Source organism: Thioalkalivibrio sp. ALE30 (assembly GCF_000377465.1).
Taxonomy (GTDB): domain Bacteria; phylum Pseudomonadota; class Gammaproteobacteria; order Ectothiorhodospirales; family Ectothiorhodospiraceae; genus Thioalkalivibrio.
This window is the reverse complement of record NZ_KB898168.1, coordinates 55,946-171,288: the sequence shown is the minus strand read 5'-3', so window position 1 is coordinate 171,288 and position 115,343 is coordinate 55,946. Positions and strand designations below refer to the sequence as shown.

Annotated in this window: 92 protein-coding genes, 2 tRNA genes, 5 pseudogenes and 1 riboswitch (2 of these 100 running past the window's edge); of the genes and pseudogenes, 30 read left to right on the top strand and 69 right to left on the bottom strand. The window is 66.6% G+C overall.

From position 1 onward, the window contains the following. The 3 genes in view from recD to recC are tightly spaced (each overlapping or abutting the next) and all read right to left on the bottom strand, a layout consistent with a single transcriptional unit that may run on beyond the window. Positions 1–1,718, bottom strand: the 5' portion of a protein-coding gene (gene recD, locus D107_RS0100750) for an exodeoxyribonuclease V subunit alpha (protein ID WP_018880516.1). The gene continues 391 nt to the left of window position 1, outside the view; only the first 1,718 of its 2,109 coding nucleotides appear in the window; the start codon lies at positions 1,716–1,718; its stop codon lies off the left edge, out of view. After that, positions 1,715–5,419, bottom strand: coding sequence for an exodeoxyribonuclease V subunit beta (gene recB / locus D107_RS0100745; protein ID WP_018880515.1), 3,705 nt, complete (start codon positions 5,417–5,419; stop codon positions 1,715–1,717). The genes recD and recB overlap by 4 nt, the downstream gene beginning before the upstream one ends. Next, on the bottom strand, positions 5,416–8,904 hold the full coding sequence (recC, locus tag D107_RS0100740) for an exodeoxyribonuclease V subunit gamma (protein WP_018880514.1): 3,489 nt from the start codon (positions 8,902–8,904) through the stop codon (positions 5,416–5,418). Before recC ends, recB begins: the two co-directional genes overlap by 4 nt. 176 nt (positions 8,905–9,080) lie before the next feature. On the opposite strand from recC, the gene D107_RS0100735 reads away from it, so the two are divergent. Then, positions 9,081–10,334, top strand: coding sequence for a NupC/NupG family nucleoside CNT transporter (locus D107_RS0100735; RefSeq protein WP_018877546.1), 1,254 nt, complete (start codon positions 9,081–9,083; stop codon positions 10,332–10,334). Positions 10,335–10,374: 40 nt separating this feature from the next. Here the strand turns inward: D107_RS0100735 and D107_RS13245 are convergent, their stop codons facing one another. After that, entirely contained in the window at positions 10,375–13,746 is a 3,372-nt protein-coding gene (locus D107_RS13245) for a bifunctional diguanylate cyclase/phosphodiesterase (protein WP_018880513.1), read from the bottom strand. 270 nt (positions 13,747–14,016) lie between these two features. Then, positions 14,017–14,514 (bottom strand): DUF302 domain-containing protein, encoded by a 498-nt coding sequence (locus D107_RS0100725; protein ID WP_026280689.1) that lies wholly within the window; start codon positions 14,512–14,514, stop codon positions 14,017–14,019. Between the two features lie 211 nt (positions 14,515–14,725). Between D107_RS0100725 and D107_RS0100720 the strand changes: the two genes are divergently transcribed. After that, positions 14,726–14,950 (top strand): hypothetical protein, encoded by a 225-nt coding sequence (locus D107_RS0100720; RefSeq protein ID WP_018867105.1) that lies wholly within the window; start codon positions 14,726–14,728, stop codon positions 14,948–14,950. Positions 14,951–15,000: 50 nt separating this feature from the next. After that, on the top strand, positions 15,001–15,207 hold the full coding sequence (locus D107_RS0100715) for a hypothetical protein (RefSeq protein WP_018867106.1): 207 nt from the start codon (positions 15,001–15,003) through the stop codon (positions 15,205–15,207). 848 nt (positions 15,208–16,055) lie between these two features. Here D107_RS0100715 and D107_RS0100710 read toward each other — a convergent pair. Beyond that, entirely contained in the window at positions 16,056–16,481 is a 426-nt protein-coding gene (locus D107_RS0100710; RefSeq protein ID WP_018880512.1) for a restriction endonuclease, read from the bottom strand. A gap of 308 nt (positions 16,482–16,789) precedes the next feature. On the opposite strand from D107_RS0100710, the gene D107_RS0100705 reads away from it, so the two are divergent. Together D107_RS0100705 and nadS are read left to right on the top strand one after the other, a co-directional pair. Next, positions 16,790–17,128 (top strand): type II toxin-antitoxin system RelE/ParE family toxin, encoded by a 339-nt coding sequence (locus tag D107_RS0100705; RefSeq protein ID WP_018880511.1) that lies wholly within the window; start codon positions 16,790–16,792, stop codon positions 17,126–17,128. After that, positions 17,125–17,409, top strand: coding sequence for a NadS family protein (gene nadS, locus D107_RS0100700; protein WP_018867109.1), 285 nt, complete (start codon positions 17,125–17,127; stop codon positions 17,407–17,409). Before D107_RS0100705 ends, nadS begins: the two co-directional genes overlap by 4 nt. A gap of 175 nt (positions 17,410–17,584) precedes the next feature. On the opposite strand, the gene D107_RS0100695 is transcribed toward nadS, so the two are convergent. The 16 genes and pseudogenes from D107_RS0100695 to D107_RS13470 all read right to left on the bottom strand — a co-directional run bounded on the left by D107_RS0100695 (position 17,585) and on the right by D107_RS13470 (position 31,314). Beyond that, complete coding sequence (locus D107_RS0100695) at positions 17,585–17,992, bottom strand: type II toxin-antitoxin system VapC family toxin (RefSeq protein WP_018880510.1); 408 nt, start codon at positions 17,990–17,992, stop codon at positions 17,585–17,587. 3 nt (positions 17,993–17,995) lie between these two features. Then, on the bottom strand, positions 17,996–18,232 hold the full coding sequence (locus tag D107_RS0100690; RefSeq protein ID WP_018880509.1) for an AbrB/MazE/SpoVT family DNA-binding domain-containing protein: 237 nt from the start codon (positions 18,230–18,232) through the stop codon (positions 17,996–17,998). A gap of 231 nt (positions 18,233–18,463) precedes the next feature. Continuing rightward, positions 18,464–19,000 carry a sugar transferase gene (locus D107_RS0100685; RefSeq protein ID WP_018867980.1) on the bottom strand — a complete coding sequence of 179 codons (537 nt, stop codon included), beginning with the start codon at positions 18,998–19,000 and terminating at the stop codon, positions 18,464–18,466. Between the two features lie 196 nt (positions 19,001–19,196). After that, positions 19,197–19,466 (bottom strand): annotated as a pseudogene (locus tag D107_RS13475) (type II toxin-antitoxin system RelE/ParE family toxin). Further along, positions 19,450–19,674 carry a DUF6290 family protein gene (locus D107_RS0100680; protein ID WP_018867981.1) on the bottom strand — a complete coding sequence of 75 codons (225 nt, stop codon included), beginning with the start codon at positions 19,672–19,674 and terminating at the stop codon, positions 19,450–19,452. Before D107_RS0100680 ends, D107_RS13475 begins: the two are co-directional and overlap by 17 nt. A 145-nt stretch (positions 19,675–19,819) precedes the next feature. Next, complete coding sequence (locus D107_RS0100675; RefSeq protein ID WP_018867982.1) at positions 19,820–21,133, bottom strand: type II toxin-antitoxin system HipA family toxin; 1,314 nt, start codon at positions 21,131–21,133, stop codon at positions 19,820–19,822. After that, positions 21,133–21,381, bottom strand: coding sequence for a helix-turn-helix domain-containing protein (locus D107_RS0100670; protein ID WP_018867983.1), 249 nt, complete (start codon positions 21,379–21,381; stop codon positions 21,133–21,135). The genes D107_RS0100675 and D107_RS0100670 overlap by 1 nt, the downstream gene beginning before the upstream one ends. A 553-nt stretch (positions 21,382–21,934) precedes the next feature. Next, positions 21,935–23,158, bottom strand: a complete 1,224-nt coding sequence (locus D107_RS0100665) for a DegT/DnrJ/EryC1/StrS aminotransferase family protein (RefSeq protein WP_018866759.1) — start codon at positions 23,156–23,158, stop codon at positions 21,935–21,937. Positions 23,159–23,546: 388 nt separating this feature from the next. Beyond that, entirely contained in the window at positions 23,547–24,071 is a 525-nt protein-coding gene (locus D107_RS0100660) for a DUF2335 domain-containing protein (protein ID WP_018866760.1), read from the bottom strand. Positions 24,072–24,525: 454 nt separating this feature from the next. Beyond that, on the bottom strand, positions 24,526–25,137 hold the full coding sequence (locus tag D107_RS0100655) for a sugar transferase (protein WP_081619339.1): 612 nt from the start codon (positions 25,135–25,137) through the stop codon (positions 24,526–24,528). Positions 25,138–25,230: 93 nt separating this feature from the next. After that, complete coding sequence (locus tag D107_RS0100650; protein ID WP_026280704.1) at positions 25,231–26,097, bottom strand: sulfotransferase; 867 nt, start codon at positions 26,095–26,097, stop codon at positions 25,231–25,233. Positions 26,098–26,125: 28 nt separating this feature from the next. Next, entirely contained in the window at positions 26,126–27,340 is a 1,215-nt protein-coding gene (locus tag D107_RS0100645; protein ID WP_081619338.1) for a glycosyltransferase family 4 protein, read from the bottom strand. 10 nt (positions 27,341–27,350) lie between these two features. Continuing rightward, positions 27,351–27,968 carry a glycosyltransferase gene (locus D107_RS13240; RefSeq protein ID WP_018880505.1) on the bottom strand — a complete coding sequence of 206 codons (618 nt, stop codon included), beginning with the start codon at positions 27,966–27,968 and terminating at the stop codon, positions 27,351–27,353. 128 nt (positions 27,969–28,096) lie between these two features. Next, positions 28,097–29,263 carry an ATP-binding protein gene (locus D107_RS0100635; protein WP_026280703.1) on the bottom strand — a complete coding sequence of 389 codons (1,167 nt, stop codon included), beginning with the start codon at positions 29,261–29,263 and terminating at the stop codon, positions 28,097–28,099. A 174-nt stretch (positions 29,264–29,437) separates the two neighbouring features. Beyond that, the gene (locus D107_RS0100630; protein ID WP_018880503.1) at positions 29,438–30,391 is read right to left on the bottom strand and encodes an IS1595 family transposase; all 954 of its coding nucleotides are present in this window, start codon (positions 30,389–30,391) and stop codon (positions 29,438–29,440) included. A gap of 221 nt (positions 30,392–30,612) precedes the next feature. Next, positions 30,613–31,314: a glycosyltransferase family 4 protein gene (locus D107_RS13470; protein WP_231373763.1), complete on the bottom strand. Its 702-nt coding sequence runs from the start codon at positions 31,312–31,314 to the stop codon at positions 30,613–30,615. Positions 31,315–31,949: 635 nt separating this feature from the next. Here D107_RS13470 and D107_RS0100620 point away from each other — a divergent pair. Then, entirely contained in the window at positions 31,950–32,894 is a 945-nt protein-coding gene (locus D107_RS0100620; protein ID WP_018880501.1) for an IS5 family transposase, read from the top strand. A gap of 198 nt (positions 32,895–33,092) precedes the next feature. Here D107_RS0100620 and D107_RS13990 read toward each other — a convergent pair whose 3' ends face one another. Next, positions 33,093–34,259: a hypothetical protein gene (locus D107_RS13990; protein WP_196799904.1), complete on the bottom strand. Its 1,167-nt coding sequence runs from the start codon at positions 34,257–34,259 to the stop codon at positions 33,093–33,095. A gap of 363 nt (positions 34,260–34,622) precedes the next feature. On the opposite strand from D107_RS13990, the pseudogene D107_RS13460 reads away from it, so the two are divergent. Continuing rightward, a pseudogene (locus tag D107_RS13460) lies at positions 34,623–35,631 on the top strand (integrase core domain-containing protein). 33 nt (positions 35,632–35,664) lie between these two features. Here the strand turns inward: D107_RS13460 and D107_RS14250 are convergent. The 14 genes and pseudogenes from D107_RS14250 to smc form a co-directional block, all read right to left on the bottom strand. After that, a complete protein-coding gene (locus D107_RS14250; protein ID WP_196799903.1) occupies positions 35,665–36,576 on the bottom strand; it encodes a glycosyltransferase family A protein in 912 nt (303 codons plus the stop codon). A 1,024-nt stretch (positions 36,577–37,600) separates the two neighbouring features. Beyond that, entirely contained in the window at positions 37,601–38,911 is a 1,311-nt protein-coding gene (locus D107_RS0100605) for a flippase (protein ID WP_018880498.1), read from the bottom strand. Positions 38,912–39,018: 107 nt separating this feature from the next. Beyond that, a pseudogene (locus D107_RS0100600) lies at positions 39,019–39,390 on the bottom strand (hypothetical protein); the annotation flags it as partial. 384 nt (positions 39,391–39,774) lie between these two features. Then, positions 39,775–40,155, bottom strand: a complete 381-nt coding sequence (locus D107_RS0100595) for a type II toxin-antitoxin system VapC family toxin (protein ID WP_018880496.1) — start codon at positions 40,153–40,155, stop codon at positions 39,775–39,777. After that, positions 40,152–40,415 (bottom strand): AbrB/MazE/SpoVT family DNA-binding domain-containing protein, encoded by a 264-nt coding sequence (locus D107_RS13450; protein WP_081619335.1) that lies wholly within the window; start codon positions 40,413–40,415, stop codon positions 40,152–40,154. Before D107_RS13450 ends, D107_RS0100595 begins: the two co-directional genes overlap by 4 nt. A gap of 342 nt (positions 40,416–40,757) precedes the next feature. Beyond that, positions 40,758–42,473, bottom strand: a complete 1,716-nt coding sequence (locus D107_RS0100585) for a bifunctional sulfate adenylyltransferase/adenylylsulfate kinase (protein ID WP_018880495.1) — start codon at positions 42,471–42,473, stop codon at positions 40,758–40,760. A gap of 414 nt (positions 42,474–42,887) precedes the next feature. Beyond that, on the bottom strand, positions 42,888–43,226 hold the full coding sequence (locus D107_RS0100580) for a MarR family EPS-associated transcriptional regulator (protein WP_018866789.1): 339 nt from the start codon (positions 43,224–43,226) through the stop codon (positions 42,888–42,890). Positions 43,227–43,458: 232 nt separating this feature from the next. Further along, positions 43,459–44,313, bottom strand: a complete 855-nt coding sequence (locus D107_RS0100575; protein ID WP_018880494.1) for a Wzz/FepE/Etk N-terminal domain-containing protein — start codon at positions 44,311–44,313, stop codon at positions 43,459–43,461. A 359-nt stretch (positions 44,314–44,672) separates the two neighbouring features. Then, positions 44,673–45,839, bottom strand: coding sequence for a nucleotide sugar dehydrogenase (locus D107_RS0100570; RefSeq protein WP_018880493.1), 1,167 nt, complete (start codon positions 45,837–45,839; stop codon positions 44,673–44,675). A 233-nt stretch (positions 45,840–46,072) separates the two neighbouring features. Then, positions 46,073–47,974, bottom strand: coding sequence for a nucleoside-diphosphate sugar epimerase/dehydratase (locus D107_RS0100565; protein ID WP_018880492.1), 1,902 nt, complete (start codon positions 47,972–47,974; stop codon positions 46,073–46,075). A 370-nt stretch (positions 47,975–48,344) separates the two neighbouring features. After that, positions 48,345–48,804: pseudogene (locus tag D107_RS13445) on the bottom strand (transposase). A 186-nt stretch (positions 48,805–48,990) separates the two neighbouring features. Further along, positions 48,991–51,075: an NAD-dependent DNA ligase LigA gene (gene ligA, locus D107_RS0100560; RefSeq protein WP_018880491.1), complete on the bottom strand. Its 2,085-nt coding sequence runs from the start codon at positions 51,073–51,075 to the stop codon at positions 48,991–48,993. Further along, entirely contained in the window at positions 51,072–52,286 is a 1,215-nt protein-coding gene (locus tag D107_RS0100555; RefSeq protein WP_018880490.1) for a cell division protein ZipA C-terminal FtsZ-binding domain-containing protein, read from the bottom strand. The genes ligA and D107_RS0100555 overlap by 4 nt, the downstream gene beginning before the upstream one ends. A 128-nt stretch (positions 52,287–52,414) precedes the next feature. Further along, positions 52,415–55,909, bottom strand: coding sequence for a chromosome segregation protein SMC (gene smc / locus D107_RS0100550; protein WP_018880489.1), 3,495 nt, complete (start codon positions 55,907–55,909; stop codon positions 52,415–52,417). 214 nt (positions 55,910–56,123) lie between these two features. On the opposite strand from smc, the gene queF reads away from it, so the two are divergent. The 4 genes from queF (at position 56,124) to cysZ (ending at position 58,986) form a co-directional block, all read left to right on the top strand. After that, complete coding sequence (gene queF, locus D107_RS0100545) at positions 56,124–56,546, top strand: preQ(1) synthase (protein WP_018880488.1); 423 nt, start codon at positions 56,124–56,126, stop codon at positions 56,544–56,546. A gap of 11 nt (positions 56,547–56,557) precedes the next feature. Then, positions 56,558–57,853: an FGGY-family carbohydrate kinase gene (locus tag D107_RS0100540; protein ID WP_018880487.1), complete on the top strand. Its 1,296-nt coding sequence runs from the start codon at positions 56,558–56,560 to the stop codon at positions 57,851–57,853. 175 nt (positions 57,854–58,028) lie between these two features. Next, a complete protein-coding gene (locus D107_RS0100535) occupies positions 58,029–58,238 on the top strand; it encodes a DUF3185 family protein (protein ID WP_018875710.1) in 210 nt (69 codons plus the stop codon). Between the two features lie 7 nt (positions 58,239–58,245). After that, entirely contained in the window at positions 58,246–58,986 is a 741-nt protein-coding gene (cysZ, locus tag D107_RS0100530; protein ID WP_018875711.1) for a sulfate transporter CysZ, read from the top strand. Positions 58,987–59,600: 614 nt separating this feature from the next. On the opposite strand, the gene D107_RS0100525 is transcribed toward cysZ, so the two are convergent. From D107_RS0100525 to D107_RS0100510, 4 genes are all read right to left on the bottom strand, one after another. Further along, complete coding sequence (locus tag D107_RS0100525) at positions 59,601–61,571, bottom strand: DUF1631 family protein (protein WP_018880486.1); 1,971 nt, start codon at positions 61,569–61,571, stop codon at positions 59,601–59,603. Positions 61,572–61,841: 270 nt separating this feature from the next. Next, the gene (locus D107_RS0100520; protein WP_018875713.1) at positions 61,842–62,168 is read right to left on the bottom strand and encodes a non-heme iron oxygenase ferredoxin subunit; all 327 of its coding nucleotides are present in this window, start codon (positions 62,166–62,168) and stop codon (positions 61,842–61,844) included. A 44-nt stretch (positions 62,169–62,212) separates the two neighbouring features. Further along, the gene (locus D107_RS0100515; RefSeq protein ID WP_018878348.1) at positions 62,213–62,557 is read right to left on the bottom strand and encodes a hypothetical protein; all 345 of its coding nucleotides are present in this window, start codon (positions 62,555–62,557) and stop codon (positions 62,213–62,215) included. 391 nt (positions 62,558–62,948) lie between these two features. Then, complete coding sequence (locus D107_RS0100510) at positions 62,949–63,398, bottom strand: YaiI/YqxD family protein (RefSeq protein ID WP_018880485.1); 450 nt, start codon at positions 63,396–63,398, stop codon at positions 62,949–62,951. Positions 63,399–63,937: 539 nt separating this feature from the next. On the opposite strand from D107_RS0100510, the pseudogene D107_RS13430 reads away from it, so the two are divergent. Then, positions 63,938–64,057, top strand: a pseudogene (locus D107_RS13430) (PLDc N-terminal domain-containing protein); the annotation flags it as partial. A gap of 25 nt (positions 64,058–64,082) precedes the next feature. Here D107_RS13430 and D107_RS0100495 read toward each other — a convergent pair. After that, the gene (locus D107_RS0100495) at positions 64,083–65,531 is read right to left on the bottom strand and encodes a MinD/ParA family protein (RefSeq protein WP_018880483.1); all 1,449 of its coding nucleotides are present in this window, start codon (positions 65,529–65,531) and stop codon (positions 64,083–64,085) included. 231 nt (positions 65,532–65,762) lie between these two features. Here D107_RS0100495 and D107_RS0100490 point away from each other — a divergent pair, with 231 nt between their 5' ends. Beyond that, positions 65,763–67,895 carry an HDOD domain-containing protein gene (locus tag D107_RS0100490; RefSeq protein ID WP_026280701.1) on the top strand — a complete coding sequence of 711 codons (2,133 nt, stop codon included), beginning with the start codon at positions 65,763–65,765 and terminating at the stop codon, positions 67,893–67,895. Between the two features lie 15 nt (positions 67,896–67,910). Further along, the gene (locus tag D107_RS0100485) at positions 67,911–70,052 is read left to right on the top strand and encodes an EAL domain-containing protein (RefSeq protein ID WP_018880481.1); all 2,142 of its coding nucleotides are present in this window, start codon (positions 67,911–67,913) and stop codon (positions 70,050–70,052) included. Between the two features lie 26 nt (positions 70,053–70,078). On the opposite strand, the gene D107_RS0100480 is transcribed toward D107_RS0100485, so the two are convergent. Next, positions 70,079–70,561, bottom strand: coding sequence for a DUF1249 domain-containing protein (locus tag D107_RS0100480; protein WP_018866811.1), 483 nt, complete (start codon positions 70,559–70,561; stop codon positions 70,079–70,081). A 114-nt stretch (positions 70,562–70,675) separates the two neighbouring features. On the opposite strand from D107_RS0100480, the gene D107_RS0100475 reads away from it, so the two are divergent. Then, complete coding sequence (locus tag D107_RS0100475) at positions 70,676–72,313, top strand: alpha-D-glucose phosphate-specific phosphoglucomutase (RefSeq protein ID WP_018880480.1); 1,638 nt, start codon at positions 70,676–70,678, stop codon at positions 72,311–72,313. Positions 72,314–72,328: 15 nt separating this feature from the next. Beyond that, a complete protein-coding gene (locus D107_RS0100470; protein WP_018878355.1) occupies positions 72,329–73,720 on the top strand; it encodes a sodium-dependent transporter in 1,392 nt (463 codons plus the stop codon). A 14-nt stretch (positions 73,721–73,734) separates the two neighbouring features. Here D107_RS0100470 and D107_RS0100465 read toward each other — a convergent pair whose 3' ends face one another. The 19 genes from D107_RS0100465 to D107_RS0100375 form a co-directional block, all read right to left on the bottom strand. After that, positions 73,735–74,925: an aminotransferase class I/II-fold pyridoxal phosphate-dependent enzyme gene (locus D107_RS0100465; protein ID WP_018880479.1), complete on the bottom strand. Its 1,191-nt coding sequence runs from the start codon at positions 74,923–74,925 to the stop codon at positions 73,735–73,737. Between the two features lie 7 nt (positions 74,926–74,932). After that, positions 74,933–76,393, bottom strand: coding sequence for a ribosome biogenesis GTPase Der (gene der / locus D107_RS0100460; RefSeq protein WP_018878357.1), 1,461 nt, complete (start codon positions 76,391–76,393; stop codon positions 74,933–74,935). 49 nt (positions 76,394–76,442) lie between these two features. Then, positions 76,443–77,603, bottom strand: a complete 1,161-nt coding sequence (gene bamB, locus D107_RS0100455; protein WP_018878358.1) for an outer membrane protein assembly factor BamB — start codon at positions 77,601–77,603, stop codon at positions 76,443–76,445. Between the two features lie 288 nt (positions 77,604–77,891). Further along, positions 77,892–78,506, bottom strand: a complete 615-nt coding sequence (locus tag D107_RS0100450; RefSeq protein WP_018866817.1) for a tetratricopeptide repeat protein — start codon at positions 78,504–78,506, stop codon at positions 77,892–77,894. 37 nt (positions 78,507–78,543) lie between these two features. Further along, complete coding sequence (gene hisS / locus D107_RS0100445) at positions 78,544–79,824, bottom strand: histidine--tRNA ligase (RefSeq protein ID WP_018880478.1); 1,281 nt, start codon at positions 79,822–79,824, stop codon at positions 78,544–78,546. A gap of 44 nt (positions 79,825–79,868) precedes the next feature. Beyond that, positions 79,869–81,047, bottom strand: a complete 1,179-nt coding sequence (locus D107_RS0100440) for a helix-turn-helix domain-containing protein (protein WP_018880477.1) — start codon at positions 81,045–81,047, stop codon at positions 79,869–79,871. After that, on the bottom strand, positions 81,044–81,814 hold the full coding sequence (pilW, locus tag D107_RS0100435; protein WP_026280527.1) for a type IV pilus biogenesis/stability protein PilW: 771 nt from the start codon (positions 81,812–81,814) through the stop codon (positions 81,044–81,046). Before pilW ends, D107_RS0100440 begins: the two co-directional genes overlap by 4 nt. Next, complete coding sequence (locus D107_RS0100430) at positions 81,811–82,944, bottom strand: bifunctional tRNA (adenosine(37)-C2)-methyltransferase TrmG/ribosomal RNA large subunit methyltransferase RlmN (protein WP_018880476.1); 1,134 nt, start codon at positions 82,942–82,944, stop codon at positions 81,811–81,813. The genes pilW and D107_RS0100430 overlap by 4 nt, the downstream gene beginning before the upstream one ends. Positions 82,945–83,057: 113 nt before the next feature. Then, positions 83,058–83,489 carry a nucleoside-diphosphate kinase gene (gene ndk, locus D107_RS0100425; RefSeq protein WP_017942415.1) on the bottom strand — a complete coding sequence of 144 codons (432 nt, stop codon included), beginning with the start codon at positions 83,487–83,489 and terminating at the stop codon, positions 83,058–83,060. Between the two features lie 360 nt (positions 83,490–83,849). Beyond that, a complete protein-coding gene (iscX, locus tag D107_RS0100420; RefSeq protein ID WP_018866822.1) occupies positions 83,850–84,053 on the bottom strand; it encodes a Fe-S cluster assembly protein IscX in 204 nt (67 codons plus the stop codon). Between the two features lie 14 nt (positions 84,054–84,067). Beyond that, positions 84,068–84,406, bottom strand: a complete 339-nt coding sequence (gene fdx / locus D107_RS0100415; RefSeq protein WP_018880475.1) for an ISC system 2Fe-2S type ferredoxin — start codon at positions 84,404–84,406, stop codon at positions 84,068–84,070. Between the two features lie 4 nt (positions 84,407–84,410). Further along, on the bottom strand, positions 84,411–86,294 hold the full coding sequence (gene hscA, locus D107_RS0100410) for a Fe-S protein assembly chaperone HscA (protein ID WP_018880474.1): 1,884 nt from the start codon (positions 86,292–86,294) through the stop codon (positions 84,411–84,413). 36 nt (positions 86,295–86,330) lie between these two features. Beyond that, the gene (gene hscB / locus D107_RS0100405; RefSeq protein WP_018878363.1) at positions 86,331–86,858 is read right to left on the bottom strand and encodes a Fe-S protein assembly co-chaperone HscB; all 528 of its coding nucleotides are present in this window, start codon (positions 86,856–86,858) and stop codon (positions 86,331–86,333) included. 104 nt (positions 86,859–86,962) lie between these two features. Then, a complete protein-coding gene (iscA, locus tag D107_RS0100400) occupies positions 86,963–87,286 on the bottom strand; it encodes an iron-sulfur cluster assembly protein IscA (RefSeq protein ID WP_018875726.1) in 324 nt (107 codons plus the stop codon). Positions 87,287–87,293: 7 nt separating this feature from the next. Then, complete coding sequence (gene iscU / locus D107_RS0100395; protein WP_018866826.1) at positions 87,294–87,704, bottom strand: Fe-S cluster assembly scaffold IscU; 411 nt, start codon at positions 87,702–87,704, stop codon at positions 87,294–87,296. Positions 87,705–87,758: 54 nt separating this feature from the next. Continuing rightward, positions 87,759–88,982 carry an IscS subfamily cysteine desulfurase gene (locus tag D107_RS0100390; protein WP_018866827.1) on the bottom strand — a complete coding sequence of 408 codons (1,224 nt, stop codon included), beginning with the start codon at positions 88,980–88,982 and terminating at the stop codon, positions 87,759–87,761. Between the two features lie 6 nt (positions 88,983–88,988). Next, positions 88,989–89,501 carry an Rrf2 family transcriptional regulator gene (locus D107_RS0100385; protein ID WP_018875727.1) on the bottom strand — a complete coding sequence of 171 codons (513 nt, stop codon included), beginning with the start codon at positions 89,499–89,501 and terminating at the stop codon, positions 88,989–88,991. Positions 89,502–89,559: 58 nt separating this feature from the next. Then, on the bottom strand, positions 89,560–90,387 hold the full coding sequence (gene cysE, locus D107_RS0100380; RefSeq protein ID WP_196799349.1) for a serine O-acetyltransferase: 828 nt from the start codon (positions 90,385–90,387) through the stop codon (positions 89,560–89,562). Between the two features lie 56 nt (positions 90,388–90,443). Then, on the bottom strand, positions 90,444–91,187 hold the full coding sequence (locus tag D107_RS0100375; protein WP_018875728.1) for an RNA methyltransferase: 744 nt from the start codon (positions 91,185–91,187) through the stop codon (positions 90,444–90,446). Positions 91,188–91,335: 148 nt separating this feature from the next. Here D107_RS0100375 and D107_RS0100370 point away from each other — a divergent pair, with 148 nt between their 5' ends. Next, on the top strand, positions 91,336–92,148 hold the full coding sequence (locus D107_RS0100370) for an inositol monophosphatase family protein (RefSeq protein WP_018866831.1): 813 nt from the start codon (positions 91,336–91,338) through the stop codon (positions 92,146–92,148). 218 nt (positions 92,149–92,366) lie between these two features. On the opposite strand, the gene D107_RS0100365 is transcribed toward D107_RS0100370, so the two are convergent. Beyond that, positions 92,367–94,277, bottom strand: coding sequence for a thioredoxin domain-containing protein (locus tag D107_RS0100365; protein ID WP_019592810.1), 1,911 nt, complete (start codon positions 94,275–94,277; stop codon positions 92,367–92,369). Between the two features lie 113 nt (positions 94,278–94,390). On the opposite strand from D107_RS0100365, the gene D107_RS0100360 reads away from it, so the two are divergent. The 10 genes from D107_RS0100360 to D107_RS0100315 all read left to right on the top strand — a co-directional run bounded on the left by D107_RS0100360 (position 94,391) and on the right by D107_RS0100315 (position 108,758). Continuing rightward, complete coding sequence (locus tag D107_RS0100360; protein ID WP_018866833.1) at positions 94,391–95,401, top strand: MerR family transcriptional regulator; 1,011 nt, start codon at positions 94,391–94,393, stop codon at positions 95,399–95,401. Positions 95,402–95,425: 24 nt separating this feature from the next. Continuing rightward, positions 95,426–96,988, top strand: coding sequence for a cryptochrome/photolyase family protein (locus tag D107_RS0100355; RefSeq protein ID WP_018880472.1), 1,563 nt, complete (start codon positions 95,426–95,428; stop codon positions 96,986–96,988). After that, positions 96,988–98,394: a deoxyribodipyrimidine photo-lyase gene (locus tag D107_RS0100350; RefSeq protein WP_018880471.1), complete on the top strand. Its 1,407-nt coding sequence runs from the start codon at positions 96,988–96,990 to the stop codon at positions 98,392–98,394. Before D107_RS0100355 ends, D107_RS0100350 begins: the two co-directional genes overlap by 1 nt. 18 nt (positions 98,395–98,412) lie before the next feature. Further along, positions 98,413–98,676 (top strand): hypothetical protein, encoded by a 264-nt coding sequence (locus D107_RS0100345; RefSeq protein ID WP_018866836.1) that lies wholly within the window; start codon positions 98,413–98,415, stop codon positions 98,674–98,676. A gap of 129 nt (positions 98,677–98,805) precedes the next feature. After that, positions 98,806–99,297, top strand: coding sequence for a hypothetical protein (locus D107_RS0100340; RefSeq protein ID WP_018866837.1), 492 nt, complete (start codon positions 98,806–98,808; stop codon positions 99,295–99,297). A 159-nt stretch (positions 99,298–99,456) separates the two neighbouring features. After that, the gene (locus D107_RS0100335) at positions 99,457–103,272 is read left to right on the top strand and encodes an AAA family ATPase (protein ID WP_018880470.1); all 3,816 of its coding nucleotides are present in this window, start codon (positions 99,457–99,459) and stop codon (positions 103,270–103,272) included. A gap of 126 nt (positions 103,273–103,398) precedes the next feature. Then, a complete protein-coding gene (locus tag D107_RS0100330; RefSeq protein ID WP_018878367.1) occupies positions 103,399–104,481 on the top strand; it encodes an ABC transporter ATP-binding protein in 1,083 nt (360 codons plus the stop codon). A 95-nt stretch (positions 104,482–104,576) separates the two neighbouring features. Then, on the top strand, positions 104,577–105,524 hold the full coding sequence (locus D107_RS0100325; RefSeq protein ID WP_051074871.1) for an extracellular solute-binding protein: 948 nt from the start codon (positions 104,577–104,579) through the stop codon (positions 105,522–105,524). Beyond that, positions 105,521–107,224, top strand: coding sequence for an iron ABC transporter permease (locus D107_RS0100320; protein ID WP_018880469.1), 1,704 nt, complete (start codon positions 105,521–105,523; stop codon positions 107,222–107,224). Before D107_RS0100325 ends, D107_RS0100320 begins: the two co-directional genes overlap by 4 nt. Positions 107,225–107,309: 85 nt before the next feature. Further along, a complete protein-coding gene (locus D107_RS0100315) occupies positions 107,310–108,758 on the top strand; it encodes an OprO/OprP family phosphate-selective porin (protein WP_018880468.1) in 1,449 nt (482 codons plus the stop codon). Between the two features lie 107 nt (positions 108,759–108,865). Here the strand turns inward: D107_RS0100315 and D107_RS0100310 are convergent. The 4 genes from D107_RS0100310 to gltX all read right to left on the bottom strand — a co-directional run bounded on the left by D107_RS0100310 (position 108,866) and on the right by gltX (position 110,735). Then, a tRNA-Glu gene (locus D107_RS0100310) sits at positions 108,866–108,941 on the bottom strand. 20 nt (positions 108,942–108,961) lie between these two features. After that, positions 108,962–109,186, bottom strand: coding sequence for a hypothetical protein (locus D107_RS13425; protein ID WP_026279239.1), 225 nt, complete (start codon positions 109,184–109,186; stop codon positions 108,962–108,964). Positions 109,187–109,210: 24 nt separating this feature from the next. Continuing rightward, a tRNA-Ala gene (locus D107_RS0100305) sits at positions 109,211–109,286 on the bottom strand. Positions 109,287–109,328: 42 nt separating this feature from the next. After that, entirely contained in the window at positions 109,329–110,735 is a 1,407-nt protein-coding gene (gltX, locus tag D107_RS0100300; protein WP_018866842.1) for a glutamate--tRNA ligase, read from the bottom strand. Between the two features lie 138 nt (positions 110,736–110,873). On the opposite strand from gltX, the gene D107_RS0100295 reads away from it, so the two are divergent. Then, positions 110,874–111,317: a DUF4399 domain-containing protein gene (locus D107_RS0100295; protein ID WP_026280243.1), complete on the top strand. Its 444-nt coding sequence runs from the start codon at positions 110,874–110,876 to the stop codon at positions 111,315–111,317. A 75-nt stretch (positions 111,318–111,392) separates the two neighbouring features. On the opposite strand, the gene D107_RS0100290 is transcribed toward D107_RS0100295, so the two are convergent. Then, positions 111,393–112,397 carry a cytochrome-c peroxidase gene (locus D107_RS0100290; protein ID WP_018880467.1) on the bottom strand — a complete coding sequence of 335 codons (1,005 nt, stop codon included), beginning with the start codon at positions 112,395–112,397 and terminating at the stop codon, positions 111,393–111,395. A gap of 192 nt (positions 112,398–112,589) precedes the next feature. Then, a riboswitch (cobalamin riboswitch) is annotated at positions 112,590–112,812 on the top strand. A gap of 110 nt (positions 112,813–112,922) precedes the next feature. Here D107_RS0100290 and D107_RS0100285 point away from each other — a divergent pair. Continuing rightward, positions 112,923–114,053 (top strand): porin, encoded by a 1,131-nt coding sequence (locus D107_RS0100285; RefSeq protein WP_018880466.1) that lies wholly within the window; start codon positions 112,923–112,925, stop codon positions 114,051–114,053. Between the two features lie 20 nt (positions 114,054–114,073). Next, positions 114,074–114,631: a cytochrome c gene (locus D107_RS0100280; protein ID WP_018875739.1), complete on the top strand. Its 558-nt coding sequence runs from the start codon at positions 114,074–114,076 to the stop codon at positions 114,629–114,631. Between the two features lie 194 nt (positions 114,632–114,825). On the opposite strand, the gene cobM is transcribed toward D107_RS0100280, so the two are convergent. Next, on the bottom strand, positions 114,826–115,343 hold the 3' portion of the coding sequence (gene cobM / locus D107_RS0100275; RefSeq protein WP_018875740.1) for a precorrin-4 C(11)-methyltransferase. It continues 247 nt past the right edge of the window; 518 of the gene's 765 nt are visible here — the last part of the coding sequence; its start codon lies beyond the right edge, outside the window; its stop codon occupies positions 114,826–114,828.

The following is a 115,343-nucleotide window of genomic DNA, read 5'->3' as shown; positions in this document are numbered from 1 at the left end:
GCAATGCCGATATCGCCGTTGATCAGCCCCAGGGCATAGTCGTTGCGGGTCACGATCACCGGTCGCCCCTCGAACCATGGCGCGTGCCCCTCTGACCCGCCGCCACGGCCGGCCTCCATCTCCAGCAACCCGCGCGCCTGCAATGCCCCGGCAATGCGCCGGTTGAGCCTTTCGAGCCCCCACGGCCCGCGCCGCACCGCGCACAACAGCTGAAAGCGCCCGTGGGCCGCCAGCACGTCCCGCGCCCAGTCCTCCCAGGCGGCGCGCGGCGCCCCGGGGGCCGGCCGGGCCACGCGCAGGCCTTCCAGGTAGTCCGCATACCCGACCGCCTCGCCCTCGGGTGTGTCCGCGCGCCCCGCCACTGCCAGATCCACCAGGGCCGCATCCTCGGGGTGGGCGAGCACCCGCTGCCACACAGCATCGTCGCCCTGCGGCGACCCCGTAACCTCGCCCGAGTTCACCCCCGCGGCCAGGCGTCCGATCCCGCTGTCCGCGCCAAAGCGGTGACTCTGGCGCAGCATCACGATGTGCTGGTCCAGGGCCTGCCCGTGCGCATCCTTCATCGCCGCTGGCACGGCCTCGCCGGTCACCGCTTCCAGCCACTGCACGGAGTCCGGCGTGTAGTGCCCACCCCCGGCGCGGTGGCACAGCTCGCCCAGCACCGCGCCGGCCTCCACCGATGCCAACTGGTCGCGATCCCCGAGCAGGATCAGGCGCGCCGTGCGCGGCACCGCCTCGACCAGACTGGCCATCAGTTCCAGGTCGATCATCGACGCCTCGTCCACCACCAGCACATCCACCGCCAGGGGATTGCGCGCACCGTGGCGGAAGTGCCGCGTATCCGGCCGCGCCCCCAGCAGGCGATGCACCGTGACCACCTCGGCCGGCAGGTTTCGCCGCAGCGCATCACCATCCGGCAGTGTCTCCAGCCCCAGGCGATCCAGCGCCCCGCTGACCGAGGAATTCAGACGCGCCGCGGCCTTGCCGGTGGGCGCGGCCAGGCGGATACGCAGTGGATCCTCCGGACCCTGCAAGCCCTGCAGCAGCGCGAGCAGCCGCAACACCGTGGTGGTCTTGCCGGTGCCCGGCCCGCCCGTGATCACGCTGAAACCGGAGCCGGCCGCCAGGGCACAGGCCAGGCGCTGCCAGTCCGGGGCGGCGCCGTCCGCGGGTGTGCCGAACAGCCAGTTCAGCCACTCGCGCGCCGCGGCCGTATCCAGCGCGCCCTGCCAGGCCGCGCGATCGGCCACCCGCGCGCGGATCGCCTGCCCGATACGGCGCTCGGCCTCCCAATAGCGGCGCAGGTAGACCTGCGCGCCGGTATAGACCAGCGGCGTCGAGCCAACCGCATCCGGTCCGGCCAGTGCCGTCCCGTCCAGGGCCTGCGCGACCGCCGTCGCCGAAACGCCCTGCAGCACGGACGACGGCCGCGGCAGGGCCGGCGCGTTCGGTTCTCCCTCCGGCGGCAGGGCCAGCGTGGTATCCGGTTCCTGCAGCAGGGCGTCCAGTTCCAGGCACACATGGCCGCGCCCGACCTGGTGACTGGCCAGCGCGGCCAGCAGCAGCGCCAGTGGCGGTGCCCCGGGATCCTGCTCGTGCAGAAAGCGCACCAGCGCCCGGTCCACGCCGCGCAGCCACCCGGCCGCCTCCCATTCGCCCAGCAGCACCATCAGGGCCTGCACGGACCCCAGCGCCCCGCTATGCGACACCGCGTTCATGCCGCCCCCTCCCGATCGACCCCGTGCGTCATCCAGCGATCCAGCTGCTCGATCAGCGCACGCGGCGGGCAGTGGTGGAACACCCCGTGGCCCGGCGCGTCCACGCCGCGCAGGAACAGGTAGACCCCGCCGCCCATGTGCTGGTCATAGTCGTAGCCCGGCAGGCGAGCGCCCAGCTGGCGATGCAGTGCCAGCGTGTAGAGCACCAGCTGCAGGTCGTAGCGATGTTCCAGCACCGCCGCGCGCAGGCGCTCGGCGGTGTAGGCCCGAGCCGAGGGCCCCAGCCAGTTGGACTTGTAGTCCGCCACGTAATAGCGCCCGGCGTGCTCGAACACCAGGTCGACGAAGCCCTTCAGCATCCCGTTCAGCGTCACGTCCCCTACCGGCGGGCGCCCCTCGCCCGGCAGAATCTGCGCCCGCACCGCCTGATCCAGATCCCCGGCCTTGAGGCTTTGCGCCGGGTACAGGAACTCCAGCTCCGGCTGATACGTGGCCAAGCCCCCCAGCGAGAACGTCCCGCCCTCCTCCAGCGGGAAGCCGGCCGTCAGCAACTGCTGCATCCAGTCCTTGACCACCGTGGACCACTCGCCCCATCCCCGGCGCTCGCAGCGCGTTTCGATCTCCCGCGCCAGGCGTTCGGGCTGCGCCACCTGCGCGGCGAGGCCCTGCTCCGCCGCCCACTCCAGCAGCCCGTGCAGGAAGGTGCCCGGTCCCGGCCCGCGCGGGAAGGCGTGCAGCCCACTGGCCGCGCGTGGCCCGGGCTCGGCCTCGAGTTCGGGGAACTCCACGGCCTCGCGACCCGCATCCGCGACGCCCTCGCGCAGCACATCCTCGCGCGCCGAATCGGGCGCGATCGGTGCCACCCCCTCGTCGTGCGCGGCAATCGCGCTGTAGCTGGCCACCCACCAGCGCTCGAAGCGCCGCACCGGCGGTTGTCGGGCCGGTCCGGTGGTCGGGGCGTTGGCGCCGGTCTGCACCGCAGCGTCGCGCACTTCCGGCAGCGGGCCCACCCGGATCGCCGGCTCGTCGCCCGCGGCGGTCCGCAGCGCCGCCTCCAGCCCGCCGTCCGCCACGCCCTCGGGGCCGGCCAGCAGATACCCGGCCGCGGTCTGGTCGAAATGGTTGGTCTTGCTCCTTCCCGAGACAATCGGTGCAATCCCCAGCCAGCAGGCATGGCGCGCCCGGGTCATGCCCACGTACAACAGGCGCAGGTCCTCGGCCAGGCGTTCGCGCTCGGCCCGCTGGTACACCGCGTCATCCATGTGGAACACCCAGCTCGCCCCGCCCTGCGGCGGATGGTCGCGCCAGGGCACGTCCTTCTTCGCGTCCGTGGGCCGGAAATTGCAGGCGAACGGCAGGAACACCAGCGGATACTCCAGCCCCTTGGACTTGTGCAGCGTCACCACCTTGACCAGGTCCTCGTCACTCTCCAGGCGCAGGATCTGCTCCTCGCCGGTCTCGCCGTCGCCGTTCCGGTGCTCCATCAGGTGCCGGATCAGGGCCTGCTCGCCATCCAGCTCCGCGGCCGCCTGCTGCAGCAGCTCGCTCAGATGCAGCAGGTTGGTCAGCGCGCGCTCACCCCCCGCCGTGGCGCGCAACCGCCGGGGGACCTCGAAGTCGTGCAGCAGCCGGCGCAGCATCGGCAACACCCCGCGCGTCTGCCACAGGCGCCGGTAGTCGCGGAACTGCTCGACCCGCGCCTCCCAGGCCAGCTCGTCCACCGTCAGCCGGTGCAGCTCGGCCAGCGACTGCCCCAGCGTCGCGGTGGCCAGCGCCGCGCGCAGCAACCGCTCGCTGGTGGGCTCGGCACAGGCGCGCAGCCAGCGCAGCAGGTCCCCCGCCTCGTCGCTGGCATATACCGACTCGCGATCCGACAGGTATACGCTGCGCACGCCGCGTCGACGCAGCTCGGCGCGGATCGCGTCGGCCTCCGCGCGTCCGCGCACCAGCACCGCCATATCACGCGGTCGCACCCCGGTCAGGTCCGCGCCCTTGCGAAAGCCGCAGGTCCCGGCGACACCTCCGTTGAGCAGCTCCACCATATGGCTGGCGCACGCCTGCGCCATGCGCTCGCGGTAGGCGCCCTTGGGCACCGGCTCGCCGGGGTCATGGCACCACAGCGTGACCGCCGGGGCCGCCTCCCCGTGCTGCTCGAAGACCTCCGCGCGGCCATTGGCCGTAACCGGCACGAACGGCAGCGGGTTCTCCGCGCCAGTACGGAACAGAAACGCCCCGTCCGCCCAGCCCTCGGCATGCCCGAACAACCGGTTCACGCCATCCACCAGGGCCTCGGTGGAGCGGAAGTTGCGCTCCAGGGTGTAGTGACGACCGGCGGTGGCCGTACGCGCCGCCAGGTAGGTATGGATATCCGCCCCGCGAAAGCCGTAGATCGACTGCTTGGGATCGCCGATCAGCAGCACGCCGAGGTCGCGCGGGTTCTCGTCGATGCGATAGACGCGCTGGAAGATCCGGTACTGCACCGGATCGGTGTCCTGGAACTCGTCGACCAGTGCCACCGGGAACTGCGTACGCAGGGTCGCGGCCAGGTGCTCGCCCCCCGGGCCGTCCAGGGCATCGCGCAGCCGGGTCAGCAAGTCGTGGAAGCCCATCTGCGCGCGCTGGCGCTGAACCTGACGAAAGCGCGCATCCACCTGGCGCGCCGCCGCCTGCAAAAGGCGCTCGCGGTCATCCACGCAGACTTCGGCGTGATCGTCCAGCCCCGCAAAGGCCGGGTGCAGATCCTCCGGCAGCGTCTGACCGCCTTTCAGCCGGTCCTGCATGCCGGCCGCACTGAAACGCAGCAGCGGGGAGTCGCCGGAGACGCCACCGGGCCGCAGCGCGCCCGGATCCTCGGCCCATTCGCGCATCGCACCCAGCAGCTTGTCCGGGTTGCTGTACTTGCCCGGCTGCAGAACCGGGCCGCGCAGCGCGTCAAACTGCTCCTTGATCGCCTCGAAGTCCTCGCGCCAGGGCCGCTTCATCGCCTCCAGCCGCGCCAGCTTGCGTCTCAGCGCGGCCTCCAGACCCTCCGGGGTCTCCAGCTCCGCGTCCGCCGCATCCGCGGGCAGATGTCCGACCAGCGGCCGGGTCTTCTGCAACAGGGTCTCGGGATTGGGCCCGAAGGCATTGCGCAGCAGGGCCAGCGGCGCCGGCGGCTGCGGATAGACGAAGCGGCGCCAGTAATCACGCGCCGCCTCGGCCAGCAGCTCCTGCTGGTCACTCGCCAGGTCCTGGGTGAACAGGCTCCCGCTGTCGAAGGCGTGCTCGCGCAGCATGCGGTAGCACCAGCCGTGGATGGTCGACACCGCGGCCTCGTCCATCCACTCCGCCGCCAGTTCCAGCCGGCGTGCCGCGCCCGGCCGCTCCGCCTCGCTGTATTCGCCGCGCAGCTCCCTGTGGATGTCCTGCACGCCCGGCACCGCATCCGGATCCTCCGCGCGGAACACCCGCGCCGCGATTGCCAGGGTGTCGCGGATGCGGCTGCGCAGCTCCTGGGTCGCGGCATCGGTAAAGGTCATCACCAGGATCTGTGGCGGCGTCAGGGCGCTGGTGCCCTCGGGCAGCTCGCCGTGGCCCAGCACCAGGCGCAGATACAGCGCGGCGATGGTGTAGGTCTTGCCGGTGCCGGCGCTGGCCTCGATCAGGCGGCTGCCGTGCAGCGGCAACGCCAGCAGGTCCAGCTTGTGCGCGGTGGCCGTCATTCCGCGACCTCCGACTGGTTCACGACCACAAACACCGGTCGGTACACGCGGTCCCGCCAGAAGCCGAAATCGGGATCGGCCAGCAGGGTCTCGGGATCCGGCCAGGCCCGTGCCAGCGCGGGACTGCGCGACCACTCGCCAGGGCTGTAGTCGTTCCCCCGCAGGGTCTTCAACGCCTCGTCATACGGGTCCTTTTGCCCATCCTCCGCCTCCAGCCAGGCAAAAGCGGCGGCGCAGGCCAGCGGCAGCGGGCGCTCCTGTCCGGCCGCCCAGGCCTCCAGCAGCGTGCCCAGCAGTTCCTCCGCCAGACCCGACTCCAGCCCGGGGAGGGTCAGGCGTGTGTCCAGCGCGACCAGTTCGGAACCCACATCCCCCGCGCCGGCGTTGGCGAGCAGATGCATCACCCACGGCGCCATCAGCTTGTCGTAGCGCCACTTCTTGCCGTTGGCAATACGGCTCGCCGTGTAGTCCAGGCAGACCCGAACCCGACCCTCGCCATCGCCGCGTAGCGCGGGCGGCACCGCCTCCAGGCCCCAGTGCGCGTGTTCCAGGCGCAGCGGACGCCCCGCCTCCAGCCGTTCGGGATACAGCGCAAGGCGCTCGCCGATCCGCTCCAGCAGCCGCGCGGCCTCGTCCACCATCGCACCACGTTCCAGCTCGCCGGCCGCCCCCAGCGGCAGCCAGCCGGCGCGCTGCAGGCGTGCGGATTCGACCTGCAGGATCTCCGGCCAGGCGGCCGCATCAGCGGCGGATTCAAGCGCGGTGGCAACCAGATTCTGGCGCACCTGCCACTGCTCCAGCCCGCCCAGCCCGAACGGTTCCAGGTCCTCACCGGGGGCCTCTTCTTCGTCGAAGAACACCCCCAGGCGATAACGAAAGAACGCCTCCACCGGGAAGCGCAGAAAGCGCGCAAGGGCCTCCGGCGCCACCGCGCGCGGCTCGCGCTCGGCCTCCAGCAGCGGGATCGGCTCGCAGGCGCCCTCGGCCGGGGCCACATCCGCGGCGTGCACGGCCTCCCATTCCCGGGCATAGGTAAAGTGCCGCTCGTCGTCGCCCGCCGGGAAGTTCACCGGCGAGAAGGGCTGGAGTGGGTGCCAGGTGGTCAGGTGTTCCACCAGGGCCGGACCGGCCTCGGGCCCGTCAACCCCGGCCAGTCCCCAGCCGGCGGCCAGGTGATCGCGTAACTGCCCAACCAGCACCGAGGGCGGGCGCGGCTCGTTGTCGCGCACATGCCGCCCCACCCAGCTCACATGCAACTGGCGCCGGGCGGAGAGCAGCGCCTCCAGGAACAGATAGCGGTCGTCCTCGCGCCGCGAGCGATCGCCCGGGCGGTAGTCCTGTGCCATCAGATCGAAGTCCATCGGGGTCGGGCTGCGCGGGTAGTCGCCGTCATTCATGCCCAGCAGGCAGACCACCTGGAACGGGATCGCCCGCATCGGCATCAGGGTGCAGAAGTTCACCGAACCCGCCAGAAAGCGCTGCCCCACGCCGGAATCCTCCTGACTGGCCAGCCACTGCTCGCGCACCACGGCCAGCGGCAGCGCCTCCTCCAGCCCGGCGGCCGCACAGTCCTCGCGCCACTGCTCCAGGGCCTCGCCCAGACGCTCCAGGGTGAACAGTTCGGCGTCCGTCTCCGGCGCGAAGAACTGTTCCAGCAAGGTGGCAAGCCGCGCCGCCCAGTCCCCCGGGGCATGCGCCCGGCGCAGCCAGCCCCAGGCCTCTTCCAGCGCGGAGATCAGGGCCTCCAGCGGGCCCAGCAAGGCCGCGCTCAGCCCACCGATCTCGTCGTAGGGTTCCACCCCCTGCCACGGTCCCTGGTCGCCCAGGGCGTAGCCCAGCAGCATCCGCCGCAGGCCAAAGCGCCAGGTGTTCTGCTCCAGGCCCTCGGGCAGGCCCAGACCGGCGCGCTGCGCGGCATCCAGGCCCCAGCGCACCCCCGCGCCCGCGGCCCAGGCATGCAGGTGCCCCAGGTCCTCCTCGGCGATGCCGAAGCGCCTCCGGACCGCCGGCACGTCCAGCAGGTCCAGCAGTTCGCTGACGCCCATCCGGCTCTCCGGCAGGGACAACAACTGCTCCAGCGCGATCAGCACCGGGTCACGCCCGCGCGGCCCCTGGTCCGACAGCGTGTACGGGATGAAGCGCGGGTCGTCGGTCTCCGGCTGGCCGAACACCGCCTCGATGTGAGGGGCGTACTGGTCGATATCCGGCAGCATCACGATCACGTCGCGCGGGCGCAGCGCGGGATCGTGCGCGAAGTGGTCCAGCAGCCGGTCGTGCAGCAACTCCACCTCGCGCAGCGGGCTGTGCGCCACATGGAACTGGATGGAGCGGTCCGCCGCCGCAACCGCGGGCCAGGTCTCCCGCGTCTCGGCCAGCGGCCGCAGCGCGCGGATGTCCTCCTGCAACTGGTGCAGCAGGCAGTCCTCCGGCCCGCGCGTGCCGTGCGGCTCGAAGACATCCACGCGTTCCCAGTCCAGCGTGCGCAGCACCCGGCCGTAGTGTTCGGGGTCATCGTGCTCGTCCAGCAGCCCGATGTAGTCGCGCCCCTGCTTGCCCCAGGCGGCCAGCAGCGGATGCGCGTGGTTGTGCAGCTGGGCCTCGTCCAGGGCCTCCGGCATCCCGGTCTTGCGCGCCTGGCGCCTCCGGGTGGCGCGCAGCAGGTCCTTGTCGGCCACGATGTCGGCCCAGTAGTACTCGCAGGGGTTGTGCACGCAGACCAGCACCTGGCAGAAGCGCGCCAGCCCCTCCAGCGCCTCCAGGATCTGCCCCGGCAGCGAGGAAATCCCGAATACAATGACCCGCCGCGGCAGCCCCTCGGGGCGGCGCTCCAGCGTACGCACCGTATCCCGATAGCGCGCGTGCACCGCGGAGCGGCTCACCCCCTCCTGCGCGACACCGATATCCGCCTGCAGTAGCCGCCACAGCTCCGCCTGCCAGCGCTGCCCCGGCGCCAGGTCGCGCGCCTGCCCGCGGGCGTCGCGCAGCACGTCGCGCCCGGCCGCCCAGTCGGTCAGCCAATCCGCGCGATACACCTGGTACTGATCGAACAGGTCCGCCAGGCGCTCGGCGAGCTGGAAACGCTTGCGCAGGTCCCCGCCCTGGCCCGGGTCGTCGTCCTGCAGGAACTGTCCGAGCGGGGCGAAGGCCTCCTGCTCCAGGCACGTCGGCAGCAGGCGCATCAGCCGCCAGGTCAGCGGGCGCTTGGCATAGGGAGACTCCAACGGTACGGCATCGGCCCCAAGCACCGCGCGGTAGGCCGACCACACGAAGCGCGACGGCAGCTGCATGTCCAGCGCGGCCGCGATCCCGCAGCCCGGCGGATCGGCATCCGGCGGCGCCGCCAGGGCATGCCGCAGCCACTGCGCCATGCCATTGCTCTGCACCAGAATGGTCTCGTTCTCCAGCGGCGCCAGCGGCGCCCGCCGCATCCACTCCACCGCCAGCGTACGCAGCGACTCCAGGTGGTTGCCGTGCAGTACCACCATCCCGGGTTGCAGTTGACCTGATTTCACGTGATCCCTGTCCTTGCACCGATCGGCCCTACCCTACCACCTGGGCCCGACAATTCCCGCCGCCCGGATCCCCCGAATCGCCTGGCGCGCCTGCCACCACACGCGGGGAGCGGTTATGCTCCCCGATTTTCCGCCAACGAAGGAAGCGTATGGCCATCCTGCAAGCCGCCCTGGGCCTGGTCGCGTTCATCGCGATCGCCTGGGTGCTCAGCGAACACAAGCGACGTTTTCCCTGGCGCGAGGTGCTCGCAGGTGTGACCCTGCAGTTCGCTATCGCCTGGCTGCTGATCGAAGTGCCCGGGACCCAGCGCTTCTTCGTCTGGGCGAACCAGCTGGTGATTGCCCTGACCGATGCCACACGCGCCGGCACGTCCTTCGTGTTCGGCTATCTGGGCGGCGGCGAGGCGCCCTTCGCCGTGGAGGACCCGGCCAGCAGCTTCGTGCTCGCCTTCCAGGCCCTGCCACTGATCCTGGTGCTTTCCGCACTGTCCGCCCTGTTATTTTACTGGCGCATCCTGCCCTGGCTGATCCACGGTGCATCGCGCCTGCTCCAGCGGATCTTCGGCATTGGCGGGGCACTCGGGGTGGGCACGGCGTCCAACGTGTTTCTGTCCATGGTCGAGTCGCCGCTGGTGATCCGGCCCTACCTCAAGCAGATGAACCGCTCCGAACTGTTCGCCCTGATGAGCGTGGGGATGGCCACCCTCGCCGGGACCATGCTGGTCCTGTATGCGACGATCATCGGGACGGTACTGGACGACGCCCTGGGCCACCTGATCGTGGCCTCGCTGATCAGCCTGCCGGCCGCGCTGCTGATCGCCACGGTGATGATCCCGCCCACGGCACCGCCCACCAACGGCCAGCGCATCGAGGGCGAGGAGGGAGCCACCAGTGCCATGGATGCCATCACCCGCGGGACCCTGCGCGGGCTCGAGCTTCTGCTGCAGATTATTGCCCTCCTGATCGTGGTCATCGCCCTGGTCGCGCTGGTCAATACGGTGCTGGGCGCCCTGCCACCGTTCGCGGGCGCGGCGCTCAGCCTGGAGCGCATCCTGGGCTGGGTCTTCGCGCCGCTGGCCTGGCTGATGGGTATCCCGTGGGCCGAGGCCACGGCCGCCGGCTCCCTCCTCGGGATCAAGACGGTGCTCAACGAGATGGTCGCCTTCATGGCCCTGGCGGAACTGGAGGCGCAGGCGCTGTCCGATCGCAGCGAACTGATCCTGATCTACGCCCTGTCGGGCTTCGCCAACCTCGGCAGCCTCGGCATCCTGATCGGCGGGCTGGGAGCCCTGGTACCGGAACGGCGCAGCGAGATCGTCGCCCTGGGACTGCGCGCGATCGTGGCCGGCACGCTGGCCACCCTGATGACCGGGGCGGTGGTCGGGGTGATCCACCCCGCCTGAGGCCTCCGGACGCGGGGAAATCCACACCCCGAGCCGCTGGCTACTTCCGGTCGTCCGCCCCGCCCGGCAGGGCCGAGTTTGCAGCTTCCAGCAGCCGTGCAAACTCGGCGGCCGGGACCGGCCGACTGGCGTAGTAGCCCTGGTAGTGGTCGCAGCCCAGTTCGCGCAGAACGGCCAGTTGCTCGGCGGTCTCCACGCCCTCCGCCAGCACGCTCAGTCCAAGGCCATGCCCCAGCCCGACGATGGACCGGGCGATCGAGCGGTCGTCGGCATTGCCCGCGCCCTCTTCTTCGGCCAGCCCGTCGACGAAGCTCTTGTCGATCTTCAGCGTATCCACCGGGAAGCGCTTGAGCTGCGCCATGGAGGAATAGCCGGTGCCGAAGTCGTCGATCGCGAAGTGGACCCCGCGCTCGCGCAGACGCTGCAGGATGCGGCGGGCACGGCTCGGATCCGCCATCAACGCCGACTCGGTGATTTCCAGCTCCAGCTGATCCGCCGGGAAGTCGAAGTCCTCCAGCAACTGCCCCACCTGCTGGTCGATGGGCACGCGCTGGAACTGCAGCGCCGAGACATTCACCGCCAGCCGCAGAGGCGGGTGCCCGGCGGCGCGCCACTGATGTCCCTGCTCGATCACCCGGCGCAGTACCCAGCCGCCCAGTTCGACGATCAGCCCGGTCTGCTCCGCCAGCGGGATGAAGCGCCCCGGCGAGATCGGGCCCAGCTCCGGGTCGGTCCAGCGCAGCAGCGCCTCCGCCCCCAGCAGGCGGCCGTCCGCGACGTTGTACTGCGGCTGGTAGTGCACCTCCAGCGCATCCTGCTCGATCGCCCGGCGCAGCCGCGCGGACAGGTCGATGCGCTCGCGCGCCGCGCGGGTGAACTCGTCCGAGTAGTAGCGATAGCTGCCGCGCCCGTCCATCTTGGCCTGTGACAGCGCGGTGCTGGCCTGCTGCAGGAGGGTATCGGCATCCGCCGCATGCTCCGGGAACACCGCGATGCCCACCGTGGCGGTGACCTCCATCTCCATCCCGTTCCCGAGATCACAGGGGTAGCTCACCTCGCGGATGATGTTCTCCGCGACCAGCGCGGCGTCGTCCACGTGGCCCAGGTTCTCCACCAGCACCGCGAACTCGTCGCTGGCCAGGCGCGCCACGGTGTCGGTCCCGCGGCGCCCCACCTGCAGCCGCTCGGCGACCAGGCGCAGCAGGCGATCCCCGGCCGCATGGCCCTGACTGTCGTTGATGTCCTTGAAGCGGTCGATGTCCACGAACAACAGCGCCAGGTGCCCCTGACGCCGCCGCATCAGCGAGATGCCGTGCGTCAGGCGGGCGCGCAGCAGGCGGCGGTTGGGGAGCTCGGTCAGCGGGTCATGGTGGGCGAGGAAGTCGAGCTCCGCCTCGGAGGCCTTGATCCGCGAGATATCCGCGAACACCGACACGTAGTGCGTCAGCCGACCCTGGCTGTCATGCACCGCGGTGATGCTCTGCAGTTCGGGGAAGATCTCGCCGTTCTTGCGCCGGTTCCAGATCTCCCCCTGCCAGTGGCCGTTCACCTGCAGCTCGCGGAACAGGTTCGCGTAGAACGCCTGATCGTGGCGGCCGGACTGGAACATCTTCGGCGTGCGGCCGACCACTTCGTCCTGGGTATATCCCATCAACTGCGTGAAGGCGCGGTTCACCGACAGGATGTGCGCGGTGGCATCGGTGATCACCACCCCCTCGCGGGTGTTTTCGAACACCACCGACGCCAGGCGCTGACGCTCCTCCTGTTCGCGCCGTTCGGTGATGTCCTCGACCGTCGCGACGACGCGGTCCAGCGCACCCTCGGGCGTGCGGCTGCACTTGACGTCGATATCCGCGACCATCACCCGGCCATCGCGCCGCAGCAGGCGTTTCACGACACTGTAGCCGCTGCGTTCGCCGCGCCGCATCTCGGCGTCCAGTTCCGCCTCGCAGCCTCGATCCTCGGGGGTCGCCAGCCGGTTCCAGTCCATCGCCGTCAGTTCGTCCGGGGCATAGCCCAGCATGTCCGCCAGACAAGCGTTCACGCGCTCCCAGCCCTCGCCACCCGGACCCGAGATCGCCATACCAACGAACGGCATGTCGAAGAAGATCCCCAGCATCCGGTCCTGGTCGGCATGCGCCCGCACCAGCGCCAGGTTGCGCCGCAGCCATTGCTGGCGCCACAGCAGCCCGCCGGCCGCCAGCACGACCAGCCAGACCAGCAGCGTGGCCCCGGCCGCCCAGACCGCCTGCTGGCGGGGTGCCAGCTGCACGCCATCGAGATCCCGCTTCAGCACCAGGTCCCAGCCGGCCGGCGCCAGGCCCTGCACACCCGCGAAGAAGCGGCTGTCCGCGTTGTCGAAACGCTCGATCACCACCGCGTCGCGCGGATGGTCCAGGATCCGCTCGCGCAGCCGCGGGAACGCCGCCGGAGCCGGGATGATCACCCCGCCGGCTGCGCTGATTCGGGCAATCGTGGCCCGCTGGTCTCCGCCCCGCACCACGATATGCGCCTGCGCATCCAGCCCGTTGCGGCTCTCCGTCAGCGTCAACAGCGGATGCAGGCTCTCGACCGTGGACGACAGCAGCACCAGCCCCACCACCGGATCATGCGGCCGCGCGCGATCCCGCACCGGCACCGCCCAGCTGATCCGCGGGCGTCCGTCCGGGTCGGCATGCAGGATGGGTTCGCTCGTCTCCGCGCTGCGCCGCACTTCGCGCAGTACGGCATCCATCTGCGATTCATCCAGCGCGCTGCGCCCCAGTTCGATCACCGGCTGGCGATTAGCATCCAGCAGGGCGACGCCATCGTAGTCATAGGCCCGGCGCATCAGCTCCAGGCGATCACGCACCTGCTCCAGCGCCAGCACCGAGCGCCGTTCCAGCGCCGTCACCGCGAACAGATTGAATCCGCGCGCCTCGGCCAGCACCACGGCGTCCCCGGTACGCTCCGCCAGCCAGCGATCAATCACGCCCCCCTTCAGGAACGCCGCGCGTTGCAGGTCCTCGCGGGCCTGCGTCTCGGCGGCCGCCACCTGCCACTGCCACGCGCCCAGCCCCACCGCCGCGGTCGACCCGATCACCGCGGCCGCCAGGGCCAACCAGGGCCAGTAGCCGAAGCGCCCGAGTGCCTGACGGGACCCCGCCACCGGTGCCTCCGGGTTCGAGGCCGGCAGCCAGCGCATCGCCGCGTACAGCAATACGCCAGAGACCAGCACAAACCCGATGCCCTTGCCCAGGTTCGCGCGGGTCAATGCGTCGGGCACGTCCGCGCCGGCCCACCACGCCAGCGCCACATCGGACAGGGCGATCCACAACACCCCCACCACGACATAGCCCCCGGCGATCCAGCCGGCGGCGAAACGACGGGTCCTGCGGCGCGCGTCCGTCATTGAGCGCCCCCGCACGCCCATACGGCAAACGCAAAAAGGCGCCGTACCCCGTTTCCGGTCCGCACGGCGCCCCAAAGGCCTGGTTCAATGGTTGTCACGTCGTCAGTCGACACTGCCAAAGGCATTCGCACCCGCAAAGAGGTCTCTGTCCAAATCCGTTGTCACCGGCATACCGATGTACTGCCCGGCCCGAACAGCATGGGACCCGCCGAAGCGGGCCCCGCTGCATCCGTCGTCCGATCCTCACCGGCCTTTCTACCGGGGTTCAATACCGGACTGTACCGGATTACATTACTCGGCGACGGTCCGCTCGATGATCACCTCGATCTCTTCGGAGGACTTCTCCATCACCTCGGCCACACCTTCCGGCATCATCGGCAGAAAGCCCGGCACGTTCATCCGCGAGATGAACACATCGCCCTGGCTGTCCTGATAGATACTCACGCGGCAGGGCATGAACGCGGACACCGGACGGAAGGCATCCTCCTCCAGGATCTGCGCGCTGTAGCGCCCGCTGCACACATCCAGGATCACCACCGGATCAATCGTGAAACCGCGCTCCGACAGCGTACCGGCCATGTTGTTGCGGCCCAGGATGCTCCACCCCGCCTCGGACGCCTCCTGTTCAAACGCGGCAAGCGTGGCCGGGAAGGAATGCGGGCTCGGCGTCACCTTCACCATGTCCGGCTGCTCGCCCCCATGACTGCCGGCCTGCACCGCACCGGCAAAGGCCAGCGCAACCAGCATCGCCAGAAGCGCGAGGAACCGCGCACCATGGCGGGTGGTCATCATAGTAGATTGCATCTTGATTTCTCCTTTCCCTACAAGCGGGAATCGTCGTGATGGTCCGCCTCTTCGTTACGTTGGAGACGTCACCTGCACAAACAGACTAGCGACAACGGCCTGCACCCGTATTGATGCAGGTCAACCAGACACGAATCAGACCCGTTCCAGACGGGTCCCACCGGCGCAGCGTCGCCGCAAACGCAAGGAGATCGACATGGAAGCCACACTGAAAAACGGAACGGTCACCCTGAAGATCGACAAGAAGGCCGCCAAGGATATCGCAGAGAACATCACCGAACTCGACGGCGAGATCAGCAACGGCGCGCGGGCCCTCGGCTCTGTACTGCAGGAAGGCGTCTACGAACTGGAAAACGAATTCCGCCAGCCCCCGCACGCCTTCGACGAGCACGCCCCCAAGCAGCCCTCCATCGAGGACTGACGCGCCCGCCGCGGCCGCAACAAGCCAAACAAGAATACAAGGAGCACGACATGCACCTGGAAAAAGCCGAAAACGGCGAACTCGTCATCACCATGCCCGAGGCCGAAGCCGCCGACGCCCTGGCCACGCTGAAAAAGCGCGCCGACGAACTCGACGAATGCGAGGACCTCACCGAGGCCCTGGAAAACGCCGGCGTCCAGCTCCCCGAACAACCGGACCACATCCGCCACGAATACATGCCCCCGGCGGACCACTAACCCCGCCCCCGTCCCACACTCCTGGGGCGGGCACGCTGTCACACCCCAGGGCGATGATTCGGGCCTATCCAGCACCCCATCGCCGAGAGGCTCGGCCCCTGCAGGCCCGAAAGCCCCAGACAGCGTAGGAGCCCAGCCCCTTGGGCGATCCGACCTGTCCAACACCCCGATCGCCGAGAGGCTCGGCTCCTACGCATCCCGACACCACGGCCCCCGTAGGAGCGTGCTTGCACGCGAAGCCCCCGCCAAAGCCAGTCACGGAACACCTTCCGCAGCCCCCACCGGCTCACAAGCAAGAAGCCCAAATAAACCCATGCCCCATAAAGAGAAAGAGCCACCCCAGCATCCGTGCCCGGGCGGCTCTTTCAGGGGCATCCCTGTCCCCGCGACAAAAACTAGCACACAAAGTAGAGGATTCCACCCCATCCACGAAAAAAACGCCCAACGGTCGTTTTCGCCCCCTCAGTGGTAGCCCCACTCCCCACCATCGGACCAAATTCGAGCATTACCCGACACCGTCGCATATCCAGCATCCCGGCACCATGCTACAGCCCGCTACTCCCGGCTCCCCCAGATCCCGAATAACCGCAACGCCGTTTCCGCGACAACGCCCCCGATAAGCCCCCTGTAGGAGCGGCCTCGGCCGCGAAGCCCCCGCCAAAGCCCGAAAACCACCCGGTCAGGGCAAAAACCAAACCACAACCCTTGCGCCTCTCCAGCCCGGCCCAGCGAAGATGCCGTAAGAACCCAGATCTCTCACGCCGGACCGCACCCAACGCCGGAGCCATTCCGGCGAAACCCCGGATAACCACAACGCGGTTCCCGAGATAACCATCGATGCACACAAATCAGCCCAGCAATGCCTGTGTCTCCGCGTCCAGCCCACTCCAGTGCTGGCGCAACCGCTCGGCCAGGTCCTCCGCCTCCAGCAGCATCACCGGCATCGGCAAGTCCGCTGCACGCTCCCGCGCCGCGGCCGAGAACCCGCCCAGGTTCACGTACATTCCCCGGTCACCGGCGCCGCGTCCGGCGGCAAAGCGCTCCAGCTCGACCAGCCCCGTCTCCACCGTCGAATCGTTCGCCACACCCACCACCAACCGCGGCACATCGTCACCCCCGCCACCGGCCGGAACCGTCACCCGCTCCAGCCACGGCCGGTTTTCATCCTCCGACGCCTCGACCACCACATACCCCATTCCGCGCAACAGCCCCTGCACCACCCGCATCCGCTCCGATGCCGCCAGTTGCTCCATCCGCTCAGCCCAGTCATCCATCACAATCTCCTGCGTCCGCCTCCCCGACGCTAAGGGAAAACCCGCACAGAAACCAGATCCCCGCCCATCACACGCCAAACACTGAACCATTCCCCTGTAGGAGCGGGCTCGGCCGCGAAGCCCTCGCCAACGTTCGATAACCACCAACCCCACCTCTTCTATGCCCCGAAGCCCCATCACCCGGCACAGCACCCGCCTCCTGCGCCGATCGGCAGAACCTCGACCGTATCCCGGCAAGACTCGCCCTAGAACACGGACTTGTGTACACTGTACGCCTAGGCAGCACAGACATAAGGACATGTCTCCACGTGCTCCATGCCATTGAATTCATTGAAGCCCCAACGTTCACTCGGCAATTCCAGGCGATCGCTACAGAGGATGACCTGAAAGAAATCCAGAACACGCTGATCGCCCAACCCGACAAAGGCGACCTGATCCAGGGAACAGGCGGCCTACGGAAAATCCGCATCGGGTTGGGCCAACAGGGAAAGCGTGGTGGCGGCCGCGTCATCGACTTTCTGGCGAGTGCGCAGATCATCTATCTGATTCTGGCCTATCCGAAGAACGTGAAAGACAACCTCACCGCCACCGAAAAAGTGGCCCTGAACGCACTGACTTCACGGCTAAAAGAGGAAACTCCCCAATGAGCATCTACGACGAACTCCAGAGCTCACTACAGGAAGCCGTCGCCATCAAGCAGGGCAAGAAAGCACCCAGCCGCGTCACACGCCACGAAGTGGCGGACGTGAAGGCCATTCGCGCCCACTTGCACGTTTCGCAAGCCGAATTTGCCAAGGCCATGGGAACGAGCGTCGACACCATCAAGAGCTGGGAAGCCAAACGCCGCAACCCCACCGGACTTGCCGCAAAGGTCCTCGCCACCATCCAGGACAACCCCAGCTTTTACAGCGAAATCGCCGCGCACTGACCCGAGCGAAACGCAAAGAATCTTCGTATCCCCCGTAGGAGGCCAGCCCTCTGGCCGATGGGGCGTCGGGCTGGCGTGGGTGATCGGCCAGAGGGCTGGCCTCCTACATCGAATACCGCCCCCGGTGGGGGCGACTCGCCCACAAAGCCCCCAACGCGCTACTACACACACCTGATCAATGCGCCGCCACCCAGTTCTCTACCTGCAGCCCGGATACGCGCTCGAATTCACGTCCGTTATTCGTGACCAGCACGGCCCCAATGGCCCGAGCATGTGCTGCGATCAAAAGGTCGTTTGCACCAATCGGAGTCCCTACGCCCTCTAGCTCGGCACGGATGTCACCGTAATGTTCAGCTGCTTCTTCCGGCCAGTCGCACACCCTCGCGAAAGCCAGAAAGCGCTCCAGTGCGGCCTCGCTGCGTTCCTTCTGATTCGACCGGCGAAGCCCATACCGCAACTCCGCCAGAACCACAGCAGAAAGGCCCACCTCCCCAACTGGCACACCCCGCAGCCGCGCGTGCACCTCCGGCGGTCGGCGTTTCATGATGTAGATACAGATGTTCGTATCCAGCATGTAACGCATAGATCACAAAGCCTCGCGATCCTGCGCCACGCGATCCTCGATCGAATTGGGAAAGTCATCCGGCAGGGTCTCTCCAGCCCCCTGGAAGTAATCATCCCAGGATCTCGGCTTGGCACGCAGGATCAACGCATCGCCACGCTTCTCGATAACCACTTCATCCGCATCGAACGCAAAACCCTTGGGCAGCCGAACTGCCTGGCTGCGTCCATTCCGGAACAAACTCGCCGTGCGCCGCTTCATCGCCAACCCCACATCCTTTGCATATGCCTAAAGCATATCCTCCACCCGCTCCCATTCCAAGGCCCCGCTGCCACGCCTGTAGGAGCCCAGCCACCTGGCCGATTGGATGTTGGACACGCCCCATCGGCCAGGAGGCTGGCCTCCTACAACCAATGCTACCCCCCCCTGTGGGAGCGGCCTCGGCCGCGAAGCCCCCGCCAAAGCCCGAAAACCACCAAAGCCACACTGAACTTAACCCCGAACCCGATCCCCGGAACCCTTCCCGGTCACCGTCAAAACCAAGTACCGGAAATAGCCCGCCAGCGTCAGCGACCCAATCATCTTCGCATCCACCTCGGCCAGCCTCTCGGGGTCCGACATATCAATTCCGTTCACCTGCGCCAGCCCGGTAATGCCCGGGCGCACCGCAAACACCCCTCGAGCCTCGCGCGCCGCGATCAACTCCACCTGACTCACCAGGCAGGGCCGCGGCCCCACCAGGCTCATCTCCCCCTTCAGCACATTCCAAAGCTGCGGCAGCTCATCCAGCTTCGTTTTGCGCAGAAAGTGGCCCAAGCGAGCAATCGACGAGGCCTGCGCCAGATGCGTCGCCACCGACGCCGTATCCGGCCGCATCGTTCGAAACTTCACCAGCGTAAACGGCCGCTGATATCGCCCCACCCGCTCCTGCCGGAACAGCGGCGAACGCGACTCCATCCAGCCCAGCACCCACAACACCGCCATCACCGGCGCCGCCACCACCAGCACCACATCCAGAATCCGAATCAAAACGCCTCCTAAATCCCAACCAACAACACCCCCGTAGGAGGTCAGCCCTCTGGCCGATGGGGCCTGTCCAACATCCAATCGGCCAGGGGGCTGGCCTCCTACGCCGAATACCCGCTGTAGAGGCTCGGCCCGTGCGCGATCACCTTTCATTCAGAAGGAAAACGAAGGAAACCGAGATTCGCAGCAAGCCAATGCGCTACTGACGGTATACATGGTTCCGGTGCGCCACCCGCACGACGAGTATCCGCAGCGCGTCGTCTTCGATCGAGGCCAGCACACGATAAGGCCCCACTCGATACCGCCAATACTCGCCCAACTCCCCGGACAAACCCTTGCCTAGACGACGAGGATCAGCCGCAGGCGCAACCCGCTCGGCCAGATACTTCAGGATGCGGTTCGCTGCCTGCTTATCGAGCGCTCACAGTTCTTTCTCTACGCGTTTGTCGAACTCAATCGTCCAGCTCAAGTCGACGCCTCATCTCATCCATGGAGACCGTTTCTCCGCTTCCCTTGCGGTGGTCAATCAGGCGGTGCTCAGCCAAATACAGGTCTTCGAGATCCTCAAGATGCTGCACGATCGCTTCGCGCGCATAGAAGCTCTTGCTGCGCCCTGTCGCTTTCGCCAGGGCGGCCAGACGCTTCTCGACATCTTCAGGCAGACGCAAAGCCAACATGTATGTTCCTCCAAACAGGTGCTATACAAGTATAGCAAAGCGCCCTCTCGTAGGAGGCCAGGCCCCTGGCCGATTGGACGTTGGACAGGCCCCATCGGCCAGAGGCTAGCCTCCTACACCGAGCGCCGCCCCTGCGCGCCTGGCCTCAAAGAACCCGCTCCAGCGACTGAATACCCGCTTCCACCGAGCACCGAACAGCGTCATGGATGCCAACCGGGAAACCCGCCGGCAATTCGTGTTCTACCTGATCCAGTGCGGATGGGGCCTGCAGCACCACGGATGCCAGGACCTCGTGCACCATCGCCGCAGGCAGACGGGCCGAAGCGCCCGTCTCCAGAAAATGGCGACCCTGGATGCCATCCACCCGATAGTGGTTGCGCCGCCCCACAGCGAGCGCCAGCCGAACCTGCTTGCGCTCCACCTGGCGGCTAGCCACGCTGGGTAAAATCGTCAACACGTCATACAGCGGCGTCAGCCGGTACCCGCCGCCGGGTTGCAGGAACACGCTGAAATTCTTGGCGTGCCCATCCGTGGCGCCGATCAGCCAGAACAGGACTTGCGCCTTCAGCACCGTCGCCTGGTCCGCCCCCGGCGTATCACTGCCCCGCAACAGCCCCAGCACATCCACCAGCCCGGGGCCACCTTCGCTCTGATACTTGCGGCTCGGCGGCACGCCCAGTGGCTGGCAGCAGTCCTCCTGCGGCAAGCGCAGCAGCCGCCCATCGCGCGCCCAGTGTCGATCAAACCGCTCCACCACCAGCGCCCGCGCGCCCCCAAAGCGTCCGATCTCCGCGCGTGCCACCGACATGCCGAACGCCGCCAGCAATCGCAGGCAGTAAAACTCGTTCTCCACGCTGTCCGACAGATCCAGCCCGTTGGGTAACTGCCCAATCGCGGGCTTCAGGATATGCGTAGTCGGCGTCGAGCCATGCGGCTTGAGCCAGCGACCCTCATGCCACAGCAGTGCCGTCTTCTCCTGGACACCGGCAATCGAAATGCGGAAAGCATCGTCGCTGCCCAGACCCAGCGGCGCCTGTGCCAAACCGCCCAGCAGCTGTTCGATGCCCCTATCATCGAGCGGTTCCCCCCGAATCCCTCCAACCGGCCCGGACTCCTGCGCATCCGACAGCGAAAACTGCAACGCCCCCACACAGTCATGCCCGATCGCCGCCAGCAGGCTGTAGGCATCCGTCCCAGCCGCGCCCACGCGTTGCGCCACGCGCCGTCGCAGGGCATCCGCATCCGGCAACAGGTTCTCGAACACCGCGGCCACGGCCGCACCGTGATAGGCATCTTCCCGCAACGGAAGCGAAAGCGAGACCGGCAGCGCATGCTCCCAGCCCAACCAGGCCGGGTCATACCGAAAGTGGATCGACCCGGCCGCCGACTTCTCCAGAAACCCCACCAGGCGACCATTCAGCAACACGCGCAGCGGCGGATGGCGTGGCCTGCGCGGCATCAGAAAATCTCTTCAATGGACGCAGTCGACCGCGCACGGGGAGAAACCTGAAACTCCAGATCCAGCGCCGCCAGAACCGCAAGCAACGTCTCCAACCGGGTGGCCGGGTTTCCGTTCTCGATCAGGGAGATCGTCTCCTGACGCAATCCCGACTTCTCGCCAAGCGCGGCCTGCGTAAGGCCCTGCTTTCGCCGGACCCGGCGCACAATCGTGCCAATCTGCTTAGGTGTTCGCGCAAGCAATGTCATAACGCCCGATTATGCGCCCAACCCGATAACCAATCAATATCGGAATCGACCCATAAACCGACAACCCCACCGCCCCCAGGCCGATCACCCACGCAAAACACCCCCAGTAGGAGGCCAGCCCCCTGGCCGATTGGATGCTGGACAAGCCCCATCGGCCCGAGGCTCGCCTCCTACACCGACTGCTACCCCTGTGGGAGCGGCCTCGGCCGCGAAGCCCCCGCCAAAGCTCGAAAACCACCGACCCTCTCCACCTTATTGGGCGGCTCCACCCCCTCCGGTCATCGCGAGGAGCAACGCGACGTGGCGATCTGCCCGGGCAGCCCCGTAACCAGCGATACCACCCCGGCGAAGACTGCGCCGCGCGGCCCGCAGTGACCCGGTGAGCGCAAACGCATAAGTGCTCTCACTCGCTCTGTCGCACAGGCGCGACAGCCTTGGCAACGCCTCATCCAGGGAAAGCACCCGCCTGCATCGCAGCAAACCGGATTCCAGATCAAACCAACCTTCTCACGAGCACAACGACACCCCCAGAGGCAGCCACGAACCGCAGAACTTAGCCGGCAGAACGGTCCTGCGATACGACCCCGGCCTGCGCCACTCCTTCTACTCCAGTCGCACGGCCCATCACATCCACCACAGCATCGGCCACGGCGTGCATATCGGGCTCACTCAACGTGTGGTCCACCAGGAACATAACACTGGTCTCACCCAACTCGCGGGCAACAGGCAAGCGCCGCTCGGGCCGGTAGTCCGTCCCGTCAAAGGCCTTCTCCAGATAGACCTCGCTGCAGCTCCCCTGCAGGCATGGCACCCCACGGGCCTGTATGGCCGCCACCACCGCGTCGCGGTCCCAGCCATCCACCAGCGACTCCGGCTCCACGTAGGCGTAGAACTTGTACCAGGCATGGCCCACGCCCTCCGGTGGCACTGGCACGCGCAGGCCCCGCACCCCAGACAGCCGCTCCAGCAGGACCCCGGCGTTGGCACTCCGCTGCGCCAGCCAGCCCGGCAGCTTCCGTAGCTGCACCCGGCCAATGGCCGATTGCATCTCGGTCAGCCGCCAGTTGGTCCCAAACGACTCATGCAACCAGCGAAACCCCGCCTTATGTTCGCGGTTATACACCGCATCCCATGCCTTGCCGTGATCCTTGTAGCTCCAGGCGCGCTGCCACACAGCTTCGTCCCTCACCAGCAGCATCCCGCCCTCGCCACCGGTGGACATGATCTTGTCCGTGCAAAAGGAAAACGCCGCCGCATCCCCGAACGACCCCACAGGCTGCCCCTCCAGCGTCGCCCCATGCGCCTGGGCGCAGTCCTCGATCAGAAACAACCCCCGCTCATCCGCCAACGATCGCAGCCCGTGCATGTCACACGACCAGCCCGCCAGGTGCACGGCGATCACCGCACGGGTGCGCGGCGCCAGCACGGCCCGCACACTCTCCGGAGTAATGTTGCCCGAATCCCGATCCACGTCCGCAAACACCGGCCGCGCCCCGCGCATCACGATCGCCGAAGCCGACGCCAGGAACGTCCGCGGCGTCACCACCACCTCGTCGCCCTCGCCCACACCCAGCGCCATCAGCGCCAATTCCAGCGCGAGCGTGCCGTTCGCCACCGCAATCCCGTAGGACGCATCATGGAACGCCGCAAACTCGCGCTCGAACTCGCGCCCTTCGCTACCATTCCAGTAGTTCACGCGACCAGAACTCAGCACCCGCTGCACGGCCACCAGCTCGTCATCCTCGAACCGCGGCCACAAACTCTTCACCACCGTCACACCACCTAGGGAAACACTGATCAATGTACACATTCGCGCTCGAGTCGCTTTTGCGTGCGAACAAGGCGCGGTGACTGCCGTGCAGTCATTCTGCACAAGGGGACCGCAACGCCGTTCCCGCGCCCGTTTTCGTCAACAACGGGCGGCCGAGCCCCAGCTTTAAATCGTTTGTGGGGTTGGCACCCCAGGTTCCCCGATCCTGCGTTGCGCCACGTGCGGGTAGAACCACTACCCGCTGCGCGACGCGCCTTGTCTCGGAAAACCTGGGGTGCCAACGCGAGTGCGTACATTAATCAGTGTTTCCCTAGGGAAATTGATCCGCCTCACGGCCGACCTGCATAACCGTCCACCAACAAAAACTGGATAGAGACCCGATAAGGCTCTCGGCCTACTCGGCCGAAGGCGCACCACTGGAACGCATTCGCTCCAGGATTCGCGGAGCCACGAACAGCGCCACCATGCCGAACAGGTCGAGGGTCCCGATGATGCCGGCCGCAACGGCACTGAAAGGCGCAATCGCCACCGCCGCCGCCAGACCCGCCACCGCAATCACCAGACCGTAGCGCTGCCCCCGACGGTCCTTTGCAATGGCACCTTCCAATCCGCGTTCCCGCATTCGATGAGCATGCGCCTGCTCATCCATGGCCATCTGCACGATTGCACGGCGGGTTTCATCATCGAAACGGTTCAGAAGGTCGGGGTGCGGCAACGGCCCGCTGTATGACTCGTGGCGCGTCGCCGCCATCACCAGCTCCGAAGGTTGAGTGGCAAGGAGCCTCGCAAGCCTACCCTGGTCTTCCGGTGACAGGGCGCCACCTTCCAGCCCGGCCACCAGCTCCTCGAATGTACCGCTTTGGCTACCGGCCGTATCCGGCCGGTTGTCAGGCAGGCCCTCCGTTGGCCTTTCGTTCATCGTTCCTCTCCATTCCCTGGTCGGATTCCGCGCGATTCATCCCTTCACGCAGGCGCTCACCAACGTTGACCCAATGACCGGCGATTCGCTGCTGCAACGAACCGGAAGGCATAAAGGCCGAGTAGTCATGCGCCGGCCACACCTCCATCACCGAACCGGCCGCAAGCACTACCCGGCCGGCATCTCGCTTTCTTGTTTTCACCTGCTCACCTCCGTGCTTCACCCGGCCGATTACGGCATTTATCTTGGACCACGACTACAAAGCGCACAAATTCACGCCCACCACGTCATTCAACCGTCCCCGAAACCCGGCGACCGTCGACCGTACGACCCTAATGCCCCAATCGCCGAGGGGGCTCGGCTCCTACACGTCCGGGAACCACGCCACTGTAGGAGCCCAGCCCCCTGGGCGACCAGAGCCGAACCCACCCCATCGCTCAAAGCCGCCACGCCCCTACCGAAACACCGTCCGCCAGATATACCCAAGATCCTTCCGAAACGACCAGTTCTGCACATACTCGCGGTTAATCCGCACCTTGTCCGGAAAGATCACCTCGTGGTTGTACGCCTCCGGATCCTCCACCGCGGCCAGCATCGACTCCTCGTCGCGGTACTTCAGCGTCGCCGGCCCGGTGATCCCCGGGCGCACCGACAAGACCAGCCGGTCCTCGCCCTCCAGGGTATCGGCAAACCCCGGCACATCCGGCCGCGGCCCCACAAAGCTCATCTGCCCCAGCAGCACATTGAGCAACTGCGGCAGCTCATCGATCTTCGCGCGGCGGAAAAACCGGCCCAGCGGCGTAATGCGCGGATCATGCCCGGTGGTCACCGTGGTCGTGTGCGCATGGGAGGGTCGCATGGTGCGGATCTTCACCACCCGGAACACACGCCCTTGGCGGCCCACCCGCTCCTGCACAAAGAAACCGTTCTGCCGGGTGTCGATCGTCGCCAGCACCCAGGCCAGCGCGATCAGCCAGAAGGTCAGCAGCAGCCCCGCCGCCGCGCCCAGAAAATCGAAGCCGCGCTTCAGCGCGGCCTGCGAAGGTGAAAGCCCGTTCAATCCCATTCTGTCTTGCTACCCCATCCGGCCAGCATATTGGCGGCGCGCCGCAGCCACGCAGACTCACGCCTAACCGTCACCCGCCCACCCGAGCAGGATTCAGGCATAGCCGTAACGAACCAATGTGTCTCGCACCAGTGCTTCCAGTCGGTCCCGCGTCGGTTTGTCAAGAGCCTCTCGACCTTTTCCAATGCTGGTACTGCGCACCCCGGAAACAGCCTGCTGAATGGCCTGTGAATCGGCCTCGACGCCAGCAAACCACAGCACACGTTCCATCTCTCGCGCCGGTTCCCGCACAAAATCCTCGTAACCGACCTCGATCCAGCGTTCCGGCTCGATATTCGCCAGGGCTTCCACCGAGGCTTCCACACAACGCTGCCATTGCAGCGCGCACACTTCATCCAGCGGACGTTCCGCCAATAGCTGGTTCATATCGTCCAGTTGCGGACCCCACAAGCCCACGCGCCCCTCTCTGGAAACCAACCGATGCAGCCGGCTGCCGAGATAACGCGCCGCATACCAAGGCAGGTCTGTGACAGGCACGAAACGCGCCTTCCGCGCGAGGTACGGAATGTCCAGCGATGCTTTCCAGCGCACCATCGCCGAGCCCACGGCATCCAGCCCATCCCGCCGTATAAACACGTATTTCGCCTCCGGCACCACCCGGTCCACGAAAGGCACGCGCAGAGAGTTGGCACAGGTCTTTTCGACCACGACGCCGGCTTCGTAACGACGGGCCACCCAGTCAAACTTCCGCCGGATATAGCGCTGCACACGGGGCCGCGCCAGATCGACGGGGAACTCGTCAGAGGAATGGCGCAGATTGCCGTGTCGCCAAATGTAGTTGATCTCGTCGCACGGCCACGTCGCCACACCCGAAAACCGGGTGAGGACGTCGCGCAACATGTTCGTGCCGGAGCGAGGGGCGCCTATAATAACAAGTGGACAAAAACCATCGCCTTTCATCTAATCCGCCCCGATTCTATCGTTCGCTTCAACCGAAAACGCTCCTATTTAGCCGGTCTGCGACCACCCCAAAATCGTGATTTGTATCAAAATACTCCCTGCCTCTCTCGCCCATCTCCCGCGCAATATCCGGCTGTTCAATTAGCGTTTCGATCCCCCTCACTAATGGGGCATAGTCACCGGGAGAGGCCACAAACCCGCAACCCGCACGCGCAACGGGATCATAGCCTGCACGATAACTCCCAATAATCGGCTTCTCAGCAAACATGTATTCGTAAATTTTATTGCACGATATCCCGTACTGATGCACACCAAGGTCAACCAGACCGACGTAACATGCATCAAACAGTTTCAGAATAGGCCACACCTGGGCCTTAGGCACCGCCCCAACCATATGGACATTTCCCAATCCGGACTGCTCCGCTTCGCTACGGAGTGTATCTGCACCGTCCCCCTTCCCTACGATAATGAAACCCACGTCCGATCGGTGGCGAAAAAGCCGTGCAAGCTCCAACAGGTTCTCCAGACCGTAATAGGTGCTGATAGCCCCGGTGTACCCAATGACAAAAGCGTACCGCTCCCGCAGTTCATGGATTTCCTCAGGCGCGCTCTCTTGGCTATCTTCCGGAAGAAATCCATTGGGAACATAAGCAAATGAGCTCTCTGGTAAACCATAACGCATCTTAAAGTACTCCCCGTCGCCGGGCTTAACAGAGACCACCAAGTCCGACTGCTTGACCCCATATCTTTCTGCTGCCTTGAGCGCCAACATATATGGGTGCCATCGCTTAAAGCCGCCAAGCTCGATCAGAACCTCCGGCCAAAGGTCTCGTACTTCGTAAATGAATCTTGCCCCTGCCCTCTTCGCCAGAGCCTTGGCCGGAAACACCATGAGAGGATGGGGTGACGATGCAACCACAACATCCGGTTGACGCTCGGACAGGTACTTCCCCGCCCTATAGCAACCCCGGACAAAGTCAAGCTGATTCAAAACCTGCCCAAAGCCTCGCCCGCGATAAGGACGGGTCTTAATCCAATGATATTTTAGCCCGCCAACTAGTTGTGTTTCGACTGGCTGGCGGACCACCGGAGGGGCTGTGTACTTGTGAAAGCTCGACGAGGACACAACCTCCACCTCTATGCCGAAGCTCTTCAGCGCCTCGCCCAAGTAATACCAGCGCATATTGGGACCATGCGCCGGAGAACCACCAGCGTGCGTTACTACTAAAATGCGCTTCACCATGCGGGGGCCTCTACAAACAGCAACTCAGACCGTGGTTGTCACGGCCACCCAATTGGAGGCGCTCTTCGGTGCGCGGAGCAGGCGGCATTAGGCCGGAGCGTTCCACCCAATCCTGCACCCCCAGAGGAAGCCCTACCACCGCCTGCGCACGTGAATAGGCGAAGCCCTCGAGCTTGTGCGCTCCCCAGCGCAGCACCGGATTGTTCAATGCGCCCATAGCGATGGGCAGCTCCGGCCAGAGATCACGCACTTCAAATACCATCGGCACCTTCTGCCGCCTAGCGGCATACGCGCCTGGAAGGGCTATCGTGAGTGGCGTACTTGTCGCAAAGACTACATCGGCCGGCAGAGAAGCGGCCTTTCGAGAAGCCTTCCAGGCAAAGCGAAAGAATGCCTGAATGCGTTCGCGATAACTCATCTGGTTGGAATACGGCACGGGCAGCCAATGGACTCGAATTCCCGCCTCATCGGTCTCGTACCAGTCACGCTCACTGCCTTCTTCCCGCCACGAGGTGACCATGTTCACTTCGTGGCCCATGGCCACTAGGCGTCGCGCCATCTCGTACGAGCGGGTTCCACCCGCCATCTCCGGGGTATTGAAATACTGATGCAGGTAGGTGATTCGCATTCGTAGGTCTGTCCATTCACTATTCTTATGCCGGACCGGCGCTCACGCTGCGCCCAGCCTCAAGCAAGCACTGATTCATGTACGTGCCAAGTCGCTTCTCAATCGGACAAAAAAAGGGCCCGCCCCCTTTATCCCTCCACAACCTCGCCAACCCTATCCCAGCCCAGAACCCGCATATCCTTGCGCTGGTGCTCGCCCTCGCCCCCGTAAACAAGCGTCGGCGAACGAGCCATATCGCCGGCCAGCGCGGTCCAGCGCTCGAGCCCGGTGAAGAAATCCCGGTTCAACGTCTGGCCCGACTTGATCTCCACCGGCATCAGGCCACCCGCCCACTCGATCAGCAGGTCGACCTCATTGCCATTACTGTCGCGCCAGAAGTGGAAAAGCGGCGGCTCGCCGCGATTCAGAAAGCCCTTTCGCAGCTCCGAAATCACGTACGTCTCGAACACCTGCCCGCGTAGCGGATGCACCACCAGCTGTTCCGGCGTCTGCAACCCCAGCAGCCAGCACAACAGACCGGTGTCGTGGAAATACAGCTTCGGCGACTTGACCTGCCGCTTGTTGAAATTCGCATGGTGCGGCCGCTGGAGAAACAGCACATAGCTGGCCTCCAGCACCGAGATCCACGCCTTGGCCGTGTTGTGGGTAATACCGCAATCGGCCGCAAGCGATGACAGATTCAACACCTGACCACTGCGCCCGGCACACAGCCGCACAAAACGCTGAAAGGCGTCCAGATCCCGCACCTGGAGCAACTGGCGCACATCCCGCTCCACGTACTCCGTCACATATGCCGAAAACCAGTGCCGTGGAGACACCGGCCGGTCATACAATGCCGGATAACCACCGGTAAACATCATCGCATCCAGAGCCGTTGGTGCCTGCCTGGCCTCCACCAACTCCGCATGGCTCAACGGCAGCAACTCCACAAACGCCGAACGCCCGGCCAGAGACTGCGAAATCCCGGACATCAACCCGAACTGCTGCGACCCCGTGAGCAGAAACCGTCCCATGCGTCCATCGACGTCCACATGCGTCTGCAGATAGGAGAACAATTCCGGCGCCCGCTGAACCTCGTCCAGCACTGCCCCATCGGGGCACTGCGACAGAAACCCGCGCGGATCATCCAGCGCCAGCGCACGCACATCCGGATCTTCCAGGGAACGATAAGGACGGTCCGCCATCACCGCGCGTGCCAGCGTCGTCTTGCCGGACTGGCGCGGCCCCGTGACCGTAACGATGGGAAAGCCGCTCAACCGCTCCCGGACCAGTGTTTCGGCAGTGCGCGGTATCATGCGCCTACCCTACCGCGACCTATGCAGATTGGCAATTACCTTTACAATTTACATAAACCCGTAATTCGCGGGATAGCCCGCTCCCACAGAACCCCGGGCCCGCACCACCACCCCACAAACACCACCCCCCGTGGGAAGCCAGCATCCTAGCCGATGACCCAAACGAAAACCTGATTAGCAACGAGAGTCAGCTAGTCGCAGAACCCGCTCGGGCACGGGCCGGCAGTGCACGGCGGCGACCAGCAGTCGCGCCGGCAACGTCGCCAGATCAAAGCGTCGGTTGAAGCGGTAGGCGAATGCCGCGAGGTAACGGGCCGCGTACTTGGCGAACGCAAATGCATGGTAGCTCCCGCTCAGGCTGGTTTTGAGGTTGCCGAGCACGGTGTTGATCCATTGGAATTCGGGAAGATCCTGGGGTTTGCGCCCGGCCACGACCGTCGGCTGGTGCCGGCAGTCGGCCCTTGTGACGGCGCGGAAGCACGCCAGGCCATCGGAGTGGACCGTGCTGCCCGGCGCCAGATAGGCCCGCGCCCATTCGGTAACGGCGTGGAAGCTGAAGGCCGTGACTGGGGTCAACTTAACCCGCAGGGGATGCCCCGCGTCGCTGAGCGACACGGCGGCGACGAACGGAACCTTGTTCTCCGACCCGCGGCCCGCCTTGCTGCCGGTGCGCTCGCCACCCAGGTAGGCATCGTCCAGTTGCACGGTGCCACTGAGCCCATAGCGCGCTTCCCGCTCGGTCATCGCCTGCATCAGCTTGTGCTGCAGGGCCCAGGCGGTGCGGTAGCTGACGCCCAGCTGGCGTTTGAGCGCTAGCGCCGAGAGCCCCGTTTTGGCCTGGCTGAGCAGATGGATCGCCAGAAACCAGGTGGTCAGGGGCAGCTTCGTTCCCTGCATCACGGTGCCGGCGATCAGTGAGGCCTGATGCCGACAGGCGTTGCACTGAAACATCTTGCGCGGGCTGCCGTGCAGGACGCAATAAGCTTGGCACCCGCAACGCGGGCAGCGGAAGCCGTCCGGCCATCGGGCCCGCTCCAGCGCCGCCTCGCACTGGGCCTCGGTGCCGTACTGGGCGATGAATGCCGGCAACGACATCCCCGGCTGAAACTGAATCCGATTCTGCGCCATAAGGCCACTCTCCGCTCACTGTGTAGCCTCAACGTACGCCCGGGGGTGGCTCACCCAGTGAGCCTGGCTGACTCTCGTCGTTAATCAGGAACGAAAATAAATCTGTCCCCGTTTCCCGCACACGAGCCTGTCGGTCATAGGCCGTCGGTGTGCACTGCTTGACAGGAACGTTAGACCAAACCCCAAGCTGACGCGCACAGGCCCTACGCGAACCGGTACATCTAACGTTCCCCGATACCTGCGCCGCCTTTCCCGCTTGCCAACATCGATTCCCAAATCTCTATCCGCTGCTTCGTTGTCTTCTCCAGATCAAACCACTCTTCGACATGGCGGCGGCCATGTTCCCCCAACCGAGCCATGACAGCCTCGTCGCCGAGAATCTCCCTTAGCCGGTCCGCAGCTGCGTCGACATCTCCCGGTTCCACGATGTATCCCGTATAGCCAGGATGAACCAACTCATCGATACCAGGCGTTCGAGACACCACGCACGCGCAGCGCCGCGCCATGGCTTCTTTAACTACATTCGGCAAACGTTCCCCCGGTGACTGGGACATACTAAGAAGCACTCCGGCATCATCCATGCGCGAAAGCGCCTCATGGTGTGGAATGTGCCCAAAGAATCGAACGCGTTCCACAAGCCCTTCCGCCCTCACCCACGCTTCTAGCCTTGTTCGTTCGGCGCCATCCCCAAGCACGTCCAACCGGACCTTTGGATACTCTTGCGCAACCTGGGAAAAAGCTCTTAATGCGTCAAGAGTCCGCTTCGGGCCGATTAATCGCTCAGCCACCAGAATCCGCCGGCACTTCTGCCTGGGGCCAGGGTCTGGAGGGACAACCACCCCTCTATACACCACCTGAACGCTTTCATCCTTTACCCCACACACTCGCGAAACAAGCTCCCGATTTGCATTGGCATGCGTCATGATCAACGATGATTGCGCAACCACCCTTGAGATTGGGTACTCCCGGACCAAGTCGTACGCGCCTAACGACATGCTGACCCTTGTCCCTAATCCCATCTCACGAACCGCGATCGCCGCCAAGCTCGGATAATGCCCCCAAAAAAGGTGCACCACATCGACACCTTCAATCTTCAACTGTTCCGCCAAACCGAACGCCCTAGGAAGTAGCGCTAAGCTAATGAGGCATTCCCGCAGCGACCTCCAAGTACCCAACAATACCGTGCTCATCGCCCCAAGCGCTGGACGGGGCTTCCTAAGCATAACGAGCAACCCCCGAGCCAAAGCAATCGGATCACCGTAAGTTACTTTCAGATCTTCCAAACCTCTCGCTGACAACAACGCTCGACTGCCCCGTCGCTTTGCCCTCATACAACCAACCGATACCTCGACCCCTAACCGCCTTAAAGCGTGCACCTCAGCGGCAGCGAACGCCTCCGACGGAGCCGGAAACCGCATAAACACATAACACACCTTCATAGCCCAACCTTCCCATTCCGCAGCCCTCTAGGGAAACACTGATTTAATCCGCCGTTGCTCCCGCCCGGCGGGCAGGTTTGGGATAATGGCGCCAGGTTTCCTGCTCGAGGTGATGGCCGATGTCCCAGCGCAGCTTTTCCGATCTCGAGTACTCCGCCAAGCGTAAGCAGACGCGGCGCGACCGGTTTCTGGGGGAGATCGACGCGATCACGCCCTTGGCGGCACCGCTGGAGGGGATCGAGCCACACTACCCGAAGGGGAAGCGCGGCCGTCCGCCGAGCGGACCGGCGCGGATGCTGCGGATGTACGTGGCGCAGCAGTGCTTCAATCTGTCGGATGAAGGGGTCGAAGATGCGGTGTATGACATCCAGGCGATCCGGCGCTTTGTCGGGATCGACCTGAGCCGCGAAGACGCGCCGGATGCCACGACCCTGCTGCAGTTCCGGCGTCTGCTGGAGCAGCACAACCTCACCCAGATGATCTTCGACCGGATCAACGCCCATCTGCAGCAGCGGGGCCTGCTGCTGCACGAAGGAACGGTGGTGGACGCCACCCTGATCGCGGCCCCGACCTCCACCAAGAACCGGGAGAAGGCCCGCGATCCGGAGATGCACCAACCGAAGAAGGGCAACCAGTGGTACTTCGGGATGAAGGCGCATATCGGGGCCGATCTCGTCACCGGGCTCGTCCACACGGTGAAGGGCACGGCGTCGAACGTCTCGGACGTCTCGCAGGTGCCGAAACTGCTCCACGGCGAGGAAGAGAGCCTGCATGGCGATGCCGGCTACATGGGTGCGGCGAAGCGCCTGAAGGCGCATCGCCCCGAGACCCATATCGCGCGAAAGCGCGGCACCGTACGCGCGCTGCCGGAAGGCGCGGAGCGCGATCAGGCCCCCACCGATGAACGGCGCAAGGCCCAGTTGCTTTCGATCGTCGAGCATCCGTTCCATGTGGTGAAGAACCCCTTCGGGTATCGCAAGGTGCGCTACCGCGGCCTCAAGAAGAACACCGCACAGCCTAACAGCCTGTTCGCCCTGGCGAACCTGTACCGTGCGAGACGATGAGGGCTCCTGCCGCAGGGGTAGTGTGTCCGCAGGACCGGAAATCGCTCCTGTAACCGCACAAAACGGCGGTTACAGGGAGTAACGCAGGCCGCCGTGGCCCCAATCTCCTTCCCAAAACGCTTCGGCGGGACATGGAGCCGGCTGCGAGGCCATTCATCAGTGTTTCCCTAGTTCAGAACCAAGAGCACGCGCCCCCATTTAAGTTCTCGTCATAATCCTATACCGCAAATATACCACAACCATCAAAAGCAACAGAGCGGAATATCCTTCATAGAATAGGTACGGCCGCTGAAGCAACAGAAGCGCGGCCCCGACCAAAACCCATTGCGCGCGACCACCCGCCACTCCCGCAACAATAAGCCAAGATAACAACGCGTAATACGGCCACGATCCAACAATTCCTTTTTGGGCTATCGGCCAAGCTGGATTGACGTTTATCTTCCCATATTTTTGCCTGCATTCGACCCCATCATACATGCACATCGGAATCCCGAATGCGACCGCCTCCCATCCGTTATCTGCGATCGCAGTCACCGCGCCCTTAAACCTCGGGCCACGATTATCTCCCGCAATCAACCGATCGTCTTGGCCCACTCCAAATCTCGATACCAGTTCCTTACCCATCGGTGATGCCATAAACAATGAAAATACCACGCCCACCACAACAAATCCTACCACGACCCTGGCACTTCGGAGCCCTTGCCGAAACCTAAAATCCGCAAGAAAGTGTATTACCATATAAATAACATGAGCTAAACTCGCTGTCACTAGACCCAGAATTAGCAAAAACCAGGTCACCTTCTTGTTGCGGTCCAGAAAGTGCCGGAGAATCGCTAGGAAACACACGTAGAAGGAGAGAGATCCCGGTTCGTCAAAGATCCCGGACGGACGGATGTAACTTCCGGTATCGATGTTTGTGAAGCTCGTATAGAAGAAAAATGCCGTCCGCTCATCAGCCCCCAGGAATGGTGCGGTATACAGTGGCCCGACACCCACAGCATGCAAAACTACCGCGCCCCAGCCACCAACGAGAACGACAGAAAAGAAGCCCGTAAGAAACGTCACAAGGTGCTTAACCCACGCAAGGCGTGCTGATACGACCAATAAGATCGCGCCAATGAGATACGCCCCATACGCAACATACCTGGGATTACCCCAATACAAGAACAACAGGAAGCCGGAAAGTAAAACGCCCAACGAAAGGGCAATAGCGCTAGCAGGAAGGCGTGCCGAAAATAAGATTAGCGGCACCACAACGGACAGCAGCGCCACCAAGAAGATGGAGCGATGTAAAGGAAAAATATCGCTGAACACGGCTTGAGAAAAAACACCGTATATCAGGAATGCTAACACCCATAGGCTCATTGCAGACCAAGTCCGCCTATCTTGAAACGGGGCTTGCGACCTGCAGTTCAGAACAAACTCTCTCATCCGCATCCTCGCCGGTCGAACTAGAAGGCCTACTTAATAAACGCGAAGCGCGAATCGAACACCGTACGTCGCCGCCTGCCTCACACTGGATACGGTGCATAGTGCAAGCGCGACCGCTGGAAGTCCAGTAACTCAGGTTTGGTCGCGGTTAAATTTTTAGCCTCAGTTAATTAGAACCTCAGTCCGTCATGAACATTAGCTACATGTTGGATAACGGGAGATTCTATACTGCTCGGGAATGCGCCCGTGTTTCGCGCTCGAGAGTGGCTGAGTATCGTGTATGACGGCCCCCACAGGATGGATGGAAAGCCCAGACCGATCCATTCGAACGCGCACAGCACACACTTTAGTTGGCGGGAGCTGCAGGAAGCGCCGCCGGGCGTAAGCCATCCCGAGCTAGACCGCCGCTACGGCCTTACCGGCATGACCGTACGGAAGTAGCGCCATCGCCGGGACGTGGAACACGCGTCTCATTTCCCGGAGCGGCTGCCTACCAGGCTTCCATCGGACCAGGAATCGATCGTGGTTCAGGTCCCAGAAGTGCCCCTGCTGTCGATGGCTGACCTGCTGATCGTGGCACGGGAGCTCCTGAACCCGGAGCTGAGCCGGGCGGCGCTGGCGCCCTGCCTGCGCCGCCCGGCGTAGGCGACCCTCGAGCCCCGCAGCGGGAACGGGATGAAGAGCCCGAGGAGCTCGCCCACAAGCCGTTCCAGGACGATGTGCCGAGCTTTGCACATGTAAACGTGAAGCATCTTCCGCAGATACCCGACCAAGCCTCGCGGCGCTCCCTGTTCCTGGCCATCGACCACGCCCGCCGCTGGATCTACCTGCAGGTCCGCAACACCAAGAGCACCAAACCCGCACACGGCTTTCTCAAGGAGCTTCTCGAGAAAGCGCCGTTTCATATCACCCACCTCGTCACCGACAACGGCAAGGAGTTCACAGACCACTTTGCTGCGAGCGGCGAGCGCCAGCCGACCGGCCATCACCCCTTGGACCCGCTGTATGCCGAGCATGGCACCGAGCCTCGCCTGATACGACCCAAGCGGCCCCAGACCAACGGCATGGTCGAACGTTTCAACGGCGCATTGCCAATCTGTTGCGGACGCGCCACTTCGATTCCGTTCAACATCTGCAAGACGCCTTGCGACTGTACCACCGCCTGTACAACCATCACCCCGAGCAGAAGGCGCGTGGACACCGGATGCCGTTAGAAACCCTCAATACCTGGCAGCATGAACGCCCCGATTTGTTTCGCACACACCGATATGCTAAGCCGAGACATGACCCTTGGGTCTATCAATGAGAGAGCGCTTTTCCACGAACCCCCAATACCTAACTAGCGCCGAAAGCAACCAATTCGCCGTCTCACGCAGGCCTTAGCCGAACGTGGTACCCAAACCGTCGCCATCAGACGGACAAGCGACTTCGCACCTAACCCATGTTCTGCCCAAAGCTCACGTACAAGCTTCCATGAGCCCCGTACACGCGCGCCCTGACTCGCACGCCGGGCTAAACCTATACAGATAAGATCGTGACGCCCCTCACGCGTAATGCTGCCTTTCATCCGCTTGTACCACGTCCATGCCTCTTCGAAACGACCAGGGTGCCCCAGGCCACCGCCACTTACTCGAACACGTCGAACAACCGGAATCGGCGAACACACTACGTTGCCGTGACCACCGGCCGACAGTAACCACTCAACGTCTTCCAGAAGGTTATCGTTCTCCTCATTAAACGGACACTGCAGGAATCGCTGCCTCCGCGCGACTATCGTCGATGTGTTCACCCCCCCTCCTGGACGGAACAAAATCTCGTCAACGTGATAAAGATCCGACTCTATCCAACTAGGCCGGTACTGCACTCCGCCAGTGCGGCCGCAAATCTCCTCCACGCCGACGGCGATTGGATCAATACTCAGGTATCTACCGATAATTTCCAGTTGCACCTTAAGCTTATCAGGCAGCCATATGTCATCATCATCCAACAATGCGACCCACTTACCCCTAGCATTCCGTACACCAACATTCCGAGTAGCGGACGCATTACCTGACCGAGCCGCCTCGATAAATCGCACCCTTTCGTCCCCAATCGCTCCCAAAAGGCGGGATTTCTCCTCGTCCGGCCCATCGTTACAGACAACAACCTCTAAGGGAGGCACCGTTTGAGCGAGAGCACTGCGCACAGCTCGGCAAACTTCTTCATGTCGGCCATAAGATGGGATTACTACCGAAACCGATATATCCGCCACTGGGGGATTGCCCACGTTATGCTCCCACTGCCCATGAGGCGTAAAGCATTGTCAACCCAAAACACCAAACATCGAAAGCCTGAACAGCACGCATTTATCTAGACTCACCACATCAACAATTAATAGCCATAGCGCGCCGCTAAGGCCCTTAACTCCGGCGGAAGAGGCGTACTGAACGGGCTAATATCAGCATAGGTTTTCTTTAAGTTCGCCGGATCGCGACCAACTATATCCAACTCGATCCCCAAAAACTCCATCACCTCCCCCCATCGACCTTCAAGTTCTTCGAGCTTAACCCTCATGTAAGGGAGTTCGCACTCGTCCGATTTAGTTTCCACCAACCGATTCCAGTCATACCAATACGCACATAAGCGCTCAAATTCCGTTTCGAACTTCCAGCAGCTCGTATACATCTTCAAGAGCCTTCGATGTGCTCGGACATAAGTGTATCGATCACGGAGCGCTATAGGATTAAGGCGGTAGCTAGTCAGTGAACGCAAAAGACCGGCGCCTTTCGAAAAATGACGCATCGGCGAGTTTGCGCATAGGCCTATGCGATGGAATGATTCGATTACCTTTCGAGGTTCCCGCACTACATGCAAGACCCTTGTATCGCTCGGAAGATCACGCAGAAACGGCGCTGCAAACCAAGAGGAGTCACCGGCTAAGTTTCGCTCGTTTACAACAGGTCCATCAACAGTGAATACAGCCTCATGCCCACAATCGACCCCCGCCCCATTAAGGCAGTTGGCGACATACTGGGTTCCTGAGCGACCACAACCAGTTACAATAAACTTCATGGCATAGACCTTTAGGCGAAAATTTATTTTCTTATAAATACAATATTTCAAGAACGGCCGCGCTCACCGGGGCACAGTCGGTGTAGTACCCTCCCTCGCGGACGGTACAGTGCAGCACTATCGGTTCCTTCATGTTCAGAAGACTCGTAGCGTCATCGGCGTTGTGCGGGGCTTCTGCGGAGACGTCGTCAGGTGTAGGCGGCGTTGAGTGCGGAGTCATTCTGTCACCCACCCGAGGGTCGGGCCAGTGCCATGGTCTCGATTCCCAGCCTGCGTTTCACGAATGCCCGCAGGATCAGGTTCCAGATGACCAAGGTAAGGGCGGTGGCCGCCGCTGCTCCCTCGATGCCAAAAGGAGGGATCAGCACCAGGTTAAGCACGACGTTGCAAAGCGCGGCAATACCGATGCCCTTGACGGTATCGCGCTCGTGTCCGGTCATGTTCAGCAGCATGCCCACCGAGCCCATGCCTGCATTCACAACCTGTCCGGCGGCCAGGATGGCCAGCGCAGTGGCGCCGGCGCGGTACTCGGTGCCAAATACCCACTCGAGAAACGCCCCCCCGAACGCGATCATCACGATCACCGGCGGGATGGCAATCAGCAGGATGACGCGTGCGCTGTAGGTCACCAGGCGTTGCAGCCGCGCCATTTCTCCCTGTGCATACATCCGGGCGTAATACGGTTGCAGAACCTGGTTCAAGGCCTGAAGCCCGAAGATGACGAGCGTAGCCACCTGGAAGACAACACGATACACACCAACGTCACCATCGGTCTGTATGACGCCGAGAAGCAGGATATCGGTCTGTTGGTTGATGAGCTGCAGGCCAGCCAAAAGCGCCAAAGGAAAGGCAGCGTTGCGCCAGTACGCCACCTCGTATTCCGGTTCCGGGCCAGACGCCACTGGCTGTGGCCGAACGTGCAACAGCAAAAAGCTCCCGATCACAAACACCCCGAGCGCTGCGGCAGCGTGCAGAGCCATCACGCTGACTGCTGACAGGCCGAAGTCCGCCCAGAACCACGGGACCAACAGCACCAGGGCCAGCAACAACGCGGGGCGCAATACCGCTTCTGGGAGCTGCCCGACGACGGTCCGCCGTAGTCCGCGCAGAATCGCACCGCGAACGTTTCCCAGGGCAATAAGCGGGACAAGCAGAAGCCCGACAGCCAACGTTTGCCACCGAGCCTCGCTCAACCATTGTTCACCAAACCAAAGAAACAGCCCCCCGATTAATATCATCACCGCCGAAAACAATACCACGAAGCCGTTGCCCCAGCGCCAGAGGCCTCGCATCAAGCCCCATTGTTCCCGCGCCTCGGTCTTGGCGGTCTCACGCACCATAAGTTGAGGCAACCCAGCCTGAGCCGGAATCGCCAACAAGGTGAGCAACGCCATAACGAATGCATAGGTACCGTAGCCTTCTGGGCCAAGGGTACGCGCGAGTACTACCACGAGGACAAAGCTGATCCCCGTGCCCGCGATCTTGACGGCGATGCTGCCAACCCCGCCTCGCAACAACTGCTGTCGGATGCTCACGGCTTCACCGCCTCGGATCGGTCGCCGAACGCGTTCGCTTTGTTTGGCAACGGAGCAAAGAGGGCGCAGGGCAACCAAAAGCCATTGGGCTACTCATGACTTGTGCGAGGCTCTGCCACATAGGTTTCCAGCAACCGCTTGCCGATGCTGTGGCGCCGCATCTCGATGAAGCGGTTCATCGCGTAGTGCGTGAGCGAGCGGAAGAAGGCGGAGAAGAGGATGAGCCCGAAGGCGGCCGCGCCCAGCGCGAGGATGAAGGCATCCACCGAGGTGAAGCCTAGGCCCTCGTACGCGCTGTTGAGTACCGGGTTGGTCTGCACCACTTCGGGGTTGCCCAGCACGCTCAGAAACGGCATGACCGAGGCGACGCCGACGGTTTCCAGCACGGCCATGACGATGACCATGCCGAGCACCAGGCCGCCGCGGCGTTTTTCCCTGGGGGTGAGGAGGGCCAGGGCTTTGCGGTAGGTGCTGAACATTGCTGGGTACTGGATTCCGGGTGCTGGTTCTGGAGGGGGCAGCGCGTGCGAGAGGGGGTATGGCTCGCCTGGGTTTTCGCGTGCGAGCACGCTCCTACAGGGGTGTGTTCAGCGGTTGAACGCGGATTGGACCATGGTTGGGGGGTTGGGCTCAAGGTTTGGGGGTGGCTCGGACAACAGAAAGCAAGGTTGCCGGCCACAGGTAACGATGAAGAGCCCGGGGCTCTGGCCAGTTGGATTCGGGACGTGCCCCATCGCGCAGGCGCCGCATTCCTGCGACGGCGTTGCAATCAGCCGTACGAGCGTGTCTGTAGTAGAAGGCCCTGCCGGCGTCCGACGCGGGCAGGGCCTTCGCGGCCAAGGCTGCTCCCACAGGTGGAGGGTTTAGCGCACGGGGTGGATCTCGATGTCCAGGTCGAGATGGGTCCACGCCCGGTCGGCGGTCAGCACCGGGAGGGCCTTGTCCCTGGCCAGCGCCAGGCAGGCTCGGTCGGCCATTGACAGGCCATGCCGGCGCGAGGACTCCCACAGCTGTGCGGCGAGATCCGCCTGTTGCGCCGTGAACGGCTCGAAAACGAGCCCGACGTCGACAAACTCCTGCTGCATGCCCTGGACGTCGACCTTGCGTTGCACGGATTTTTGCAGCACCTCGGACCAGTTCACGGTGGACACGCATCCGCCATCAAGGGCGCGGGCGACCCTGTCCCCGCCCGGCTCGTCATGCAGGAAAGCCAACACGGCGGAGGCATCCAGCACGATGGTCATGACTCCCCATGCTCGTGTTTGGCTTCGGCCCGCCGATCGCCGATGAGTTCATCCACAAGGCTGACGTCCTGCGGGATGTGCCTGAATCGCTCACGGAGCCGCCGCTCGACCCGCTCGCGCCGTTCCAGCACGAGGCTCTCCCCGACCAGTCGGGCGACCAGGCGGTCGCCAGGGCGCAGCTTTAGGGTATTGCGCAACGCGGCCGGGATCACGACACGGCCTTGTGCGCCGACCTGCACCTCGTTTTCATTTTGTGCCACCGCTTTCTCCCTCTGCCACACTCGGCTCCAATATGGCACACAAAGGTGGAACGAGCCATGCTGGTCACGGGCGCCTGACATCCCCGCGCCTCGAACCACAACAACCTCCCGGAAACCGCTCAGCGGTTATCCGCCCCCCCTCGTCTGGGCCACTACAGGAGCAGTAGATCCCGGCTCTGCGCTACGCGAAGGCCGGGAAGGCTGGTGGAGGTTGCGTGGCTTGGCTAGTTGTGAAGATTGGGTGGTTTTCTGGCGTTGGCGGGGGCTTCGCGGCCAAGGCCGCTCCCACAGGGGGGGGAGTGGCATTGGGTGTGGGGGGCCAGGCCTCTGGCGGATTGTGCGCTAAGGGTTGCGGATGAAGCCCATGGCTTCGAGTTTGAGGAGGATGCGGTGGGCGGCTTCGTCCGGGGTCATCTCGCGGGTGTCGAGGCGCAGCTCGGGGTTTTGCGGCTCCTGGTAGGGGTCGTCGATGCCGGTGAATTCCTTGATGAGGCCGGCGCGGGCCTTGGCGTAGAGGCCCTTGCGGTCGCGGGCCTCGCAGGTTTCCAGCGGCGTGGCGACGTGGACCTCGATAAAGCCCCCTACCCGCTCGATGCGTTCGCGCACGCGGCGGCGCATGTCGGTGTATGGCGCGATGGGGGCGCAGATGGCGCAGCCACCGTTCTTGGTGATCTCGCTGGCCACATAGCCGATGCGCTGGACGTTGATGTCGCGGTGTTCCCTGGAGAAGCCGAGCTCGCTGGAGAGCTCCTTGCGCACGATGTCGCCATCCAGCAGCGTGACGGCGCGTCCGCCCAGTTCCATCAGCTTGACCCGCAGGGCGTTGGCCATGGTGGACTTGCCGGAGCCGGAAAGGCCGGTGAAGAAGACGGTGAAGCCCTGGCGGTCGCGCGGCGGGAAGCTGCGGCGAAGCTCCTGTACCACTTCCGGGTAAGAGAACCACTCGGGGATCTCCAGGCCTTCGCGCAGGCGGCGGCGAAACTCCGAGCTGGGGAGGCTGAGGGTGTGTTCGCCCTCGTGCACCTCGTCGGCCGGCACGAAGTCGGCCCGATCCTGCACGTAGGTCATGGCCTGGAACGGGACCATCTCGATGCCGATCTCTTCGGCATGGCGCTGAATCAGCTCCTGTGCCTCATAGGGGCCGTAGAAGCCCCGCTCGTTCGGGCCTGCATCGGGGCTTGCATGGTCGCAGCCGACGATCAGGTGCGTGCAACCGTAGTTGCGGCGGATGATCGCGTGCCACAGGGCCTCGCGCGGGCCGGCCATGCGCATCGCCAGCGGCAGAAGGCTCAGCTGCGTCGTCTGCTCCGGTGCCTGGCGCAGCACGTGCTCGTAGCAGCGTACGCGTGCGTAATGATCCACATCGCCCGGGGCGGTCACGCCCACTACCGGATGGATCAGCAGGTTGGCCTCGGTCTGGCGCACGGCGCGGCGGGTGAGCTCCACCTGGGCGCGGTGCATCGGGTTGCGCGTCTGGAAGGCGACCACGCGGTTCCAGCCGAACTTCTGGAAGTACTCGCGCAGCTCTCTCGGGCTGTAGCGGTAGGTGCGAAAGTCGTGGTGGACCGGCGCCTCCAGGCCATGTAGCGTGCCGCCCAGATAGACGGGGCCCGTGCGATGCAGCAGCTCGTTGACGCCCGGGTGCGCGGTATCGCTAGTGCCAAATACCTGTTCCGCCTCGCGAGTGCGATCGGGCGTCCAGCGATGCTCCACGTCCATCACCGCGATGAGCATGCCCTCGGCATCGCGCAGGGCGATGCGGCTGCCCTCCTCCACCTGCGCGGCGAAGGCTTCGGTCACGTCCAGCGTGATCGGCATCGGCCACAGCGTGCCATCGGCCAGGCGCATGCTCTCGAGCACGCCGTCGTAGTCCGCCGGGCCCATGAAGCCCGTCAGCGGGGAGAAGCCCCCATTCAGCAGCAGCTCGGTGTCGCACTGCTGGCGCTCCGTCAGATCCCAGGAGGGCATATCCCGCGCCGCTTCATTCAATTCGCGGGCCGTCGCCTCGTCCACATAACGCTCGCAGAGCGTGCCGCCATACGGCGTAATCAATTCCATTCCGTCATCCTTCGTCGTCTCGCCTTCTGTAGGAGGCCAGCCCCCTGGCCGATTGGGCATCACCCGCGCCCCGTAGCGCAGGGGGCTACGCTCCTACAGGGACATGCCACCGCCATACGAGCAGCCAGCGCGCGGGCCGCCACGGCGTGATCCATTCCATTCCGTCATCCGTCGTCGTCTCGCCTTCTGTAGGAGGCCAGCCCCCTGGCCGATTGGGCATCACCAACGCCCCATCGCGCAGGGGGGCTGCGCTCCTACAGGGACATGCCACCGCCATACGAGCAGCCAGCGCGCGGGCCGCCACGGCGTGATCCATTCCATCCCGTCATCCGTCGTCGTCTCGCCTTCTGTAGGAGGCCAGCCCCCTGGCCGATTGGGCATCACCAGAACCCCATCGCTCAGAGGGCTCAGCGCCTACAGGGGAGACTTTTCATGGTCCTGGAGCTCGGCGCGGAGTTGTTCGATTTCGGCCATCAGGGTTTCGTGTTCGACGCGCTTGCGCTGGAGCAGGCGGTAGGCCAAGCGGGCCTTTTCGTGAAGCCCGCTCGGGGTGAGTTTGTACAGATAGGCCGAGCGATTGTCGGAGCGGCGGAAGTTCTGTGCCTTGACCCACCCTCGATCCAGCACGGCCTTGAGGGCGTAGTGCGTCTTGCCGACCGACAGGCCCAGCGCTCGCGCAAGCTGGCGCTGGCTCATGTCCGGTTCGCGCTCCAGCAAGCGGAGCACTGCCAGATGAAGATCCTCGTCAATCAATGAATCATCCTGCCAGCCGGTAGCGTGTGGGAACGGTACGAGACAGCGCGACGCGACCGGGCTTTCGCATGCCCGGCCCGTCACCACTTGGGTTGGGCCTGGCGTTCACGGGGTGAACAATTTCCGGATTCGATCACATCCGGGCGTCACATCGCAACGAGGCGCGGGCGCAAACCGTGAGCGCGCGCCTACCCTTCAAGCTCTGGGATGACGAATCCGCGCACCCGGCGGATCAGTTCGGCTCCGGCCGGCGGCTGCGAGCGTTGCTGACGAACTCCCAGAAAAACGCCGCGAAGAGCCCGAGCATTCCCCCAAGCACCACAGACAGCGCGACGATTAGCGAGCGGCCCGCACCGACAGGGGTATCCGACTCCCCGGCCAGGAAGGTTTGTTCGGTGTCGCGACTCATCGCCTCGATGGTTTCGGCATTGGACGCGGCATCGGTGCGCGACGAACGCAGCCTGGAGAGTTCTCGGCGGATATCGCCGATCTGCTGGGCCACGATCAGGCCCGCGATTTCGTCTCCTTCACCCAGACGCGCATACAGCGTATCGAGGTCTTCCTGGAGGATCGCGATCTGCTCATCCAGCACTTCGATGCGATTGCGGTGGGGCCTGAGGCTGGTGGCCAGGCTTTGTTCGAAGCGAGGCGTCAGCCATTCGGCCAGGTCGGTGATGATCTTGTCGTGGAGATTTGCCACATGCTCCGCCGCCTCGCGCGTGCTGGCCGACTCCAGGATCAGGCTGTAATCGGAGCCGTGCGCACTCACGCGCACGCGGGGCCCTCGCTCCTCGCCACCAAAGAGCGCGTCACGCTGCTGCGGGATGATCACGTCCTCGAGCCGGGCCGTCGCCATCTCCTGCGAGACGACGTTGGTGAGCCCACTCGAGTAGACCCGCGGCAAATCGACCCCCGAGCGGTACTCGTACTCCACCGGCTGAAACAAGGCATACACAACACCCAGAGCCACCGTGAGCACGGCGACGCCCAGCATCACCGGCAACCGACGCATCAGCACATCCCAAAGATCGTACAGGCTGATTTCGTCGTCGTACGGGCGGGCTTGAGGACCGGCTGGGTCGTTCATGAGTCGTTTCCTGTGTTCTGTGTCATTTGGCGCGCGTAATGGCGAATGCCCCGGTGCGGGGCGATTGGACCGGAAACCAGGGGGCTTTTCAAGATTGTTCTCAATCGCTCCACCGCACCGTTACATCGATTCCGAACTTCGCACGACGGGCCAACCCCATGCCCAGGGGGCCTGCATCACCCGCGGGACCTCCCGACGCTACGTTTAGCTTCGACCGCGATGCCAGGTGCCGGTGTGCAATCACGGCTTGGATCCACCTAGTCCATGTAGAACGAGGCCTGCCGGCTGATGGGGCATAACGGCTTTGGCGGGGGCTTCGCCGGCAAGCCGGCTCCCACAGGTTGTTGGCTGGGTTCGGGTCAGTCGCTGTTGAAGAGGTCGCGGGTATAGATCTTGTCGGTCTGGTCGCGGATGTCGTCGGTGATGCGGTTGGCGACGATGACGTCGCTGATGCGCTTGAACTCGTCGAGGTCGCGGATGACGCGGGAGCGATAGAAGTCGTCGTCCGGGAGTTCCGGCTCGTAGACGACGACCTCGATGCCCTTCGCCTTGATGCGCTTCATCACGCCCTGGATGGCAGAAGCGCGGAAGTTGTCGGAGCCGCTCTTCATCACCAGCCGATAGATGCCCACCACCTGCGGATTGCGCCGAATGACCGCGTCGGCCACGAAGTCCTTGCGCGTGCGGTTGGCGTCGACGATCGCGCCGATGATGTTGTTGGGGATCTCGTCGTAGTTCGCCAGGAGCTGCTTGGTGTCCTTCGGCAGGCAGTAGCCGCCGTAGCCGAAGGACGGGTTGTTGTAGTGGCTACCGATACGAGGGTCCAGGCAAACGCCGTCTATGATCTGGCGGGTGTCCAGTCCGTGAGTCTCGGCGTAGCTGTCCAGCTCGTTGAAATACGCCACACGCATGGCCAGGTAGGTGTTGGCAAACAGCTTGATCGCCTCGGCCTCGGTGGAGTTGGTGAAGAGGATCGGGATGTCCGCGTCCACCGCGCCTTCCGCCAACAGACCCGCGAAGGTCTCGGCGCGGTCGGACTGCTCGCCCACGATGATCCGCGACGGGTGCAGGTTGTCGTACAGCGCCCGGCCCTCCCGCAGGAACTCGGGAGAGAACAGGATGTTGTCGGTCTCCATCTGCGCGCGGATCTCGCGCGTGTAGCCCACCGGCACGGTAGACTTGATGACCATAGTGGCGTGCAGGTTGATCGCCAGCACGTCGCGGATGACGGATTCGACGGTGCTGGTATTGAAGTAGTTGGTCTGCGGGTCGTAGTCCGTAGGCGTGGCGATGATGATGAAATCCGCGCCTTCGTAGGCCGCCTGCTTGTCCAGCGTCGCCTTGAGGTTCAGCTCGCGGTTCTCGAGGAAATCCTGAATCTCCGCATCGATGATCGGGGACTGCCGGCGGTTGATCTGCTCGACCTTCTCCGGCACCACATCCAGCGCGACCACCTCGTGGTGCTGCGCGAGCAGGACGGCGTTGGAAAGCCCGACATAGCCGGTTCCGGCGACTGCGATTTTCATCCCTTGCTTCCTTTCTGTCTGGATCTTTGTGTCTGCGTTTGCGGTTGCCCCGGAACCCGCTGGCGCCGCCTTGGCGGCGAAGCCCCTGCCAGGGTCCGGCTTTGGCAGGGGCTTCGCCTGCGAGCAGGCTCCTACGGGGGGCTGACCCACCGACCGCGATTATTCAGGGCCCGAGGATACTGGGGCGGCGTTAACCATGATGCGATCGGAGGCACGAAAGGCTAACGGCCTGCTTACCCCGCGAACCGTTCTTGCGGCGGGTGGTCGGCTGGGGCGTATTCGTGCACCACTGCGCGGATCGTGTGGCAGGCGCGCTCGGTATCCATCTCGCGGTCGGCCTGGTCCAGCTGGGTCAGGGCCGCCTGCAGGTCCTGTGGCGCGACGCAGTCCTCGCGGGCGCGCATGATCCGGGCATGCGCGGTGGGCTCGACATTGTCGCCGATCAGCAGTTCCTCGTAGAGCTTCTCGCCCGGGCGCAGGCCGGTGAAGACGATCTCGACCCCGTCCTCGGGCATGCCGCCTTCCTTTACCTGGCGCCCGTGCAGGCGGATCATGCGCCGGGCGAGGTCGATGATCCTGACCGGCTCGCCCATGTCCAGTACATAGACCTCGCCACCCTCGGCCATGGCACCGGCCTGGATGACCAGCTCGGCCGCCTCGGGGATGGACATGAAGTAGCGCGTAATCTCCGGGTGGGTCACCGTGACCGGCCCGCCATCGCGGATCTGCTGGTGGAACAGCGGCACCACGGAGCCGGAGGACCCGAGCACGTTGCCGAAGCGCACCATGCTGAAGATCGTACCGCGCCGCTCGCGGGCCCGATCCTGCAGGACCATCTCGGCCAGACGCTTGGTGGCCCCCATCACGTTGGTGGGCCGCACGGCCTTGTCGGTGGAGATCAGGATGAAGCGTTCCACTCCCGCGTTCAGCGCGGCTTCCGCCAGAACGGCGGTGCCAAAGACGTTGTTGCGCACGCCCTCGATCAGGTTCGACTCCACGATCGGCACGTGCTTGTAGGCCGCCGCGTGATAGAGCGTCTGCACGCCGTGCTCTTCCAGCACCGCGGCCACGCGCCGCGCATTGGCGACAGAGCCCAGGACGGCGTGGATCGCCGGGTACTGCTCCAGCTGTGCCGCAACCTCCTGCATCTCGCGCTCGATGCTGTAGAGCGCGAACTCGTTGCGCTCGAACAGGATCAGCGCGGCCGGCTCCAGGCGGATAATGCGCCGACAAAGCTCCGACCCGATGGAACCGCCCGCCCCGGTCACCATCACCACCCGGCCGCGCACGCTGCGGGTGAGCAGCTCCGGGTCCGGCGGAACCGGATCCCGGCCCAGCAGATCGGCGATGTCGACGTCCTCCAGCTGCTCGAGGCTCGCGTGTCCGGAGACCACTGCCTCCATCGACGGCACGGTCTGCACGTACACCGGCAGCGGTTCCAGCTGCTCGAGGATGCGGCGGCGCTCCTGGCGCGTCGCGGACGGGATGGCCAGTAGCACCCGACCGACCCGGAAGCGATTGACCAGACGCGCGAGGTGAGCCGGCTTGTGGACCGGAATCCCGTCGATCGAGCTGCCCTGCAGGCTGCGGTCCTCGTCCACGAACGCGACCACGCGGAAGCGCCCCCCGGCCTTGAGCCCGGACAGCAACTGCACACCGGCCTCGCCAGCCCCGAACACGACAACCGGTTCGGCACCCGCCGATGCCTCGATGATGGAGCGATACCAGGTCCGCACCAGGAACCGGCTGCCACCGACGTAGAGGAAGGCCACGATCGCGAAGTTGATCGGCACCGAGCGCGGGAAGCCTTCCACCTGCGCCAGGGTTGCCGCGGCCCACAACACCAGCGCCAGGATCACCACACCGGATCCCACGGACCAGATCGTGCGCGACCCCATGAAGCGCACCACCGCCCGGTAAAGCCCCAGCTTCACAAAGAGCGGGATACCCAACAAGACCACCAGCGGGAACAGCCACCAGGTGTCCAGCATGATCGGCGGGAACGGCTCGGCCAGGCGGATCGCGAAGCCGGACCACAGCGCCAGCGGCAGCATCACCACATCCGCCAGCACCATCAGCCAGCGCTTCTGCGAGCGCGGCAGATTGAACAGCCTTTCCAGGCTCCGACTCAGCATGTGCTGCAACACCCTTTACGCATTGGCCGCCCGACTCCGATGTCCACAAAGCCACCCGAATACACTACATCAAGCACACAATCCAGAGGCCGCCGCGATCCGTCACGGCCCGCGGAGCATAAGCAACCCCTGATAAAAATGCACCCCGACTGCGTGATACACACTGTGGGAGCCTGCTTGCAGGCGAAGCCCCCGCCCGCGCTGGGAAACCTACCTCCGGCAGGAGCTTCGCCGCCAAGGCGGCTCCTACAGGGGCTGCCCCAACCCGTACCATTCCCGTAGGAGTCTGCTTGCAGGCGAAGCCCCCGCCCGAGCCGGACTTTGGCAGGAGCATTCGCCTGCAAGCAGACTCCTACCGGGGATTGCGGGGCTACAACCAGATCGCATCCCACAGCGGATATTGGCCCAGATTACTCACCAGCCCAGCCCGTAGAGGATTAGCCACCACGTAACGCGCGACGGCCTGGAGTTCCTCCTCCCGGCGCAAGGCGCGGTCGTGAAAACCCTTTTGCCATACCCTGCACCGCGCACCGCGCACCGTGCCTGCGGCCGATGCGGCGCGTGGTGGACGCCTTGACCCTCTGCACCACCGTCGAGAGGTCGCCATGGTCCAGTTGCACCAGCCAGTGCAGGTGATCGGGCATGACCACAAAGCACAGCGTCTGCGCGGCGTCTTCGACCTCCCGCAACGCATGCACGCAGCACCGGCCTCGGGCGAGGTCCGCAAACCATGGCCACCGCGCGGCGCATACCGCGGTGACTAGATAAATTCGCCCCGGCTCGCTGAAGCGGCCGAGTCGCAGCCGGTGCCCGTGCGCCTTCCTTGGCATGGGACCTCCCTCTTTGTTTCGTTTCGTGCACGAGGGTATCAGGCTGTGAGGTGAGCGAGCTTTGGCAGGGGCTTCGCCGCCAAGGCGGCTCCTACAGAAGCGTGCCCCAGCCCGTGCCATTCCTGTAGGAGTCTGCTTGCAGGCGAAGCCCCTGCCCGCGCCGGAAACAGCTCCCAACAAGGGTGATCAAGCGAGGAGCTGGGCGAGGTCGTCGGGGCCGAGGATGGGGATGTCGAGGGATTCGGCCTTGGTGACCTTGGAGCCGGGGTCGGCGCCGGCGATGACGGCGGTGGTCTTTTTGGAGACGGAGCCGGTGACCTTGGCGCCGCGGGCCTCGAGGGCGGCCTTGGCTTCGTCGCGGGTCATGGTGTCGAAGCTGCCGGTGAGGACGTAGGTGTTGCCGGCCAGCGGGGCCGCGTCGCCCGACTCTGCCGCTTGTAGCCGGGGCGGATCGGGCCAGTGGACGCCGGCATCGCGCAGGGCCTGGATCACGTCGCGGTTGTGCGGCTCGGCGAAGAAGTTGGCGATGTGCTCGGCGACGATGGGGCCGACGTCCGGGACCTCCTGCAGAGCCTCGGCATCGCCCTGCATCAGTGCGTCGAGATCGCCGTAGTACGTGGCCAGGTTGCGGGCGGTGACTTCGCCCACCTCGCGGATGCCGAGGGCGAAGATGAAGCGCGCAAGCGTCGTCTCGCGCGCCTGTTCCAGGGCGTTGACGAGGTTGGCCGCGAGTTTGGGCCCTACCCGCTCCAGCGCCTCCAGGCGCTCGGCATCCAGCGCGAACAGATCCGCCGGGCTTTGCACGATGCCGCCGTCGGCCAGCTGCTCGATGATCTTCTCGCCGAAGCCCTCGATGTCCATCGCGCGGCGCGAGACGAAGTGCTTCAGCGCCTCGCGCCGCTGTGCGGGGCAGACCAGCCCGCCGGTGCAGCGGGCCACGGCCTCGCCCTCCGGGCGTTCGATGTGCGAGTCGCACTCCGGGCAGGTTGCCGGCATTTCGATCGCGCGGGTGTCCGCTGGCCGCTCGCCGCCGGCGCGGCCGACCACCTCGGGGATCACGTCGCCGGCGCGGCGCACGATCACGCGGTCGCCGATGCGCACATCCTTGCGCGCGATCTCGTCCATGTTGTGCAGGGTGGCGTTGCTGACCATCACGCCGCCCACCAGCACCGGCTCCAGGCGCGCCACCGGCGTCAGCGCGCCGGTGCGGCCGACGCGGAACTCGACATTGCGCAGCGTGGTGGTGCGTTCCTCCGCCGGGAACTTGTGGGCGATGGCCCAGCGCGGCGCGCGCGAGACGAAGCCCAGCACCTGCTGGTCGGCCAGGGCATCCACCTTGTACACGATGCCGTCAATCTCGTAGTCCAGCCCCGCGCGCCGGGCGGCGAGCCGTTCGTAGTAGTCGAGACAGGCCTCCACACCCTCCAGCACCTCCCGCTCCGGGCAGGCCGGGAAGCCGAGCTCCCGCAGCCAGTCCAGCGTGCCGGACTGGGTGTCCGGCAGGGTCCCGCCCTCGACGAATCCCACGGAGTAGGCGAAAAAGCTGAGCGGCCGGCGCGCGGTCACCTGCGGGTCCAGCTGGCGCAGGCTGCCGGCGGCGGCGTTACGCGGGTTCATGAATCCGCGCTGGCCGTCGGCCTCCAGGCCGGCGTTCAGGCGCTCGAAGTCGGCGCGGCGCATGAACACCTCGCCGCGCACCTCCAGCACCTGCGGGGCGTCGTCGGTAAAGCGGTCGCCCAAGTGCAGCGGGATCGGACGCACGGTGCGCACGTTGGCGGTCACGTCCTCGCCGGTCTCGCCGTCTCCGCGGGTGGCGGCCTGGACCAGACGCCCATTCTCGTAGATCAGGCTGATGGCGAGCCCGTCCAGCTTGGGCTCGGCCATATAGGTTACGGCGGCCTCGCTGCGTGCCGGATCGCCGGTCTGCTTCGCCAGGCGTTCGCGCACGCGGCGGTCGAAGTCGCGGATCTCTTCCGCCTCGAAGCCATTGGCCAGCGACAGCATCGGCAGACGGTGCCGCACCGTGGCGAAGCCCTCGGCCGGCGCGGCCCCGACGCGCTGGGTAGGCGAGTCGGGGGTGACGAGCTCGGGGTGCTCCGCCTCGAGCTGCTCGAGTTCGCGCATCAGCGTGTCGAACTCGGCGTCCGAGACTTCGGGATCGTCGAGTACGTAGTAGCGGTAGTTGTGGTGCTCGATCTGCCGGCGCAGCGCGTCCACGCGCGCCGCGGCAGCCGCCGAATTCTGCCCGGCCCGCGTACCCGACGGGCTCATCGCGTGCTGCGCCGGCGCAGCACGTCCGGGCGGTGGCGGCGCAACCAGTCGTTCAGGTCCTCGCGCATGTAGGCCAGGGTCTGGTTGGTCGCGGTGGACTGCTGCGCGTCCAGGATGCTGCCGCCCAGGTCGCGCGCCAGCACATGGGCATGCTCCAGCAGCGCCTCGAAGGCCCGCTGCGGCTCGGCACTGCGATGCACCTGGGTGAACAGCGTGACGCCGGGTGTCATCATGTCCGCCAGGTCCTCCTCGCGCAGGGTGCCCGGCGGCACCATATTGGCGGCGGAGAACAGCGGCACACGGTTGTCCGTCTCCGGTTCCTGGAAGTGGTAGATGTCCATCTCGCCGGGGGTCATGCCGGCGCGCTGCATGGCCGCGCCCAGGGCCACGCCGGTGAACGGCTTGTTGCGCGGGGCCACCACGTGCAGCAGCAGGATCTTCTCGTCGGTCGCGCGGCGCTCGGCCTTCGGATTGCGCCCGACCACGCGCGGCTCGGAGACATACTCGCCCAGGGTCTCCATATCCGGTGCCGGCTTCTCGATCAGGTCCGGGTCCACCTCGTGGTCCGGGTGCAGGTGCTCGCCCAGGGTGTCTTCGGCGCGTGCGGGCTTGAGCCGTTCCGGACGCACACGCTCCATGCCGGCGCGCAGGCGGGCGCCCATGCCACCGAGCGCCGCCCGCACACGCTCCACCGGCGCGCTCGCCCGGCCCTTGCGCCGGGTGTGTACCGGGCGGTCCTCCGGCGACGGCTCGAAGGCACCGTGCGGCGGGGGCGGCGTGGGCTCCTCGTCGCTGTCCAGCACCCCGTAGATATCCTGGGCGCGGTCGCCCCGGCGTCCGTAGTCGGGCTCCAGGTCCGGTTCGTCGTCGTTGGCGGTTACGCCCAGATGAGGCTCGTGGCGCTGCTCGCGATTCGCACCGGGGAGGTGCGGCTCCTCGAATGCGGGCTCGCGCGCCCCGCCGGTGCGAACGCTGCCGGTATCCAGCGGATCCCCCCAGCCCGCCTCCGGCTCGGAAACGCTGCCGGGCTCGGCCGGCTCGAACCAGCGCTTCTGCCCCGGCTGCTCACTGGCGCGGATATGCACCGCCTCATCGCCCCAGTCCGCGGCATCGTCCTCCTCGTCGCGCGCTGCCGCGCGCGTGCGCAGGCGATGGCCAAGCCAGATCCCCGCGATCAGGGCAATCCCCAGTATGACCAGACTGATGCGCATCCAATCCACGCAGTACCTCGTTTGATTGCAGTGATTTTGCCGCGGTTTTTCCGGGCGCCGGGGGTCCGATGGAACCCGTTGTGCCATCCCCTGGAGATTTGGAGCCTCGCAATGACGGGGGGCTTGGCTCAGGCCTCCGCCAGCTCCACGGCCTCGTCGATATCGACGCTGACCAGCCGCGACACGCCCGGCTCGTGCATGGTAACGCCAATCAGCTGCTCGGCCATGGCCATGGTCGCCTTGTTGTGCGTGATGAAGATGAACTGGATCTGCTCCGACATCTCGCGCAGCAGATCACAGAACCGACCGACGTTGGCCTCGTCCAGCGGGGCGTCCACCTCGTCCAGCATGCAGAATGGCGCCGGATTCAGCTCGAAAATCGCGAACACCAATGCCGAAGCCGTGAGCGCCTTCTCACCTCCGGACATCAGATGGATGGTGGACAGCCGCTTGCCGGGCGGGCGCGCCATGATGGTGACGCCGGTATCCAGCAAGTCGTCCCCGGTCATCTCCAGGCGCGCCTCGCCACCCCCGAACAGGCGCTGGAACTTGTGCCCCAGCCCGGCATTCACCTGGTCGAAGGTCTGCTTGAACAGCGCGCGCGTCTCGCGGTCGATGCGGTGCATCGCCGCCTCCAGGGTCTCCAGTGCCTCGATCAGGTCGGCGTGCTGTTCTTCCAGGTAGCGCGAGCGTTCCTCCAGGCTGCGTGCCTCGTCGATGGCCGCGAGGTTGATTGGCCCCAGCTTTTCGATCTTGCGGTCCAGTTCGCCGATCGCCTGCTCCCAGGCCGGGACCGTGGCGTCCTCCGGTAGCTCGGGCGCAAGGGCCTCGGCGGCAAAGCCGGATTCCTGGAACTGGGTCTTCAGTTGCTCGATCTGTACCGAGCGCTCGCGCAGGTCCAGGCGCAGCTCCTCGCAGGTCGAGCGCTGCGCCTCCACGCGATTGCCCAGCTCGGTGCTGGCACCGGCCAGTTCGCGCAGCCGCGCATCGCAGGCCTCCAGGTCGGCGCGCGCCCGGGTCAGGCGTGCCTCGGCCTCCTGGCGTTGCTCCGCGGCGGTCTGCAGGTCCGCGCGCCACTGCTCCAGCGGCCCCTGACGCTCGTCCAGCCCCTGTGCGAGGCGCTCGCGGCGCTGGGCATCGTCCTCGCGCTGGCGCTCCAGGCGTTCGCGCTCGTTGTGTTCGCGCTCCAGGCGGTGGCGCGCCTCCTGTTCGGACATGCGCGCCTGGTTGGCCGCGTCGCGCGCCGCGCGCAGCGCATCCCGGGCCTCGGACTGCGCGGCGCGGGCCGCCTCGACGCGTGCCTCCAGCGCCGCGCGGTCGGCCTCCAGGGTCTCGATGCGCGCCAGCGCCTCGTTGCGCTCGGCTTCCGCGGTCGCGAACTGCTCGCGGGCACGCGCGGCCTCCTCGTCCAGCTCGCCGGCCTCGCGGTCGATGCGTTCCTGCTGCTGCTCGAGCTGCCGGGCCTGGTCACGCAGGCGCTGCACGCGGCGCTCGCGGTCGTCGATCTGGGCCTGCTGCTCGCGGATCTGCCCGTCCAGCGCCTCGCGCCGGGCGCGGGTGGCCGCGAGGGTCTCGTTGCGCTCTTCCAGCGCGGCTTGCAGGCGGTTCATATCTGTCGCGAGCTCCTCCTGACGCTCCTGCAGCTCGCGCGCCAGACGCACCCGCGCGACCGCGCCGCTGGCCCCGCCCTCCAGCGTGCGATGCGCGACCCAGCCCGGCCCCAGCCAGGTTCCATCCGGGGTGATCACGCTCTCGCCCGGACCCAGCGTCGCCACCCGGGCGCGGGCGGTTGCGAGATCGTCCGCGCACTGCGCCGTGGCGAGCCAGGCGGTGACCACCGGCGAGCCCTGCACGCGCGCGGCCAGGCTGCCGGCCGGCGCCTGCGCGCCCTGCGGCACGTCGCTATCGACCAGGCGCAGCATGGCGTCGGGCAGATCCGGCGCGGCCTCGGCGGTGGCGGTCACGGCGGCCTCCAGCCAGGCCCCCAGGACCATCTCCACGGCGGTGTCCCAGCCCTCGGCGACCTCCAGCTGCCGCACCAGCGGCCGCGACAGATCCAGCCCGTGTTCGCGCGCCCAGGCGTCGCGCCGGGCGCGGGTCTCCTGCGGGTCGTCCTCGCCGGCGAAGTGCTCCAGCCCCGCCAGACGCCCGGCGACCTCGCGCGCCTCGCGTTCGGTGGCGTGCAGGCGGTCCTGCTCCTCGCGCTGGGCCTGTTCCAGTTCGGTCAGCGCACTCTGCTGCTGTTCCCGATCGCCCTGCAGGGCCTGCAGCCGCTCGCGCAGGCCGGCCAGTTCCGTATCCAGGCGGTCCGCCTCGGTACCCGGGTGGGTCTGCGGCAGGGCCGCGCGCTCGGCCTCGAGGCGCTCGCGGCGCTGGGCGACGCGCTTGAGCAGGTGCTCGGCGTTGTCCATGCGCGAACGCGCGAGCTGCGCGTTCTGGCGCGGCTCCGCCAGCGAGCGTTCCCATTCGGTGAGGGCCTCGCGCGCGGCCTGGTATTCGGTCTCGGCCTCTTCCGCGGCCGCCTCCAGACGCTCGCGCTCGGCCTCGGCGCTGGCGGTAGCCGCCTGGCGCTGCGCGCGCTCCTGCTCGGCCTGAGCGATGCGCGCCTCCACCGCCTGATGCTCGCCGGCGGCGGCCTCGATGCGGCTGTCCAGCTGGCGCAGCTCGGCGTGTTCGCGCGCCAGTTCGTCCTCGGCATGGCGAATGGACTGCTCCAACCGCGAGACCTCGGCGGCGCGATCGTAGTAGGCACTCTGCGCCTGGGTGGTGGCAGCCTCCAGCTCGAGGCGCTCCTGGCGCGCCTGTTCGGTGCCGGTCTGCGCCTTCTGGGCCTCGGCCTGCGCCTGGGCCAGCGCGGTCTCGGCATCGTTGAGCCGGGTGCGGCTGGCCTCCATCTCGCGTTCCTGCGCCTGCAGGCGCAGGAGGATGGCCTCGGCGCGCTTTTGCCGGCGTTCGGCCGCCAGGGCCTGGTAGCGCTCGGCGGTGGCGGCCTGGCGGTTCAGGCGCTCGGCCTGCTTGGCCACCTCGTCGCGCACGTCGTCCAGGCGCTCGAGGTTCTCGCGGGTGTGGCGTACGCGGTTCTCGGTCTCGCGCCGGCGCTCCTTGTACTTGGAGATGCCGGCCGCCTCCTCCAGGTACACGCGCAGCTCCTCCGGCCGCGCCTCGATCAGGCGCGCGATCATGCCCTGCTCGATGATGGCGTAGCTGCGCGGCCCCAGGCCCGTGCCGAGGAACAGGTCCACCACGTCGCGCTTGCGCGCACGCTGGCCGTTGAGGAAGTACTTGGACTGGCCGTCGCGGGTCAGCGCGCGTTTGACGGCGATCTCGCCATAGCCGCTGTACTCGCCGCCCAGGCGGCCGTCGGAGTTGTCGAAGACGAGCTCGATGGAGGCCTGCCCCACCGGCTTGCGGCTGGAGGAGCCGTTGAAGATCACGTCCTCGCTGGAGTCTCCGCGCAGGTGCTTGGCCGAGGACTCGCCCATCACCCAGCGCACGGCGTCGATGGTGTTGGACTTGCCACAGCCGTTCGGCCCGACCACGCCCACCCGATTACCGGGCAGGACGAGGGTGGTCGGGTCCACGAACGACTTGAAGCCGGCCAGCTTGATTCGGGCGAGTCGCACGTTCGGCGCTATCCGCGGTCAGGGAACTCGGGGTTAGAATGGTACACGCTTACACCCTCAGAGTGACCCGCCCCCGAAACCTCCCCCTATAGGAGCCTGCTTGCAGGCGAAGCCCCTGCCAAAATCCGGCGTGGGCAGGGGCTTCGCCTGCGAGCAGGCTCCTACGGTGGCACAGTCAGGCGCGGGACCTTTAATTCGATAACGAGAGACACCGATGCCCAGCCAGCCGAGCAAGACCCTGGAGACCTTCGACAATCCGGCGCCGGAGAACGACTTTGCGATCTATATCCGCGTACCGGAATTCACCTGCCTGTGCCCCGCGACCGGACAACCGGACTTCGCCGAACTGCACATCCAGTATGTGGCGGACCAGAAATGCGTGGAGCTGAAGTCGCTGAAGAACTACATGTGGTCCTACCGTGACGAGGGGGCCTTCCACGAGGCCGTGACCAACCGCATCCTGGCCGATCTGGTGGCGGCGACCGACCCGCGCTACATGCGCCTGACCTCGTACTTCAACGTGCGCGGTGGCGTCTATACCACCGTGGTGTCGGAACACCGCAAGCCCGGCTGGACCCCGCCGGAGCCGGTGCAACTGCCCTCGCCCACGCGCAGCCCGCTCGACATGAACGGCTGAGCTCGCGCGCGATGCACGCCATCGGCATCGACCTCGGCACCTCCGGGATCCGGCTCGTGCTGCTGGACCCGGCGGGCGAGCGGATCCATGCCGCGCAGCGGGCGCTGCCGGCCTCGGTCGGTGGCGAGGAGCAGCGGGCGGAGCAGAACCCGGCCCTTTGGTGGTCCCATGTGCGCGAGCTGCTGCGCGAGGCCGCTACGCATCTGAACGGCCAGCCGGCGGCGATCGCGGTGGACGGGACCTCGGCGACCCTGCTGCGCCTGGACGCCGATGGACGCCCGACCCACCCGGCTCTTATGTACAACGATGCCCGGGCCACCGACATGCTGCCCGTGCTGGCCGGGGTGGCCCCGGCCGCTTCCGCCGTGCACAGCCCCAGTTCCTCGGCCGCGAAGCTGCTGTGGTTGCGTCGCCACGAGGGACTCTCGGGCGTGCGCCGCGTCCTGCACCAGGCCGACTGGATCGCCGGGCGCCTGCGCGGGCGCTTCGACCACATGGACGAAAACAACGCCCTGAAACTGGGCTACGACGCCCTGTGGGGGGGATGGCCGAACTGGCTGCAGGAGACCCTCGGGACCGACGCCGCCCTGCTGCCGGAGGTGGTCCCCGCCGGCACCGTGCTGGGCCCCCTGGACCCACAGATGGCGGAGGCACTGCACCTGAACCCGGCCTGCCGGGTGGTGGCCGGCACCACCGACAGCATCGCCGGATTTCTCGCCTCCGGCGTCGCCGATGACACCACCGGGGTCACCAGCCTGGGCTCGACGCTGGTACTCAAGCAGCTGGCACCGGAGCCGATCTACGCCCCGGAACTGGGGATCTACAGCCACCGCTTGCTGGGACGCTGGCTGGTCGGTGGCGCCTCCAACAGTGGCGGCGCCGTACTGCGCCAGTACTTCGACGACGCGGCGCTGGAGCGACTGAGCGACACCATCGACTCGGAGAACGACAGCGGGCTGGACTACCGGCCCCTGCCCCGAACCGGCGAGCGCTTCCCGGTCAACGATCCCGAACTGGAGCCGTGTCTCGCCCCCCGCCCCGATGACGACGCGCGCTTCTTGCAAGGGCTGTTCGAGGGGATCGCCCGCATCGAGCGCGACGGCTACCGCCGCCTGACCGAACTGGGCGCCCCGCGCGTGGAGCACGTGGTCTCGCTCGGCGGCGGCGCCCGAAACCCCGTATGGACCCGCATCCGCAGCCGCATCCTCGAATGCCCGGTCACCCCGGCCGCGGATGACGACGCGGCGCGCGGAGCCGCCCGCCTCGCGCGCATCGGCGTGGGTCTGGAGCCCGGCTTCACGAACTGACCGTCTCCTGTGCCGACAAGACCCATGTAGGAGGCCAGCCCTCTGGCCGATGGGGGGCATCACCAGCATCCCATCGGCCAGAGGGCTGGCCTCCTACAGGAAATCCGGGGGCAGGGCCTAATGGTGGTGATCGATGCTACATTCCGAAGGGAACACCACAACAAAGGGATACGACATGCACTGGACGCGAGTTCTCGGGATTGCCCTGCTGGTGGGCGGGATCATTCTGCTGGTGATGGGCTATAACGCGACCGAAAGCCTGGGCGAGGAGCTGCACCAGGAATTCATGGGGCGCTACACGGACGAGACGCGCTGGTACCTGATCGCGGGCGGCGTGATGTCCGTCGTTGGGCTGGTGCTGGCGATCTTCGGGGTGCGCCGCTGAGCCCACCGTGCCGGCCCGTTCGCTCCGCCTGACCCCGCTGTTCGCGTTCCTGGCACCCTTTCGCGGGCTTTCGCGCGTATTCGAGCCGGGCCTGCGGGGCCTGGTGATCGGGCCCCTGATCATCAACATCGTGGTGGTGATCGGGCTTGCGGCGGCGGCCGCACTTGGCTTCGAGGCGCTGCTGGCCGCGTGGCTCCCGAGTGGCTGGGACTGGCTGGCCTGGCTGCTATGGCCGTTGTTCGCCCTGGCGCTGCTGGTGGCCTTTGCGGTATCGGCAGTAGCCCTGGCCGCGATCATCGCCAGCCCGTTCTCCGGCCCGCTGGCCTACCGTACCGCCCGCGGCCTGGGCCACGAACCGCGCCAGCCGGCGCGCTCGTTTCTCGGCGAGATGGGTCACGCGAGCATCACCGCGCTGCGCAAAACCGGGTACTACGCCCTGCTGTTCATCCCGGTCCTGGTGATCACGGTGATCCCCGGGCTGAACCTGCTGGCCGGACTGGCGTGGTTCCTGTTCGGCAGCTGGGTCCTGGCCGTCGAATTCATGGAAGCCCCGCTGGCGAACGACGGCCTGGAGTTTGCGGCGGTCCGCCAGACCCTGCGCGCCCACCGGCTGGAGACGCTCAGCTTCGGGGCCGGCACCACGCTGCTGGCGATGGTGCCGGTGGTGAACCTGCTGCTGGTCCCGGCCGCCGTAATCGGCGCAACCCACCTGCGCGTGCGCCTGCCCGACCCCCGGGGCAACGCCTAAGGAGACGCTGATTGAATCGCACGTCCGCGCTCGAGTCGCTTTTGCGTGCGAACAAGGCGCGGTGACTGCCGTGCAGTCATTCTGCACAAGGGAACCGCAACGCTGTGCGCGCGCCCGTTTTTGATAACAACGGGCGGCCGAGCCCCTGCTTTCAATGGCTTGTGGGGTTGGTGCCCCCTGTTCCCCGATCCTGCGTTGCGCCGCTTGCGGGTAGAACCACTACCCGCTGCACGACGCGCCTTGTCTCGGAACGTTTGTCTCGAACAACTGGGGGGCACCAACGCGGACGTGCGATTCAATCAGTGTCTCCTAAGGCATTTTTCACCACAGAGAGCGCGGAGGGCACAGAGAACTGCAAAAGCCGGGTTACAGGAAGTAGGGAAGGACGCTGGAAGGAATAACAACGGCCGGATCGATTCTTCCGGCATCACTCATCTCGGAGGCAAGCCTTCCGGGGCAAGGCGACTCGCCGAAACCCTGCGAGCCCCAGGCCCTCCAGCCCATCATCCCTTCCAACCTTCAAACCTTCCTGTAAACCGCCCTTGCCCTTCTTCGTGCCTTCGTGCGCTTCGTGGTGCCAAACGCCCTTGACCTCGTGAGAGGCGGGATCCGAATCAGCCCAGTAGCGCATCCAGCGGGTTGTCGGTCGGCAGCGGGCGCATGCGGCCCTCGCGCAGCTCCTGCGCGACGCCCTGCAGGGAATGGCGGCGGCTGGCGCCCTGGTCGAGCGACAGGAAGAGATAGCCGCGCGTGGCCTCGCCGCGCCACACGAGGCCCATGCGGTGCAGCTGCCCGCTGGCCTTGTCGACCAGTTCGAACCACTCGCCGGTGCGCATCCGGCTGGCATCGAAGACCCAGGGGTCGTCGAGTTCGGTCAGCAGATCCGGGTCGTCGTCCTCCAGGCGCGTGGCGCGACGCGCCTGGATGCGTGCCTGCGGGTCGAAGCGCGGCTCGTCGGCCGCGGCACGGATACGCTGCAGGTGCGCCTGCCCGAGGTGCTGCACCACCGCCTTGATGCGCGCCTCGTCGGCGCCATGCTCGCGGGCGGTGGCGACGATCTTCTGCACCAGCGGATTGACTTCCTGCGGGGTGACCCCGTTGCAGATCGCCCGCACCACCTCCTGAACCTCGGCGTCCAGGACCTGCACGGCCGCCTCGTCCACGGCCAGGAGGTCTTCCCAGGCCTCGGCGATCTGCTCGGCGGCGCGCTCCGGCAGCTCGGCACCGGTTTCCAGCACGCATACAGTCAGGGTGCGTCGGGCGCGGGCGGCGCGTTCCTTCTCGCACATCGGCTCGGCAAGTGCGTCCGCCTGCGCCTGCCAGTGCGCGTCCTGCTCCGCCCGGGCCGTATCCCATTCCTCGCGCAGGGCCTGTGCGCCGGCGCGATCGAGGACATCGACCTCCTTTTCCAGGCGTTCGACGCTCTGGCGCATCGCGTCGAGATAGCCTTTGACCAGCGCGGCATCCTCCGCGCCGTTGTCGGGGCTGATGCGCACACCGGTGTTGATCAGGCTGCCCACCCATTCACGCAGCGGGTGGGCGGAGTCGTGGAAGAATTCGAGATCGCGGCTGACCACGCGCGCGAGCAGCGGTTGCAGCTTCAGCATGATCGCGCGGAACTCGGGATGGCACTCGAGCTGGCGCGACACCTCGGCGAACACGCCCGCCAGCACACCCGTGATGACGTCCTCCAGGGGGGCCTCGACCGCCGAGCCACCGGCGCCCGCCGCCGGGCCCATACCCGCCCCGCCGGCGGCCAGCAGCCAGCCGGAGGACGCCGCCCATTGCTGCCAGGCCTCCGGGGCCGCATCCGCCGCGGGCATCGGCGCGCGGGCCGCCACGCCCACGCCAGCGCCGGCTTCCGAAGTGGCCGCCTCGTCCGCCTCGGTCGCGGGCGCCGCCGCGCCGTCGGGGGCCGGTTCGGCGCTGGCGGCGCCCCAGCTCGCGCGAGCCGCCGGCCGGTCCAGATCGCCATCCGGTTCCTCGGAAACCGGCTCGCGGACCAGCCCACAGGACTCCACCGTCTCGACCACGAAGGCCAGGGTCGGCGCGGCGGTGCTGCCCAGGCAGCGCACATACCCGCGCATCAGATCGAGGGTCATGTCGGTACGGCCGAACTGGGCCTCGGCGGTCTCGATCAGGCGCTCGTACCAGTTCAGCGGCGACCACGGCGCCCAGCCGGGGTGCTCGAAGCGATCCTCCTCGCGCGCCGCCTGCAGGAAGACGAACCAGGAATAGCGATTGTGCTCGCGGACAAGCCCTTCCAGCTTGTGCCGCAGGGAGCGGCGGGTGGACTGGTAATCGTCCAGGATCTGCAACCCGGAGTTGTCGCCCGCGTAGCTGGAACCGGAGAATTCGTACTTCGGGGGATAGGTCGTGGCCAGGAAGTCCCGTTCCAGGGCCTCCTCGAACTGGCGGCGCAGCACGAACTGATAGCCCTGAAGCTGGTTGGCCCACTCGCTGCTTTCGGAATCCTTGCCGCCGGCGGTCCAGTCCCGGGCGATCGCCTCCAGGCAGCGGTCGAGGTGGTCCGCCACTCGTGGAACGATGCCACGCGCCAGTTGCTGGCGCTGCGCATCCGACAATCCAGCCAGTCCCGACCAAAGCTTCGCTGGATCGGCCCCCGGGCCTTCCCGGCCTTTCTGCTCCGTGCCTGCCATTGCTTGGGTGCCCTCGTCTAGCCGCGCGATTGCCCCCGTAAGTTCAACGTGAGGCACCCAATAGTGTACAGGCGCGGCAAAAGCAGAGCATCCGGGGCAGCTTCCGGCTCGATCCTACGGAAACACTGATCAAGGTACACGCTCGCGATCGAGTCGCTTTTGCGCGCGATTAAATCAGCTTCTCCCTAGCCCGATTCAGTCGTCCAGTGGCTGCGCGCCCACCTGGACCATGTCGCCTTCGATGCGCACGGGGAACCGGGTCAGCGGCTCTTCCGCCGGCGGCTCCATGACCTCGCCGGTGCGCAGACAGAACTGGGCATCGTGCATCGGACAGGTAATGCAGTCGTCGGGGTCGATCTCGCCGTCGGCGATGGGTACATCCTCGTGGGTACAGAGATTCTCCACCGCGAAATACTCGCCGCCGAGGTTGAAGATGGCGACCTCGGTATCCGCCGTCTCCACCAGGCGATGGTCTCCATCCTCGATCGTCCCGACCGGGGCTACATCAATCCAATGTGTCATTGCGTCTCCCTTGGCAAAACCCGGGGTTCAGGCAGCAGATTCGTTCAACGGGCGGATGCACGCAGGGCCGCAGTGGCGGCCGGGTCAATCTCGATCCGCCGCCCTTCTTCCGGGTGATAGGAAAAGCGCCCGACTACGCGCAGGTTCTCGCCCAGGTGGTCGCGGACCGCCGAACCGGGGGTGACCGCCACCCGGTTGATGGCGTCGTCCTCGAGCCAGTAATGCTCGGGATCGTCGAAGCGGTTCACCACTCCCTCGGTTTCCACCAGCTCGCCGTCGAACGCCGGAGCCGACGCCGCCAGTTGCTCCAGCGTTACCGGCGCCACGCGCTCGCCACCGCAGGCTACCAACAAGGCTGACGCTACCAACCCCAGAATCAGGGCCTTCATCCCCTTCCACACGATCGTTTCTCCCGGTTCCGCTCACGGCGCATGCCGCATCCTTCTCCATACAGCCTAACGAAAGGGGCATTCGTCGTGCCGATTCACCCGCGAATCACAGGCTCAAGCGAGACGGTTCGCTGCCGTTACCCGGGAATGACGACCCGCACACGCACCCGACAGGGACGCTCCCTCGCATGAATTCGGCACATCAGAACCGCTCCCGCTCGCCCTCGCGAATGACCCGGCCTCGCGCGAGCGCCGGCCCGAAGGCCACGGGGGCACTGGACCCGGGCGAACGGCGACACCTCGCTCCACGGGAAGACTGGGTGGAACTGGCGGAGGAGACCCTCAGGCTGATCCGGCAACTGCGGGTTTAGGTACTGCGGCGCGCCGTGCGTTAGCGGGCGTGCTGGGCAAGCCAGCGGTCCAGGGCGTTGCCGAAGGCCTGGCGGTCGCGCGAGCCCAGGGAGGCGGGACCGCCGGTGTCCACGCCGCTCCCGCGCAGGGTATCCATGAAATCGCGCATGCTGAGGCGCTCGCGGATGTTGTCGCGGGTATAGAGCTCGCCGCGCGGATTGAGCGCCTGGCCGCCCTTCTCGATCACCTCCGCGGCCAGCGGGATATCGGCCGTGATGACCAGGTCGCCCGCCGCGAGGCGCCGGACAATCTCGTTGTCGGCCACGTCGAACCCGGCACCCACCTGGATGGAGTCGATCAGCTTGGACGGCGGCGTGCGCATCGGCTGGTTGGCCACCAGGGTCATCGGCGTCCCGGTCCGCTTCGCCGCGCGGAACAGGATTTCCTTGATCACAGCGGGACAGGCGTCCGCATCCACCCAGATCTTCATGGGCCTCCTTCCGGGGCGTTCAATGACGGTTGCGGCACAGGGTATCGGTTCGCGGCGCCCGGCACATTTTTCGCCGCCCGAGTTGGCACCCGCCCAAGCCCGTGCTATCAGGGACCTGGACAGGAGAGACCTGCTCCTGCCTTCAAACAGGGCGTGCGTTTCGGTCGGGCCACGCATCCAACCCGCAAGGAGCATCCCATGGGCATCGAAGTTACCGGCATTCTGGGCCTCGTCTGGCTGCTGATCGTAATTTAGGGAAACACTGATCAATGCACACACTCGCGCTCGAGTCGCTTTTGCGTGGGAACAAGGCGCGGTGACTGCCGTGCAGTCATTCTGCACAAGGGAACCGCAACGCCGTTCGCGCGCAAAAGCGGCCGAGCCCCTGCTGTCAATGGCTTGTGGGGTTGGCACCCCAGGTTCCCCGATCCTGCGTTGCGCCACTTGCGGGTAGAACCACTACCCGCTGCGCACCGCGCCTTGTCTCGGAAAACCTGGGGTGCCAACGCGAGCGTGTGCATTGATCAGTGTTTCCCTAAGCCATCGTGCGCACCGCGCAAAGCCCCGCCGGCCCGGTCGTCAAGTTGCTGTGGATCCTGATCCTGCTGTTCCTGCCGCTTCTGGGACTGATCGCCTGGCTGCTGTTGGGCCCCCGATAGGCGCCCGTCGCGCCCGTCGCGCCCTTCACAGGCGGCGCAGAAACGCCGCCAGGTCTACGTCCCGGCCCTCCAGTTCGCGTAGCCGCGCAAGCAGCGCTTCCTGGGATCCGAACCGCTCGTGATCAAAGCCCGGGGCACGGGATGTCCGCTGCGGCCCCGGGATACCCGCGTCCGGGTCCGCAGCACGCCAGCCGAAGTCCGGTGGCGGGGCGGCCGTCCGCGTATCGGCAACCGGAACGGCATCCCGCTCCGCAGGGGCCCGCGGGCTCGGCGGATCGGCGGGGCCCTGCGCCTCACCCAATGCGACATCCTCCGCAACCTCGGGGGTGGCCGCCCCTTCCGGCGGCGCATCGACCGAAGGCTCAACCCCCTTGATGGCCGGTCGCCCGGTGCGCGCCCGGTACTGCTCGTGCAGGGTGTTCAGGACCTCGGCCAGGGCTTCCGGGTGCGCCACCTCCAGCGCGGTCTCGAAGGCCCTGTGCAACTGGTCCAGGGCCCGATCGGCATCCGCCTCGGGCGGGGGCGTCTCGCCGGCCGGGGAATCCACGGGTTCCTGGACCGCCGTTGCCGGCGGGGCCGTGGCTTCGAATCCGTCATCCCCGGCGGAACCGACAGCGGATCGGGGAGCGGGTGGAGACCCCTCGAGCCGCCCGCGCCAGAAGCGGCTGAAGGCCGCGTCGGGCCCCTGCGGCGGGTCGTCGTCCAGCGCGTTGGCCAGGCGCTGAAACGGGCGGAACGACGGATCGCCCTCGGCAAACAGCGCGACCGGGTGCTGCAGGGTGACCGCCGTGCGCAGGCTCTCGTCGCGCTGGACGAAACCCAGGAAATCGACCCGCGTATGCAGGTATTTTTCCACCGCGTTGCCGAAGCGCTGGAACACGCTGCGCGCCTCGGCGACGTCCGCGACCATGTTGACGACCACCCGTACATCCAGCGCTTGCCGTCGCAAGGCCAGTTTCAGCAGGGAGAAGGCGTCCGTCAGGGAGGTCGGCTCCGGGGTGAGCACCAGCAGGACCTGATGGCTGGCCGCGAGGAAGTCCAGCGTGGTGTCGCCGATGCCGGCGGCGGTGTCCAGCAACAGGTCGTCGAAATCCGATTCGATGCGCGCCAGCTCCGTGACCAGGCGCTGCTGGTGGGCCTCGGAGAGCTCGGCGTATTCGCGGATGCCACTGGCGCCCGGGATGATCCGCAGGCCATGGGGCCCGTCCAGGAGGATCTCCTCGATGCCGCATTCCCCGGCCAGCACCTCGGGCAGCCCCCGTTGCGGACGCAGCCCCAGCAGGATGTTGACGTTAGCCAGCCCGGTGTCGCCGTCGAGGATGCACACCCGCCGCCCCCGGCGCGCCAGGGTAATCCCGAGGTTCACCGCGAGGCTGGACTTGCCCACGCCACCCTTGCCACTGGCCACGGCCAGGACCCGTGGCCGCGCCACCGCTGCGGATCGCGAATCCGCCGAGGCACTGCGATCGGACATTGCGGCTCCCTGCATGACACTCATCGGCATGGATTGAGGAAACCCTGATCGGTAAAGGATGACGGCGAACTCACGGCCGGTCTACCCCGTCCGGTAGCGTGTCCGAATACCGCACAGTATAGTCGGTTATCAAGAGCGGCCCGGCGCGCAGGCGCCACACGGTGCCAACACCGGGTTCGCGGTTCGGGCAACTGAGACGGCGGGTCGGCTACAGCGTCTCCGGGGAACAGCATGGCGAGGGTCAACACGGCAACGGACGCATTACCCAGCCTGCCCCAGGCGCTGATCCCCGTTCTTGATGCCACCCAGGCAGATGAAGCCGATTTCCAGTCCCTCGCCCGCGCCATCCTGCAGGATGCCGGGATGTCCGGCCGCCTGCTGCAGGCCGCCAACTCCCCCTTCTACTACCGTGGCTCGCCCTGCCGCACCATCGACCGCGCCCTGTTCAGCCTGGGCCTGGATACGGTGCGCAGTCTGGCGCTCACCGCCGCCATCCAGCAGCTGTTCGGCGAGTTCGCACCCCGGCATCGCGGCTACCTGCGCGTAGTCTGGCGCCGCGCCCTGACCACCGCCAGCCTCGCCCAGGTCCTCGCGACCCTGACCCGCTACCCCCGCCCGGAAGAGGCCTACCTGGCCGGGTTGCTGATCGACATCGGCCGCCTGATCCGGCTTGCCGGAGACGAGGGCCACTACTGGCCCCTGCTGCAGGCGGCGGAGGATGACCCGCACCTGGTGGCCCTGGAACGCAACAGCTTCGGGTGCCACTACGGCGAGCTGGGCGGCGACTGCCTGGAGACCTGGGGCCTCGGCCGTTTCGTGGCCGATGCCGTGCGCTACCACCTGGAGCCGGCCGAACGCGTGCGTGATGCCCACCACCTGGTGAAGCTGGTGAACCTGGCACATGCCATGGCCTGCCTTCCGGCCACCCTCGCGGCCAGCACCGAGGCCACCTGCAACGAAACGGCGCTGGCCGCCGCCGACACGCTGTTCGGCCTGAACGAGGGTCTGGCACGGGCCCTGCGCGAACGGGTGGCCGAAGATGTCCGGCGCATCGCCGGCTCACTCGAGATCGATCTCGACGCCCCCGCGTCGGGTCCAGAGACGCAGGACGGGCCGGAATCGGCCGACCGGGCGGCCGAACGCGCCCTCGGGGCACGGGTCCGGGACCTCACCGAACTGGAACGGATCAACGCGGAGATGGCCCGCGCGACCCGGTTGCAGGACCGCTGCCTGGCCGCACGGCGCACCCTGTTTCTGACCCTGGGCGTGAGCCAGAGCCTGCTGTTCCTGGTCGACGAAGACCAGCAGTCGGTCTCCGCCTGGGTGGAGGATGACGAGACACCCGATTTCACCCTGCCGCTGCTGCCCGGGCGCAGCCTGGTCACCGACACCCTGCTGGACCGCGAAATCCTGCGTCACGAGGAGGAAAACGCCGCCGGCCTCCCGGTGATCGACCAGCAGCTGTTCCGCCTGTGCGAGGCGGAACGCCTGTGGAGCTTTCCGCTGCTGGCCGAGGGTCAGCAGCCCGCCGGCGTGCTGATCCTCGGGCTGACGCACGGCCAGGCGGAGGGCCTGGAACCCCGCAGCGATTTCATCCGCTCCCTGACCCGCGAGATCGCACGCGCCCTGACGCAGCCACGCCCCGAGGCCCGAGACACGGACGCTACCGAACAGCGCATCCGCGAGACCGTGCACGAGGCCGGCAACCCGCTCAGCATCATCCAGAACTACCTGGGCGTGCTGCACCACAAGCTGGGTGCGGAGCACGAGGCCCGCCACGAGCTGGGCCTCATCAAGGACGAGATCGACCGGGTTGGGCGCATCCTGCTGCGCCTGCGCGATCCGGAAGCCGCCGCGGGCGGAGAGACCGGACCGGGCTCGCTGAATGCGCTGGTGCGCCAGGTCGCGGACATCGTCGACGGGTCCCTGTGCCGGACCCGGGGCATTCAACTCCACCTGGACCTCAGCCCCTCGGACCCGCCGCTGTCCGTGTCGGCGGATCACCTGCGCCAGATCCTGACCAATCTGCTGAAGAACGCCGCGGAGGCGCAGGAGAACGGTGGCGAGATCAGTATCGCCACCCGCGCCCCGACCACGGTCAACGGCCGCCGCGTAGTGCCCTTGTCGGTGACCGACAAGGGACCCGGCCTGCCACCGGCGGTCCAGGCCGCCGCGTTCGCGCCGGTGGCGTCCAGCAAGGGGCCGGGGCATGCCGGCCTGGGGCTCAGCATCGTCAAGCGCCTGACCGAGGAGATCGGTGCGGGCTTCACCTTTACCAGCACAAGCGCCGGGACGCGCTTCGAAATCACCCTGCCCCTGGTCACACAGGGGACAGCGGACGCATCAGGGATGACGCAATCATGACGCCCTGAGGCCTTGATGACCGACCGCGACACGCCGATCGACCCGCAGTCCGTCCGCATCCTGATCGCCGATGACGATCCCGGCCTGCTCGAAAGCCTGCGGGGCCTGCTGAGTCTGGAAGGCTATCCCGTACGCACCGCCCCGGGTGGCGGCGCCGCCATCGAGGCCCTGCGCGAAAAGCACTATGACCTGCTGCTGCTCGATCTCGCCATGCCGGAACTCGACGGTCTCGATGTTCTGCGGTTCATGCAGGCCGCCGGCCTGGAAACCCTGACCGTGGTGGTGAGTGGCAACAGCACCGTGGAGGACGTCGCCGGGGCCCTGCGCGAGGGCGCGCACGACTATCTGAAAAAACCCTACGAACCGGCCGAACTGCTGGCGACCGTGCGCAACGCGCTGCAGCACAAGGCGCTGGAAGACGCCAACCGCGCCATGCGCGCGCGTCTGGAGAAATCCGAGCGCCTGCACCGCATGATCGTGAACAACTCGCCCGACATCGTGTTCGTGCTGGATGCGGAACACCGCTTCCGTTTCGTGAACTCGCGCGTCCACGAACTGCTGGGCTATGCCCGTCAGGACCTGCTCGAGTCCTCCATCCTGGACCTGGTCGAACCCGAGGACCGCGACAAGGCCGCGTATTTCTTCGAACAGGCCACCCGCCGCCAGGCCCATATCCGCTCCGTCGAGCTCGCCCTGAAACCGGCGCGCCCGTCCCACACCCGGCACTTCTTCGAGGTCGCCGTGTGGCCCAACGGGGCCGGGGACGAAAACGCCGAGGGCCGGCATGAGGCGCTGACCTACGGCACCGCCCGCGACATCACCGAGCGCAAGGAATCCGAGGCCTTCATCAACTTCCAGGCCTACCACGACCTGCTCACCCGCCTGCCCAACCGCGCCCTGTTCCGCGACCGCGTGGATGTGGCCATTTCGCACGCCCATCGCTCCGGCACGCAGCTGGCCGTGCTGTTTATCGACCTGAACCGATTCAAGGTGATCAACGACTCGCTCGGGCACACGGTCGGCGACCGCCTGCTGCAGGGCGTGGCGCAGCGCCTGCAGGGCTGCATCCGCAAGGGGGACACGCTGTCGCGCTTCGGCGGCGACGAGTTCACCCTGCTGATCCCGGGCCTGGCCAGCAGCGAGGCCGCGATCCAGGTCGCCGAGAAGATCCTGGAGAGCCTGCAGGCCCCGTTCCAGATCGGCGACCACGAGCTGTTCGTCGGCGCCAGCATCGGCATCGCGATCTACCCGGATGCCGGCGACAACCTCGAGGCCCTGATCAAGAACGCGGACATCGCGATGTACCGGGAAAAGAGCACCGGCAAGACGGGGGTGCGCGTGTACAGCCCGGACATGGGCGGCCATCCCCCGCGCCGGCTGCAGCTGGAACAGGACATGCGCCGCGCCCTGGAGCGCGACGAGTTCCATATCCTCTATCAGCCTCAGGTCGACACCGAAACCGGCCAGATGGTCGGCGTCGAGGCTCTGATTCGCTGGGACCACCCGCAACTGGGGCTGCTGGGCCCGGCCGAGTTCATCCCGGTCGCCGAGGACACCCGCCTGATCGTGGATCTCGACCGCCTGACCCTGCGCACCGCCATTCGCGAGGTGCAGCAGCACATGCAGGCGGGCTATCCGGAACTGCATTTGGCCGTGAACCTCTCCCCCGTACTGGTGGAGCGCGACGATTTCGTCGAGGACTTCCTGGGCATCCTGGGCGAGGCCGGCTTCCCGCCCGATCTGCTGGAGGTGGAGATCACCGAGAACCTGCTGATGAGCGACACCCCGGACACGGTGCACAAACTGAACCGGCTGGGGGCCGCCGGCGTGCAGATCGCGGTGGACGACTTCGGCACCGGCTACTCGTCCCTCAGCTACCTTCAGAAGCTGCCGATCCATACCCTCAAGATCGATCGCAGCTTCACGCAGACCATCTGCCGCGAGGACGAGGCCTGCATCGTCAACGCGATCATCTCCATGGCGCGCGGCCTGAACATGAACATCGTGGCCGAGGGGGTGGAGACCGACGCCCACCGCGATTACCTGCGCAAGCTGGAGTGTCCGATGATGCAGGGCTTCCTGTTCGGTCAGCCCGCCCCGCTGCACCGCCTGCTGGAGAACGACGCGATCGCGCCCCGGCCCGTGGCCTGTCAGTAGGCCGCGACCACGACCGCCTGCTCGACCTACTCGACCGCGGCCACCTGCGACTCGGTATCCGCCAGGAAGCGGTGCCCCTGGCGCAGGCAGTAGCGCAGCCACTTGTACAGGAACCGGTTGTGCCGCCAGCGACAGACCAGGCCCGGGTGGCCGCTCAGCATCTCCGGGACGGCACCGTCCCCGATGGTCCGGCAGTGCAGCTCCAGCACCTCGGCCTGGCGCGCGTCATGGAACAGGCGCACGCGCATGTCTGGCTGCTCGCGGCGTTCACCCTGATGATCGAACCGGTAGGTGAGGTGCAGCGTGGTGGTATAGCGGGTGCGCTCCAGCACCTCCAGGTACAGATCCAGCGCGCCCGCCACCCGCGAGACCGAACGCACCGGCTGCCGCTCGAGTTCGGGACACAGACGGCGCAGCGCGAGGTAGTTCTCCTCGTACATCTCCATCAGTGCCGCGAAGCTCTCGGGCCTGGGTTCCAGGTGGGACGGGGTCTGACGCTCCAGCAACATGTCGCGCAGTCTAACAGGCCAGGGCGGCTTCGCCGCGAGCGCCAGTAGTGCCAGGCGGGACACCCCCCGGGGTTTTTGGTACCTTCGAATCGACCAACAAGGATCCGCGACCCCATGGACATAAGCGTCGTCACCACCCGGCCCTTTTCCGACCAGAAGCCCGGCACCTCCGGCCTGCGGAAGCGCGTCCGCCAGTTCCGCCAGCCGCACTACCTCGAGAACTACATCCAGAGCATCTTCGACGCCTGTCCCGACCTGAAGGACGGCGAACTGCTCCTGGGTGGCGACGGGCGCTTCCACAACCGCGAGGCGATCCAGCTGATCCTGCGCATGGCCCTGGCCAACGGTGTGAAGAAGGTCGCCGTGGGGCACGCCGGCCTCCTGTCGACCCCGGCCGCATCGCACCTCATCCGCTCGCGCGGGGCGACGGGCGCCCTGATCCTGTCTGCCTCGCACAACCCGGGAGGCCCGGAGGGCGATTTCGGGGTCAAGCTCAACACCGCCAACGGCGGCCCCGCCCCGCCCTCGGTGACCGACGCCATCTTCGAGCAGAGCACCCGCATCCAGCACTACCGCATCGCCAATGGCACCGAGCACGTGGACATCGATCACCTGCACACCGGACAGCTGGGCGACATGGCCGTCGAGGTGGTCGATCCGGTCGGGACCTATGCCGATTACATGGCCACCCTGTTCGACTTCGAGCGCATCGGCGAACTCCTGCGCTCCGATCACTTCCGCATGCGCTTCGATGCCATGCATGCCGTGACCGGCCCGTATGCCGAGGAGATCCTGGTCAACCGCCTGGGGGCCCCGGCCGAGACCATCCTGCGCGCCGAGCCGCTGGCCGACTTTGGTGGCCGCCACCCGGACCCGAACCTGTCGCACGCGCGGGAGCTGCGCGAGGCCCTGTACGGCCGCGATGCCCCGGATTTTGGCGCCGCCTCGGACGGTGACGGCGACCGCAATATGATCCTCGGCCGGCATTTCTTCGTCACGCCCTCGGACAGCCTCGCGATCATGGCGGCCAACGCCCACCACATCCCGGCATTTGCCGACGGCCTGAAGGGCGTGGCGCGCAGCATGCCTACCAGTCAGGCCGTAGACGTGGTCGCCAAAAAGCTGGACCTCCCCTGCTTCGAGACCCCGACCGGCTGGAAATTCTTCGGCAACCTGCTGGACGACGGACGCATCCGGCTGTGCGGCGAGGAAAGTTTCGGCACCAGTTCCGACCACGTGCGCGAAAAGGACGGCCTGTGGGCCGTGCTGTTCTGGCTCAACCTGCTGGCGGCCCGGCGCCTGTCGGTGGAGGAGATCGTGCGCGATCACTGGCGCCAGTACGGACGCCATTACTACACCCGGCACGACTACGAGGCCGTGGAGATCGACCGCGCCGAACAGGTGATGGCGCGCATCCGCGAACAGCTCTCGGTGCTGCCGGGGCAATCCCTGGCCGGCATGCGCGTGGCGCGCGCGGACGACTTCGCCTACCGCGACCCGGTGGACAACAGCCTGACCGAGCACCAGGGCCTGCGCGTGCTGTTCGAGAGCGGTGCCCGCATCGTCTTCCGGCTGTCCGGCACCGGCACCGAGGGCGCCACGCTGCGCCTGTACATCGAGCAGCACGAGACCCATCCGGAACACCTCGATGCCGACCCGCAGGAACTGCTGCGTCCGCTGATCGAGGCCGCCTCCCGGCTCGGCGACATCCCCGGCCTGACCCGCCGCGAGAAACCCGACGTCATCACCTGACCGGGCCCACGCGGCATGGATATCACCGCCACCCGCATCCGCTGGCGGCACGGCTATGCCTTCGTGCTGGCCGCCACTGCCTCGGCCGTCGGGCTGGGCAACATCTGGAAGTTCCCCTATATCCTGGGCGAGAACGGCGGGGGTGCGTTCCTGCTGGTCTACCTCGCGGCGATTGCCGTAATCGGTATCCCGGTCATGATGGCCGAGGTCATGATCGGCCGGCGCGGGCGCCGGTCACCGGGCTATGCGGCGCTGGCCGTAGCCCGCGAGAGCCGGGCGCACAATGGCTGGCAGATGGTGGGCTGGATCGGGATCCTAGCGTCATTCGTGATCATGGGCTTTTATGTGGTGGTGGCGGGGTGGGTGTTTTCCTACATCCCGCAGGCGGCGGCCGGGGCCTTTTCCCAGGCCGATGGCGAACAGGTACGGGCGGTCTTCGTGGCCACCACCACCTCGGCCAGCGGAATGCTGTCGTGGACGGCCTTCGGGATCGGTGCCACCTTTCTGATCCTCGGCCTGGGGCTGCGCGGCGGCCTGGAACGCAGCGTCAGCGTCCTGATGCCCCTTCTGTTCGCGCTGTTGTTGCTGGCAATGGCCAGCGGCCTGTGGATCGGCGACGTCCGCAGCGCGGCCGCCTTCATGTTTTGGCCCGATTTCGCGGCACTGGAGCCGCGCAGCCTGCTGATCGCCGTCGGTCATGCCTTCTTTACCATGACCCTCGCGGCCGGCGTGCTGATGATGTTCGGGGCCTACCTGCCACAGGAGATCTCGATCGGCGGCACCGCCGCCGGCATCGCAATCGCGGACACCCTGATTGCCCTGACCGCGGGGCTCGCGATCTTTCCCGTTGTATTCGCCTTCGATCTCGATCCCACGGCCGGCCCCGCTCTGATGTTCGAAGCCCTGCCCCTGGCGCTCAGCGCGATCCCGGCCGGCGCGCTCCTGACCGTGCTGTTCTTCGTCATGCTGGGCCTTGCCGCCTTCGGCACGATGATCACCGGCGTTCAGGTCTTCGTGCACCTGCTCCACGAACGTTTCGGGCTTGGGCACTGGTGGGCGTCCCTTACGGCCACGCTGAGCATCGGGGCGTGCAGCCTGATCACCATTTTTTCCTTCAGCGGGGCGGAATGGGCGCAAATCGATATCACGCTACTTGGGCGCGAACTGCCAACGCTTTACCACCTGCTGGAACACACCTCGATCAATATCCTGCTGCCCCTTTCCGGGCTGATGATCGCGGTGTTCGCAGGCTGGGTGGTCCCGGCGCACATCGCGGCGCAGGAGCTGCCGCACCGGACGCTTGTCCTGGCCACCTGGCGCTGGACCCTGCGTTTCGTGGCCCCCGTCGCACTCCTGCTGCTGTTCTGGCAGCTCTCGTCCTTCGGCAGCCACCTGCCCCGCCTTTAGGAAATCTGGAGTCACTAACCCAGCAGGGTCTGCAATCTCTCCACGGCCTCGCGCAGTCGGCTCTCGGACTGGGTATAGGCGATCCGCAGGTAATCTCGCCCCCGGGTCGGACTGAAATCCGTACCCGGCGTCAGGGCCACGCCGGCCTGGTCGAGAATGCGCGCGCAAAGCGCCTCGGAGTCCGGTCCGTGAGCCGTACAGTCGGCATAGATGTAGAAGGCCCCCTCCGGCCGCGCCTGGACCTCGAGCCCGAGCCCCGGAAGCGCGTCCAGGAGCACGTCGCGCCGCTGTTCCAGCTCGCGCACCTGCGTCTGCAGCAGGGCCTCGGTCGCCGGGGTGAAGGCCTCCAGCGCCGCCGTCTGGGCCATCGTGGCCGGGGCCACGAACAGGTTCTGCGCCAGGCGACGCACCGGGTCCACCCAGGTCTCCGGCACCACCATCCAGCCCAGGCGCCAGCCGGTCATCGCGAAGTACTTGGAGAAGGAGTTGATCACCACCACGTCCGGGAAACCGGCCGCGGCACTGGGCTCGGCGTGGTCAAAGACGATCTGGGCGTAGATCTCGTCCATGATCACCAGCCCGCCGCGTTCGCGCACGACCTCGACGATCGCGGTCAGGCGTTCGCGCGACAGGCAGGTCCCGGTCGGGTTCGCCGGGGAGCCCAGCAGCACCGCCCGGGTATTCCCGCCCCATGCCCCGGCGATGGCCTCGGGCGTCGGCTGGAAGGCATCCTCGGCGTGCACTGGCAGGCCCACGGGCAGCGCGCCACGCGCGGCGACGAACTGCCGGTTGCAGGCGTAGCCCGGGTCCGGAAGCAGGACCTCCTCGCCCGGATTCACCCCGGCCGCCAGGGCCAGCAGGATCGCCGCCGATGCGCCCGCCGTGATCACGATCCGCTCGGGATCCACATCGGCACCGTGGCGCCGACGGTAGTCGGCGGCCAGTGCCTCGCGCAGCGCGCGGGTCCCGTGGGCGGGGGTGTAGCGCGTATCCCCGGCGGCCAGCGCCGCACGACCGGCGGCAATCACCGGAGGCGGCGTCGGGAAATCCGGCTCCCCGACCTCCAGATGGATGATATCGCGCCCGTTGCGCTCGGCCTCCTGGGCCCGGGCGAGGATGTCCATCACGCGGAACGGCTCGACCACCCTGGCGAATGCCGACAGGTCCGGGTCATGGGCCGGGCTGGCGAGAGGCGCCGAGGTCATCCTGGACTCAGCGGCGCACGTGCCGCATCAGGCGCTTGCGCTTTTGCTGCTGCCGCGGAGTCAGCTTGTTGCGCCGGCCGGCATACGGATTGCGACCGGACCGGAACTCCAGGCGCAGGGGCGTCCCGACCAGCTTGAGGTGCTTGCGGAAGAAGTTTTCCAGGTAGCGCTTGTAGCTGCCCGGCAGGGAATCGGTCTGGTTGCCGTGGACCACGATCACCGGCGGATTCTGCCCGCCCTGATGGGCGTAGCGCAGCTTGATCCGGCGGCCGCTGACCATGGGCGGCGCATGCTCCGCCACCGCGGCCTCGAGCAGGCGCGTAAGTTCCGGCGTGGAGACCTTGCGAAAGGCGCTGGCATGCGCCTCGCGCACATCGTCCAGCAGGTGCCCGACATTGGTGCCGTGCAGTGCGGAAATCAGGCGCATGCGGGCGAAGTCGACAAACCCCAGGCGGCGGTCCAGCTCGTCCCGGATGCGCTCGCGCGCATGGTCCTCCATGCCATCCCACTTGTTGACCGCCAGCACCAGCGCGCGCCCGGCCTCGATCACCATGCCCAGCAGGTGCGAATCCTGGTCCGACAGCCCGGACTGGGCATCGACCACCAGGATCACCACATGCGCGGCCTCGATCGCCTGCAGCGTCTTGATCACGCTGAATTTCTCGATCACTTCATGCACCCGCGCCCGGCGCCGCACACCGGCGGTATCGATCAGGGTGTAGTCGGTGCCGTCACGCTCGAAGGGTACGAAGATGCTGTCGCGGGTGGTCCCCGCGACATCGGTGGCGACCACGCGCTCGTCACCAAGGATGCGATTGACCAGGGTCGACTTGCCGACATTGGGCCGCCCGACAATCGCCACGCGGATGCCCGGCCAGTCGTCCAGGGCCGCCTGCTGCGAGGCCTCGTCGAGCCCGTCGCTGGACGCCGCTTCACTGGCCTCATCGCCGCCGGCCTCCAGCGCCGCGCGGCGCGCCGCCGCCACGTCCTTGCGAACGCCCTGCATCAGGCCCTGGACGCCCCGCCCGTGGGCGGCCGCGATGGCCGTGATCGCGCCCAGGCCCAGCGCGTAGAATTCGGCACTGACCGAGTCGGCGTCCAGACCGTCGGTCTTGTTCACCACCACCCGGGCCTTCACACCGGCCGCCCGCAGCTGGTCGGCGATGGCCTGGTCCTGCGGCGTCAGGCCATCGCGGGCGTCCACCAGGAACAGCACGTGATCGGCCTCGGCCACCGCGCGCCGAGTCTGCTCGGCCATCGCGCGGTCCATTTCCGCGCCCTCGCCCGACAGGCCGCCGGTGTCCACCACCAGGTAGGGGAAGTCGCCCACCTTGCCAATGCCGTACTGGCGATCCCGCGTGAGCCCCGCGACATCGGCCACCAGGGCATCACGCGAGCGCGTGAGCTGATTGAACAGGGTGGACTTGCCGACGTTGGGGCGCCCGACCAGCGCGATCACCGGGATCATCGGCGTTCCCGACCCCCGCGGTACCCAGAGCCGGCTGGCCTAAGCGGGCTCACTCGGCGCCCCGAATCGCGGGGTTCACCGCGGTCAGTTGCCCGTTGTCGGTCACCACGTACAGCGTCCCGTTGACCAGCGTCGGGCGGGTCACCACGGAACCCGAGCTCGCGCGCAGCCGCGCGACGATGCGCCCATCCTCGAGATCGATCCAGTGCAGGTAGCCCTCGTAATCGCCGACGATCGCATGCGGTCCCACCACGACCGGCGCCGTTACCCCGCGCAGGCGCAGCCCGTCCATCTGCCACAGGTCGCCGCCACTGCGCGGCTGCAGGCCCCACACGTGGCTCTCGGCATCGGTCACCACCAGCACGTCGGAGTCGGTGTCCACATCCGCGCCCTGGTAGGACGAGAAATCGCGGGTCCAGAAGAGCTCGCCGGAATTCAGATCCAGCGCGGCCAGCCGGCCCTGATAGCTCGCGGCAATGGCCGCACCGCGATACAGCGGGATATGGCCGTCCACGTCTACCATGCGCTCGACCTCGGTGCGACCACTGGGGATGCCCAGCGTGGTCTCCCACAGGACATTGCCGCGATTAAGCCCCAGCATCAGCAGGCGCCCGTTGTCGAACCCGGCCAGCACGCGTCCGGAGGTGATCTGCGGGCGCTGGGCGCCGCGCAGGCTCAGCGAGGGCGTGGTCCGCAGCGCGGTCCACTGGGTCGCGCCCGAGGCGGCGTCCAGCGCATGCAGACGGCCGTCATTGGTGCGCACGACCACCAGCCCGCCAGCGACGTCCGAGACGGCCAGCACCTCGCTGGACAGCGCGGCGCGCCAGCGTTCCCCGCCCCCTTCCAGGTCCACGCCGATCGCGTAGCCGTCCAGGGTCCCAACCACCGCGAGGTCTGCGCCAACCCCGACACCGGCCGAGACTCGGGCATCGTCCAGGCGCACCTGCCAGCGCTGGCTGCCACTCTCCGGATTCAGCCCGGAGACACGTCCGCCGGCGTCGGTCATCACCACAAGGTCGTCGGTGATCCCCGGGTAGACCTGCCACAGGAAACGCTCGCCGCCGCTGCCCACCGAGCGCGACCACAGCCGTTCCGGCTGTCCTTCCGCCTCGAACTCCGGCAGTTCGGCCGGGGGCTCGGTGGTATCACGCTGCCACAGCCCGCAGGCGCTGAGGGACAGGATCAGGGCGCCGGCAATCAGCAGACGCATGGCCGGACTTGCAAGGTAAGGCACTGACATCGGGCGACAGATCCTCTAGGGAAACAAGGGTTTATGTACGCACTCGCGTTCGTGTCGCGGGTGCGCGCGAACGACGGGCGGCCCAGGAGTCTGTCGGATTCGGGCGATCGTCGCGAGCGTGGCGGGAGAGCGAATCCATTTTTTCGGCCTCTCGGGCGCATAGTGGCCACTATGAAACGAGCGAGACCGGACAAAGGGGCCGTTCTCCCACGCGCACAGCCGATCAGTTCCAAGTCCGACAGACTCCGCCCCCCTCATTCAAACGGAAAGCTCTTCGTATTTCAGGCGCAGGTATTCGGGGCTGTGGCCCGCGTCCAGGGCCGCCTCGTAATGTTCCCGGGCGCCCTCGCGATCGCCGCGAGCACGGGCGAGATCGCCCTGCAGCTCGCGCTTCAGGCCGTTGAAGGCCTCACTGCGCACATCCGCGAGGGTGGTCTCGGCGTCGTCCAGACGCTCGGCCAGGATCATCTGGCGCGCGAGACGCAGGGTCAGCACCTCGCGGTAGCCCCGATCGGGGGCCGCGTCGCGCGCGGCCTGCAGGGCGCTGATCGCCGTGTCGTGATCGTCCTGGGCGATGGCGACATCCGCGCGGTAGACCCAGGCCAGCGCGCGGTATGGCGTGCCCCGGCCCTGCTCGATGATCGCATCGGCCAGTTCCTGGGCGCGGTCGGTCTGCCCGGTCTGGCCGGCCACCTGCAGGGCCTGATACATCTCCGAGGCCGCCTGGGCACGGGTTTCCTCGCGGTCGCTCCACCAGTTCCAGCCGAACAGGCCGGCGACCCCGAGGACCAGGCCGGCCACGATCGCAAGGCCGTTGTCCGCCCACCACTGTTTGATGCGTTCGGCTTTTTCTTCGTCGGTGAGATCGCTCATGCTTTTCCTTGTTCTTGCTGGATCCGCGCTGGCGCGGTTACGACCGCTGCGCCAGCGCTGTACGGAGATGATCGGCCAGTGCGGCACGCTCCACGGCTACCTGCTCGCCGCCCTGCGATCTTAACGGCTTCACCGTCACGGTGCCCGCGGCGTGCTCGTCACTCCCGAGGACCAGGGCGTAGTGGGCGCCGAGGCGATCGGCCCGCTTCATCTGCGACTTGAAGCTGCCGCCGCCACAGTGCTGGACCAGGCGCAAGCCGGGCAGCTCGCCACGCAGCGCCTCGGCCAGTTGCAGCGCCGGCCCCACCAATTCGTCGCCCCCGACGATCAGGTAGGCATCGGGTCCGGGCGCGGCGGGGGCCTCCTCGCGGGCCTCCAGCAACGCCACCAGGCGCTCCAGGCCCATGGCCATGCCGATGGCCGGGGTCCCGCGCCCCCCCAGCTGCTCGACCAGGCCATCGTACCGGCCCCCGGCGCAGACCGTGCCCTGGGCACCGAGATCGTCGGTGATCCACTCGAACACGGTGTGCGTATAGTAATCGAGCCCGCGCACCAGTCGCGGATTGTGCTCGTAGGGGATGCCCAGCGCATCGAGGTGCGCGCACAGGGCATCGAAATGGGCACGGGAGGCCTCGTCGAGGTCGTCCATCAGGCTGGGGGCGTTGGCGACGATCGCACGGGTCTCTGGGTGCTTGCTGTCGAGGATGCGCATCGGGTTGTCGTAGAGCCGACGCTGCGCCTCCTCGTCCAGGGCCTCCCGGTGCTGTTCGAAATAGGCGATCAGATGGTCGCGGTACCGGCGGCGGCTTTCCGGCGTCCCCAGGGTGTTCAGCTCCAGGCGCACGTTGGCCAGCCCCAGCATGCGCCACAGGCGCGCGGTCATCGCCAGCATCTCGGCGTCCACATCCGGCCCCGGCAGACCGAAGACCTCGACCCCGACCTGGTGGAACTGGCGGTAGCGCCCCTTCTGCGGCCGCTCGTGGCGGAACATCGGCCCCAGATACCACAGCCGCTGCACCTGGTTGTGCAGCAGCCCGTGCTGGATCCCCGCGCGCACGCAACTGGCCGTGCCCTCGGGGCGCAGGCTCAGGCTGTCGCCGTTGCGGTCATCGAAGGTGTACATCTCCTTCTCGACGATGTCCGTGACATCCCCGATGGAACGCTTGAACAGCTCGGTCGCCTCGACGATCGGCATGCGGATTTCATGGTAGCCGTAGCCCTCCAGGACCTCGCGCAGCGTGTCTTCCAGGTGCTGCCAGACGTGAATGGACTCGGGCAGGATGTCGTGCATCCCGCGGATCGACTTGATCGCTTTCATGATGTCTTTTCTTGTACGTGATGGCCGCGCGGGCAGATCCCGCGTCAGCCTTCCAGATCGAAGCGCGCGGTGCGGTCGCTCCGGATATGCGGCTCGAGATCGACGGGCGTGCCATCCAGTGTCAGCGAGACCCCCCCGGCGTTGCCGAGGATCACACGGCCTGGCAATTCCAGGCGCAGCGTCTCGCGATCCCCCGAACTGAGCACGCCGGTCAGGACGACCTCGTCAGCGGCATCGCGGATCTCCACCCAGGAGGTTTCGGAGAACTCCAGCACCAGCTCGGCGCCCTCAGCGGCGTCCGCGGAAGCCGGGGGCGCCTCGGACGGCGCTTCCATCTCCGCCTGTGACGCCACATCGGGCGTAACCGGTTCTTCGGGTACGACTACGCGTTCGGTCAGGGACTCGGCCGTGACCGTGACGGCCTCGCCGTCCTCGGTGCCCGCGTCGGGGGTACCCTCGCCCGCCTCGATGGGCCCGGTGGGCTCGCCTTCGGCGGCCTCGGCCGCCGCGCTATCCTCCGTCCCGTCCTCGGTCGGGAGCGCTTCCGGGGCCACGGCTTCGCCGTCTGGCACCCCGGCCGGTTCCTCGTCCGTCAGCGCCGGATCCGCAAGGCCCTGTACAGCCTCCCGGGCGTCCCCAAGGTTGATGGACGGCAGGCCGAGCGCGCCCGTGCGCTCGTTCCAGGCATAGACCCCGAGCCCCAGCAGGGCCACAAGCAGCAACAGTGCCAGCCAGTAGATCCCGCGGCTGCGGCGGCGCCGGCGTGCCCGCGCCGAGGGGGTCGCGACCGCCTGCAGCTCGGGATCCACCAGCCCGTGCTGTTCGAATGACTGGATCCAGGGTCCCACGTCCACCCCCAGTTCGCGGGCACAGGAGCGCAGGTACCCGCGTACGTAGGCCGGCGGCATGTGATGAAAGCGATTGGCCTCGAGATCTTCCAGAGTGCCGCGCCCGAGGTGGATCCGACTGGCCAGGGTCGCGGTATCGAGGCCCGCGGCCTCGCGGGCACGGCGCAGACTCGCGCCGGGCTCGTTCTCGCCCCCGGGCGGCTCCGCCTCGGCCTCGGCGGGACGGTCGCGCGTGGTCAGGCCGTGCGCGGCCGAGAACGAAGGCTCGGGGTCCGGGTCGCTCCCCTCGGTACGCAGGGAGGCGACGTTGGTGGTCGAATCGTCGACCTCGTCGACCCGCCCCAGGTCCGGTTCCTTGTCGCGCGGATCGCTCATCCTTCACGCTCCAGACGCCGCAACTCGGTCATCTCGTCGCTGTCCGGATGCTGACGGCTCAGGCGCTCGGCACAGGCATTGGCCGCGCGGCTGTTCCCCAGCGCGGTTTCGGCCTGGTAGCACAGCAGAAGGGTCTCGGCGCTCTCGATGCCCTGGCTGTCCAGCCGCTGCAGGAACGCGCGGGTCTGCATCGGCCGGCCGTCCTGGTAGGTCAGCCGGGCCATCTCCAGCAGCGCGCGGGGATAGCCGGGATTGATCTCCAGCGCCTGACGGAGCTGGCGCTCCGCCTGCTCGGTATCGCCCGCATCGGCGTGGCAGACGCCGGAGTTCATGTAGGCGATGTCGCGGCGGTCATAATCCGGATTGTCGATGGCGCGCGCGAACAGGGCCTGCGCCTCGTCGAATTCCTCGCGGCTGCACAACAACGCCCCCAGGTTGGTCTGGGCGAAGGGGTTGCCCTCGTCACGGCGCAGGGCCCGGCGGTAATGTTCCTCGGCGCGATCCAGCTGGCCCTTGCGTTCGAGGACCGCGGCCATGCCGATATTGGCCAGGGCATCGCCGGGGTCATAGTCCAGCGCCCGACGCAGGTTGCGTTCGGCCTGTTCGAACTCGCCCTCGCGCAGATACCCGATCCCGAGCTCGGCGTGCACCTCGGCGGCCTCCTCGCGCTCGCCGGACACCGGCCGGTCGGCCGTGGCGGCACAGCCCCCCAGCACCAGCGCCAGCGTCAACGCTGTGGCGAGGCGCCAACCCGCGCGTCCCGTCATGAAGCCCTCCGATCCGTCTGTGGCAATTCGGCGTGCAGGCGGAACATGCGCATCCCGCGATTGGTACGGTCCTCGACCTGGCCCACCAGCTGGCCGCAGGCGGCATCGATGTCATCCCCGCGGGTACGCCGCACGGTGGTGACGTAGCCGGCCTTTTGCAGCCGTCGTTCAAAGGCCAGCACATCGGCCTCCCGCGGGCGGTCGAACGGGGCCCCCGGGAACGGATTGAACGGAATCAGGTTGACCTTGCCGGGAATACCGCGCAACAGTCCGGCGAGCTCGTTGGCATGTTCCGGCTGGTCGTTGACCCCGGCCAGCAGCACGTATTCGAAGGTCACGCCGCTGTGGGCATCGGTCGCCTCCACATAGCGGCGACAGCTGTCCAGCAGCTCGGCGATCGGGTACTTGCGGTTGATCGGCACTAGACGGTCGCGCAGCGCATCATTCGGCGCGTGCAGACTGACGGCCAGCGCGACATCCGTGTGTTCGCTCAGACGATCCAGCGCCGGCACCAGACCGGAAGTGGACAGGGTCACGCGCCGCCGGCTCAGGCCGTAGGCGTTGTCGTCGGTCATGAGCTGGCAGGCCGGCACGACCGCGTCGAAGTTGGCCAGCGGCTCGCCCATCCCCATCAGCACCACGTTGCTCACCGCCCGCTTGCGCCCTTCCGGCGCCGGCAGGCGCTGCATGGCCAGCCACACCTGGCCGATGATCTCGGCGCTGGTGAGGTTGCGGTTGAAACCCTGCTGAGCGGTGGAACAGAAGGTGCAGTCGAGCGCGCAGCCGACCTGGGAGGAGATGCACAGCGTGCCGCGCCCGCCCTCGGGGATGAAGACGGTCTCGATGGCATTGCCGTCGGGGAGCCGCAGCACCCACTTGACGGTGCCGTCGGCGGAGGCCTTTTCCAGCCCGATCTCGGGGACGCGGATCTCGGTCTCGCGCGCCAGGCGCTCGCGCAGCTTGCGCGAGACGTCGGTCATCTGCTCGAAGTCGGTGACCCCGCGCTGATGGATCCACTTGACGAGCTGGGTGGCACGAAAACGCGGTTCACCCCACTGCGCCAGCAGCTCGACAAGCTGTTGGTGGCTGTAGCCCAGCAGATTCAGGGGGGTGGAGGATGCGCTTGCCATATCAGGGACCGGTTGGCTCAAGTCCCCTAGTGTACTGTGCCGAAGGGATGCCTGCCTACGGGGCCCGGCGCGCGGTGCAACCGGGCCCCGCAGCACATGCGGTGCGGACCGTCTTAGCGGGTGCGCGGGCAGACGCCGTCGTCACCGAAGAAGAAGGCGATCTCGCGCTCGGCGGTCTCCGGGGCATCGGAGCCGTGCACGGCGTTCTCGTCGATGGATACGGCGAAATCGGCGCGGATGGTGCCCGGGGCCGCTTCCTTCGGGTTGGTCGCGCCCATGATGTCGCGGTTCTTGGCGATGGCGTCTTCGCCTTCGAGGACCTGAACCAGCACCGGGCCGGAGATCATGAACTCAACCAGATCGTTGAAGAACGGGCGCTCCTTGTGCACGTCGTAGAAGCCTTCGGCCTGTTCGCGGCTCAGGTGCATCATGCGCGCGCCAACGACCTTCAGGCCGGCCTTCTCGAAGCGGCCGATGATGTCGCCGATCGCGTTCTTGGCAACGGCGTCGGGCTTGATGATGGAAAGGGTGCGTTCAACGGCCATGGGGCGGCTCTCCTGCTACTTGGATGGATGTCATTCGCCGGGCCCGTCTGTAAACGCGAGAACCCGCCGAACAGCGGGTTCCCAACGCAAAATCAACGCGGACACAACGTGCGGCGCGTAGTCTAGCGACCTCCCACGCCCACGGCAATCGACCGCGCCAAGACCTTAGTGCACCGCCAGCGTCGTACCGAAGGTCAAAAGCGACTCACAGGAAGATGGGAAGACTGGAAGGAATCATTATGTGTGGCGATCGGGTGGCTCTTGCCGGGGCGAAGCACCGTTGAATTCTTCCAATCTTCAAACCTTCCTGTGAACCGCTCTTGACCTTCAGGGCGCTGATACGAAACCAGGCTTGGGTCGTCAGTCGTCGACGTCGGCCTCGTCCATCCAGGCGGCCTGGATCGCCTCGAGGATGCGCTCGCCGGAGCGGTTGGGGTCATCGTCGAAGTCCGGCAGGTTCATCACCCACTGGCGCAGGTCCACGAAGTTGATGTTGCGCGGGTCGACGTCCGGGTGTTCGTCGGCCAGCTGCATCGCGATTTCCTGGGTATCGGTCCACTTCATCGCCTTTCCCTCGCTCAGTGGTTCTCGGAGACCTGATTGATGGTGTACTTCGGCAGTTCCACCACGAGGTCCGTGTCCGCGACGATCGCCTGGCAGGACAGCCGCGAGTCCGGCTCCAGGCCCCAGGCCTTGTCGAGCATGTCCTCTTCGTCCTCGGTGGCCTCCTCCAGACTGTCCAGCCCCTCGCGCACGTAGACGTGGCAGGTCGTGCAGGCGCAGGACTTCTCGCAGGCGTGTTCGATCTCGATCCCGTTTTTCAGGGCGAGATCGCAGATGCTGATACCCGGATCGGCCTCGATGGAGGCCCCCTCCGGGCAGATTTCCTCGTGGGGCAGAAAGATTACCTGGGGCATGGTGTCAGTTCCCTGCGTCGTATTCGCTAACGTTGTGTCCGGCGAGCGCGCGCCGGATGCTGTCATTCATGCGCCGCGCGACAAAGGCCTCGGAGGCCTGTTCGACGCGCTTGCGCGCCGCCTCGATGGCGTCGGGGTCGACCCCCTTCTCGCGTTCGGCGCGCAGGGCGTCGCGCGCCTGCTCGATGGTCTGGCGTTCCGCGGCCTCGAGGTAGCGGTCACCGTCCGTCTCCAGCGCGGCGTCCAGCGCCTCGAGCACGCGGTCGGCCTCGACCTGTTCCTCGCGCAGGCGCCGCGCCTCCATGTCCTCGCGCGCGGAGGAGGCGGAATCGCGCAACATCTGCTCGATCTCGGAATCGGTCAGGCCGTAGCTCGGCTTGACCTCGATATGCGCCTCCACACCCTGGGTCTGCTCGCGTGCCGTTACGTTCAGCAGGCCGTCGGCGTCCACCTGGAAGGTCACGCGAATGCGCGCCGCGCCCGCGACCATCGGCGGGATGCCCGACAATGTGAACCGGGCGAGCGAGCGGTTGGCATCGACCACATCGCGTTCGCCCTGCACCACGTGCAGCGACATCGCGGTCTGGCCGTCCTTGAAGGTGGTGAACTCCTGCGCCCGCGTGACCGGGATGGTGGTGTTGCGCGGGACGATGAACTCGACCAGACCGCCCATCGTCTCCAGCCCCAGCGACAGCGGGATCACGTCCAGCAGCACCAGTTCGGTATCCGGCTTGTTGCCGGCGAGGATGTCCGCCTGTTGCGCGGCCCCGATCGCGACCACGCGGTCCGGGTCGATGCCGGCGTGCGGGGTGCGGCCGAAGAATCCCTCCACCGCCTCACGCACCGCCGGCATGCGGGTGGAACCACCGACCAGTACCACCTCGTCGATGGCGCCAGGCTCCAGACCGGCGTCTTCCAGCACCTGCCGGCAGGCGGCCATGGTGCGCTCCAGCAACGGCCGCGCCAGCTCCACCAGGGTGTCGCGATCCAGCTCGCCGGACCAGGTGGCGCCATCGGCGCGCCCGACCTCGACCGGGGTGCTCGCGGCATCGGTCAGGGCCTCCTTGGCCTGGCGGGCGGCCAGCAGCACGCGGCGCAGGCGCTGCGGATCGGTCTCGCCGGCCATGCCGGCCTGGTTCAGCAGCCAGTCGGCGATGGCGCGGTCGATGTCGTCGCCGCCCAGGGCCGAATCGCCGCCGGTCGCCAGCACCTCGAACACCCCGCGGCGCAGTTGCAGGATGGAGATATCGAAGGTACCGCCGCCCAGGTCATAGACGGCAATGGTGTTCTCTTCGCCCTGGTCCAGTCCGTAGGCGACCGCCGCCGCGGTCGGCTCGCTGATCAGGCGGAAGACATTCAGGCCGGCCAGCTGTGCGGCGTCCCGCGTGGCCTGGCGCTGGGCATCGTCGAAGTACGCGGGCACGGTGATCACCACGCCTTCGAGTTCGTCGCCCAAGGTCTCCTCGGCCCGCTGGCGCAGGGTATGCAGGATCTCCGCGGACACCTCCACCGCCGTCTTGTCGCCCGCGGCGGTCTCGATGCGCGGCACGCTGGACTCGCCGGTCTTCAGCCGGAACGGCAGCTCGCCGGACAGCGTGGCGACGTCCGCCGCGCCGCGCCCGATGAGCCTTTTGACCGAGGCGATGGTGTTGTGCGGGTCATCCGCGGCGTGCTCGGCAGCCGCATGCCCCACGCTCACCGCATCCGCGGCATAGTGCACCACCGACGGCAGGATATGCCGACCCTGTTCGTCGGGCAGCGTGTCCGCCTCGCCGCTGCGCACGGTCGCGACCAGCGAGTGGGTCGTGCCGAGGTCGATCCCGGCCGCGAGATGGCGCTGGTGCGGCGCGGACTCGGCTCCGGGTTCGGTGATCTGCAATAACGCCATCGGGTATTCGGCTCCTTCACACGGGCGCGGCGGGTGCTACTTGCCGCGCGCCAGGTTCTGTCGGGTTCGTTTCGTTTCTTCCAGCAGGCGATCGAAGAAGCGCAGCTCCAGCACCCGGTCCTTGGCATCCGGCGCCGGGGTCCCCGGCTCCTTCAGGGCATCCGCCACCTTCGCCCGTGCCTCGGCGCGAGCCTGCGCCAGCTCGGTCGCGACCGCTTCCAGTCCGGCCGCATCCCCGCTCGCCGCGGTTTCCTCCAGGCGTTCACGCCATTCGATCTGCGCCTCGATGAACTCGATGTCCTGACTGGTATCGCGTTCGGGGTCAAAGGCCACCCCGGTCCGTTCCAGCAGGTGCACGGCCCGGCGGTAGTCGTCACCCAGGATCGCGTAGGCCTCGTTCACGTCGGCCGCCACCGCCGCCGCCATGCGGCGCGCCTGGTCACCCTGGCGCACGAAGCGGTCCGGGTGCAGTTCCGCCTGCAGGCGACGAAAGCGCTCGTCCAGCTGTTGCCGGTCGACCTCGAAGGCCACCGGCAGGTCAAACTGCTCGAATGGGTCGTTCATTGCGTCCCTTGCGACGGGCTTGCAAAAGAAAAGGGGTGGTACGACAGCCACCGGGGACGTATCCCCGGGCAACCGCCATGCACCACCCCGCGTGCGAGGCTCAGTCAGATGCTGAAGCTTTCACCGCAGCCGCACCGGGCCTTCTCGTTCGGGTTGTTGAACTTGAACCCCTCGTTCAGGCCTTCCTTGCCGAAGTCCAGCTCGGTGCCATCCAGGTACACGAGGGACTTCGGGTTCACGACCAGCTTCACGCCGCGATCCTCGAACACCGTATCGGTGTCCTCGATATCGTCGGCAAACTCCACCACGTAGGCCATGCCGGAGCAGCCGGTCGTCCTGACGCCCAGCCGGACGCCCACACCCTTGCCCCGCTTCTCGAGGAAGTTGTGGATGCGTTCGGCCGCGGGTTCGGTCACTGTAATCGCCATAGAGCCCTCAGGCAGATTTCTTCTCGGCTTCCGCGGCCTGGCCGTGGCGCTCCTGGTAGTTCGACACCGCCGCCTTGATGGCGTCCTCGGCCAGCACGGAGCAGTGGATCTTCACCGGCGGCAGGGCCAGCTCTTCGGCGATCTGGGTGTTTTTGATCTGGCTCGCCTCTTCCAGGGTCTTGCCACGCACCCATTCGGTGAGCAGCGAGCTGGAGGCGATCGCCGAGCCGCAGCCGTAGGTCTTGAACTTGGCGTCCTCGATGATGCCCTCGTCGTTGACCTTGATCTGCAGCTTCATCACGTCGCCGCAGGCCGGGGCGCCGACCATGCCGGTGCCGACCGTGTCGTCGTTCTTGTCGAAGCTGCCGACGTTGCGCGGATTTTCATAGTGGTCCAGAACCTTGTCACTGTACGCCATGACCGTTCTCCTGTTGCGTGTGTACGCGTTGCGTTAGTGGTGTCGAGCGGGCCCCTAGTGGGCCGCCCACTCGACGGTGCTCAGATCGATGCCGTCCTGGTACATCTCCCACAGCGGGGAGAGCTCGCGCAGCTTGGCGACCGCGGCGCGCACGATCTCGACCGTATGGTCGATCTCCTCCACGGTGGTGTAGCGACCGATGGAGAAGCGGATCGAGCTGTGTGCCAGCTCGTCGTCGCGGCCCAGTGCGCGCAGCACGTAGGACGGCTCCAGGCTGGCCGAGGTGCAGGCCGAGCCGGAGGACACCGCGATGTCGCGCAGCGCCATGATCAGGCTCTCGCCCTCGACGAAGTTGAACGACACGTTCAGGTTGTGCGCGACACGCTGTTCCTGGTCACCGTTCAGGTAGACCTCTTCCATGCCGTCGAGACCGGCCCAGAGGCGGTCGCGCAGCATGCGCACGCGCTCCAGCTCGGGACCCATCTCGGCACCGGCGATCGCGAATGCCTCGCCCATGCCGACGATCTGGTGCGGCGCCAGCGTGCCGGAGCGCATGCCGCGCTCGTGGCCACCGCCGTGCATCTGGGCCTCGATACGCACCCGCGGCTTGCGCCGCACGAACAGCGCGCCGATGCCCTTCGGACCGTAGGTCTTGTGCGCGGAGAAGCTCATCAGGTCTACCGGCAGCTTCGACAGATCGATCGCGACCTTGCCGGTGGACTGCGCGGCGTCCACATGGAACACGATCCCGCGCTCGCGGCACAGGTTGCCGATCGCCTCGATGTCCTGGATGACACCGATCTCGTTGTTCACGTGCATCACCGAGACCACGATGGTGTCGTCACGCATCGCGTCTTCCAGCTCCTGCATGTCGACCAGGCCGTTTTCCTTCACGCCCAGGTAGGTGACCTCGAAGCCTTCGCGCTCAAGCTGGCGCGTGGTGTCCAGCACGGCCTTGTGCTCGGTCTTCACCGTGATGATGTGCTTGCCCTTGCGCTGGTAGAAGTGCGCAGCACCCTTGATCGCCAGGTTGTCGGCCTCGGTCGCGCCGGAGGTCCAGATGATCTCCTTCGGATCGGCGCCCACCAGCTGGGCCACCTGGCCCCGGGCGTTCTCGACCGCCTTCTCCGCGTTCCAGCCAAAACTGTGGCTGCGCGAGGCCGGGTTCCCGAACAGCCCGTCCTTGGTCAGGCAGCCCGCCATCTTTTCCGCCACGCGCTCATCGACCGGCGTGGTGGAGGAATAGTCGAGATAGATCGGCAGTTTCAGGTCACTCATGGGGCGTTAGCTCCTCTCCGCGGCCGTCTCGGCGGCCGCATGGCTTTTGTCGGACGAGGCCTGCAGGGAGGCGCCGTGCATCACGACCTCCTGCACACCGTCTTTTTCCATTTGTTCGCGGTGGCGCTGCAGCACATCCGCCAGCGAGCGGGTACTGAGAAAGTCGTAGACCTGCTGGCTCAGATCGGTCCACAGGTCGTGCGTCAGGCAGCGCGAATCGGAATTGCAGTTGGCCTTGCCACCGCAGCGGGTCACGTCCACCGGCTCGTCCACCGCCACCACGATATCGGCGACGCTGATGCCCTCCGGATCCCGGCTCAGGGCATAGCCTCCGCCCGGCCCGCGGCTGCTGTTCACCAGCCCCTTGCGGCGCAGCCTGGAAAAGAGCTGCTCCAGATAGGACAATGAAAGCTTCTGCCGGCGCGCCACCTCGGCCAGGGATACCGGCCCGTTGCGGGTGTGCATCGCCACATCCAGCATGGCGGTCACGGCGTAGCGGCCTTTGGTCGTCAGTTTCATGGTTGAGTGCACTTGTCGGTCATTTGCCGGCAAGCTTAGCAATACCTGACAAAAACGATCAAGTATTCCCTTGCTGTTTACGTTCTTGTTCGCTCGTGGCAGCTCCCGGGACCTCGCATTCGTCCGGCTCCAGGCCCTCCAGATCGCAGGCCTCCAGCGGGCCGGAATCGTCTTCGCCCAGGGCCTCGCCCGGGTCGATCCCGGCGCGCTTGAGCGCCTGGCAGGCCCGCTCCATGCGTTCGTCCAGGTCGTGCACCCGCTGCACGATACGGTGGATCGCGTTGGCCACCGGGTCGGGCATGTCGCGCGACAGGCCGTAGGCATCGAAGCCCATGCGGTCGGCCATCTGCTGGAATCGCGGATCGGGCTCGGGCCGTGGCCCGATGACCCGGGCCGGGATGCCGACCGCGGTCGCATCGGCCGGCACGTCCTTCAGGACCACCGCGTTGGAGCCGATGCGCGCATGGTCGCCAACGTGGATCGGGCCCAACAGCTTGGCACCCGCCCCGATGACCACCTCGTTGCCGAGCGTCGGGTGGCGCTTGCCCCCCTCCCAGGTCGTGCCGCCCAGGGTGACCTGGTGATAGATCGTGCAGTCGTCGCCCACCTCGGCGGTCTCGCCGATCACCACCCCCATGCCGTGGTCGATGAAGAAGCGCCGGCCAATGGTCGCGCCGGGATGGATCTCGATGCCGGTGAGCCAGCGGCTGAAGTTGCCGACCACCCGGCCCAGCCAGCGCAGGCGATGCGTCCACAGCCAGTGCGCGAGGCGGTGATACCACAGGGCATGCAGCCCGGGGTACGCGGTCAGCACCTCGAAGGCGTTGCGTGCCGCCGGGTCGCGGTCAAACACGCAGCGAATGTCCTCGCGCATCCTGTCAAACATCGGCCGGCCTCATTCCTGAGTCTTGCACTAAGGTATCACGTGCCCCGCACGCGCCCTCAGCGGCCCCTTTCCGTGTGCGTCAATATACCGCGCAGCATGCGCACCTCGCTGGCGCTCAGGCCGGCCCGCAGATACAGGTGGCGCAGGCGCCGCATCAGGTGGCGCGGGTTGTCCGGATCGAGCACATCGATGGTGGTCAGGGCCTGCTCGAAATGCCGGAACAGCCCCTCCATCTCCGCCTGGGTCGCGGGCGGGTCCCGCTCCACCCCGGTCGGCTCGGCTCCGGACACGGCGGGTGCTTCGCCATTCAGCGCCGCCATGCGCAGCGCGTAGGTCATCACCTGAACGCTGCCGGCCAGATTCAGGGAGCTGAAATCGGGGACGGTGGGTATCTGCACAAAGGCGTTGCAATGATCGAGTTCGGCGTTGGTCAGACCGCTGTGCTCGCGACCAAAGACCAGGGCCACCGGCCCCTCGGCGGCGTTCGCCAGCGCCTGCCCGGCCGCGTCAGCGGGCCCCAGAACCGGTACCGAGTGGGTGCGCAGACGGGCGCTGGTCCCCACCACCCAGACACAGTCGCGGATCGCGGCGGCGAGGTCCTCGACCACGCGCGCACCCGCCAGCAGATCGTCCGCGCCCGAAGCCAGCGCCGTCGCGTCGGCATGCGGAAACCGCTCCGGCGCCACCAGCACGAGGTCGGTCACCCCCATGGCCTTCATCGCACGTGCGGCGGAACCGATGTTGCCCGGGTGCGTCGTGCCCACCAGCACGACCCGCACCCGGCCGAGGCGTTCTTCCATTCCCGGGGCCCTGTATTGAACGGTGCGGGATTGTACACGCGCACGGTCACGACTTCCCAAGAAAGAGCCGCTTGTGTATTGTTCGCGGCCTTCCCGCGGCGCGCCACAGGCGCCCGCCGGACACCCCGCAGAACACCAGGAGACCCCCATGCACCCCATGCTGAACACGGCGGTATCGGCGGCCCGCGAGGCCGGACGCATCACCACCCGCGCCTGGGGCCGGCCGGATCGCATGAATACCCGCGAGAAGGCCCGCAACGACTGGGTTTCGGACGTCGACCTCTCGGCGGAACAGGCGATCGTGCAGACCCTGCGCCGCGCCTATCCCGATCACGCGATCATGGCCGAGGAAGGCGGCGAGCAAAGCGGTGCCGACGCCGATTTCGTCTGGATCATCGACCCGCTGGACGGCACCACCAACTACCTGCGCGAGATCCCGCAGTACGGCATCTCCATCGCGCTGAAGCACAAGGGACGGCTGGAACAGGCGGTGGTCTACGACCCGCTGAAGGAAGAGCTCTTCACCGCCACCCGAGGTGCCGGTGCCTTCCTCAACAGCCGCCGCATCCGGGTCTCCGAGCGCAAGGACCTCAACGGCGCGCTTCTGGGTACCGGCATCCCGTTTCGCGAGGGCCAGGACCTGGAGCGCTACCTCAGCAGCCTGCGCCACCTGATCCCGGGCACGGCCGGCGTGCGCCGCCCGGGCTCGGCCGCGCTGGATCTGGCCTGGGTCGCCTGCGGGCGCTTCGACGGCTTCTGGGAGATGGGCCTGCAGCCCTGGGACATGGCCGCGGGCCTGCTGCTGGTGCAGGAAGCCGGCGGCGTGGTCAGCGACTGGCAGGGCAACCCGGACGTGATGCGCCGCGGCGACGTCGTCGCCGGCAACCCCAAGGTCCTCAAGGCGATGCTCCAGCGCCTGCACAAGGCCGAAAAGGAAGCCTCCGCCCGCTCCGACGCCTGAAGGGCCTGTTGGGTCACCACGAAGCACACGAAGGCACGAAGAAGGTCAGATGCGACTAACAGGAAGGTTAGAAGATCGGAAGGAATTTAGTTTGGATGAATGACCCCGGAAACGGGCAAATCGCCACCAGAAATCGTTCCTTCCAGCCTTCCCTTCTTCCTGTTAACCGCCCTTGACCTTCTCCGTGTCCTCTGTGCGCTCTGTGGTAATACAGCCCTTCAGCGATCGCGCTGCTGCAGCCAGAGGATCAGGCGGGCGTGGTGGTGCGGGTCGGACTCGATGGCGCGCCCCGGGCGCAGGTCGTATTCCGCGAACGCCGCATCCACCGCCTCGCTGGCATCACGCCACTCCGCGCTGAGACGGAAGATCAGGGTCGTCGGCGACGGCCGGTGCACCGCCGGATGGAAGCGCTGCGAGATCATCCCCGGCAGCGGCGGCTCCGGCTCCGAGCGGAAGCCGTCGTCATCGCGGAAGCGTTCCCAGGCCGCCTCCAGCAGTGCCAGCGCCGGCCCCTGCTCGCCCTCGCCCGTGGCGGCCTTCCAGTCCCGCAGGCCGCGCGCGACAAAGGCGTAATCATTCAGCGTGGCCGTCCCGGCCTGATCCGCGGGCAGCCCCATCAGCGTGGGCAATTGGTCGGGATCGGAAGCGACCTCCAGCAGCCAGCCGTGCACCGCCGCACCCGCCTCGCGGAAGCGCTCGTCATGCTGCGCCCCCTCCGCGAGGGCGGAGAGCAGCAGGCCATGCGCCCCGGTCAGGACCTTTTCGTCCCGCGGCAGGCCGCGCGCCTCGCGCGCCCGGATCAGCATCTCGCGCCCGGCGTTCACCTGCTCGCGAACCTCCGCCTCGTCCAGGTCAAAGCGCTCCGCCAGGGCCTCGACCCCCGCGCCGCGCCGGGGCAGGTAGCCGAGATCGAACACGGAACTCCCCTCCATGCCGAACCACGCGCGCACCAGGTCCGGGTAGTCATGGTCCGCCAGCGCGGACTCCAGATCCGCCTCGGGCCACAGGTAGGCACCCCCCTCACGCCCTTCCTCGTCGACCGCCGACAGGCTGGAGGCGAACCCGCGGAAACCACCCTCGGCGGTATCCGCCTGCTCGCCGGTCTCGTCCTCGCGCAGGGCCATGTCGCGCTTGACGAAGTCGAGGTTCTCCAGCCCCAGCTCGATCCAGTCTTCGCGACCGAAATGCTCACCGGCCCGTAGATACAAAAGCGCGAGCTGGGCCTGATCCTCCAGCATCACCTCGAAGTGGGGCTCGTTCCAGTCCGGCGACTCGGAATAGCGGAAGAAACCTCCCCCCAGCACGTCGCGCAGACCGGAGTGGGCCATCTCGTCGAGCGTGATTTCCAGGAACTCGCCGACCCAGCCAGGCGCGGTGCCCGCCTGCACGGCCTCCAGCATCGCGTGCAGATACGGCGAATGCGGGAACTTGGTGGAGCTGCCGAACCCGCCCTGCAGGTCGTCGGCCTCGCGCTCCAGGCGACTCCACAACACCTGCGGCAGGCGGCCGGCACGGCTTTCCGACAGGGGCTCCTCGCCCGCACGCAGTTGCTGGGTCAGCTCGTCACTGCCGCGCCGCGCCAGATCGACCAGCCGGTCGTAGTCCGCCTCCAGGCGTTCGGTAATGCCGTCGAGGAACTCGGCGAACTGATCGCGCGGGGCATAGACCACGCCGGTCAGGGCATGCCCCTGGGGCGTAACCACCACGTTGAGCGGCCAGCCCGCGCTCCCGGCGGTGGCGCGCTGAAACTCCAGCAGGTAGCTGTCCAGCGCCCCGTCGACCTCGCGATCGACCTTCACCGGGATGAAATTCTCGTTCAGCCGCTCGGCAATGCCCTCGTCCTGGAAGCTCTCTTCCTGCATGACATGGCAGTAGAAGCAGGAGTAGTAACCGCTGGAGATCAACAGCGGCCGCCGCTCCTCCCTGGCCTGTTCCAGCAGGGCCGGATCCCAGGCCCGCCACTGGACGGGGTCGTCCGTGTGCAGCCGGAGGTAGGGCGAGATGCTGTCGGCCATCTCGGGGTTGGCCTGCGCCACGCCGGGCATCGCGAGGGCTGCGACCAGCAGCGAAACAACCAGACCGGCCCGGCGATTTTCCGGCGTTGCAAACATGTGACCCTCCAGCAGCATCTAGAAAAGGTTGCTACCCTTTGGGACGCGAAGACCGGAAAGGTTCATCCCTGCAGCCCAATGGTCTCCGCGGATCGCATCCGGGATCCGGCACTTGTACATGCGCTGTATAAATGTCGTACAATTTATTCATGGCGAGCGCAACGCACATCGAACTTCAAGACGAAGAAGGCCTGTACCCGATCCGGCACGTGTGCGCGGAGACGGGCATTAACGACGTGACGCTGCGCGCCTGGGAGCGTCGCTACGGGCTCATTCGTCCCATGCGCACGCCCAAGGGCCATCGGCTCTACAGCCCCGGCGATATCGCCCGCATCAAGCGGATCATGGAATTGCTGGACCAGGGCATCCCGGTCTCCCAGGTCCACCGGGTTCTGGACGACGAACCCGCAGCCGCCACCCCCCGCCCGGATCCGGACGCGACCGAAGACGCCCCGGACACCACCACAAAGCCCCGGCATCGCGACAGCCCCGGCCCCGGGATCGCACCCCACACCATGGATCCGGTCGCCGAGGCACTGTACGACTCGGTCACGGATCTGGATGCAGGGGAGCTGGATCGCGTCTACGCCCGGCTGGTCATGCGCCACGGCTGGAATGGCGTGCACGAAAGCGCCTTCCTCGAGGTGTACCGCCGCCTGCGCGAGGAATCCCGTCACAATGCCGAGGGCGAGGTCCGCCTGGCGGTGTTCGCCGCCTGGGCCACGGCCGCATTCGCGGACCAGCTGCGCTCGGCCACGCGCGCCTGCGACGACCCGTCCTACCCCTGTCTGGTCCTGGGCGGCGGGCACCAGCAGGTCGGCGGACTGCTGCTGCAGCTTGCCTGCGCCCGCCACGGCCTGAAGACCCTGCCCCTGTTCGACGCCACCAGCCCCGAGGGTCTGGAGACGCTGATGCGCCGTCTGCGTGCCCCGGCGCTGATCATCCATGGTTCCTCGCAGTTGATGCGCAGCCCCGAACTGCCCCGGGTGGAGGCCATCCTCAACCAAGCCGGACCGCCCTGCTACCTTGCCGGCTCGGCCGCGCTGGAGCTTTCCAAGGTCAAGCACGGCCGCACGGTGGAGGTTCTGCCCGGACCGCCGCTGGAGGCCGCCGCACGACTCTCCCGGCACCTGCCCCAGTAGCCGCCGCGCGCGCCTCCCGGCTCAGTGGCCACCTCCGCCGCGTCCGTGCGCACCCTCCTGGTTGTGCTCGGCGACCAGCTCGCCCCCGACCACCCGGTTCTGCAGGAGCTGGACCCCTACCGGGATGCCGTGTGGATGGCCGAGGTGGCCCACGAATCCCGCCACGTCCTCTCGCATGCGGCCCGCACCACCCTGTTCCTGTCGGCGATGCGCCACTTCGCCCGGCAGCTCCGCAAGGCAGGCCTGAGCGTTCACTATCGCCATCTCGGGGAGCACCCCGAGCCAACCCTGGGCGAGGCCCTGGACACCGACCTGGAACGGCTCCAGCCGACCCGGGTGATCGTCCTCCAGCCGGGGGAACATCGTGTATGCCGTCAGCTTGAGGCCACCTGCCGCACCCGGGGCGTGCCACTGGAGGTCCGCGAGGATCCCTGCTTCCTGGTATCGCAGACGACCTTCGAGCAATGGGCCGGGACGCGCAAGCAGCTGCGCATGGAGTACTTCTACCGCCAGCAGCGAGCCGCCCTGGGCATCCTGATGAATGGCGACGAACCCGCCGGCGGACAGTGGAACTTTGACGCCGACAACCGCGGACATTTCGGCCGGGACGGGCCCGGCCCGCTGCCGCCCCCCGTCGCCTTCGAACCCGACAAGATCACGCGCGAATGCCGGGATGCCGTCGCCCGGTATCTGCCGGAACTGGCGGGCCAGACGGATGCGTTCGACTGGCCGGTCACCCCGGAACAGGCACAACAGGCCCTGGCCGACTTCATCCAGCACCGCCTGCCCCTGTTCGGCACCTATCAGGACGCGATGTGGACCGACCAGCCGTGGCTCTATCACGCCCGCCTGTCCGCCGCGCTCAACCTGCACCTGATCCATCCGCGCTCGGTGATCGACGCGGCGGAACAGGCCTGGCGCGACGGCCATGCGCCGCTCCCCGCGGTCGAGGGGTTCATCCGGCAGATCCTCGGCTGGCGCGAATACGTGCGCGGGCTGTACTTCCACTTTGGCGAGGCCTGGCACGAATGGAACGCCCTGGAGGCGGAGCAGCCGCTGCCGGCCCTCTACTGGGACGCCGACACCTCCATGCAGTGCCTGCACCAGGCCGTGGGCCAGACCCTGAAACGCGGTTATGCGCACCATATCCAGCGACTAATGGTCACCGGGCTGTTCGCCCAGCTCCTGGGCGTGCGCCCGGCCGAGATCCATGCCTGGTATCTGGGTATCTACGTCGATGCCGTGGAGTGGGTGGAACTCCCCAACGTGGTCGGCATGTCGCAGTATGCCGACGGCGGCCGCATGGCCTCCAAGCCGTACGTCGCCACCGGCCGCTACATTCAGCGCATGAGCAACTACTGCCGGCACTGCCCGTTCGACCCGGCCGAAGCCCTCGGCGCGAAGGCCTGTCCGTTCACCACGCTCTACTGGGACTTCCTCGACCGTCACCGCGAGCGCTTCGCCCGCCACCCGCGCACCGCGCTGCAGTGGAAGCACCTCGAGAAGATGGACCCCGAACGCCTCGAGGCCATCCGCGACCAGGCCCACCACATCCGCAACACACTCGCGCAGGGAGACCGTATTTGATGCCGCGCCCCGGCCCCACCCTCGTCTGGCTGCGCCGCGACCTGCGCCTGGCCGACCAGCCTGCCCTGCACGCCGCCAGCGAGCGCGGCGGGCCGGTCATCCCGGTGTTCATCCATGCCCCGGAGGACGAGGCGCCCTGGCAACCGGGGGCCGCATCCCGCTGGTGGCTGCATCACAGCCTGCAGGCGCTGGACCAGGACCTTAGCAAGAACGGTTCGCGCCTGATCCTGCGCGCCGGCCCCGCCCTTGACACCCTGCGGACCCTGGTACGCGAGACCGGCGCCACCGCCGTCTACTGGAACCGCCTGTACGACCCCGCCCGGGTCCTGCGCGACCCGGAGATCAAGGCCGGCCTGCGCGCCGATGGCCTCGAAGTCCACAGCTTCAATGCCCACCTGCTGGTCGAACCCTGGGAGGTCGAGACCGGCCAGGGCCGGCCCTACAAGGTTTTCACCCCGTTCTGGAAGGCCTGCCTGCACCGCGGCATCGAGCGCGACCCGCTGCCCGCGCCCATGGACCTGCCGGCCCCCGAAGCCTGGCCCGCCAGCCTGCGCCCGGAAGGCCTCGGACTCCTGCCCGCGATCGACTGGGCCGGGGGCCTGCGCGCCGCCTGGACGCCCGGGGAGGACGCGGCCCACCAGCGGCTGACGCAATTCCTCGACACCGCGCTGCACGCCTACGCCAGCGAACGCGACCGCCCGGACCATGACGGTACCTCGCGCCTGTCACCGCATCTGCACTTCGGCGAGCTCTCCCCGCGCCAGATCCTGCGCGCCCTGCGCCAGACCGGCCTGCATCCGGACCACGGAGGACCCGAGGCCTTCGTGCGCGAGCTCGGCTGGCGCGACTTCGCCCATCACGTGCTCTATCACTTCCCGCACACCCCGGAACGGCCGCTGAACCCGCGCTTCGAGGCCTTCCCCTGGCGCGAGGACGCGGCGGACCTGCGCGCCTGGCAGCAGGGCCGCACTGGGCTCCCGATCGTCGATGCCGCCATGCACCAGTTGTGGGAGACCGGCTGGATGCACAACCGCCTGCGCATGGTGGTCGGCTCCTTCCTGACCAAGAACCTGCGCCTGCACTGGCAGCACGGCGCGCACTGGTTCTGGGACACCCTCGTGGATGCCGACCTCGCCGCCAACACCCTGGGCTGGCAGTGGGCCGGAGGCTGCGGCGCCGATGCCGCGCCCTACTTTCGCGTGTTCAACCCGCAAACCCAGGGCGAACGCCACGACCCCGACGGCGCCTTCGTGCGCCGCTTCGTCCCCGTACTCAAGGACGTCGAAACGCGGTATATTCACGCGCCCGGCGCCGGCGGCGCACGCGGCTATCCGGCCCCCATCGTGGACCTCAAAGCCAGCCGCCAGGCCGCACTCGAGGCCTTCCAGGCCATCAAAGACCACTGATCGAAACAGGCCCCTACCATGAGCTTCTCCGAACAGAACCTGCAGTACCCCAAGGACGTGAGCTACAACTTCAGCCGCTACGACGACACCACCCCGGTGCGCGTCACCCACGAGGGCAAGCGCTTCATCGGCCAGCTGCTGAACCACGAGGCTCCCTACCGTATTCGCGTCACCGAGGAGGTCGTCAGCCCGGGTGCCTCGCGCTTCATCCCGGTACGCGAGATCCAGGTCCAGACCCTCGAAGCGGTGGAATATCTGCACAACGGCCACCACGGGCACTGAACCACTGCCGACGGCCGCGCCCGACTCCGGGCGCGGCCCCTCCCCCGGCGTCGACCCGACATCGCTGCACGCAGCGCGCGCGGGACTGCTACTCTCGTAACAGGACCTCCGCCAAAAGGGACGACTGCCATGCACCGCTTACTTGCATCTTTCCTGCTTGGTGCCCTGCTGCTCCCCGGCCTGGCACTCGCCGACAAACCCGGCGATCAGCGTGCCATTGCCGGCATGGACACCGGGCGCATCCTCTGGGACATCACCATCGGCGAACCCGACCGGCTGATCGCCCGCCTGAGCGTGATCCGCGAGACCTACGACGACATGCAGCGCCAGGGCCTGGAGCCGGAGATGGTGTTTGCCTTCCGGGGCGGCGCGGCGGGGCTGATCGCCCGCTCCACCGACCACCTCGATATCGAGGACGTCTCCGCCGTGCGCCATATCCACGAACGGCTGGAGGGCCTGCTGGAACTGGACGGCATCCACATGGAGGCCTGCAGCATTGCCACGCGGCGCTTCGACCTCGAACAGGACGACCTGCTGCCCGGGATTCACCTGGTCGGCAACACGTTCCTCTCGATCATGGGCTACGAAAACCAGGGCTATGCAACCATCCGCATTGACTGACCCCGGCCGCGGAATGCCGGTACAATCAACCCGGACGGAGATGGGGCCCGCCCCTGCACCGCAAATGCGGCGGCGGCCCGGTACACGAACGCCCTGACCGGATCGCGGAAGGCCACAAACGGCCGCTGACGAAGAAGACGGGAGACCTGCTTGGCGCATATGGAAATCACGACCTTCGGCACCGTCGGCGTGCGCGTGGAGGACCGTGACATACCCGCTCTCTCCGGGACGAAACTCGGCCTGCTCCTCACCTATGTGGCGGCCGAGAGCCCGCGGCGTATCCCGCGCGAGGAACTGGCGCGCCTGTTCTGGCCCGACCTGGACGCCGACAGCGCCCGGGTCAACCTGCGCCAGGGCCTGTTCCAGCTGCGTCGCCAGCTACCCGCCGGCGACCCGCCCCTGCTCGACACGACGCCCCGCTATGTGCGCTTCCAGCCGCAAGCGGACTCGCGCATCGACTTCCTCACCCTGCAGCGTGCGCGCTCCGAGCGCCGCACGACCGAGGGGCGGGAGACCACGGCACCCCCGCCGGACCTGGCCATTGTGTGCGAGTACCGCGGACACTTCCTCGAGGGCCTGCGCGCCCTGCAGGACCTGCCGGAACTATCCGCCTGGGCCCAGTCCCAGCGCGACCATCACTGGCAGAATCTTCTGGTCTTCATCGGCCACAATCTCCCCGAACTCGCCAAGCCCAACGAGGGCGAACCCCTGCTGGCCGAGCTCCACCGCCTGCTGGCCATGGAGCCCCATGACGAGACCCTGCACCACCTCCTGATGAAGGCCCTGGCGGCCAGCGGCCACCCCAAGCGCGCGCTCGAGCACTATGCCCACCTGGAGGCCGAGGCCGGCAAGCCCCCGGGCGAACTGCTGGCGCGCACGCGCGAGGAAATCCTGGGCGCCGAACGCGCCGAGGCCAGCCATCAGCACGCCAGCCCCGAGGATGCCGAGCCCGCCACCCTGCGCCCCGAACGCCGTCGGGTCACGGTCGTGGCCTGCCATGTACAGCCCGATGCCGACGCCGACATCGAGATCCAGCAGCAACAGGTCAACCGCACGCTGGAGCATGTCGACTTCGTCCTGTTGAGCCACCACGGCCATGTCGTGCCCTCGCCCGGCCATGGCCTGCTCGCCTATTTCGGCTATCCCGCCGGACGCGAAGAGGCGACGGTCGACGCCGTGCATGCCGCCTGGCAGGCGCTGGAGAGCGCCCCCGGTGACTGCCAGCTGCGCCTCGCCGTGGATACCGACCTGATCGTCACCGGCGCCGACCCGGATCTGCCCGACCCCGCCGGCCAGCTCACCGCCCGCGTGCACGAGTGCGCCCAGCGCGCCGACCCCGGCACCCTGCGCGTCAGCGCACCCACCCATGCCCGCGTGTCCGGCTACTTCAGCTTCCGCGAGGCGGAGGACGGCACGGGCGCCTACCGCGTCACCGGCGATCCCGGTCCGCTGGACCGCGTGGATGCCCAGACCCTGCGTGGCCTGACGCCGCTGACCGGCCGCAGCCCGGAACTGCAGGCACTGCGTAGCCACTGGGATCAGGTGCTCGACCGCGACGAGGTCCGCTTCGTGCTGGTTCAGGGCGAGGCCGGTCTGGGCAAGAGCCGCCTGGCCCGCGGGCTCGATCTCCAGGTCCGCGGCCAGGCCCGCTCACGCTACCTGCTCAAGTGCCGCGAGGACCGCGCCCGCCAACTCCTGGCCCCGGTACGCCAGGCCTTCGCCACCTGGATGGGACACGACACCCTGCGCGATGCCCGAAAGCGCCGACTCGCCGGCGCCCTCAAGCATGCCGGGGTCGCCCCGGAGCTTGCGCCACGCCTGGCCCACTGGCTCACCCATCCGGACGCCGACGGCCCCGAAAGCCTCGCCCACGAAGGGCTGGACCGCGACCGCATCATCGACACCCTGGTCGAACTGGTGCAGCGGCGCGCCGCCCACGGTCCGACCCTCCTGATCTGCGACGATCTCCACTGGATGGACTCGGGCACGGCGGAGTTCCTGCGCCGGCTGTACCAGCGCCTGCAGCACCAGCCCCTGATGGCCATCCTGACCGCGCGCATGAGCTTCCGCTCCTCCTGGCGCGATCTCTCACTGCAGCACATCCGACTGCACGGCCTGGACGATGCCGCCGCCCGCGACCTGGTCGATCGCCTGGACCCCCACGGCCGCCTGGCCAGCGGCGTGCGCGACCAGCTGGTCGAACGCGGCGAAGGCGTGCCGCTGTTCCTCGAGGAACTTACGCGGTATGCCCTGGAGGCTGCCCGCAGCGGTCAGCTCCCGGACACCCTGCCACCCGGTCTCTCCAACCTGCTGGTCGCACGCCTGGAACAGCTGGGCAGCGCGCGAGAACTGGCCCATTCGGCCGCGGTCATCGGCCGCGACTTCGATACCCGCATCCTCAGCCGACTGCGCGGTCAGCCCGCCGACACCATCCGGCGGCAGCTGACCCGGCTGACCGGAAAGGGGTTCATCGAACCCGCCGGCATGGTGGACGGCGTGCGCTATCGCTTCCGCCACGCCCTGTTCCGCCAGGCAGCCTACGAATCGATGCTGCTGAGTGAACGCACGCGCCTGCACGGCCAGCTGGCCGACCTGATGCAGGAAGACGGCGAGAACGGCATGCAGACCGCGGACTGGGGCCGCATCGCCAGCCACCTCTACCATGCCGCTCGCTACCCCGAGGCGGTCAGCGCCTGGCTGCATGCCGGCGAGGCGGCGTTCGCGCGCGGCCTCCTGCCCGAGGCCTCGCACTACTTCGAGGACGCCCTGGCCTGCCTGGAGCGCCATCCGGCAGCTCACAAGGAACATGACCCGACGGATTTGGAACACAACACGCTGCGGGCCCTCGGCGGGCTCGGCGCGTCCAATCTGGCCCTGCTGGGCTACGGTTCGCGCACGGTCAATGACATCTTCGAACGGGCCATGCACCTGACCGCGCCGGAGCAGGATCCGGTGCAGTACTTCCGCGTGCTGTGGGGTTTGTGGCACGGCGCCGGCTCCTGGCATGGCTTCACCGAGGCCCACCGTCTCGCCGGGGAGATGGAACAGCTCGCCGAGCGATCCGGCGACCGCCTGCTGCGGATCGCCGCCCATTACGTACAGGGCAACACCCACTTCTGGACCGGTCGCTTCGCCGAGGCCCTGGAACATCAGACCCGGGCGGTGGAGCTCTATCGCGAGGAAGACCACGCCGCCCTGGTAGCCCGGCACACCGAGAACCCGGCCATCAGCGCGCGCGGCTTCATGGCCTGGACGCTGCTCCACCTGGGGAACCACGCGCGCGCCTGGGCCGAGATGGACACCGCCTGCGAGCAGGCGGACGCACTCGGCCATCGGCCCACCGAGGCCTTCGTGCAGGCCTTCCGCGCCGTGCTCGGCTTCTACAGCGGGGATCCGGACTCCACCCTGCCGGCGGCACGCCGAACGCTCGCCATCGCGCGCGATTACGACTACCCGCTGTGGCGCGCCGCCGGCATCACCCTCGAGAGCTGGGCCCTCGCCCGCCAGGGACAGGGCGACGCCTGCCAGGCCATAAAGCAGCAGGTGGAGGCCATGCGTCACATCATGGACGGGGTCAACACCATCTTCCAGTACATCCTGCTGGACGCCCTGCAGGCCAGCGGCGCCGCGGCGGACCAACGCCTGAGCGTCGCCGACGACGCCCTGGCCGGCTGCCGCAAGCGGGGCGACCTCGCGTTCGAAGCGCCGATCCGGCGCCTGCGCGCCGTGGCCCTGCTCGACCAGAGCCAGGGACGCGACGAAGAAGGCTGGCACGAACTCGAGCGCGCCCGCCGTATCGCCCACGAACAGGGCAACCCCAATATCGAGCGCCAGGCCCTACTGGACCATGCGCGCTACGCCACGGACCCCCAAGTGCAGTCCTGGGCCGAGCGCGAACTCCTGCGCATCAACCACTGCATCATCCCCCGCCCGCACCCCGACGAACCCCGCCAGCGCGACCCCCGCCTCGCCTGAACCGGCTCCGGTTCCACACTCGCGGGCAATGCAAAAAAAGCTTCATCCCCGCGCAACAACACCTCAATACCGCTGTAACGATACTGCCCTAGTCTGAGCGCTCGCTCTTTCCCCAAGGCATGTGTCATGCAAACGCCCAACAGCGACCCGCTGCTTGAGTGTCGGCAACTTCGCAAGACCTTCGGGTCGCATACCGCCCTTGATTCCATCGACCTTCAGGTTCATCCCGGCGAATGCCAGGTCCTGCTCGGGCCCTCCGGCTGCGGCAAGACCACACTCCTGAATCTGGTCGCGGGGTCGCTGGCGGCCGATGGCGGGACCCTCTCGATCGCGGGGACGGTCATGGATGACCCAGCGCGCTCTATTCACCAGCCGATGCAGACGCGCGGGCTGGCGATGGTCTTTCAGAATCACAGTCTGTGGCCGCACATGAATGTGGAACAGAACGTGGGCTTCGGACTGAAACTGCGGGGGACCACATCCTCGCAGCGGCGCCGACAGGTCATGGAGATTCTCGAACGCCTCCAGATTGCCGAGTTTGCGGACCGGGCCATATCCACATTATCAGGCGGCCAGCAGCAGCGGGTGGCGATCGCCCGCGCGCTGGTCGTCCGTCCGCGCCTGCTGTTGATGGACGAACCTCTTTCGGCACTCGATGCCCGTCTGAAAGAAGAACTCAAGTCCGAGATCGCACTGCTCATCCGCGACACCGGACAGACCGTCGTGTATGTCACCCACGATCAGGGTGAGGCGTTCGCACTCGGCGACCGCATCGCCCTGATGGCGGATGGCCGCATCGCACAGAACAGTACCCCCGAGGCCATCTACCAGAGCCCCAGCAATCGCTTCGTCGCCGAGTTCATCGGCAGCGCGAACATCCTGGCATTCGAGCGTCGGGGTGACGAGATCGTCCTCGACAATGCCTTGCGCCTGGCGGCCACCAACGGGCTGCCCGCCAATGGGCACCTTGTGGTGCGCCGGGAGGATATTGACCTGTCACCTGGCAAGGCACCGCCTCCGGATGCGCGCCCCAATGGGGTGCTGCCGGGTTCCGTACGCCACTCGCGCTTTCTCGGGGACCGCCACGAGATCCTCCTGGATCTGGACCAGGGCATGCGTCTGCGGGCCTTTCACCGTTCGGCACTCGCCTGCGGCGAAACCGTCGGCATCAGCCTGGACCTCCAGCGCGCCCACGTCGTTCGCAACTGATGGGCATCCGCAGCCTTCTATTGCTCGCCGGTCTTGCGGTCGCGCTTCCGAGTCTGAGCGGGTGCACGGGATCATCCTCGAATGACGACACGCTGGTGGTCTATTCCGCGGGGCCCCGGCCTCTGATCGAACACATCGTTGAGGCGTTCGAAGCCCGGCACGACGTCCGCGTCGACCTCTTCGCCGCCACCACCGGGCAGGTCATGGCGAAGCTGGAGGCGGAACGCTATCGCAACCGCGCGGATGTGGTGATTTTCGCCTCGGAACTCGCGGCCGAGGCCCTGAAGCGAGACGGACGCCTGAGACCGTACCGACCCTCTGGGGTCGAGCAAACCGACGCCGACTGGCACGACCCGGACGGCTATTTCCATGCGACGGCCGCCGCGCTCGTGGGCGTCGCCGTACGCAAGGATCGCCCGCTGGGCGATGCGGCATCGATCGACTGGCCCGATCTGATGCGGGCACCTCATGCCGCGCGGACAGTCATGCCGTCGCCGTCAAGATCGGGAGCCACCGGCGACTTCCTGGTGAATTTCGCCCAGCTCCAGGGAGACGAGCTGTGGCCCGCGTTCGTCGACGCCCGGACGGATGGACTCGACTTCGCGGCGGCCAACAGCCAGGCCATCGGCGGGCTCGTGACCGGCGCATACGACGCGATCCTGGGCGTGGTGGACTACCTTGTCCTGCGCCAACAGGTCCGCAATCCCGAAGTCGAGATGCGCTACCCGACCAGTGGCGCGGCCATGGTTCGGCGGCCGATCGTGATCCTCGACGAGGCGCACGCGCCCGGACTGGCCGAGGCATTTATCGACTTTTACTTCTCCGAATTCGCCCAGGAGGCGGTGGCCGAACAGCACCTGATCCCGGCCCGGGAGGGTATCGCGAACAGTCCGGAACGGCAGGCAGCCTACGAAGGCATGCCTCCGATCCTGGCGCTGGACCGGAGCCAGGCACTCGCGGCTCAGAACCGACTGCTGCGCCAGTTTCAGCTCCGGGTTGAACGCGCGGAGATCCCGCGGGCGGTGCGGAGCCCGGCCCCATGATCACCGTGGCATCCGCGGCCACGCGCCCTTTCGTCCTGTCGTGGGCCAGCACCCGGCTCCCGGTGCTGCTGGTCGCGGCCCTCTTGCTGCTGGGTGCGGGCTATCCCCTGGCGCTGTTGTTCCTGACCAGCATCTTCCCCGAAATCATGGGAGGGCGCTTCGAAGGCTTTCTCGATGCCTATCGCCGGATCGGCGAAACCGAGGGCATCGGCTCCATGTTGTGGAACTCGTTTGCCTGGGCGGGCGCTACCACTGTTGTCAGCTGGATCCTCGGGGTGCCCTGCGGCTACCTGCTCGCACGAACCAATCTGCCCGGGAAACTGTGGGCCCGGCTTTCGCTGCTGGTTCCCATCATGACCCCGCCCTACATCGCGGCGCTGTCCTACATCCTGGTGATGCAGGACGGCGGGTTCTTCGACCAGCTACTGGGACCGATGCCCGAGGCGCTGCGCGCCTGGTTCTTTTCGTTCTGGGGCGTCACGCTCGTCATGGCGCTGGCCTCCTTTGGCTACGTCGCACTGGCCACCGAGGCCGCGCTGGCCTCCATACCGCGTCGCCTGGAAACCGCCGCGGTACAACTGGGTGCCAGCTGGGGCCAGACCCTGCGCGCCATCATCATTCCGCTGATGCTGCCAGCGCTGTTCAACTCCGGTCTGCTGGTGTTCCTCGAGGCGCTGTCGAATTTTGGTGTTCCCGCGGTCCTGGGCACTCGCGCCAACCTGCCGCTGTTACCCGCCGAAATCTTCTACCTGGTGACCAGCTGGCCGCTCGACCTCGCGCTGGCCACCGCCCTGTCTTCTCTCCTGTGCCTGGTCGCCCTGATCGCGCTGTACGGATCGCGCCTGCTGGCCAGCTTCATGGGCGGCGGCCGTTACGAACCCGAAACCCCGCATCAATTCCAGCTGGGGCCCGGGGCGCGCATCATCGGAGTGGCCTGGTTTGCGGGGCTGTTCGCTCTGTCCACGCTGCTGCCCTACTTCGCCATGCTGGTCACCAGCATCGCGGACCAGTGGCAAGGCGCACTCCCCAGCCTGACCCTCGACCATTACCGCGCCATCCTGATACCGGGTTCGCGGGGGTCGGAGGCGTTGTTCACCAGCCTGTGGCTGGCCTTCGCCGCCGCGACCATCAGCATCTTTCTCGGCGCGTGGATCGCCTATGTAATCTCGCGAACGCATGGCTGGCTGCGCCATGCGCTGGAGGGCCTGGCAACCCTGCCACGCGTCATCCCCAAGATTGTTCTGGCAGTCGGCCTGATCCTCGCCTGGAACGCATTCTGGGTGCCCGTCTCCCCCTACAACACGGTGTGGATGCTGCTGCTGGCCTATGTGGTGATCTACATCACCGACGCCCTGAACTACGCCAACAGCCGCCTGCAGTCGATGGATCCGGCGCTTGAACATGCGGCTTCGATCCTCGGCGCCAGCCGCTGGCGCGTGTTCTTCCAGGTCGTTCTGCCTCAGCTCAAGCCTGTGCTGCTGGCTGCCTGGCTGACCACCTTCATCGTCACCATGCGCGAGCTCGTGGCCTCCATCCTGCTGCTTCCTCCGGGCGTGGACACCTCCGCCACCTTCATCTTCAACCAGTTCGAGCAGGGCGACCTCGCCGTCGCGATGGCCATGGCCAGCATCACCATCGCCTTGAGCTCGATCGTCCTGGTCGTATTCCAGATTCGGAGCCGCCCCCGCGCTCCCACCTGATCACGCCTCAAGGCGTGTACCCATCACACCCGGTTCGCGGGACTCATGCCGGGTGTGCATACGCATACATTCACAGGAAAAGACCATGAAACCATTCAAGACTCCCGTACTCCTGGCCGCCCTGATCAGTGGTGGCATTCTGGCTGCACCGGCCCATGCCGAGAGCTCCACATCGGCCCTGATCGACAAATTGATCGAGCGCGGCGTGCTCACCGAGCAGGATGTCCGCGACCTCCGCGAGGCGGAAGCCCGGGAATCCGAAGCCGTCGCCGACCAGATTAAGGCCGAGGATCGCTATCAGGGACTGGAGTACGAACCGACCCTTCCATTGCAAACCGTCGATGACCGCATCCAGGCACGCAAATTCCGTGTCGAAAGCCAGGACGGCAAGAACCGATTCGGGCTGCGCGGACGACTGATGGTGGACGCTGAGGCCGCTAACTGGGACGACAATCTTTCCGAAGCCGCCAATGAGGCCGATCCGATTCCCGAGTACGGAACGTTCCTGCGGCGCGCCCGACTGGGCGCCATCGGCGTCTATGACAACCTTTGGGAATGGCAGCTGGAGGTCGACTTCCGGGACAGCGAAGTCCGCTTTGCAAACGCCTACGTCGCTCGACTTTTTGACAGCGGGCGCCTTGCAGTCGGCAACTTCAAGGAGCCTTTCTCGCTGGAAAGCTCGACCAGCTCGCGGCGCCTGACCTTCATGGAGCGCGCCACGCCCGTGGACGCCTACCGGCCCAGCCGACAGATCGGCCTGATGTACGAGACGCTGGTGCCGGATTGGTATTTTGCAGCGGGTGTCTTTGGCGGGGACGGCACGGATCGCGACCGGGATGTCGAGGAAGGGTACAGCCTGGCAACCCGCGCATCGTTCGCCCCGTATATGTCCGAAGATACGTTCACCCACCTGGGTGCGTCCTTCAACCACCGGGTCAACGCGACGGACGAGGGCACGCTCGAAGATGTTCGCCTGCGCTCGCGTGAAGGCGCTCGAGCCATCGACGTCCGGCTGATTGGCCGCAATGACCTCGAGGGTGTGGACTCATACAGCCGATATGCTCTCGAAGCCGCTTGGGGCAAAGGGCCCTTTTCTCTGCAGGGTGAGTATCTGCGAGTGGACCTGGATCTCGACCGTGAACAAGTTCTGGATGCCCATGGAAGTGACGCCACGGACAAAAGCAGCCTCACGCTGGACGGCTACTATATCCAGGCGAGCTACTTCCTGACCGGGGAACAACGCAATTATCGCGCCTTCAGCGGCGATTTTGGCGCCGTACGCCCGAATTCCGTCTTTGGTAACGGAGGCACGGGTGCGTGGGAGATCGCGGCTCGCTACGCCCATGCCGACTCGCTGGAACACACCCAAGTGGGGCGCGGCAACAAGATGGACCACTACACCCTTGGTCTGAACTGGTACCCGAACCAGGACATGGTGTTCAAGCTGAACTACATGTACTTCGACTACGAGGGTCGTGGTGGCGTATCCAATGGCAACCATGTGCTGGCCGCCCGCGCCCAGTTCGAGTTCTAGGACGAACGGATCGGCGAGCACAGGGAGGTGCTCGTCGCTCTACTGGCTTCATGCCCAAGGCACAAATGAAAAGGCCCGAACCTTTCGGTTCGGGCCTTCTCGGGATATGGCGTCCCCACGGGGATTCGAACCCCGGTCGCCGCCGTGAAAGGGCGGTGTCCTAGGCCTCTAGACGATGGGGACGTAGAGGCAACGTCTTGTTGCTATTCCGGTGGGCCTTTGGGCCGATCTTCTTCGCTACCCGGTGGCCGATGCAGAAGCGTCGTCACCAGACCGTTGAATACCAGCAAAAACCCGATCGGTACCAGCGCAATGAGGGGCTTGGACCAGGTCTGTTCCCCGGTGAGCATCAGCCCGAATCCGCCGATCAATCCGACTACTGCCAGCACCAATCCAACGTAGAGTGATATGACCCCGAAACGATGCATTGATGAACTCGCAAATCACCTGAGTGGTGGAGCCAGGCGGGATCGAACCGCCGACCTCCTGCATGCCATGCAGGCGCTCTCCCAGCTGAGCTATGGCCCCGTGTCAGGCGAGCGCGTACTGTAGCCAGCACCCCGAAATGTGTCAACCCGCTTCGGCGGAAATTTTCGCCAGCGCGCGGTCGATGCGGGCCAGGGCGCGCTCGCGCCCGATGAGCACCAGCGTATCATCGATGGGCGGGGAGACCGTACCCCCGGTGAGGGCCACGCGCAGCGGCTGCGCGACCTTGCCGAGCTTCAGCTCCAGGCGCTCGCCGGTATGCACCACCACCTCGTGCAGCGGCTCCTTCTCCCAGGCGCCCAGGGCACTAAACCCGTCGTGCAGGGTCTGCAGCACGGGCTTTGCCTCGGCGGTCAGCTGCTTGCGTGCGGCCTTCTCGTCGTAGTCCTCGAACTCGCGATAGAAGTACACGCTGTTCTCGGCCATCTCGCGCAACGTGCGCGCGCGTTCCCGCTGGGCGATCACCACATCGCGCATCGCCGGACCATTGGCCGGATCGATGCCCAGCTGGCCCAGGTGCCAGCCGAACTCCAGCGCCACATGATCCGGGTCCAGCGTCTTGATGTAGTGTTGGTTCAGCCACAGGAGCTTGTCGGGGTTGATCGCCGAGGCGGACTGGTTGACGTCCTCGATATCGAACAGACGCACCAGTTCGTCCACCGAGAAGATCTCCTGGTCGCCGTGGGCCCAGCCCAGGCGCACCAGGTAGTTCAGCAGCGCCTCCGGCAGATAGCCCTCGTCACGGTACTGCATCACCGAGACCGCCCCGTGGCGCTTGGACAGCTTGGCACCGTCCGGGCCCATGATCATCGGCAGGTGGCCGTAGCGCGGCGGTTCCACGCCCAGCGCTTTCAGGATGTTGATCTGGCGCGGGGTATTGTTCAGGTGGTCATCGCCACGGACCACATGGGTGATCCCCATGTCCATGTCGTCGACCACCACCGTCAGGTTGTAGGTCGGCGAGCCGTCGGAGCGGGCGATGATCAGGTCGTCGAGCTCGCTGTTCTGGAACGCGACCTTGCCGCGCACCATGTCATCGACGACGGTCACGCCCTCGTCCGGCGTGCGAAAGCGGATGACCGGCTCCACGCCCTCGCGCGGCTCGGTGCGCGCACGGCAGCGACCGTCGTAGCGCGGCTTTTCCTTGCGCGCCTTCTGCTCCTCGCGCATCGCATCCAGCTCTTCCTTCGTGCAGTAGCAGCGATAGGCGTGGCCAGCGGCCATCAACTGGTCGATCACTTCCTTGTACCGATCGAAGCGTTCCGTCTGGTAGAACGGCCCGTGATCGTAGGTCAGCCCCAGCCAGTTCATGCCCTCGAGGATCGCGTTCACCGACTCCGCGGTGCTGCGCTCCAGATCGGTGTCCTCGATCCGCAGTACGAACTCGCCACCGTGGTGGCGGGCGTACAGCCAGGAGAACAGCGCGGTGCGGGCACCGCCAATATGCAGATAGCCGGTCGGACTGGGGGCAAAACGGGTGCGAAAACTCATGCGGGCTACTCGTCTCGATCGGGAGGTGGAAAACGAAGGCGCATAGGGTAGCAGAACGCCACTGCACTGCCGCGCGGACCGCCGACTATACTCGAAATGAGTACACAGACCGGCCGAACCCAGGCCCAAGGAGTACCCATGAATACCGCTCTTACTCGGCTCTCCACGCTGCTCGTGCTGACGGGAGGCCTCGCGCTGGCCGGAAGTGCCATGGGCAGCGACCGCATCGCGCCGCCGGATGGCGCGAAGGTCTATTTCATCAGCCCGCAGGATGGCGAAACGCTCGAAAGCCCGGTGCGGGTCCAGATGGGCCTGCGCGGCATGGGTGTTGCCCCGGCCGGTGTGGAGATGGACAACACCGGCCACCACCACCTGCTGGTGAACAAGCCGCTCGACGAGGTGGACCTGGACGCCTCGCTGCCCTTCTCCGACCACAAGCGCCATTTCGGCGGCGGGCAGACCGAGGGCGAGCTGGAACTGGAACCCGGCGAATACACCCTGCAACTGCTGTTCATGGACTACCGTCACATCAGCTTCGACCCGCCCGTTGTCTCCGAGAAGATCACGATTACCGTGGAATAGATCTGTACCACACCATCAAAAAGCCCCCCTCCGTTTCCGGAGGGGGGCTGAGACATTCGATTCCGATGCGGCCGGTTACGGCAGCGCAGGAATCTCGAACTGCGGCATTTCGCCGGTCAGCGCGTGCATGAAGGCCTCGATATCCGCGACCTCGTCATCACTGAAGTCCTGCCCCAGCATTTCCTCGCCCATGATGCGGATCGCCTCTTCCAGCGTGGCGGTCTCCCCGTTGTTCATGTAGGGATAGGTCAGGGCTACGTTGCGCAGGGTCGGGGTCTTGAACGCAAACCGGTCGCTCTCCTCACCCGTGACCAGGTAGCGGCCCTCGTCCTCCGAACCCGGCACCTGGATGCGGTGGAAGTTGCTGTCGGTCAGCGCCGGCCCACGGTGACAGGCCACGCAGCCGTTGTCGGCGAACAGCTTCATCCCGCGCATCTGCTGCTCGCTCATCGCGCCCTCATCCCCGGCCAGCCAGCGATCCAGCGGCGAGTTCGGGGTGTTCAGCGTACGCTGGAACGTCGCCAGCGCCTTGGCCACGTGGTCGGTATTGATCACGTTGTCGCCGTCATAGTCGGGATAGGCGGCCTCGAATTTCTCCTGGTACTCATTGAACTCCTCCAGGCGGGCGATCGCATCCTCCAGCGGCATCGCCATCTCGATCGCGTCCTGGATCGGGCCCAGGGCCTGCCCCTCCAGGTCGTCCTCTCGGCCATCCCAGAACTGCGCGGTGAAGAAGCCGGAATTCAGAACGGTCGGGGTATTGCGCTCGCCGACCTGGCCATCGTGGCCCACCGCGCGCGGGATGCGGTCCGCCCAGCCCAGCGCCGGGTTGTGGCAGGTCGCGCAGGAGATCACGCCGGAGCTGGAGATGCGCGGCTCGAAGAACAGCATCTTGCCCAGCTCGATCTTCTCCTTGGTCATCGAGTTGTCCGCCGGGATCGGCGGCAGCGCCGGCAGCGGCTCGAACACGTCGCGATACTGCGAGTAATCAGTATCCGCCACGGCGGGCGCGGCCACGCCCAGCGCCAGGGCGGTGCAGGCCGAAAAGATGGCGCGGCGAAGATAAGAACCTCGGATCATGGCAAAGTCTCCCTGAGATTGGATCGGTGTCGGCGAAGACCGATATAGACTCGGTCCAAATCACCTGAATCCCACCCTATCGACCCGGTATTCGATCGACCAGCGAAATCAGCGCTCCCGTTGATCCAGATCAATCACTGCGGTTGGTCGCTCATCAAACGCTCTTCTTGCCAGCCTGTTTGCACCCCAGTACCCTTCGCCCCGCCTCCAGGTGCCCTGGCGTTCCATCGCCGGGGATAATCGGGAAGCCGGTGCGCGAACTGCCGTTCGCAATGCCGGCACTGCCCCCGCAACGGTAGGTGAAGACAACGGATCAACAACCACTGCGCCGCAATTCGGTGTGGGAAGGCGATCCGCCCGGGCACCCCCGCCCGCTTCACGAGTCCGGAGACCGGCCAGGAGGAAACCTGACGCTGCGGCGGGCAAGCGGTCGGGTCGGGCTTGCTGTGTCTATAGTCCCCGACCTCCCCTGGCCCACCCAGCGTCGTTCCATCCACGGCGCACGGGGTGTGCGTCCCAGGGAGAATGACCTTGAACAAACCGACCCGACGACCCGGCCGGCCGCCACTCCTGGCTCCGGCCCCGACCCTTCTCGGCCTGTTGATCGCCAGTGGCGGGGCTTCCCCCCTCCAGGCACAGTTCGAGTTCGGCAGCGAAGCCGACGGCTTCGCCATCACCCTGGACCCGCTCATCCAGGGCCGCTACGCCATCGAGCGGGGCGACGAGGGAACCACCACCGAATTCGACTTTCGCCGCGCCTGGCTGGATACGACGGGCACCCTCTTCCACCCCGATCTTAGTTTTCGCCTGCAGCCCGACTTCAGCAGCGGCGAGCTCTCGATGCGCGATGTCTGGCTCCAATACGCACTGACCGAGTCCCTCGACCTGCGCGCCGGCCAGTTCACCGTACCCTTCGGCCTGCCGCGGGACATCGGTGGCCCCAACCGGCTGTTCACCGAATTGAGCATCGCGGGGAATCAGTTCGAGGTCCCGGCTGGACGCGATACCGGCGTCACCCTACTGGGGGGCGACAGCGACGACCGGGCCTGGGCCATCGGCGTGTTTGATGGTCGCGGCCGCCTTGACCAGCGGGATGACCGACCGTCCACCTCCGGCCACCTGTTCAGCGCTCGGGGGGCCTGGGCACCGGTAGGCACCCTTCCACGCGACAACACGACCGTCGGCAAGCCGGTCGAGCATACAGTGGCCCACGGCGTCGGCCTGCAGGCGGCGAACCGCAATCACCTGCGCGACTGGACTCGCGGGCGGGAGAACCAGGTAAATCAGCAACGCGCCGACTGGGTCACCGCAACGGCCGACAGCGTCGTCAAGTTTGCCCGCACCGCCATTTCATTCGCCGCCTTCCGCCGCGACGTATCGCCCGATCACGGCCCCTCCTACCACGACTTGGGCGCCGAACTCGAGCTGGCTCAGGCACTGCCCTGGGAGGGGCTCGAGGTTGCCGCGCGCCACGCTGTGCTGCGCCACGACGCCGGCAACGACCTCGGCACCGACGAGCGCTGGCAGCGCGAGCGGGGCGCCGGCCTCAACTGGTACCACCGCGGCCAGCGACAAAAAACCCAATTGATGTGGCTGGACCGCGACGCCGGCACTTCGGACTGGGAGCTGCACTTGCAGCACCAATTCCGCTTCTGACACTGGAAAGGAGATCCGACATGACTCGACCCCCCTTTACACCGGCCCTCCGGATCGCCGGCCTTGTCCTGTTCCTGCTTGCCGCCACCGGCGCCCATGGCGACGAGGTGACGCTCCCCATGCCCGGCCCCTGGGGCAAAGACTACAGCGAGACGATGGACAACCCGGCCACAGTGGACGCCACCGAGGCCTTCCAGCGCTTCCGCCAGCAAAGCATGCAGGGCACCTCAGCCACCTACCGCAGCATCGAGCAGATCCTGCGCTACGACGCACCGTTCGCCGAGCGCCTGCCCGACCTCGCCGAGGAACTGGCGCGCCGAGCCGCCGACATCGAAACCTGGTTCGCTCGCGAGACCCCGGCGCGGGGCGGCGAACCCGGCGCCCTGCCCGCGGCCTGGGAGGACCCGGAGTTCTCCGAGTACAAGGCAGCCTACCGCGAGGCCGCCGAACGACTGCAGCGCAAGGTCGAGGCGGCCGAGGACCTGGAGAACGAAGACTTCCAGCTTCGCGCCACCGAGGCCCTGAACGGCGTGCGCCACCATTGCTTGGCCTGCCACGACCACTACCGCCGCCGCTAAACCGGGCGGGAACCAAGGGGCCGCCTCACGGCGGCCCTTTCCGTGGTCCTGATCGAGAAGAAACCGCCTTCGCCTGCAAGCAGACTCCTACAGGTTCCTGGCGATGTGGGAACCTGCTTGCAGGCGAAAAGCCCAGTGCCCCACAACACCCACCGGAGTCACCCCTGCCTGCGGAAGATCGGGGCCGCCGCCGCTTAGTCCCCGTCCATGCCGCGGTAACGGCGCACATGCGCCGGGTCGTACAGCGCACTGTCGCGGAAATCGCCCGGGTCCAGCGCCGGGCCCACCAGGATCAGCGCCGAGCGCCGCGTGGTCAGGGCCTGCGCCCGTTCCGCGATATTCCCCAGCGAACCGCGCACCACGGTCTCGTCCGGCCAGCTGGCACGGAAGACGATGGCCACCGGGCAGTCGCAGCCGTAGTGCGGCCGCAGGTCCTCGACCACGGTCTCGATATTGTGCAGCGAAAGATGGATCGCCAGGGTCGCCCCGGTGGCGGCAAAGCTCGCCAGCCGTTCGCGCTCCGGCATGGAGGACGCCCGTCCCGGCGTGCGCGTCAGCACCACCGACTGCGCCACCTCCGGCACCGTCAGTTCCCGCCCCAGGGTCGCGGCGGCGGCGGAGAATGCCGGCACGCCGGGCGTGATGCTGTACTCGATCCCGGCCGCCTCCAGCCGACGGATCTGCTCGCCCAGCGCGCTGTAGACCGACAGGT

Bases quoted from the DNA above. Each gene is read 5' to 3' on its own strand.
- D107_RS0100515 (WP_018878348.1), bottom strand. From the start codon at position 62,557: ATGAAGGCCCTGATTCTGGGGTTGGTAGCGTCAGCCTTGTTGGTAGCC.
- D107_RS0100555 (WP_018880490.1), bottom strand. From the start codon at position 52,286: ATGCGCATCAGTCTGGTCATACTGGGGATTGCCCTGATCGCGGGGATC.
- D107_RS0100480 (WP_018866811.1), bottom strand. From the start codon at position 70,561: ATGTTGCTGGAGCGTCAGACCCCGTCCCACCTGGAACCCAGGCCCGAG.
- D107_RS0100290 (WP_018880467.1), bottom strand. From the start codon at position 112,397: ATGATCCGAGGTTCTTATCTTCGCCGCGCCATCTTTTCGGCCTGCACC.
- D107_RS0100710 (WP_018880512.1), bottom strand. From the start codon at position 16,481: ATGGATGACTGGGCTGAGCGGATGGAGCAACTGGCGGCATCGGAGCGG.
- D107_RS13470 (WP_231373763.1), bottom strand. From the start codon at position 31,314: ATGACGCATGCCAATGCAAATCGGGAGCTTGTTTCGCGAGTGTGTGGG.
- D107_RS0100360 (WP_018866833.1), top strand. From the start codon at position 94,391: ATGTCGTACAATTTATTCATGGCGAGCGCAACGCACATCGAACTTCAA.
- D107_RS0100565 (WP_018880492.1), bottom strand. From the start codon at position 47,974: ATGCTGAGTCGGAGCCTGGAAAGGCTGTTCAATCTGCCGCGCTCGCAG.
- queF (WP_018880488.1), top strand. From the start codon at position 56,124: ATGCCCAGCCAGCCGAGCAAGACCCTGGAGACCTTCGACAATCCGGCG.
- D107_RS0100540 (WP_018880487.1), top strand. From the start codon at position 56,558: ATGCACGCCATCGGCATCGACCTCGGCACCTCCGGGATCCGGCTCGTG.
- D107_RS13240 (WP_018880505.1), bottom strand. From the start codon at position 27,968: ATGCGAATCACCTACCTGCATCAGTATTTCAATACCCCGGAGATGGCG.
- D107_RS13990 (WP_196799904.1), bottom strand. From the start codon at position 34,259: ATGAGCCTATGGGTGTTAGCATTCCTGATATACGGTGTTTTTTCTCAA.
- D107_RS0100585 (WP_018880495.1), bottom strand. From the start codon at position 42,473: ATGGAATTGATTACGCCGTATGGCGGCACGCTCTGCGAGCGTTATGTG.
- D107_RS13245 (WP_018880513.1), bottom strand. From the start codon at position 13,746: ATGGGCGTGCGGGGGCGCTCAATGACGGACGCGCGCCGCAGGACCCGT.
- D107_RS0100660 (WP_018866760.1), bottom strand. From the start codon at position 24,071: ATGAACGAAAGGCCAACGGAGGGCCTGCCTGACAACCGGCCGGATACG.
- D107_RS0100735 (WP_018877546.1), top strand. From the start codon at position 9,081: ATGGCCATCCTGCAAGCCGCCCTGGGCCTGGTCGCGTTCATCGCGATC.
- recB (WP_018880515.1), bottom strand. From the start codon at position 5,419: ATGACGGCCACCGCGCACAAGCTGGACCTGCTGGCGTTGCCGCTGCAC.
- recC (WP_018880514.1), bottom strand. From the start codon at position 8,904: ATGGTGGTACTGCACGGCAACCACCTGGAGTCGCTGCGTACGCTGGCG.
- D107_RS0100650 (WP_026280704.1), bottom strand. From the start codon at position 26,097: ATGAAAGGCGATGGTTTTTGTCCACTTGTTATTATAGGCGCCCCTCGC.
- D107_RS0100475 (WP_018880480.1), top strand. From the start codon at position 70,676: ATGGACATAAGCGTCGTCACCACCCGGCCCTTTTCCGACCAGAAGCCC.
- D107_RS0100350 (WP_018880471.1), top strand. From the start codon at position 96,988: ATGCCGCGCCCCGGCCCCACCCTCGTCTGGCTGCGCCGCGACCTGCGC.
- D107_RS0100385 (WP_018875727.1), bottom strand. From the start codon at position 89,501: ATGAAACTGACGACCAAAGGCCGCTACGCCGTGACCGCCATGCTGGAT.
- D107_RS0100280 (WP_018875739.1), top strand. From the start codon at position 114,074: ATGACTCGACCCCCCTTTACACCGGCCCTCCGGATCGCCGGCCTTGTC.
- nadS (WP_018867109.1), top strand. From the start codon at position 17,125: ATGAGCATCTACGACGAACTCCAGAGCTCACTACAGGAAGCCGTCGCC.
- D107_RS0100675 (WP_018867982.1), bottom strand. From the start codon at position 21,133: ATGCCGCGCAGGCCACGCCATCCGCCGCTGCGCGTGTTGCTGAATGGT.
- iscA (WP_018875726.1), bottom strand. From the start codon at position 87,286: ATGGCGATTACAGTGACCGAACCCGCGGCCGAACGCATCCACAACTTC.
- D107_RS0100345 (WP_018866836.1), top strand. From the start codon at position 98,413: ATGAGCTTCTCCGAACAGAACCTGCAGTACCCCAAGGACGTGAGCTAC.
- fdx (WP_018880475.1), bottom strand. From the start codon at position 84,406: ATGCCCCAGGTAATCTTTCTGCCCCACGAGGAAATCTGCCCGGAGGGG.
- D107_RS0100320 (WP_018880469.1), top strand. From the start codon at position 105,521: ATGATCACCGTGGCATCCGCGGCCACGCGCCCTTTCGTCCTGTCGTGG.
- D107_RS0100655 (WP_081619339.1), bottom strand. From the start codon at position 25,137: ATGGGATTGAACGGGCTTTCACCTTCGCAGGCCGCGCTGAAGCGCGGC.
- D107_RS0100295 (WP_026280243.1), top strand. From the start codon at position 110,874: ATGAATACCGCTCTTACTCGGCTCTCCACGCTGCTCGTGCTGACGGGA.
- D107_RS0100645 (WP_081619338.1), bottom strand. From the start codon at position 27,340: ATGGTGAAGCGCATTTTAGTAGTAACGCACGCTGGTGGTTCTCCGGCG.
- D107_RS0100635 (WP_026280703.1), bottom strand. From the start codon at position 29,263: ATGATACCGCGCACTGCCGAAACACTGGTCCGGGAGCGGTTGAGCGGC.
- D107_RS0100520 (WP_018875713.1), bottom strand. From the start codon at position 62,168: ATGACACATTGGATTGATGTAGCCCCGGTCGGGACGATCGAGGATGGA.
- D107_RS0100680 (WP_018867981.1), bottom strand. From the start codon at position 19,674: ATGTTGGCTTTGCGTCTGCCTGAAGATGTCGAGAAGCGTCTGGCCGCC.
- bamB (WP_018878358.1), bottom strand. From the start codon at position 77,603: ATGCGTCTGCTGATTGCCGGCGCCCTGATCCTGTCCCTCAGCGCCTGC.
- D107_RS0100570 (WP_018880493.1), bottom strand. From the start codon at position 45,839: ATGAAAATCGCAGTCGCCGGAACCGGCTATGTCGGGCTTTCCAACGCC.
- hscB (WP_018878363.1), bottom strand. From the start codon at position 86,858: ATGAACGACCCATTCGAGCAGTTTGACCTGCCGGTGGCCTTCGAGGTC.
- iscX (WP_018866822.1), bottom strand. From the start codon at position 84,053: ATGAAGTGGACCGATACCCAGGAAATCGCGATGCAGCTGGCCGACGAA.
- D107_RS13425 (WP_026279239.1), bottom strand. From the start codon at position 109,186: ATGCATCGTTTCGGGGTCATATCACTCTACGTTGGATTGGTGCTGGCA.
- pilW (WP_026280527.1), bottom strand. From the start codon at position 81,814: ATGACGGGACGCGCGGGTTGGCGCCTCGCCACAGCGTTGACGCTGGCG.
- D107_RS0100390 (WP_018866827.1), bottom strand. From the start codon at position 88,982: ATGAGTGACCTGAAACTGCCGATCTATCTCGACTATTCCTCCACCACG.
- D107_RS0100450 (WP_018866817.1), bottom strand. From the start codon at position 78,506: ATGAGCGATCTCACCGACGAAGAAAAAGCCGAACGCATCAAACAGTGG.
- D107_RS0100670 (WP_018867983.1), bottom strand. From the start codon at position 21,381: ATGACATTGCTTGCGCGAACACCTAAGCAGATTGGCACGATTGTGCGC.
- D107_RS0100620 (WP_018880501.1), top strand. From the start codon at position 31,950: ATGTCCCAGCGCAGCTTTTCCGATCTCGAGTACTCCGCCAAGCGTAAG.
- D107_RS0100485 (WP_018880481.1), top strand. From the start codon at position 67,911: ATGACCGACCGCGACACGCCGATCGACCCGCAGTCCGTCCGCATCCTG.
- D107_RS0100340 (WP_018866837.1), top strand. From the start codon at position 98,806: ATGCACCGCTTACTTGCATCTTTCCTGCTTGGTGCCCTGCTGCTCCCC.
- D107_RS0100725 (WP_026280689.1), bottom strand. From the start codon at position 14,514: ATGACCACCCGCCATGGTGCGCGGTTCCTCGCGCTTCTGGCGATGCTG.
- D107_RS0100335 (WP_018880470.1), top strand. From the start codon at position 99,457: ATGGAAATCACGACCTTCGGCACCGTCGGCGTGCGCGTGGAGGACCGT.
- D107_RS0100365 (WP_019592810.1), bottom strand. From the start codon at position 94,277: ATGCTGCTGGAGGGTCACATGTTTGCAACGCCGGAAAATCGCCGGGCC.
- hisS (WP_018880478.1), bottom strand. From the start codon at position 79,824: ATGAAAGCGATCAAGTCGATCCGCGGGATGCACGACATCCTGCCCGAG.
- D107_RS0100690 (WP_018880509.1), bottom strand. From the start codon at position 18,232: ATGAAGCGGCGCACGGCGAGTTTGTTCCGGAATGGACGCAGCCAGGCA.
- cysE (WP_196799349.1), bottom strand. From the start codon at position 90,387: ATGTTTGACAGGATGCGCGAGGACATTCGCTGCGTGTTTGACCGCGAC.
- hscA (WP_018880474.1), bottom strand. From the start codon at position 86,294: ATGGCGTTATTGCAGATCACCGAACCCGGAGCCGAGTCCGCGCCGCAC.
- D107_RS0100430 (WP_018880476.1), bottom strand. From the start codon at position 82,944: ATGGCAAGCGCATCCTCCACCCCCCTGAATCTGCTGGGCTACAGCCAC.
- D107_RS0100490 (WP_026280701.1), top strand. From the start codon at position 65,763: ATGGCGAGGGTCAACACGGCAACGGACGCATTACCCAGCCTGCCCCAG.
- D107_RS0100495 (WP_018880483.1), bottom strand. From the start codon at position 65,531: ATGTCCGATCGCAGTGCCTCGGCGGATTCGCGATCCGCAGCGGTGGCG.
- der (WP_018878357.1), bottom strand. From the start codon at position 76,393: ATGATCCCGGTGATCGCGCTGGTCGGGCGCCCCAACGTCGGCAAGTCC.
- D107_RS0100720 (WP_018867105.1), top strand. From the start codon at position 14,726: ATGGAAGCCACACTGAAAAACGGAACGGTCACCCTGAAGATCGACAAG.
- D107_RS0100285 (WP_018880466.1), top strand. From the start codon at position 112,923: ATGACCTTGAACAAACCGACCCGACGACCCGGCCGGCCGCCACTCCTG.
- ndk (WP_017942415.1), bottom strand. From the start codon at position 83,489: ATGGCCGTTGAACGCACCCTTTCCATCATCAAGCCCGACGCCGTTGCC.
- D107_RS0100595 (WP_018880496.1), bottom strand. From the start codon at position 40,155: ATGACCATCGTGCTGGATGCCTCCGCCGTGTTGGCTTTCCTGCATGAC.
- D107_RS0100575 (WP_018880494.1), bottom strand. From the start codon at position 44,313: ATGAACGACCCAGCCGGTCCTCAAGCCCGCCCGTACGACGACGAAATC.
- D107_RS0100465 (WP_018880479.1), bottom strand. From the start codon at position 74,925: ATGACCTCGGCGCCTCTCGCCAGCCCGGCCCATGACCCGGACCTGTCG.
- D107_RS0100470 (WP_018878355.1), top strand. From the start codon at position 72,329: ATGGATATCACCGCCACCCGCATCCGCTGGCGGCACGGCTATGCCTTC.
- D107_RS0100375 (WP_018875728.1), bottom strand. From the start codon at position 91,187: ATGGAAGAACGCCTCGGCCGGGTGCGGGTCGTGCTGGTGGGCACGACG.
- D107_RS0100535 (WP_018875710.1), top strand. From the start codon at position 58,029: ATGCACTGGACGCGAGTTCTCGGGATTGCCCTGCTGGTGGGCGGGATC.
- iscU (WP_018866826.1), bottom strand. From the start codon at position 87,704: ATGGCGTACAGTGACAAGGTTCTGGACCACTATGAAAATCCGCGCAAC.
- D107_RS0100510 (WP_018880485.1), bottom strand. From the start codon at position 63,398: ATGAAGATCTGGGTGGATGCGGACGCCTGTCCCGCTGTGATCAAGGAA.
- D107_RS0100370 (WP_018866831.1), top strand. From the start codon at position 91,336: ATGCACCCCATGCTGAACACGGCGGTATCGGCGGCCCGCGAGGCCGGA.
- D107_RS0100715 (WP_018867106.1), top strand. From the start codon at position 15,001: ATGCACCTGGAAAAAGCCGAAAACGGCGAACTCGTCATCACCATGCCC.
- D107_RS0100630 (WP_018880503.1), bottom strand. From the start codon at position 30,391: ATGGCGCAGAATCGGATTCAGTTTCAGCCGGGGATGTCGTTGCCGGCA.
- D107_RS0100440 (WP_018880477.1), bottom strand. From the start codon at position 81,047: ATGAGCGATCCGCGCGACAAGGAACCGGACCTGGGGCGGGTCGACGAG.
- D107_RS0100330 (WP_018878367.1), top strand. From the start codon at position 103,399: ATGCAAACGCCCAACAGCGACCCGCTGCTTGAGTGTCGGCAACTTCGC.
- ligA (WP_018880491.1), bottom strand. From the start codon at position 51,075: ATGAGCCCGTCGGGTACGCGGGCCGGGCAGAATTCGGCGGCTGCCGCG.
- D107_RS0100315 (WP_018880468.1), top strand. From the start codon at position 107,310: ATGAAACCATTCAAGACTCCCGTACTCCTGGCCGCCCTGATCAGTGGT.
- D107_RS0100695 (WP_018880510.1), bottom strand. From the start codon at position 17,992: ATGCGTTACATGCTGGATACGAACATCTGTATCTACATCATGAAACGC.
- gltX (WP_018866842.1), bottom strand. From the start codon at position 110,735: ATGAGTTTTCGCACCCGTTTTGCCCCCAGTCCGACCGGCTATCTGCAT.